Annotated in this window: 112 protein-coding genes and 2 tRNA genes (1 of these 114 running past the window's edge); 60 read left to right on the top strand and 54 right to left on the bottom strand. The window is 48.6% G+C overall.

Features of this window, described 5'->3' with window-relative positions; translation table 11 throughout:
• The first annotated feature begins 163 nt into the window (after positions 1-163).
• The 3 genes from msrB (at position 164) to ACO05Z_RS04330 (ending at position 3,050) form a co-directional block, all read left to right on the top strand.
• Entirely contained in the window at positions 164-1,174 is a 1,011-nt protein-coding gene (gene msrB / locus ACO05Z_RS04320; RefSeq protein WP_421900872.1) for a peptide-methionine (R)-S-oxide reductase MsrB, read from the top strand.
• Between the two features lie 97 nt (positions 1,175-1,271).
• Positions 1,272-2,096 carry a glycosyltransferase family 2 protein gene (locus ACO05Z_RS04325; protein ID WP_421900874.1) on the top strand — a complete coding sequence of 275 codons (825 nt, stop codon included), beginning with the start codon at positions 1,272-1,274 and terminating at the stop codon, positions 2,094-2,096.
• A 21-nt stretch (positions 2,097-2,117) separates the two neighbouring features.
• A complete protein-coding gene (locus ACO05Z_RS04330) occupies positions 2,118-3,050 on the top strand; it encodes a multidrug resistance efflux transporter family protein (RefSeq protein ID WP_421900876.1) in 933 nt (310 codons plus the stop codon).
• Here the strand turns inward: ACO05Z_RS04330 and ACO05Z_RS04335 are convergent.
• Complete coding sequence (locus ACO05Z_RS04335; RefSeq protein WP_421900878.1) at positions 3,047-3,592, bottom strand: cysteine hydrolase family protein; 546 nt, start codon at positions 3,590-3,592, stop codon at positions 3,047-3,049. The two genes, ACO05Z_RS04330 and ACO05Z_RS04335, sit on opposite strands and share 4 nt — an antisense overlap.
• A gap of 115 nt (positions 3,593-3,707) precedes the next feature.
• Here ACO05Z_RS04335 and ACO05Z_RS04340 point away from each other — a divergent pair, with 115 nt between their 5' ends.
• Both ACO05Z_RS04340 and ACO05Z_RS04345 read left to right on the top strand, forming a co-directional pair.
• Entirely contained in the window at positions 3,708-4,679 is a 972-nt protein-coding gene (locus ACO05Z_RS04340; protein WP_421900880.1) for a GlxA family transcriptional regulator, read from the top strand.
• Positions 4,680-4,791: 112 nt separating this feature from the next.
• Positions 4,792-5,628 carry a DUF4198 domain-containing protein gene (locus ACO05Z_RS04345; RefSeq protein WP_421900882.1) on the top strand — a complete coding sequence of 279 codons (837 nt, stop codon included), beginning with the start codon at positions 4,792-4,794 and terminating at the stop codon, positions 5,626-5,628.
• A 32-nt stretch (positions 5,629-5,660) separates the two neighbouring features.
• On the opposite strand, the gene ACO05Z_RS04350 is transcribed toward ACO05Z_RS04345, so the two are convergent.
• Both ACO05Z_RS04350 and ACO05Z_RS04355 read right to left on the bottom strand, forming a co-directional pair.
• Positions 5,661-6,545 carry an MlaA family lipoprotein gene (locus tag ACO05Z_RS04350; protein ID WP_421900884.1) on the bottom strand — a complete coding sequence of 295 codons (885 nt, stop codon included), beginning with the start codon at positions 6,543-6,545 and terminating at the stop codon, positions 5,661-5,663.
• On the bottom strand, positions 6,542-7,837 hold the full coding sequence (locus ACO05Z_RS04355) for an alpha/beta hydrolase (protein ID WP_421900886.1): 1,296 nt from the start codon (positions 7,835-7,837) through the stop codon (positions 6,542-6,544). The genes ACO05Z_RS04350 and ACO05Z_RS04355 overlap by 4 nt, the downstream gene beginning before the upstream one ends.
• 109 nt (positions 7,838-7,946) lie before the next feature.
• Between ACO05Z_RS04355 and ACO05Z_RS04360 the strand changes: the two genes are divergently transcribed.
• Positions 7,947-8,375, top strand: coding sequence for a MarR family winged helix-turn-helix transcriptional regulator (locus ACO05Z_RS04360; RefSeq protein ID WP_421900888.1), 429 nt, complete (start codon positions 7,947-7,949; stop codon positions 8,373-8,375).
• A 48-nt stretch (positions 8,376-8,423) separates the two neighbouring features.
• Positions 8,424-9,440: a methyltransferase gene (locus ACO05Z_RS04365; protein ID WP_421900890.1), complete on the top strand. Its 1,017-nt coding sequence runs from the start codon at positions 8,424-8,426 to the stop codon at positions 9,438-9,440.
• 41 nt (positions 9,441-9,481) lie between these two features.
• On the opposite strand, the gene ACO05Z_RS04370 is transcribed toward ACO05Z_RS04365, so the two are convergent.
• The 9 genes from ACO05Z_RS04370 to ACO05Z_RS04410 form a co-directional block, all read right to left on the bottom strand.
• Positions 9,482-9,913, bottom strand: a complete 432-nt coding sequence (locus ACO05Z_RS04370) for a hypothetical protein (RefSeq protein WP_421900892.1) — start codon at positions 9,911-9,913, stop codon at positions 9,482-9,484.
• Positions 9,906-10,445, bottom strand: coding sequence for a D-glycero-beta-D-manno-heptose 1,7-bisphosphate 7-phosphatase (gene gmhB, locus ACO05Z_RS04375; protein ID WP_421900894.1), 540 nt, complete (start codon positions 10,443-10,445; stop codon positions 9,906-9,908). The genes ACO05Z_RS04370 and gmhB overlap by 8 nt, the downstream gene beginning before the upstream one ends.
• Positions 10,446-10,607: 162 nt before the next feature.
• Positions 10,608-11,405, bottom strand: coding sequence for a tetratricopeptide repeat protein (locus ACO05Z_RS04380; RefSeq protein ID WP_421900896.1), 798 nt, complete (start codon positions 11,403-11,405; stop codon positions 10,608-10,610).
• A gap of 31 nt (positions 11,406-11,436) precedes the next feature.
• Positions 11,437-12,561, bottom strand: a complete 1,125-nt coding sequence (gene carA / locus ACO05Z_RS04385; RefSeq protein ID WP_421900898.1) for a glutamine-hydrolyzing carbamoyl-phosphate synthase small subunit — start codon at positions 12,559-12,561, stop codon at positions 11,437-11,439.
• Positions 12,558-13,301 carry a 3-deoxy-manno-octulosonate cytidylyltransferase gene (gene kdsB / locus ACO05Z_RS04390; RefSeq protein WP_421900900.1) on the bottom strand — a complete coding sequence of 248 codons (744 nt, stop codon included), beginning with the start codon at positions 13,299-13,301 and terminating at the stop codon, positions 12,558-12,560. The genes carA and kdsB overlap by 4 nt, the downstream gene beginning before the upstream one ends.
• Positions 13,302-13,305: 4 nt before the next feature.
• The gene (locus ACO05Z_RS04395; protein ID WP_421900902.1) at positions 13,306-14,580 is read right to left on the bottom strand and encodes a 3-deoxy-D-manno-octulosonic acid transferase; all 1,275 of its coding nucleotides are present in this window, start codon (positions 14,578-14,580) and stop codon (positions 13,306-13,308) included.
• Between the two features lie 60 nt (positions 14,581-14,640).
• Positions 14,641-15,549 (bottom strand): D-alanine--D-alanine ligase family protein, encoded by a 909-nt coding sequence (locus ACO05Z_RS04400; RefSeq protein WP_421900904.1) that lies wholly within the window; start codon positions 15,547-15,549, stop codon positions 14,641-14,643.
• The gene (locus tag ACO05Z_RS04405; RefSeq protein WP_421900906.1) at positions 15,515-16,117 is read right to left on the bottom strand and encodes a phosphohydrolase; all 603 of its coding nucleotides are present in this window, start codon (positions 16,115-16,117) and stop codon (positions 15,515-15,517) included. Before ACO05Z_RS04405 ends, ACO05Z_RS04400 begins: the two co-directional genes overlap by 35 nt.
• 339 nt (positions 16,118-16,456) lie before the next feature.
• Positions 16,457-16,741 (bottom strand): hypothetical protein, encoded by a 285-nt coding sequence (locus ACO05Z_RS04410; protein ID WP_421900908.1) that lies wholly within the window; start codon positions 16,739-16,741, stop codon positions 16,457-16,459.
• A gap of 404 nt (positions 16,742-17,145) precedes the next feature.
• On the opposite strand from ACO05Z_RS04410, the gene ACO05Z_RS04415 reads away from it, so the two are divergent.
• Entirely contained in the window at positions 17,146-17,463 is a 318-nt protein-coding gene (locus ACO05Z_RS04415; protein WP_015852480.1) for a TusE/DsrC/DsvC family sulfur relay protein, read from the top strand.
• Positions 17,464-17,650: 187 nt separating this feature from the next.
• Positions 17,651-20,017: a GAF domain-containing protein gene (locus ACO05Z_RS04420; RefSeq protein ID WP_421900911.1), complete on the top strand. Its 2,367-nt coding sequence runs from the start codon at positions 17,651-17,653 to the stop codon at positions 20,015-20,017.
• Between the two features lie 8 nt (positions 20,018-20,025).
• Here the strand turns inward: ACO05Z_RS04420 and ACO05Z_RS04425 are convergent, their stop codons facing one another.
• Together ACO05Z_RS04425 and lpxB are read right to left on the bottom strand one after the other, a co-directional pair.
• Positions 20,026-20,742, bottom strand: a complete 717-nt coding sequence (locus ACO05Z_RS04425; protein WP_421900913.1) for a hypothetical protein — start codon at positions 20,740-20,742, stop codon at positions 20,026-20,028.
• Positions 20,743-20,772: 30 nt separating this feature from the next.
• Positions 20,773-21,900 (bottom strand): lipid-A-disaccharide synthase, encoded by a 1,128-nt coding sequence (lpxB, locus tag ACO05Z_RS04430; protein ID WP_421900915.1) that lies wholly within the window; start codon positions 21,898-21,900, stop codon positions 20,773-20,775.
• A 213-nt stretch (positions 21,901-22,113) separates the two neighbouring features.
• On the opposite strand from lpxB, the gene ACO05Z_RS04435 reads away from it, so the two are divergent.
• Complete coding sequence (locus tag ACO05Z_RS04435; protein WP_421900917.1) at positions 22,114-22,374, top strand: hypothetical protein; 261 nt, start codon at positions 22,114-22,116, stop codon at positions 22,372-22,374.
• A 60-nt stretch (positions 22,375-22,434) separates the two neighbouring features.
• Here ACO05Z_RS04435 and ACO05Z_RS04440 read toward each other — a convergent pair whose 3' ends face one another.
• A complete protein-coding gene (locus ACO05Z_RS04440; RefSeq protein WP_421900919.1) occupies positions 22,435-23,217 on the bottom strand; it encodes a prepilin peptidase in 783 nt (260 codons plus the stop codon).
• 122 nt (positions 23,218-23,339) lie between these two features.
• On the opposite strand from ACO05Z_RS04440, the gene ACO05Z_RS04445 reads away from it, so the two are divergent.
• Positions 23,340-24,629 carry a phenylacetate--CoA ligase family protein gene (locus ACO05Z_RS04445; protein ID WP_421900921.1) on the top strand — a complete coding sequence of 430 codons (1,290 nt, stop codon included), beginning with the start codon at positions 23,340-23,342 and terminating at the stop codon, positions 24,627-24,629.
• 35 nt (positions 24,630-24,664) lie between these two features.
• On the opposite strand, the gene ACO05Z_RS04450 is transcribed toward ACO05Z_RS04445, so the two are convergent.
• The 16 genes from ACO05Z_RS04450 to rimP all read right to left on the bottom strand — a co-directional run bounded on the left by ACO05Z_RS04450 (position 24,665) and on the right by rimP (position 40,617).
• On the bottom strand, positions 24,665-25,585 hold the full coding sequence (locus ACO05Z_RS04450) for a metal ABC transporter solute-binding protein, Zn/Mn family (RefSeq protein WP_421900923.1): 921 nt from the start codon (positions 25,583-25,585) through the stop codon (positions 24,665-24,667).
• Positions 25,586-25,674: 89 nt separating this feature from the next.
• Positions 25,675-26,580, bottom strand: coding sequence for a metal ABC transporter permease (locus tag ACO05Z_RS04455; protein ID WP_421900925.1), 906 nt, complete (start codon positions 26,578-26,580; stop codon positions 25,675-25,677).
• Positions 26,580-27,308, bottom strand: coding sequence for a metal ABC transporter ATP-binding protein (locus ACO05Z_RS04460; protein WP_421900927.1), 729 nt, complete (start codon positions 27,306-27,308; stop codon positions 26,580-26,582). Before ACO05Z_RS04460 ends, ACO05Z_RS04455 begins: the two co-directional genes overlap by 1 nt.
• Positions 27,309-28,223, bottom strand: a complete 915-nt coding sequence (locus tag ACO05Z_RS04465) for a metal ABC transporter solute-binding protein, Zn/Mn family (RefSeq protein WP_421900929.1) — start codon at positions 28,221-28,223, stop codon at positions 27,309-27,311.
• Between the two features lie 3 nt (positions 28,224-28,226).
• Positions 28,227-28,859, bottom strand: a complete 633-nt coding sequence (locus ACO05Z_RS04470; protein ID WP_421900931.1) for a DUF6162 family protein — start codon at positions 28,857-28,859, stop codon at positions 28,227-28,229.
• Between the two features lie 160 nt (positions 28,860-29,019).
• A complete protein-coding gene (locus tag ACO05Z_RS04475; RefSeq protein WP_421900933.1) occupies positions 29,020-29,937 on the bottom strand; it encodes an alpha/beta fold hydrolase in 918 nt (305 codons plus the stop codon).
• Between the two features lie 163 nt (positions 29,938-30,100).
• Entirely contained in the window at positions 30,101-32,341 is a 2,241-nt protein-coding gene (pnp, locus tag ACO05Z_RS04480; RefSeq protein ID WP_421900935.1) for a polyribonucleotide nucleotidyltransferase, read from the bottom strand.
• A gap of 250 nt (positions 32,342-32,591) precedes the next feature.
• Positions 32,592-32,861, bottom strand: coding sequence for a 30S ribosomal protein S15 (gene rpsO / locus ACO05Z_RS04485; protein ID WP_163292042.1), 270 nt, complete (start codon positions 32,859-32,861; stop codon positions 32,592-32,594).
• 72 nt (positions 32,862-32,933) lie between these two features.
• Entirely contained in the window at positions 32,934-33,866 is a 933-nt protein-coding gene (truB, locus tag ACO05Z_RS04490; RefSeq protein ID WP_421900937.1) for a tRNA pseudouridine(55) synthase TruB, read from the bottom strand.
• Positions 33,867-33,879: 13 nt separating this feature from the next.
• Positions 33,880-34,845 (bottom strand): DHH family phosphoesterase, encoded by a 966-nt coding sequence (locus ACO05Z_RS04495; protein WP_421900939.1) that lies wholly within the window; start codon positions 34,843-34,845, stop codon positions 33,880-33,882.
• Complete coding sequence (gene rbfA / locus ACO05Z_RS04500; protein ID WP_421900941.1) at positions 34,808-35,161, bottom strand: 30S ribosome-binding factor RbfA; 354 nt, start codon at positions 35,159-35,161, stop codon at positions 34,808-34,810. The genes ACO05Z_RS04495 and rbfA overlap by 38 nt, the downstream gene beginning before the upstream one ends.
• Before the next feature lie 44 nt (positions 35,162-35,205).
• Positions 35,206-35,493: a DUF503 domain-containing protein gene (locus ACO05Z_RS04505; protein ID WP_421900943.1), complete on the bottom strand. Its 288-nt coding sequence runs from the start codon at positions 35,491-35,493 to the stop codon at positions 35,206-35,208.
• A gap of 49 nt (positions 35,494-35,542) precedes the next feature.
• Positions 35,543-38,413: a translation initiation factor IF-2 gene (gene infB, locus ACO05Z_RS04510; protein WP_421900945.1), complete on the bottom strand. Its 2,871-nt coding sequence runs from the start codon at positions 38,411-38,413 to the stop codon at positions 35,543-35,545.
• Positions 38,414-38,419: 6 nt separating this feature from the next.
• A complete protein-coding gene (locus tag ACO05Z_RS04515) occupies positions 38,420-38,665 on the bottom strand; it encodes a YlxR family protein (RefSeq protein ID WP_421900947.1) in 246 nt (81 codons plus the stop codon).
• Positions 38,666-38,704: 39 nt separating this feature from the next.
• Complete coding sequence (nusA, locus tag ACO05Z_RS04520; protein ID WP_421900949.1) at positions 38,705-40,075, bottom strand: transcription termination factor NusA; 1,371 nt, start codon at positions 40,073-40,075, stop codon at positions 38,705-38,707.
• Positions 40,076-40,149: 74 nt separating this feature from the next.
• Positions 40,150-40,617: a ribosome maturation factor RimP gene (gene rimP / locus ACO05Z_RS04525; protein ID WP_421900951.1), complete on the bottom strand. Its 468-nt coding sequence runs from the start codon at positions 40,615-40,617 to the stop codon at positions 40,150-40,152.
• A gap of 431 nt (positions 40,618-41,048) precedes the next feature.
• Between rimP and ACO05Z_RS04530 the strand changes: the two genes are divergently transcribed.
• From ACO05Z_RS04530 to fliW, 13 genes are all read left to right on the top strand, one after another.
• Positions 41,049-41,321, top strand: a complete 273-nt coding sequence (locus ACO05Z_RS04530; protein ID WP_421900953.1) for a hypothetical protein — start codon at positions 41,049-41,051, stop codon at positions 41,319-41,321.
• A 144-nt stretch (positions 41,322-41,465) separates the two neighbouring features.
• Positions 41,466-42,233: a flagellar basal-body rod protein FlgF gene (flgF, locus tag ACO05Z_RS04535; RefSeq protein ID WP_421900955.1), complete on the top strand. Its 768-nt coding sequence runs from the start codon at positions 41,466-41,468 to the stop codon at positions 42,231-42,233.
• A gap of 25 nt (positions 42,234-42,258) precedes the next feature.
• Positions 42,259-43,041: a flagellar basal-body rod protein FlgG gene (flgG, locus tag ACO05Z_RS04540; RefSeq protein WP_015850893.1), complete on the top strand. Its 783-nt coding sequence runs from the start codon at positions 42,259-42,261 to the stop codon at positions 43,039-43,041.
• A 27-nt stretch (positions 43,042-43,068) separates the two neighbouring features.
• A complete protein-coding gene (gene flgA, locus ACO05Z_RS04545) occupies positions 43,069-44,073 on the top strand; it encodes a flagellar basal body P-ring formation chaperone FlgA (protein WP_421900957.1) in 1,005 nt (334 codons plus the stop codon).
• A 21-nt stretch (positions 44,074-44,094) separates the two neighbouring features.
• Positions 44,095-44,793 (top strand): flagellar basal body L-ring protein FlgH, encoded by a 699-nt coding sequence (locus tag ACO05Z_RS04550; protein WP_421900959.1) that lies wholly within the window; start codon positions 44,095-44,097, stop codon positions 44,791-44,793.
• Between the two features lie 58 nt (positions 44,794-44,851).
• Positions 44,852-45,985: a flagellar basal body P-ring protein FlgI gene (locus ACO05Z_RS04555; RefSeq protein ID WP_421900961.1), complete on the top strand. Its 1,134-nt coding sequence runs from the start codon at positions 44,852-44,854 to the stop codon at positions 45,983-45,985.
• Positions 45,986-46,211: 226 nt separating this feature from the next.
• Positions 46,212-48,629 carry a methyl-accepting chemotaxis protein gene (locus tag ACO05Z_RS04560; protein WP_421900963.1) on the top strand — a complete coding sequence of 806 codons (2,418 nt, stop codon included), beginning with the start codon at positions 46,212-46,214 and terminating at the stop codon, positions 48,627-48,629.
• Between the two features lie 251 nt (positions 48,630-48,880).
• Positions 48,881-49,600, top strand: a complete 720-nt coding sequence (locus ACO05Z_RS04565) for a rod-binding protein (RefSeq protein ID WP_421900965.1) — start codon at positions 48,881-48,883, stop codon at positions 49,598-49,600.
• 77 nt (positions 49,601-49,677) lie between these two features.
• Complete coding sequence (flgN, locus tag ACO05Z_RS04570) at positions 49,678-50,157, top strand: flagellar export chaperone FlgN (RefSeq protein ID WP_421900967.1); 480 nt, start codon at positions 49,678-49,680, stop codon at positions 50,155-50,157.
• Complete coding sequence (gene flgK, locus ACO05Z_RS04575; RefSeq protein WP_421900969.1) at positions 50,157-52,271, top strand: flagellar hook-associated protein FlgK; 2,115 nt, start codon at positions 50,157-50,159, stop codon at positions 52,269-52,271. The genes flgN and flgK overlap by 1 nt, the downstream gene beginning before the upstream one ends.
• 27 nt (positions 52,272-52,298) lie before the next feature.
• Positions 52,299-53,873 (top strand): flagellar hook-associated protein FlgL, encoded by a 1,575-nt coding sequence (gene flgL / locus ACO05Z_RS04580; RefSeq protein WP_421900971.1) that lies wholly within the window; start codon positions 52,299-52,301, stop codon positions 53,871-53,873.
• 148 nt (positions 53,874-54,021) lie between these two features.
• Positions 54,022-54,261, top strand: a complete 240-nt coding sequence (gene csrA, locus ACO05Z_RS04585; RefSeq protein ID WP_015850902.1) for a carbon storage regulator CsrA — start codon at positions 54,022-54,024, stop codon at positions 54,259-54,261.
• A complete protein-coding gene (fliW, locus tag ACO05Z_RS04590; RefSeq protein ID WP_421900973.1) occupies positions 54,237-54,689 on the top strand; it encodes a flagellar assembly protein FliW in 453 nt (150 codons plus the stop codon). Before csrA ends, fliW begins: the two co-directional genes overlap by 25 nt.
• A gap of 134 nt (positions 54,690-54,823) precedes the next feature.
• Here fliW and flgM read toward each other — a convergent pair whose 3' ends face one another.
• Both flgM and ACO05Z_RS04600 read right to left on the bottom strand, forming a co-directional pair.
• On the bottom strand, positions 54,824-55,123 hold the full coding sequence (flgM, locus tag ACO05Z_RS04595; RefSeq protein WP_421900975.1) for a flagellar biosynthesis anti-sigma factor FlgM: 300 nt from the start codon (positions 55,121-55,123) through the stop codon (positions 54,824-54,826).
• A 58-nt stretch (positions 55,124-55,181) separates the two neighbouring features.
• Entirely contained in the window at positions 55,182-55,598 is a 417-nt protein-coding gene (locus tag ACO05Z_RS04600) for a DVU0524 family FlgM-associated protein (RefSeq protein ID WP_421900977.1), read from the bottom strand.
• 233 nt (positions 55,599-55,831) lie between these two features.
• Here ACO05Z_RS04600 and ACO05Z_RS04605 point away from each other — a divergent pair, with 233 nt between their 5' ends.
• The 5 genes from ACO05Z_RS04605 to mtnA all read left to right on the top strand — a co-directional run bounded on the left by ACO05Z_RS04605 (position 55,832) and on the right by mtnA (position 62,317).
• Positions 55,832-56,683: an NAD(+)/NADH kinase gene (locus ACO05Z_RS04605; protein WP_421900979.1), complete on the top strand. Its 852-nt coding sequence runs from the start codon at positions 55,832-55,834 to the stop codon at positions 56,681-56,683.
• A gap of 7 nt (positions 56,684-56,690) precedes the next feature.
• Positions 56,691-58,436: an ARMT1-like domain-containing protein gene (locus ACO05Z_RS04610; RefSeq protein ID WP_421900981.1), complete on the top strand. Its 1,746-nt coding sequence runs from the start codon at positions 56,691-56,693 to the stop codon at positions 58,434-58,436.
• A 6-nt stretch (positions 58,437-58,442) separates the two neighbouring features.
• A complete protein-coding gene (locus tag ACO05Z_RS04615) occupies positions 58,443-59,723 on the top strand; it encodes an MltA domain-containing protein (protein WP_421900983.1) in 1,281 nt (426 codons plus the stop codon).
• Positions 59,724-59,812: 89 nt separating this feature from the next.
• Complete coding sequence (gene gatB, locus ACO05Z_RS04620) at positions 59,813-61,258, top strand: Asp-tRNA(Asn)/Glu-tRNA(Gln) amidotransferase subunit GatB (RefSeq protein WP_421900985.1); 1,446 nt, start codon at positions 59,813-59,815, stop codon at positions 61,256-61,258.
• An 18-nt stretch (positions 61,259-61,276) separates the two neighbouring features.
• Positions 61,277-62,317 carry an S-methyl-5-thioribose-1-phosphate isomerase gene (gene mtnA / locus ACO05Z_RS04625; RefSeq protein WP_421900987.1) on the top strand — a complete coding sequence of 347 codons (1,041 nt, stop codon included), beginning with the start codon at positions 61,277-61,279 and terminating at the stop codon, positions 62,315-62,317.
• Between the two features lie 64 nt (positions 62,318-62,381).
• Here mtnA and ACO05Z_RS04630 read toward each other — a convergent pair whose 3' ends face one another.
• Positions 62,382-63,089 carry a hypothetical protein gene (locus ACO05Z_RS04630; RefSeq protein WP_421900989.1) on the bottom strand — a complete coding sequence of 236 codons (708 nt, stop codon included), beginning with the start codon at positions 63,087-63,089 and terminating at the stop codon, positions 62,382-62,384.
• A 358-nt stretch (positions 63,090-63,447) separates the two neighbouring features.
• Between ACO05Z_RS04630 and der the strand changes: the two genes are divergently transcribed.
• From der to ACO05Z_RS04655, 5 genes are all read left to right on the top strand, one after another.
• Positions 63,448-64,800 (top strand): ribosome biogenesis GTPase Der, encoded by a 1,353-nt coding sequence (gene der / locus ACO05Z_RS04635; protein ID WP_421900991.1) that lies wholly within the window; start codon positions 63,448-63,450, stop codon positions 64,798-64,800.
• A 101-nt stretch (positions 64,801-64,901) separates the two neighbouring features.
• Positions 64,902-64,996: transfer RNA gene (locus ACO05Z_RS04640), tRNA-Ser, on the top strand.
• A gap of 188 nt (positions 64,997-65,184) precedes the next feature.
• Positions 65,185-65,841 (top strand): response regulator, encoded by a 657-nt coding sequence (locus ACO05Z_RS04645; RefSeq protein ID WP_421900993.1) that lies wholly within the window; start codon positions 65,185-65,187, stop codon positions 65,839-65,841.
• Between the two features lie 141 nt (positions 65,842-65,982).
• Positions 65,983-66,074, top strand: a tRNA-Ser gene (locus ACO05Z_RS04650).
• Positions 66,075-66,228: 154 nt separating this feature from the next.
• Entirely contained in the window at positions 66,229-67,347 is a 1,119-nt protein-coding gene (locus tag ACO05Z_RS04655; RefSeq protein WP_421900995.1) for a carbon-nitrogen hydrolase family protein, read from the top strand.
• A gap of 89 nt (positions 67,348-67,436) precedes the next feature.
• Here ACO05Z_RS04655 and ACO05Z_RS04660 read toward each other — a convergent pair whose 3' ends face one another.
• The 3 genes from ACO05Z_RS04660 to ACO05Z_RS04670 are packed head-to-tail and all read right to left on the bottom strand — an operon-like array spanning position 67,437 to position 72,688.
• The gene (locus ACO05Z_RS04660) at positions 67,437-70,109 is read right to left on the bottom strand and encodes a sulfatase-like hydrolase/transferase (RefSeq protein ID WP_421900997.1); all 2,673 of its coding nucleotides are present in this window, start codon (positions 70,107-70,109) and stop codon (positions 67,437-67,439) included.
• 22 nt (positions 70,110-70,131) lie between these two features.
• Positions 70,132-70,845 (bottom strand): class I SAM-dependent methyltransferase, encoded by a 714-nt coding sequence (locus tag ACO05Z_RS04665; RefSeq protein WP_421900999.1) that lies wholly within the window; start codon positions 70,843-70,845, stop codon positions 70,132-70,134.
• Positions 70,846-70,858: 13 nt separating this feature from the next.
• The gene (locus tag ACO05Z_RS04670; protein WP_421901001.1) at positions 70,859-72,688 is read right to left on the bottom strand and encodes an aminotransferase class I/II-fold pyridoxal phosphate-dependent enzyme; all 1,830 of its coding nucleotides are present in this window, start codon (positions 72,686-72,688) and stop codon (positions 70,859-70,861) included.
• A 239-nt stretch (positions 72,689-72,927) separates the two neighbouring features.
• On the opposite strand from ACO05Z_RS04670, the gene ACO05Z_RS04675 reads away from it, so the two are divergent.
• Positions 72,928-73,386 carry an NfeD family protein gene (locus ACO05Z_RS04675; protein ID WP_421901003.1) on the top strand — a complete coding sequence of 153 codons (459 nt, stop codon included), beginning with the start codon at positions 72,928-72,930 and terminating at the stop codon, positions 73,384-73,386.
• A gap of 16 nt (positions 73,387-73,402) precedes the next feature.
• The gene (locus ACO05Z_RS04680) at positions 73,403-74,389 is read left to right on the top strand and encodes an SPFH domain-containing protein (protein ID WP_421901005.1); all 987 of its coding nucleotides are present in this window, start codon (positions 73,403-73,405) and stop codon (positions 74,387-74,389) included.
• A 91-nt stretch (positions 74,390-74,480) separates the two neighbouring features.
• Here ACO05Z_RS04680 and ACO05Z_RS04685 read toward each other — a convergent pair whose 3' ends face one another.
• The 3 genes from ACO05Z_RS04685 to ACO05Z_RS04695 form a co-directional block, all read right to left on the bottom strand.
• Positions 74,481-74,690, bottom strand: coding sequence for a hypothetical protein (locus ACO05Z_RS04685; RefSeq protein WP_319780608.1), 210 nt, complete (start codon positions 74,688-74,690; stop codon positions 74,481-74,483).
• Between the two features lie 191 nt (positions 74,691-74,881).
• Positions 74,882-75,649, bottom strand: a complete 768-nt coding sequence (gene mazG, locus ACO05Z_RS04690; RefSeq protein WP_421901008.1) for a nucleoside triphosphate pyrophosphohydrolase — start codon at positions 75,647-75,649, stop codon at positions 74,882-74,884.
• Between the two features lie 2 nt (positions 75,650-75,651).
• Positions 75,652-76,212 carry a CvpA family protein gene (locus ACO05Z_RS04695; RefSeq protein WP_421901010.1) on the bottom strand — a complete coding sequence of 187 codons (561 nt, stop codon included), beginning with the start codon at positions 76,210-76,212 and terminating at the stop codon, positions 75,652-75,654.
• Between the two features lie 259 nt (positions 76,213-76,471).
• On the opposite strand from ACO05Z_RS04695, the gene rfbC reads away from it, so the two are divergent.
• The 7 genes from rfbC (at position 76,472) to hepT (ending at position 82,856) form a co-directional block, all read left to right on the top strand.
• On the top strand, positions 76,472-77,023 hold the full coding sequence (rfbC, locus tag ACO05Z_RS04700; protein ID WP_421901012.1) for a dTDP-4-dehydrorhamnose 3,5-epimerase: 552 nt from the start codon (positions 76,472-76,474) through the stop codon (positions 77,021-77,023).
• Between the two features lie 192 nt (positions 77,024-77,215).
• Positions 77,216-77,767, top strand: a complete 552-nt coding sequence (qrcA, locus tag ACO05Z_RS04705; protein WP_015850926.1) for a menaquinone reductase multiheme cytochrome c subunit QrcA — start codon at positions 77,216-77,218, stop codon at positions 77,765-77,767.
• 13 nt (positions 77,768-77,780) lie between these two features.
• Positions 77,781-79,850 (top strand): menaquinone reductase molybdopterin-binding-like subunit QrcB, encoded by a 2,070-nt coding sequence (gene qrcB, locus ACO05Z_RS04710; protein WP_421901014.1) that lies wholly within the window; start codon positions 77,781-77,783, stop codon positions 79,848-79,850.
• 23 nt (positions 79,851-79,873) lie between these two features.
• Positions 79,874-80,659, top strand: a complete 786-nt coding sequence (qrcC, locus tag ACO05Z_RS04715; RefSeq protein WP_421901016.1) for a menaquinone reductase iron-sulfur cluster-binding subunit QrcC — start codon at positions 79,874-79,876, stop codon at positions 80,657-80,659.
• A 14-nt stretch (positions 80,660-80,673) separates the two neighbouring features.
• Positions 80,674-81,906 (top strand): menaquinone reductase integral membrane subunit QrcD, encoded by a 1,233-nt coding sequence (gene qrcD / locus ACO05Z_RS04720; protein ID WP_421901018.1) that lies wholly within the window; start codon positions 80,674-80,676, stop codon positions 81,904-81,906.
• A 128-nt stretch (positions 81,907-82,034) separates the two neighbouring features.
• Positions 82,035-82,457, top strand: a complete 423-nt coding sequence (gene mntA, locus ACO05Z_RS04725) for a type VII toxin-antitoxin system MntA family adenylyltransferase antitoxin (protein WP_421904163.1) — start codon at positions 82,035-82,037, stop codon at positions 82,455-82,457.
• A 186-nt stretch (positions 82,458-82,643) separates the two neighbouring features.
• Positions 82,644-82,856 (top strand): type VII toxin-antitoxin system HepT family RNase toxin, encoded by a 213-nt coding sequence (gene hepT, locus ACO05Z_RS04730; protein WP_421901020.1) that lies wholly within the window; start codon positions 82,644-82,646, stop codon positions 82,854-82,856.
• Between the two features lie 84 nt (positions 82,857-82,940).
• Here hepT and ACO05Z_RS04735 read toward each other — a convergent pair whose 3' ends face one another.
• The 3 genes from ACO05Z_RS04735 to ACO05Z_RS04745 are packed head-to-tail and all read right to left on the bottom strand — an operon-like array spanning position 82,941 to position 86,566.
• Positions 82,941-83,543: a hypothetical protein gene (locus tag ACO05Z_RS04735; protein WP_421901021.1), complete on the bottom strand. Its 603-nt coding sequence runs from the start codon at positions 83,541-83,543 to the stop codon at positions 82,941-82,943.
• A gap of 27 nt (positions 83,544-83,570) precedes the next feature.
• Positions 83,571-84,068: a Crp/Fnr family transcriptional regulator gene (locus tag ACO05Z_RS04740; RefSeq protein ID WP_421901022.1), complete on the bottom strand. Its 498-nt coding sequence runs from the start codon at positions 84,066-84,068 to the stop codon at positions 83,571-83,573.
• 2 nt (positions 84,069-84,070) lie between these two features.
• The gene (locus tag ACO05Z_RS04745) at positions 84,071-86,566 is read right to left on the bottom strand and encodes an ABC transporter ATP-binding protein/permease (RefSeq protein ID WP_421901023.1); all 2,496 of its coding nucleotides are present in this window, start codon (positions 86,564-86,566) and stop codon (positions 84,071-84,073) included.
• A 126-nt stretch (positions 86,567-86,692) separates the two neighbouring features.
• Between ACO05Z_RS04745 and ACO05Z_RS04750 the strand changes: the two genes are divergently transcribed.
• From ACO05Z_RS04750 to ACO05Z_RS04765, 4 genes are all read left to right on the top strand, one after another.
• A complete protein-coding gene (locus tag ACO05Z_RS04750; RefSeq protein WP_421901024.1) occupies positions 86,693-87,142 on the top strand; it encodes an ATP-binding protein in 450 nt (149 codons plus the stop codon).
• Between the two features lie 103 nt (positions 87,143-87,245).
• Positions 87,246-87,584, top strand: coding sequence for an STAS domain-containing protein (locus ACO05Z_RS04755; protein WP_421901025.1), 339 nt, complete (start codon positions 87,246-87,248; stop codon positions 87,582-87,584).
• Positions 87,585-87,742: 158 nt separating this feature from the next.
• Positions 87,743-89,080, top strand: a complete 1,338-nt coding sequence (locus ACO05Z_RS04760; protein WP_421901026.1) for an APC family permease — start codon at positions 87,743-87,745, stop codon at positions 89,078-89,080.
• Positions 89,081-89,186: 106 nt separating this feature from the next.
• Entirely contained in the window at positions 89,187-89,603 is a 417-nt protein-coding gene (locus ACO05Z_RS04765; protein WP_421901027.1) for a rhodanese-related (seleno)protein, read from the top strand.
• Positions 89,604-89,644: 41 nt separating this feature from the next.
• Here the strand turns inward: ACO05Z_RS04765 and ACO05Z_RS04770 are convergent, their stop codons facing one another.
• Positions 89,645-92,149, bottom strand: a complete 2,505-nt coding sequence (locus ACO05Z_RS04770) for a mechanosensitive ion channel family protein (RefSeq protein ID WP_421901028.1) — start codon at positions 92,147-92,149, stop codon at positions 89,645-89,647.
• A gap of 274 nt (positions 92,150-92,423) precedes the next feature.
• Between ACO05Z_RS04770 and aroL the strand changes: the two genes are divergently transcribed.
• Both aroL and aroC read left to right on the top strand, forming a co-directional pair.
• Positions 92,424-92,954, top strand: coding sequence for a shikimate kinase AroL (gene aroL / locus ACO05Z_RS04775; protein ID WP_421901029.1), 531 nt, complete (start codon positions 92,424-92,426; stop codon positions 92,952-92,954).
• A gap of 1 nt (position 92,955) precedes the next feature.
• The gene (aroC, locus tag ACO05Z_RS04780) at positions 92,956-94,008 is read left to right on the top strand and encodes a chorismate synthase (RefSeq protein WP_421901030.1); all 1,053 of its coding nucleotides are present in this window, start codon (positions 92,956-92,958) and stop codon (positions 94,006-94,008) included.
• A gap of 159 nt (positions 94,009-94,167) precedes the next feature.
• Here aroC and ACO05Z_RS04785 read toward each other — a convergent pair whose 3' ends face one another.
• Entirely contained in the window at positions 94,168-95,091 is a 924-nt protein-coding gene (locus ACO05Z_RS04785) for a radical SAM/SPASM domain-containing protein (RefSeq protein WP_421901031.1), read from the bottom strand.
• A 111-nt stretch (positions 95,092-95,202) separates the two neighbouring features.
• On the opposite strand from ACO05Z_RS04785, the gene ACO05Z_RS04790 reads away from it, so the two are divergent.
• Entirely contained in the window at positions 95,203-95,496 is a 294-nt protein-coding gene (locus tag ACO05Z_RS04790) for an MTH1187 family thiamine-binding protein (protein ID WP_421901032.1), read from the top strand.
• Between the two features lie 22 nt (positions 95,497-95,518).
• The gene (locus ACO05Z_RS04795) at positions 95,519-96,010 is read left to right on the top strand and encodes a hypothetical protein (RefSeq protein ID WP_421901034.1); all 492 of its coding nucleotides are present in this window, start codon (positions 95,519-95,521) and stop codon (positions 96,008-96,010) included.
• Between the two features lies 1 nt (position 96,011).
• Here ACO05Z_RS04795 and ACO05Z_RS04800 read toward each other — a convergent pair whose 3' ends face one another.
• The gene (locus ACO05Z_RS04800; protein ID WP_421901035.1) at positions 96,012-96,758 is read right to left on the bottom strand and encodes a UPF0280 family protein; all 747 of its coding nucleotides are present in this window, start codon (positions 96,756-96,758) and stop codon (positions 96,012-96,014) included.
• Between the two features lie 138 nt (positions 96,759-96,896).
• Positions 96,897-97,547, bottom strand: coding sequence for a lactate utilization protein (locus ACO05Z_RS04805; protein ID WP_421901037.1), 651 nt, complete (start codon positions 97,545-97,547; stop codon positions 96,897-96,899).
• 374 nt (positions 97,548-97,921) lie between these two features.
• Here ACO05Z_RS04805 and rpmH point away from each other — a divergent pair, with 374 nt between their 5' ends.
• The 7 genes from rpmH (at position 97,922) to ACO05Z_RS04840 (ending at position 103,566) form a co-directional block, all read left to right on the top strand.
• The gene (rpmH, locus tag ACO05Z_RS04810; RefSeq protein ID WP_015850946.1) at positions 97,922-98,056 is read left to right on the top strand and encodes a 50S ribosomal protein L34; all 135 of its coding nucleotides are present in this window, start codon (positions 97,922-97,924) and stop codon (positions 98,054-98,056) included.
• Positions 98,044-98,418: a ribonuclease P protein component gene (gene rnpA / locus ACO05Z_RS04815; RefSeq protein ID WP_421904164.1), complete on the top strand. Its 375-nt coding sequence runs from the start codon at positions 98,044-98,046 to the stop codon at positions 98,416-98,418. The genes rpmH and rnpA overlap by 13 nt, the downstream gene beginning before the upstream one ends.
• 14 nt (positions 98,419-98,432) lie before the next feature.
• A complete protein-coding gene (gene yidD / locus ACO05Z_RS04820; protein WP_421904165.1) occupies positions 98,433-98,681 on the top strand; it encodes a membrane protein insertion efficiency factor YidD in 249 nt (82 codons plus the stop codon).
• A 30-nt stretch (positions 98,682-98,711) separates the two neighbouring features.
• A complete protein-coding gene (gene yidC, locus ACO05Z_RS04825) occupies positions 98,712-100,331 on the top strand; it encodes a membrane protein insertase YidC (RefSeq protein WP_421901038.1) in 1,620 nt (539 codons plus the stop codon).
• Positions 100,332-100,383: 52 nt separating this feature from the next.
• Positions 100,384-101,835, top strand: a complete 1,452-nt coding sequence (gene jag, locus ACO05Z_RS04830) for an RNA-binding cell elongation regulator Jag/EloR (RefSeq protein WP_421901040.1) — start codon at positions 100,384-100,386, stop codon at positions 101,833-101,835.
• Positions 101,836-101,927: 92 nt separating this feature from the next.
• Positions 101,928-103,307 (top strand): tRNA uridine-5-carboxymethylaminomethyl(34) synthesis GTPase MnmE, encoded by a 1,380-nt coding sequence (mnmE, locus tag ACO05Z_RS04835; protein ID WP_421904166.1) that lies wholly within the window; start codon positions 101,928-101,930, stop codon positions 103,305-103,307.
• Position 103,308: 1 nt separating this feature from the next.
• Positions 103,309-103,566: a hypothetical protein gene (locus ACO05Z_RS04840; protein ID WP_421901041.1), complete on the top strand. Its 258-nt coding sequence runs from the start codon at positions 103,309-103,311 to the stop codon at positions 103,564-103,566.
• Positions 103,567-103,665: 99 nt separating this feature from the next.
• Here ACO05Z_RS04840 and ACO05Z_RS04845 read toward each other — a convergent pair whose 3' ends face one another.
• From ACO05Z_RS04845 to ACO05Z_RS04870, 6 genes are all read right to left on the bottom strand, one after another.
• Positions 103,666-104,325, bottom strand: coding sequence for a TIGR04282 family arsenosugar biosynthesis glycosyltransferase (locus ACO05Z_RS04845; protein ID WP_421901042.1), 660 nt, complete (start codon positions 104,323-104,325; stop codon positions 103,666-103,668).
• Positions 104,322-105,029: a TIGR04283 family arsenosugar biosynthesis glycosyltransferase gene (locus tag ACO05Z_RS04850; protein WP_421901043.1), complete on the bottom strand. Its 708-nt coding sequence runs from the start codon at positions 105,027-105,029 to the stop codon at positions 104,322-104,324. The genes ACO05Z_RS04845 and ACO05Z_RS04850 overlap by 4 nt, the downstream gene beginning before the upstream one ends.
• Positions 105,030-105,198: 169 nt before the next feature.
• Positions 105,199-105,549 carry a TraR/DksA family transcriptional regulator gene (locus tag ACO05Z_RS04855; RefSeq protein ID WP_421901044.1) on the bottom strand — a complete coding sequence of 117 codons (351 nt, stop codon included), beginning with the start codon at positions 105,547-105,549 and terminating at the stop codon, positions 105,199-105,201.
• Between the two features lie 189 nt (positions 105,550-105,738).
• Positions 105,739-106,437 carry a class I SAM-dependent methyltransferase gene (locus ACO05Z_RS04860; RefSeq protein WP_421901045.1) on the bottom strand — a complete coding sequence of 233 codons (699 nt, stop codon included), beginning with the start codon at positions 106,435-106,437 and terminating at the stop codon, positions 105,739-105,741.
• An 86-nt stretch (positions 106,438-106,523) separates the two neighbouring features.
• The gene (gene malQ / locus ACO05Z_RS04865; protein ID WP_421901046.1) at positions 106,524-108,035 is read right to left on the bottom strand and encodes a 4-alpha-glucanotransferase; all 1,512 of its coding nucleotides are present in this window, start codon (positions 108,033-108,035) and stop codon (positions 106,524-106,526) included.
• A 101-nt stretch (positions 108,036-108,136) separates the two neighbouring features.
• Positions 108,137-109,930, bottom strand: a complete 1,794-nt coding sequence (locus ACO05Z_RS04870) for an alpha-amylase family glycosyl hydrolase (RefSeq protein ID WP_421901047.1) — start codon at positions 109,928-109,930, stop codon at positions 108,137-108,139.
• 126 nt (positions 109,931-110,056) lie between these two features.
• Between ACO05Z_RS04870 and ACO05Z_RS04875 the strand changes: the two genes are divergently transcribed.
• Both ACO05Z_RS04875 and ACO05Z_RS04880 read left to right on the top strand, forming a co-directional pair.
• On the top strand, positions 110,057-110,410 hold the full coding sequence (locus ACO05Z_RS04875) for a hypothetical protein (RefSeq protein WP_421901048.1): 354 nt from the start codon (positions 110,057-110,059) through the stop codon (positions 110,408-110,410).
• Between the two features lie 203 nt (positions 110,411-110,613).
• Complete coding sequence (locus ACO05Z_RS04880; RefSeq protein ID WP_421901049.1) at positions 110,614-112,470, top strand: lysophospholipid acyltransferase family protein; 1,857 nt, start codon at positions 110,614-110,616, stop codon at positions 112,468-112,470.
• A 65-nt stretch (positions 112,471-112,535) separates the two neighbouring features.
• On the opposite strand, the gene ACO05Z_RS04885 is transcribed toward ACO05Z_RS04880, so the two are convergent.
• Positions 112,536-113,095 carry the 3' portion of a threonine aldolase family protein gene (locus ACO05Z_RS04885; protein WP_421901050.1) on the bottom strand. 457 nt of this gene lie beyond the right edge of the window, so 560 of the gene's 1,017 nt are visible here — the last part of the coding sequence; the start codon falls outside the window, past its right edge; the stop codon is at positions 112,536-112,538.

Consider the following 113,095-nt stretch of genomic DNA (forward strand, 5'->3'; position numbering starts at 1 on the left):
CTTTTTTTCTTGGATTGACTATGGACGATATGGATATAATTTATTAGTAATAATTATTAATAGCGAGGTCCAGCTTATGATAAAGCTCTTTCCATATATTTTGTCCATGGTCTTTTTGTTTACCAGCCACTCATTTGCTGCAGAGAACAAAGGGGAAAGCAAGATGCAAGAAACAACTAATAATTATGAGATAGCAACCTTGGCCGGAGGATGCTTCTGGTGTGTTGAATCTGACCTTGAGAAAGTGGAAGGAATTCTTGATGTGGTCTCCGGTTATTCCGGTGGTCACGTGGAAAATCCCACTTACGAGCAGGTCAGTTCCGGTAACTCAGGGCATCTTGAGGTTGTACAGGTTCGCTTCGATCCCACTAAGGTCAGCTACGAAGATGTACTGCGGGTTTTCATGAAGCATCATGATCCGACTGATCCGGGCGGTTCTTTTAATGACCGTGGAGAGCAATACACTTCTGCAATATTTTATCATGGCGAAGGACAGAAGAAGGTTGCAGTTGATGTTTTGCAGGAGATCGACGGTTCAGGTGTATTTGAGCAGCCTCTTGCAACCAAGCTGATTCCTTTTGAGAAGTTCTACCGGGCTGAGGAATACCATCAGGATTACTATAAGAAGAATCCGGTTAGGTATAACTGGTACAGGTTTTTATCCGGCCGGGATTCTTTTGTTGAAGAGCATTGGGGCAATAAGGAAGAGTTCAGGCAACCGGCACTGGAAGTGGATGGTTACAAGCGGCCCGAAGATGCCAAGCTGCGTGAAATACTCACTCCGCTGCAATTCAAGGTGGTCCGTGAGGATGGTACTGAGCCTGCTTTCAATAATGAGTTCTGGGATAATCACCGCGAGGGAATCTACGTGGACATTGTCTCCGGTGAACCTCTCTTTAGTTCCCGGGATAAGTTTGATTCCGGCACAGGTTGGCCCAGCTTTACCCAGCCTATTGAAGGGCAGGGTGTTGTAGAGAAGGAAGACCGTTCCTTTTTCATGACCCGCATTGAGGTCCGCTCGCGCAAGGCTGATTCGCATTTGGGGCATGTCTTTGATGACGGTCCCCAGCCCACAGGATTACGCTATTGCATCAATTCTGCGGCCCTACGTTTTATCCCTCTGGAAGAGCTGGAAAGCGAAGGGTACGCTGAGTACCGGAAGTTATTCAAGTAAGTAAGGGCAGCCCGGAAGATCCTTTTTCGGGCTGCTTGCATTATTAGAGCAGTGTAGTGTACTCGTTAAAAAAAACTTTTGTAATGGATACACACGCATGCCCCTGCTTTCCATCATCATTCCCAACTATAATTACGGACGTTTTGCCGACCGTTTTTTTGGTTCGTTGGCATCTCAGACCATGTCTCTTAGGGATGTGGAGGTAATTTTTGTCGATGATGGCAGCAGTGATGATTCCCTTGAGCAGGCTCGCAAATGGTCCGCAAAGCTTGATTGCCGGGAGTTCTCAATCCTGACTCCTCCGCGGTCCGGCAGGCCCGGTCCGGTTCGCAATCACGGTCTGGAACAGGCTATAGGAAAGTATCTACTCTGCTTTGACCCGGACGATGAATTGAAACCGGATTTTCTGGAAACAAGTGTCGGACTGCTGGAATCAAATTCCAAAATATCGCTGGCTTATTCAGATTACCTTGAGGTTGCTCCCGAGGAATCTCTTGTTCGTTTATTACCGAATTTCAATCCCTTACATTTGCGGACCCAGAATACGGTTGCAACTGCTGCGCTCTACCGTCGGGAACTATGGGATATTGGGGTGCGCTACCGGGAGAATACTACCTACGAAGATTGGGACTACTGGGTGCAATGTTTGATGGTTGGCGGCAAATTTCAACATATTGCGCAGCCCCTTTACATCCACCACGTCCACGAATCCAATTTTTCCTTTAAGGCGGAAAAAGAGGACGGGGCGGCCAAGGCCCATATTGTTTTGAATAATCCCGCATTTTTTCATAAATCCGTAGTTGGCTGGGCCAATGAACATTTACGCAGGCGGGCTCAGGCTCCCTCTTTTCAGCGCGGCTACATTCCCACTCCCGATGATCTGCAGAAAATTTTAGAGATGATCAGAGACGGCGAGATATAAAATTAGTACACGGAGATTCAGATGCAGATTATCCTGACCGGGATTTTGGCAGCATTGTTTTTCAGTTCCACCTTTGTGCTTAACAGAGCCATGAGCCTTGAAGGCGGGCATTGGGTCTGGTCGGCAAGTTTGCGCTATTTCTGGATGCTGTTATTACTATTTATCGGGCTTGGTATTTTTCGCCGTGAGTTGCTGGGCCGTTCATTCTGTCTCTTTCTGAAACATTGGAAATTCTGGACTATCGCGGGCGGAGTGGGCTTTGGGGTCTTCTACGCACTGATCACTTTCAGTGCCTCATACACTCCGGGCTGGGTGGTTGCTGCCACTTGGCAGACGACTATTCTTGCCACGCCGCTGGTTCTGCTGGGCTTCGGTAAGAAGGTCCCCCTGCGGGCCATGCTGTTGACTCTGATAATTTTCGCCGGAGTGTTGCTGGTCAATGTTGAAAGTGTGGAGGAAAGTTCTTGGAACGCTGTTCTGTTAGGGGCAATCCCGGTTTTTGTGGCCGCCTTTGCCTATCCTTTCGGCAATCAGCTGGTCTGGGAGGCGCGCAACGGCGGCAGCGGAAGAATTCCGGTTTTGGATGATCCGGCCATGGATGATCCTTTTTGCCGTGTGCTGTTGCTAACTCTTGGCTCCCTTCCATTGTGGGCCGTATTGATCCTGTTTACCCAGCCGCCTTTGCCGCAAACAGGACAGATCATAAATACCGCCCTTGTGGCGATTTTCTCCGGTATTGCCGCGACCAGTCTATTTCTCTACGCCCGGCACAAGGCCAGAAACGCAGCAGAGCTGGCCGCGGCAGATTGCACTCAATCCATGGAAGTGCTTTTCTCATTGGCCGGAGAGGTCGTGCTTCTGCACGGAACCCTGCCCGGAATATTGGGCTGGTCCGGCATCGGCCTGACCATGCTCGGGCTGATGTTATATCTCCGGGTTCAGAATGTACGCTAACCGATCAACTCTTTTGCGCTGACCATCTGCGCATAGAACATGCCCAGTGAGGCCATGAATCCGGCATGCACTTCCGTCGACCCAGCCTTTACACCGTCAAATTCAAGGCTGGCCCCGCAGCATGCGTCATGTACAACCGTGCATTTGTAACCCATGTCCGAAGCTGCCCGGGTGGTGGCGTCTACACACATGTTGCTCATCATTCCAGTTATGACCAGTTTATCGACACCTAACTTTTTTAGTTCCGCATCAAGGCTGGTTTTCCGGAAACTGTTGGGATAATTTTTAAGGATGACAGCTTCGTTTTCCTGCGGTTTGACACAGTTGTGAATTTCCGCTCCCTCAGTTTCCGGTAGAAAGAAAAAAGCTCCTTCCTGCACGGAAATGTGCTGGATATGGATTATCGGCTGTGCGATTTTCCTGAAGTGGTCGAGGACCTGCGCAGCCTTTGTGCCGGCCTGCTCACTGTTTTCAAGGGTGAACTTACCGCCGGGAAAGTAATCGTTCTGGATATCGATGATGATCAGTGCTTTTTTGCTCATTTAATTTCTCCTTGGTGAGATTTTGTGTTCAAGTTGAGTACATGCTGACAGATCCGTGCTAAAATTTAAGTGGCACTATTGACAATAAGCGTGCTGAAAACGACAATGAGTCATTATGAACGTAGCCGTCCTTGCTTATAAAGATTGTCTGGTCTGCGCGGTTTCCGGGGTGCTGGAAATTTTTAGCATCGCCAATAGCCTATCACAGGAGTCTAATGGAGATGAATTCAGCGGTTTATCAATCCTGAGTCCTGATGGCAAAAGCGTATCCGGATTTGTAGGAATAGCCTTGCAGGTCAGTGGGAGCATTCAAGATGTACAGCCGGATATTCTGGTCATCCCCCCGGTATTCGGGGATATTGAAGTGTTGTTGGAAGACGGGCCGCTTATCGCACGTATTGCCAAGCTGGGGGAGCAGGGTACCATTTTAGCCTCAGCTTGTGCCGGATCATTCCTCATGGCCAGAGCAGGGCTACTGGACGGCAAGCCAGCCACAACTCACTGGAAATTGGCACCGGATTTTTCATCCCGTTTTAGAAACGTGGACCTTCAGCCCCGGCGTATGCTCATTGACGGAGGCGGATATATCTGTGCCGGAGGGGCCATGGCTTGGCAGGATCTTGCCCTGCACATCGTGGCCCGGTTCATGGGCCGGGAGATTTCATCCGCTTGCGCCAAGATGCTGGTCATGGATTCCACCCGTGACGTGCAGACTCCATATTTCATGTTCGAGAGTAAGTCTGTGGACGAAGGGTTTGCGGACAGGGATATTCTGCGGGTGCAGGAGTGGATGCAGGAAAATTACAACATGCCGATAAATATAAAGTCTCTGGCCGAACAGTCCGGTCTTGGGGAGCGTACTTTCCTGCGTCGTTTCAAGCGGACTACGGGTATGACTCCCAATAATTACTTACAGCAAGTACGCATTGAGGCGGCACGGCACCTGCTGGAGGTCAGCGGGAAAGGTGTGGATGAGATTACCGTTTTGGTCGGTTATGATAACCCTTCATCATTCAGGCGCCTTTTCAAGCGGATGACCGGCTTGAGTCCCCGTGAATATCGTAGCCGTTTCAGCAGGGTGGGTTAGTTTAGATTATTATTCCAAATGATGAGTATGAGTATAATTTCTTGATAATGAAAACGGATTTCGTTATCTATCTTAGTCCATTCAAATTGTAACCAATAAAAAGGATCACCAGATGCTTAAGAAATTTCTCTCGCTCATCATGGTTTTAACCATACTTATTCCCGCGGCAGCTTCTGCCCATTCCTTGTATATTCAGGCTGGTCGTTACCATGTCTCGGAAGGGAAAAAGTCACCGTTATTCTTTTGTTATGGGCATCATATCCCGGTTGATGATGCTGTACGTATGAAAAAGCTTAATCACATTACAATACAGCAGCCTGATTCTAAAACTTACGGTATAAAGCTCCGCGATGAGAAGTCATTGCACTCTTACGTCATCAATTATGAAATGCCCGGAACATACGTGCTGACCGCAGCCACCAACCCCGGTCATTTTACCACATGGCTGGACAAGAAAGGACGTAAGCGTCATTCCATCAAGCCCATGAGCAGCGTGGCTGATCGTGCTTCTGAAATTGTTTCCTCCCTGCGCAGTAGCCAGTGGACCAAGACATACGTGGTCTGCGAGAATCCTTCTGCAGTATTCCCAGCCATAGTAGGCATGCCCATGGAGCTTGTTCCTGCAAAAGACGTATCTATGCTCAGGAAAGGCGATGTCTTGGAAATGCAGGTCTATATGGATGGCAAACCCTACCGCGGCGACGGCTATTGGGATGCCACATACAACGGCTTCTCCACTCAGGCCGAGGATATGTATATTCAGCGCCAGCAGGTTTTTGACGGTAAAATCAAGCTGCCCATCGATGTAACCGGAAGATGGTTTGTACGCTTCTTCACCAAGAAAGCACCTATGAAGGAAAGCCCTGATTTCATGCAGGAGAAAAAGACAGCCACCTTGGTTTTCGAAGTTCCCAATGAGCGCAAGAGACCCAAGCTGGACAGTCATTAAACAAATAAAAAAGGGACCATAACGGTCCCTTTTTATTTTTTAGCAGGTTCCCTGTTCCGGCGGGGAGTATCAAAATTCTTTTTCATGTATGGCTTCCCTGCGGTTGAAGCACCTAATTTTTCGCGTTCCATATCAAGCTCGCGTTTCTTGGTGTAGAGGAAGCGGACCAGATCGTACTCAAAGGGCGAACCGGTCTGGTAGTAACGGAAGGGGACATTGGCGCGCAGGTCCAGCCCGCGGATGGTGGATTCTCCTATACCGATAGCTGTACGTCCTTCTTCTACTCCGGCAAGGTCGTAGACAAAGTTCATTTCGTACCAGAGCAGGGCAAAGTCCCCCAGCGAACCACCTGAATCACGGACACTTGAGGGGCCTAGAATAGGCAGGACCACATACGGTCCCGGAGGTACTCCCCAGACGCCTAGGGTATCTGCAAACCCGGTTTCCTTTCTTTTCAAATCCCACATGGTGGCTACATCGAATATTCCAAGCAGGCCCACGGATGAATTGATTACAAAGCGGGAAAAGGCTCGCGCCGTTTTGCCGCCATTGAATTGCAGGATGCCGTTGGTAAAAGATTTTACTTCATTCAGGTTGTTGACCGCATTGGTTACCCCTTTGCGTACCGGTGAAGGAAGCACGGTGGTGTAGACATCTACCGCCGGAAGATAGATTGCCCTGTCAAAACGAGCATTGAAGGAATAGAAGTGGCGGTTCATGGAATCCCATGGATCGTATACTTCCAGAAAGTCGAGATCCGCATCCTTGCCCTGAGCCTGTCCTGCTCGCGGGGCATGGGAGACTGGAGCAATGAAGCCTTGCGGTTTGAGTGTCAGCGAAGGATCATTTTTGCTGATGGTAGCGCAGCCTTGCAGCAGCAGGCAGAGCAGGATGAAGCTGAATAATTTTCTTATCATTTGATCAGCTCCTGCGCTTTCAGGGCATAAGGCTTGAACATCATGTTGCCGCAATGTCCGCCGTGGGGGAAGAGGATTGCCCGGTCACCGAATGTTTTGCGTAGAAATTCCACATCCGCATCGTTCAGGATAATGTCGTCTTCATTGCCGAGTACGAATATTTTATCTGATTTGCCCAGGTAATCCTTGATACTGAAGAGGTCGCAGTTTCTAACCAGCTCTCCCTTGGTTGTGCCGGGGGTGAGAAATTGCAGGTAGGGCAGCAGATATTCATCCACATAGTCCTCGAAAGTTATTGCTGCTGAGACTCTTGTGTAAGGCATGAGATTGTCGCCTACACCGAGCTGTTTGTTAACCGGAACAATGTACCCGGCGTTAAGGCATACATCGGAACTGAAGATCATACTTGCCGAGGACATCCTGAAAGCTGCGGCAATGATGGCCCGCATATCCATATCAGAAAAATTGATGTGCTGTGAAAGGGCATAGAGGAAGTTGTCATCAAGGTCGACAATGTCGGACTGGACATAAATTTCTGAGAAAGCTTCGATAAGCTCGTCAATAACCTGTCGGGGTGTCTTGTTGCCGAGATTCTCCGGGCTGAGCCATGAGTCAAAGCGCAGTGCTGAACTGTACAGGCTCACAGGCGGGTTGAGCATGAGTACCCGCCGGAAAAGAAACTCCCTGCGTTCTTCGTCCAGCTTGGCAAGGAATGCTGAGTGCATGGCCCCGAGACTGTATCCGGTAATGCTGTAGCTTCTAATCTTGTAGACACCTTCCAGATCGGCTTTGATCCATTTCATGGCCCGGTAGAGGTCCTCCACATCATGGGGGACATAACCGGGTGCTCCGTATTTGGAAAAACTGACCACAAAGTTCATGTGGGTCGGAGATGAAAGGGCAACTACATGGAACCCGGCTTCGTAGAACAGTTGGGTCAGGAAACGCATTTTGGTGGAGTCATGCTCCGATCCGGTTCCTGCGATGATGAAAAGAAGTGGAGCTTCTTCATCCTGCATGGCTGTTGAGTAGTAGAATTTTTCATTATACCAGAAAATATCCGGAATCCTGCGGTTCTCAATGACTATTTCGCATTCGTCAGGCTTGATTGGTTTTTCTAATTTATACATCAAGTCCGGCGGGGTACCGAAGATGGTCGCCTTATAAGGATCGGCGATGGGGAATTGCAATGTCTCGGCGGCCACGGGCCGGATCATACACAGCAGCGGAAGCAGTAATGCAAAAAGTAAGAATACAATATGTTTTCCCGGACCCATAAATGCTTTTTTCATGTTTTATTTGTAGCAATAGTCAATGGTATTGTAAATTCACGGTTGACAAAAAACTGTTTAGTTACTAAACACTTTAATTGTGAGAGACATACAAGAAATAATACCGCATATGCGCGAGTTCGGAAGGGTGCTGGTTAAGTACAATATGGTCGAGCGTAGGGCGTTTGATTTTGGGGTCGGCATAAAGCTTTACCCATCTGAAGTTCATACTCTTTCTGCTGTGGATAAACTTGGCGACTGTGGGGTCACAGATCTGGCCCGTGAATCCGGAGTGACCAAGGGAGCTACTTCGCAATTAGTCAGCAAGCTGGTCAAAAAAGGGCTTATGTTTAAAGAGGCTGATCCTGAAAATGGTTCAAAGGTTATTTTGCGTCTGACCGAACTTGGGAAAACAGCCAGTGACAATCACTATAAATTCCACATGGATCATGACCGTGAATTTATCGATTATTTGCGGGCCATGTCAGAAGAGGAGCTAAAAGTGTTCGATGACATCTGTAGTAAAATGAATGATTGGATGGACAGCTATTTAAAATAAAATTTTTTAACCCAAGTGTTTAGTTGCTAAACACTCGTGGAGGACGGCATGAATTATCCTAAGCCCGAACAAGATTTCTCACCTGTGCATACCCTCATCATAAGAAGTGTGTCTTCGCAAGTTGTAATGGAGGCGGTCAATTTTAAGCTTTTTGACACACTTGAACTTAAACCTGCGAGTTTGAAAGAGCTGGCAGAGTTCTTTGAGTTTGATGAATTGAAGCTTGGTTCAATGTTAGATTTGCTTGAGTCATGGGATCTGGTCAAGAACAATGGTGGACAGTACTCCAATACCCATTTGGCAACAGAGTATTTGGTCAGCACTTCTCCGTTATATCAGGGCTTGGCCATGGGCTTGACCATGGACTTTTGCGCTGAAGTAATCCGGGATATGGGTGATTTGCTGAAAGGAAAGAAAAGCCAGAGGGATGACAGCGATATAAAATGGGCTGCCACGGATGCCATGGAAGGAACAGCCCAGGAATCACTTAGCGGCGGATTGCATACAACGGTTGATGCTATTAGCCAATTGCCCGGATTTGATGACTTCCGGCTCATGGGTGATCTTGGCGGGAACCACGGGAACTATACCATGTCTGTGCTTACCCGAAATCCTCAGCTGGACGGAGTCATCTTGGATCTTCCGCATGTTGCTCCTTTGGCGGAGCAGCGTTGCCGGGATTATGGGTTTGGCGAACGGGTGCGCGGTGTTCCCGTTGATATGCGTGACGAAGAACTTCCTTTGCTGGATTTTGATCTGATATTTGCATCCCACGTGCTCTATGCCTGCCGGGGAAATTTGAAACCTGTGCTGGAAAAGGTCGCCAAGTCCTTGCGGCCCGGAGGTTGGTTCTGCGCCAATCATTACGCCAAAACAGGCAGTCCCATGTCAACTCAAACCATTGCCTCTTTAGAGGTTATAACTACTTTTGCAGGCTATTTTTCGCATTTTATTGAACCGGATGTTCTGGAGAAGGATTTAAAAGAGTGCGGATTCGGAAATTTCCGCAGGACGTGGAGTGATTCGACGAAAGGTATATTGTTGTTTTCTGCTCAGAAGCTTTAAATTAAACAGGCCCGATCTTCCTTGGAAATCGGGCCTGTTCTTTAATCTTCCATATCTACAAGCATGCGTGGTTCGGGAAGGTATTCGACAATCCACTTGGTCCATTGTTCCGGCTTAAGCAGTTCCATAATCTTCTGGGCTACTTCATGGCCTTCAAACGGGTCTTTGTAATCATCGAGGACTACTGCGCCTTTGAAGGTCGGGCAGAAGTCGCCTTTATTGTATGTTTCAATGGTGAAATTAAACATATCAATGAGGAACCCATCCAAGTTTCCTTTGGCCACCCAGTCGAAAATGATTTCATACCCCGGTTTGGCATGGCGCGAAAATCCGTAGACTTCGGCAACCTTATCGATTCCCTTGTCCTCATCTCCCATGTGAAAATTCTCCGCAGTCACTTCTACATGCGGTTCAAGGACGACCATCTCCAGTGTGAGATCCTGAAATTGCTTTAAGGTTAGGACTTTATTCATTTGAGGACCTTTTTATAAATTTCGCTGCATCAAGCAGGTCGTCTGCAATATAATCTGCTTTGCCCACGCATTTGGGCTCTTCTTTCAAACCTTTTCCGGTGCGTACCAGAATTGATTTGGCCTTGCGGGCCATGCCCAGTTCCACATCGCAAAGCTTGTCGCCGATTACATAGCATTCTTCAGGATTCAGGCCGAACTCGTTAATAGCCTGATCAAACATACCGGGGAAAGGTTTACGGCAATCGCACTCCTGATCCGGGGCGTGAGGGCAAAAATATACAGCTTCGAATTCAATTCCGTGCTCAGCCAACAGGTCGGCCATGCGTTTATTAACCGCATGCATATCGTCTTCCGAATAGTAGCCGCGCCCGATACCTGACTGGTTGGTGGTAACGAGCAGTTTGTACCCGGCATCCTGCATGGCTTTTAAACCTTGTGCAGTGTTGGAGAATAGTTCAACCCCCTCAGGATCACTAAGATAGTGTTTGTCCACAATAATGGTCCCGTCACGGTCCAGCAAAATATATTTCATTTTAAGTTCTCATTCAAAAAGGAGGACTGAAAAGACAGTCCTCCTTTTTGAATTTATTCTATAAGACGCCCAGCCGCGCTGGTAGCGATAGCATATTAAAAGGTTTTGGGATTCTTAAACCCTTTTGCAAAAGGGTTTAAGCCGCCGGTGGCATTTCTTCTCTTACATCTTTTTCTGGGCAAATTTGAGCATCTTCTCTGCTTCGGCAAAGTTGGGATTGATGGCAAGTGCTTTTTGAGCAGCTTTGGCCATCCGGTCCCACTTCTTCCAGTCGTAATAGAGGCGACCGGTGTTGAAGTAGAGATACTCATCTTTGTTATTGATCTTGAGTGCTCTGAGGTAATATTTTTCAGCAGCTTCAAAATCCTTCATCTTGCGCAAAACGATTCCGATGCGGTTGTAAAGGAATATTGCATTAGGATCGTTTTTAAGTGCATCTTCCAGATATTCAAGAGCTTCGTTGTAAAGACCGGACTTGATGAACTTGTCAGCAATCTCTGCCCGGAGTTCGGTGTCATCCTTGAACTCCCTGATCAAAGCATTGAAAAGCTTTTGTGCTTCAGGAATGTTGTCTTCTTCAATGAGGGCCTGACCTTTATCCAGCTGCTCTCTTTTACGCTTTTCCATGGCAGCCAAGAGCTGTTGAGCTCCTGCACTTACATTCTTCTGCAGTTCCTGCAGAATTTCCCGCAGAGTTTCAAGCAGTGCTTTTTCCTCTCCGGGAGCGTAATTGATGATGAGCGGATAATCTTCCCTGAGTTTTTTGTCGCTGTTGAGGATGTGCACAGTGCTGTCGATCAGCTCCTGAAATTCCTCACGCTCAGCCTTCATCAAACCGCCTTTGAGCATGATCAGTACTGCATCGTATGAAGCCTGTACCGCTGCCATGGCTTTTTGTTGTTTAAGCAGGGAAGGTACGGTTGCCAGTTTTTTTCTGGCGGTGGTCAGTTCACCGGACATATTTGTCTCCGACGTATTTATTTAGCGCAGTTTATTTACCGGTGGCTTCTTTTACAAGATTACGGAATCTGGCGAAGAAGTAGCAGCTGTCACGCGGACCGGGAGCTGCTTCCGGGTGAAACTGGATGGCGATGATCGGTTTGGTTTTGTGAGCAAAGCCTTCCAGAGTTTCGTCGTTAAGGTTCTTGTGGGTAATTTTAAGATCGGAACAGTCGGAAATGTCAACGCAAAACCCGTGGTTTTGAGAAGAAATTTCAATTTTTTTGCTTTCCATGTCCATAACCGGATGGTTGCAACCATGGTGTCCGAACTTAAGCTTGAATGCCTTACCGCCGAGAGCCTGTCCCAGAATCTGGTGTCCGAGGCAGATTCCTGCCACAGGCAGGTCTTCACAATAGGATTTTGCATTCTTGACGGCCTGATCGAGAACTGCCGGGTCACCGGGGCCGTTGGAAAGGAAAATCGCATCAGGTTCGAGTGCCCTGACCTGCTCTTCACTGTAATGTGAAGGAACGGAGAGGACTTCAAATCCCTGCTCGTCCAGCAGACGCAGGATGTTCCATTTTACACCGTAGTCAATAAGCACAAGGCGGGGGCCTTTGTCGCTCCATTTGTAACCTGCGGAAACATCAACCGGAACGGGCTTGCCGTCCTGCCATACATAGCAGGTTTTGGAAGTTACGGTGTCAGCAAGGTTCTGGCCTTCCATGGTGGGCAGCTGCTTTGCTTTTGCAACCAGCTTTTCCGGATCAAGCTCTTCAGTAGAAATAATGCCGCGCATGGCGCCATTCAAGCGCAGGTGGCGGGTAAGGGCGCGGGTGTCAATGCCTTCAATGCCCATAACACCTGCTTCTTTCAGGTATTCGGGCAGGGACATAACAGAGCGCCAGTTGGAAGGATGCTTGCAGCATTCTTTGACGATAAAGGCGGCAACATGGACTTTTGCGGATTCGATGTCTTCTTTGGTGATGCCGTAGTTGCCGATAAGCGGATAGGTCATGCAGACCATCTGTCCGGTGTAGGAGGGGTCGGTGAGGACTTCCTGATATCCGGTCATGCCGGTATTGAAGATGGCTTCACCTCCGGACTCGCCGGGGCCGGTAAAGGAGGTTCCTTCGAAGTAGGTGCCGTCTTCAAGTGCCAGTATGGCTTTCATATTTTCTCCCTCTCAAGAATCTTAATGGCTGTATCCAAGTCTTCTGGACGGTCCACTCCGTGGCAGGAGTGTTCAGTAATGGTGACATGGATGGGTATTCCGTTTTCCAGCAGTCGGAGCTGTTCCAGTCGCTCTCTTATTTCAAGAGGCGAAACATCCGTGCTGGCAAAGGTTTCAAGGGCTTCCATGCGGAAACCGTAAAGGCCGATATGTAGAAGGTAATCCCCGTCACCCTGATGGGAAAATGGAATGGGTGAGCGGGAAAAGTATAACGCCCGGCCATCTTTTGCAAGTGCTACTTTTACCCGGTCCGGGCTTTGGGCTTCGTTCGCATTGATGGGTGAGGCAAGTGTGGTAACCCTGACTCCGTCCTTGGCAAACGGTGAAACCAGCTCCGAGATCATGTCCGGTTCAAGGCAGGGTTCGTCACCCTGAATGTTGACCACAACAGAGTCGGCAGGAAGCTCCAGCTTGCGGGCCGCTTCGAGAACGCGGTCAGTACCGCTGGTGTGGTCTGCTGCGGTCATCACTGCCGGAACCCCGTGTTTCTCCGCAGCTTCCATGATGATTTCACTGTCCGTGGCAAGGACGACTTTGTCCATCTCCGGGCATTTGGAAGCACGGTTCCAGACATGCCAGAACATGGGCTTGCCGCAGATGTCAGCCAAGGGCTTACCGGGAAATCGGCTCGAATCATAACGGGCCGGAATGATGCCGTAGCATCCGTAAACAATACTCATTTAATTAAATATTCCTTTTAATCGCCTCGCAAACTGCTTCGGTTCCACCGCGCATGTCTTCGAGGTATTTCTCAAAATCTTTTTTGACCTTTTCAGGTTTGAAAGCCCGCTTGCTGATGTCGAGAAGTCCTTGCAGTACTCCTTCCCAATCCTGCTCCTGACGGGCCAGTTTCTTTTCGAAAATTTCTTCACCAACCCATGTGAAATTGGACCAGTAAGGCCCGATCACCGGGGTGACGCCGTGGGTAAGCGGTTCAAGGAAGTTCTGACCGCCCACCGGAGCCAGAGAGCCGCCGATGAAAGCTGCTCGGGCAAGGGAGAATGCGGACTGCATCTCGCCGAAGACATCCCAGAGCACTACATGGCCGAAAGGTACGGTGTTTTCTATTTCAGAGCGCAATACCCAAGGCAGTCCCGCGTCTTCAAGCATCTTCTTCCATGCATCAATGCGATGCATATGGCGCGGGAAGAGGCCGATTACAGTCTTGGGCCGTTCCTTTTTTAAGCCTTCAGCAAGTTTGAGCACCTGAGATTCCTCTTCCTTGCGCACAGACCCGAGGATGATGAACGGGGTCTTGGGGCGGAAAATGGAGGAAAGCGGATTGGCGGTGTAAGGCACTGCCGCAGCTGTCCCGGTGCTGTCAAATTTGACATTGGGCATGGTTGAGACTTTTTCGATTTCAAAAAGGGTCTTGAAACGGGTAGCATCGTCCTCGGAAATGGCGAGGATTTCTTCCGGGGCCACAGACCTGAAAAATTCGGGCAGGGCCATGTATCCGGCAAGGCTTTTGGTGGTCATACGGCCGTTGATGATGATCACCTTCACGCCGAGTTCTTTGCAGGCGGAAAGAAAACCGGGCCAGATTTCAGTCTCAATGAGTACCACCAGTTTCGGGCAGACAGCTTCAAGGGCCTTGCGGGCAATTTCGGGGCTGTCAAAGGGGAAATAGGTAGCGGATGCGGAAACATTGCGCGGATTTGGGTTCAGTCTGTATGCGGTACGCTCAAGTTCGGACAGTCCCTGCGCAGTATTTGTGGTCAGCAGGAATTTTGTAGGGCTGCTCATGGAGATGTTTTCCATGATCCGGGAGGCTATTTTAGCTTCCCCGGCTGAAGCGGCCTGAATCCAGACATCCGCACGCGGGGGCAGGCTGTGCTTGAGGGTTCGGCGGTCGAAGCCCTCTTTCAGCCTGTCGTTCTTCTTGAGAAAAGGGATGGCGGCTTTCCAGCCGAGGCCGTAGAGAAAAGATGCAGCTTTGAGTTTGAGCGATACTGACATGTGTTGATCCTGACGTTTCCGTTCCTTGGCCCGTCGTAGGCGGCGAGCCGTTTGAAAAAGTTACTTACGCTTGTGCTGTCCCAGTTCAATGAGCTTTGCGATTAGTTCATTGAATGAATAGCCCGCTTCCTGTGCGGCTTGCGGGACAAGGCTTGTAGGAGTCATGCCGGGGAGTGTGTTCACTTCCAGCAGGTAGGGCACTCCTTCAGAAATTATAAAATCAGCCCTGCTGTAATCGGTCAGGCCCAGCAGTTTGTGGACCTTGGCCGTGATCTGCTGAATCTGTTCAGTCAGAGCCGGGTCGATAGGGGCGGGGCATATCTCTTCCGCCCCGTCAAGGGCGTATTTGCTGTGGTAATCGAAGAATTCAGCATTATCCGGGGGATTGATCAGAATCAGCGGCAGCGGTTCGCCGTCAAGGATTCCGCAGGTTACCTCGATCCCCTTGGTGTATTCTTCCACAAGGGCGCTGTCTCCCAGGCTGAAAACAGTCTCGATGCCTTTTTCCAGTTCATCAGCGGTACGGGCAAAGGTCATGCCGAGGCTGGAACCGCCGGAGTTCGGTTTGATGAAAACCGGAGGCTCGAGTTCCTGAAGACCTTTGCATCCGTCTGCGGCACAGACCAATTCCCATTTAGGGGTCAGGATGTCGTGATGGTCAAAGACTGTTTTGGTTGCAGCCTTGTTCAGGGTCAGGAAAGAGCTTTCAGGTTCAGCCCCCTGATAAGGGCAGTTAACCTGATTGAGCATGGCCTGAATCAGGCCGTCCTCTCCCGGAGAACCGTGGAGGTTGATGAATGCGAAATCAGCATGTTCAGCCAAAAGCAGGATGTTCTTGAAGTCTTTTGCCGGGTCAACGAATTCAACGTCGTGACCAAGTTCGAGAAGGGCCTGCTCAATGCCTTTTGCGCCGCTAAGGGATACTTCCCTTTCCTCAGACCAGCCGCCCGCAATCAAGAGAACATGCATTCAGATCAACTCCGATAAGTTTGCCGAGCCGCTCCTCAAGGACGAGGGCCTGCTCGTATGTTTTGTGAATTCTTTGTTTGATTTTTTCAGTCTTGCCGTAGCGGACTTTCAAATCGTTGAATCTTTTTTCAAGCGTAGTAAAAGTGTCATGCATTACGCGTTTGTCAGCGTAACTTATGACCAACGGAAGGAAATATTTTTCAGCATCAGGATCAAAAGGCCAGAAAACGTGGTGGAGCACACCCATGGAGAGTGCCGGGTTTCCGGTCAGCTGCATGGTCCATGCTGCGCCGAGCTGGCTGTGGTTGCCGCCGTGGTGGATGCAGTAACTTTTGGCAATGTCGTGTAAAAGTGCGGAAGCCTGAATCGTCGGGATGTCGACGTTTACACCGGATTCCTTAGCAAGGGTGGAGGCTTGAACAGCCACTTTGGCTACAAGCATGCTGTGGGCTTTGATGTTCTCCAGCATGGCATAATCATCCCACCATGCAATGCATTGCTCTGCGGAAGGAACGGTCAATAACGGGTTTATTTCTACCGGCGGTGGGGGAGTCAGAGAAGACTCCATTGGCGGGTATCCGGGGGTCGGTTTGTTAGGTGATTTTATCAAGGTGATTTTATTCATAGAAAATCGTCGTAACCATTTATGGGCTGAAACTTCCTTTCGTTACCATTTTGTGTACGAAAAGGCAAAGGCCCGGAAATGTTGTTTCCGGGCCTTTGCCTCAGACGGGTTATAAAGCACCATCTGCGTCGTCACCGCAAAAAAGGCTGAAACTCACGTGTGTAATTTACGCGTCGTTCCAGCCTTTTTCTTGCTCCTAGCGTCTGGTACTTTCTAAGCCGTCTGCCATAACAAAATATGAACTTTTATGTTCAATGAAAATCGTTTTGAAATTTCAGTTCTCTATTCCGGTACATCTTCCTGCAGCAGCGGGTCGGAAAGAAGTTCCATAATTCTTGCCATGTTGAAATCATGGGCACCGTCAATAGCGCCTTCCTGCGCGCTGGCTTCAACTGTCTGCTCCAACAGCTGTGCAGGGTCATCCTGAGCCGCATTCAGGCCGGATCTGATATTGCCGGAAACAGAGTCAAGTTTCTGCTCACGGGTAACTGTGGCAGGGGTTGCCTGACCGGAGTGTTCATTTCTGAGAGGTGTATTTGCTGATTTGTTAACAAAACTGATTTCCATTTTAGTTCCTCCTGATTTTATGCAAACAACAAAGCACGAAGTGTTCCGGTAATAAAAAAATGATTATTTTTAGGTGTTTGGTTGTTTTTAGAGGGATAAAAGTTCCGCATTTTAAAGTCGATGAAGGAAAAGAAATGTAAAGAATTTCCTGTTTTGGCTTAAGAAGGAATTAATTTTGAAATAGTAATTGTGCTGAATTACATATCGTTGGAGGAGGAATTTGGACATCTTTGTGTGAAATATGCAAACTCGCACAATATTTTTCTTGAATTTTTTTTGCCAAGGTTTTAATTGGCACTTTGGGTGAGTGAGAAATTTTCTCCGAAACTGGGTTTCGGGAAATTCACTATATCCTGTTGTTAAAGCGCAGGACGCTTTTACGATTAATTTTTAGGAGGTTTTACATGGCAATCGTTGAATTTCAGGGAAAAAGCTTTGACGTAGACGAAGATGGTTTCCTGCTCAAGTTCGAAGACTGGTGCCCCGAGTGGGTTGATTTCTGTAAAGAAAGCGAAGGCATCAAAGAACTGAACGAAGAGCACCAGAAAGTTATCGACTTCTTGCAGGACTACTACAAGAAGAACGGTATCGCACCCATGGTCCGCATCCTTTCCAAGGTTACCGGATTCAAACTCAAGCACATTTATGAGCTGTTCCCCTCCGGTCCCGGTAAGGGAGCTTGTAAAATGGCTGGTCTGCCCAAGCCTACCGGCTGCGTATAGTTTATAAGTTAATCAGTTTGTGAATTGTGAAGCAGTCGCGGTGATTGCTTCACAGCGAGTCCAAAGTCAGAAAAACCCCGGGGATCGGCTCCGGGGTTTTTTTTGTTTAAATTTTGACTGATTTTTTTAAAGTGTATTTGCTGTAGCCACAATAATTGCCTATGATGGCAATAAGGGAGATTTTTCAGTGGCTAATAAAGAGAACAGTGAAAAATATGAACTTTTCAAGGATGTGATGGAGCACCGGCTGCTACAGGCCGATATCCGTCGTGTTCTGAATCAGCTGTCCCTGGAAGATCGTGATTTTTTTGTAGATACGCTGACCGGCACCTTCGACAAGTTGAATGCTGTTCTGGAAGTCACACATCAGGTGTCGGATATTCTGACGCTTGATATTCTGTTCACCCGCCTAGTGGAACTGACCACCGAGGCGTTGCGTGCAGACAGGGGCACTATTTTTCTCAATGATCCCGAGACGGACGAATTGTTCTCGCGCGTGGCCATGGGTGAACTGACTCAGGAAATCCGGTTTCCCAACCACCTTGGTATAGCAGGTTCAGTTTTTACTTCCGGTGAGTCGATTATAATTGATGACGCCTACGCCGATCCCAGGTTCAATCCGGAAGTGGATAAAAAAACCGGCTATCGCACCCGCAATATTATCACCGCTCCCATACGGGGGAAGGACGGTATTGCCGTAGGTGTGGTCCAGTTGCTCAACAAGTATGAAAACAATTTTTCCGAACATGATCTTTCCCTGCTGGAAGCCATGGCTGCTCAGGCGGCTTCGGCTCTGATCAACGCCCAACTGTTCGAGCAGGTCACCCGTGCGCGTAAGGAAGAGACGCAACTTCTGGAGATCACTAAGGCCATTTCCAAGGAGATCCATCTCAAACCCCTCATTAATAGGATTATGTCCACCACGTCCATGCTGCTGGAGGCCGACCGCAGCACTTTGTTTTTGAACGATGAAAAAACAAAAGAGTTATGGTCCATGGTTGCTCAGGGAATGGAGACAAAGGAAATCCGTTTTCCCAACCATCTTGGTATAGCCGGATCGGTTTTTACATCCGGAAGCACGGTCAATATTCCGGACGCGTATGCAGATTCCCGTTTTAACCCCGAGGTGGACAAGAAGACCGGGTACAGGACCAATACCATTTTGTGCATGCCAGTGAAGAACAAGTCCGGAAAGATCATCGGTGTGATCCAGTCTTTGAACAAGAAGGGCGGTCCGTTCACCGGCGTCGATGAAAAAAGGCTTCATGCTTTTTCTGCTCAGGCTTCCATTGCAATCGAGAATGCGACGCTTTTTGAAGAAGTCCTGACCATGAAGAATTACAATGAGTCCATGCTTGAATCCATGGCCAACGGTGTGGTCACGTTCAATGAGGACGGAATTGCCCAGAAATGCAATTTGTCTGCGGAGCGTATTCTGGAAATTGGCGAAACGGAGATCCTTGCCAAAAAGGCGGACGCGCTCTTTGTGGATGATAATGAGTGGATTGCGGACGCTGTTTACAAAACAGTCACCGGAAATACGACCGAGCTGGTCATGGATGCTGAACTGTCCATCCTAGGCAAGGTCAAGTCCGTGAATCTCTCGACCAAGCCTCTTGTTAATTCCAAGGGTGTGAGTCTGGGCGTACTGCTCGTCATTGAGGATATTTCGAGCGAAAAACGGCTCAAAGGTACTCTGGCCCGGTATATGACCAAGGAAGTTGCCGACCAGCTCATGGACAATGAGGCCATACTCGGCGGTCAGCTTAAGGAGGCCACGGTCTTTTTTTCCGACATCCGTAGTTTTACCACACTGTCCGAATCCTTGGGGGCGCAGGAAACAGTCTCCATGCTCAATGATTATTTTACCGATATGGTGGAAATCCTTTTCGATCGGGGGGGGATACTGGACAAATACATCGGCGACGCAATTATGGCTGTATTCGGCACCCCCTTTGCGACGGACCGTGACGCTGATCAGGCTGTTTTGTCAGCCATTGAGATGATGCGTTCCCTGCGAGATTTCAACGAACGCCGCCTCAAGGAGGGGCACGACCCTATCGATATCGGAATAGGGTTGAATACCGCCCCGGTGGTCGTAGGCAATATCGGGTCCCTCAAGCGTATGGATTACACTGTGATCGGTGACGGAGTGAATCTGGCGGCCCGATTGGAGGGGGCTAACAAGATGTATGGTTCCCACATCCTTGTCAGTGAGTTCACAGTTGCAGCCCTCAAAGACGATTATCTACTGCGGGAAGCCGACCTGATTCAGGTTAAGGGCAAAACCGAGCCTGTAGCCATTTATGAGGTGCTTGACCATGCCAAAGAGGAAGAGCACCCGCTTCTTCGTGAGGTGGTCCGCACCTTTGCCCATGCTCTGGAAGTCTATCGCAACCGGGAATTCGAGTCCGCGCGGATGCTTTTTAAGGAGTGTTTAGCGCTTTTGCCCGGTGATAAGATGAGCACAATGTACATTGAGCGATGCGACCACTTCATCTCCAACCCGCCAGCAGACGATTGGGACGGCGTTTGGGTCATGCTGAGCAAGTAGACAGCAATTTACCGCGAAACCTTATCCATCATCTGTTTCACAGGCATGAAATCCGTAAATTTATACCACGGATTTGCAAGCATCTCAGCGTGTTCGATTTTTCCTTCGATATCACCCTTCTGGTACTTGTCCATGATTAGTGCGCTGTCGGCTTTATCGTCAAAGGCAGCAAAAAAATCTTTCTGTGCTTGGGATAAAGTCCCGTAATTATCAGAGCTGAACAGCTTCTCAGCCAGTTCGCCATTCACTTCTCCGGCATAGCCGATGGAAATCTTCTTGGTCTGGGAGATGAGCTTAGTGTAAATGCGTATTGCCGTATAAGACGGCATAGCGGCGAAACCTCGTTTGCCGGATTCAGGTCGGACAAGGAAGGTTCTGCAATAGTAACTTTCCCCAGCTATTTTTTTTGTATGAACCCCGGTATTGGGGAGCTCGGCTCCGGGCACTTTTTGGGGACGTAGATTCCAGCCCTGCTTCATGTTTATTGTTTCCACCCATGCCCCTTGTTTGCCGTTACGGTCCAGATAGTAATAATTATGCACACTGGCTCCGTTTTTTGTTTCCTTGTATTCACCCTGATACTCCAAGTCGTTGAATTTTATGGTCAGGGCCGGAGATTTTGTGGAATAAAAACCGTACTTGCCGGGAATTTTGCGGGCGCCCGTACATCCAGCAAGGATTAGCATTAACAGCATAAAAAGCAGTGCTAGGAGTATTTTTGACATTTTGGTCCGGCTCCGGTTTCAGGTTGTGTTCTAAATACTATTCAGATCATCCAAGATGGTTTCAGCTGTCCGCGAGGCTACGCCCGGTTCGCCAATCATTTCCCGCAGTTCTTTTAATTCCGCTCTTACCTTTTGCGCAGATTCAGGGAAACCTACCCACTGGCTAATCTGTTTGTAAAAATTATCTGCAGTTGCGTTTTCCAACAGATATTCCGGCAGGATGAGCTTGTCCGGGATGATGTTAGCGAGGCTGACATATTTAATATCCAGTATCTTTTTGGCTAAGAAACCGCTCAGTGGGGACATCTTATAGGCCACAAGCGTTGGGGTGCCGATTAATGCACATTCCAAAGTTGCGGTGCCGGAAGCAGCCATGATCGCATTGGCGTTGCGCATAAGGCGGTATCTGTTTTCCGGCTGGTTGATGGTTACCGGAATATGTTCCGGCCAGAAGTGACGCAGTTTTTCTTCTTTGACTCCCGGTGCACGGGCAATTGAAAATTTTAGTTCCGGGAAATCTTTGGAAAGCCGTTCAGCAGCTTGGGCGAATTCCGGGAGCAGGGATGAAATCTCCTTGCTGCGGCTGCCCGGAAGTATTCCGATCAGGTTCGGGTCCGGATCAATGGCATCCAGTTCATCAAGGGGCATGAGGTCCAGCAGGGGATGGCCCACATACTGGGCATCTACTCCGCGATCTTTAAAGAATTGCTGTTCAAAGGGTAGGATGCACAGAATTTTGCGCACGTGCTTCTGCAGGAATTTTGCCCGACCCTGCCGCCATGCCCAGATTTGCGGGGTGATGTAGTAGTATACGGGAATATCCAGCTTACGGGCGATTTTAACCAGCCTGAAGTTGAAGTCCGGACAGTCGATGAGGATGATTGCCTTGGGGCGTTCGGCTTTGAGGATATCGCCGATCTGGCCGAAAAGCCTGAGCAGCCGGGGCAGTTTAGGCAGGACTTCGGTAAGGCCAACCAGCGAAATCAATTGCATGGGATAGCGGATATCGCAGCCTGCTTTTTCCATGGCCGACCCGCCCATGCCCATAACCTTAAGGCCGGGGTCGCGCTCTATGAGTTCCTTGGCAAGTCTTGCCCCGTGCATATCACCGGAAGCTTCACCTGCGTTAATCCAGATACTATTATTTTTAATGGTCATTTTTTATTCTCATAAATGTGGTTTAAAGCCGGACAATACGTTTGCATTCTTGAAAAAGCAACGCTTGCAGATACTAAGAAAGTAAACTGAAATTTATATGCGAATTTAGCAGTTATAAGGGGAACTGCTTGCAATGATGGAGTAAATAGTGTTAAGTCCCACTATGGTTGTGAGGTAGTGTTTTAGAATTTCATTTTATTTAAGGAGTACTCAATGGCTCAAAAGAACGTAAAAAATATGATGGGCGTTCTGTCCGGGGTTTTTGCCCATACCGGTCACCTTTCCAAAGAAGAAGCCATGAAGATGGCTGGCATGGATGAGGCAGAATTCAAGACTGTTTACGAAAAAGCTGCAAACGTTGTTAAGAAGCTGGAAAGCTATGACAGCGCAGCTGAAAAATATGACAAATTTTCAGAGCACCTTTGGGAAGAGCTTCAGGAATATGTGAAGAAGTTTGGTCCCTTCGGCGTTTAATTAAATTTCCGTTTCTACGGAAAAGGGAGGATGCATTGCCCGCGTCCTCCCTTTTTTATTTTAAATCAAGTACCAATTCCAGAATGGGTCAGCGTATAGAATCGTCAGCATTGACCCCAGCGCCAGAAACGGCCCGAATGGAATCATTGACCCGTATTCCTGATCCTTATCCACGACCATCATTATCAGTCCGGCCACCAGTCCGGTGAAGGCAGAAACCGTGATCACCAGCGGCAGGTTCTGCGGCCCGGCCAAGGCCCCGATCATAAACATTATCTTCACATCTCCAAGTCCCAGACCTTCAGTCCCCTTCAACCCACGGTAGAGTAATCGCAGGGACCAGAATAATCCTCCGCCGATGCCCGCGCCGAGCAGTGCTCCTTCCCAGCCCACCGGGGTGAACATGGCCGCGCAGGGAATGGCCGCAACTGAACCGGGAATAGTGATGATGTCCGGGAGGATGAAAGTTTGCAGGTCAATGAACGATGCCACAATCATCAAGCCGCCGAAAAACATGTACACCAACCACTGGGCCGAAGGGCCGAAAGTGAGTATTAGCAGCACCGCCCATGCAACGGAAATGAGTTCGATTACAGCATACATGGGGCTGATTTTTTGTTTGCAGGATGAACACTTGCCACGCAGCAGCAGGTAGCTGATGAGTGGGATGTTTTCATACCAGCGGATCGTATGCCCGCAATCCGGGCAGGTGGAGCGGCGAGGGTTGGTCAGGGTCTGGTTGTTGATGTAGCGGGATACGGCACAGCCGTAAAAACTCCCCAGAACCGCCCCGATAAGCGCTGCTGCCGCGAGGGGAAAAATATTTATGGAAATTAGATGCATGTTGACCTTGGATAACTTGAAGTTTTAGGGTGTCCCTGCAAAACTGTTGCGTCTGACTTATTTAGTAAAAAAGTGGATACGACACTTAAGAAAATTGAACAAGCTTTCTACGGAGACATAAAATGGGCGGCAAATATAGATTCATACCGGAACTGAGTGCACAGGAACTGGCTGATAACCAGCTGGAAGGATTGAAATGGACCGTAGCGCATACAGCCGCCAACAGCCCTTTTTATCAGGCACAGTACAAAGAGCAGGGTGTTGAAGCGGGCGACATCAAATCACTTGATGACCTGCAAAAACTTCCCTTCACTACTGCCGATCACCTAAAGGAAGGTTATCCACTGCCGCTGCTCTCCGTCCCCGAAGAGGATGTAGTTCGAATCCATGGTTCCAGTGGAACCACCGGTAAACGCAAGATTCTCTCCTATACCCGTAAAGACATCGAAACATGGAAGAACATGTTTGCCCGCTGCTACGAACTTCCCGGACTGACCACTCTTGACCGTGTGCAGGTTTGCGTGGGCTACGGCCTTTGGACTGCCGGAGCAGGATTTCAATTAGGCTCGGAACATTTTGGAGCCATGACCCTGCCAGTAGGACCGGGGATGCTCGAAATTCAACTGCAGATCATGGAAGATCTCGGCGCAACTTGCCTTTGTTCTACAGCTTCCATGGCTCTGTTGCTGGGTGAAGAGGCTCGTAAAGCCGGTATTCTGGAGCGTTTGAAGCTTAAGCGTTGCATCTTTGGTGGTGAAGCCGCATCACCCAAAATGCGCAAGCAGTTCGAAGAAGCCCTCGGCCTTGAAGGCAGTTACGATATTACCGGTATGACCGAGCTTTACGGTCCCGGTGCCGGAATCGAGTGTAATGCCCACGAAGGTATTCATTACTGGGGCGACGAATACATAATCGAGATCATTGATCCGATAACCCTCAAGCCTGTGCCTGACGGAGAAGTGGGTGAACTGGTGGTGACCACCCTGAACAAGGAAGCTTCTCCGCTGGTCCGTTACCGCACCCGTGACCTGACCCGGATTATTCCCGGTGAATGTTCCTGCGGTTGCTCCATGCCCCGCCACGATACCATTTCCGGCAGAAGTGACGATATGTTCATTTTTCGCGGGGTCAATATTTATCCCGGTCAGATTGCTTCTGTGCTGGAATCTTTTCCCGAAGCAAGTTCCGAGTACCAGATTTATCTGGAACGGCGTGAAGGTCTGGATCACATGTCTGTTAAGGTTGAACGTAACGCCGGAGTCTCCGAGGCCAATGATGCAAACCTCGCCAAGGCTATCTGCGATGAGATCAGGAAATTCATCCTTGTGCGGGCGAATGTGGAAATCCTCAAGCCCGGTTTGCTGCCCAGAAGTTTCGCCAAGACCAAGCGCGTTTTTGACGAAAGAGGTTAAAAGAAAATGGGGATGTCACGCGACATCCCCATTTTTTATTTCAATCCATCATATATCCGGTCTAGATTTTTAGAATAAAATTCCAGCAATCTTTGCTTTGGCTTCAAGTGCGAGCCATTAGCGGTAACAAGTGTGGTCAGCACTACCGGATTGGCTCCATTGTTTACAATGGCTTCGAATATTTTTCCTTGTGGCATACGGTTGCAGAGTACCGCCTTAACCTCATTTCCCCGGATAGTCCTCTCAAGTGCAGCGACGTCTGATTCGTTCCAATCAATTTGCTGTTTTAGAAAGCGGTCCAGCACTTCAATCCCGAATTCAGATATCAGGTAATCAAAATCTTCGGTCAGGCTGATCATTTCTGTTGATTCAAGGTCGAGCAGTTTTGATTCGTAATTGGTGCGCAGTTTAAATAAATCCTGTTTGAGTAATTTGAGATTGCTGTCGATTTTTGCGGCTTGATCAGGATACAGGGCCATGAGGTCTTTGGCTATGAAGTCAGCCATTTTGGTCAGGTTGCCCGGTGAGCGCCAGGTGAAGGGTGAAACCTGTCCTCCTTCTTTTTCCTTGATCAGTTTGACCCCTGCCTGCGTTTTATCTACCGGAGCTGACCCGTCTATCTCCACAATGCGAACATTTGCCCGCCGGGCGTAAGGGTATAGATCATCATGGTTCCAGATGGAACGAATGGTCACGCAGGCAGCAGCGTCTTCGGCTTGCTCGTTGAAGATTTTGGCGTGTTTTTTAAAGTATCTGGCATGGGAATTCATGGAATAGGTCGAAGGCACCGTCAGGATAGTTTTGATTCCGGTTTCCTCGGTCAATGTCTGGGTAAGCAGGGTTGTGGCCTCAAGAGAGGTCAGTATCTGCATGCCTGATGTCCGGGGGAGAGTGGTGGACTGTTTAGCGCAACCTAGAAGGCTGAGTAATAATATTAAGGGAAGTATTTTTTTCATCTCTGAATCCTGTAAATTAAGCCTTTGCTCGAAGGGCAATAATGGGGAGTCCAAATCAGTTTGTAAAAGCGCGATAGCGCATCAATCTCCTAAATCGCAGCTTCTCTGAAAGAAGGCAGTGTTGCGCGCAGCAGGGAAGTCAGGGCGAAGAATACCGCTGCAACAATGATGATCGCCCCACCGGAGGGCACGGGTATTTCGTACTGCATGGGGATGACCACGCCCAGCAGGCAACTCAGGGTGGCAAAGAGCATGCTGTAAAAGAAAAATTCACGCATGGACTTGCTGATGTTACGCGCTGCGGCAGCCGGGATAATGAATAATGCCTCCACCAGAACTGCCCCGACGATTTTCAGTGCTGCAACGGTAATCACGGTGATTATGAGGATGAACATGTAATCCACCAGCTTAACGTTGATTCCGCGTACGTGGGCAAGGCTGGGGTTGAAGCTTGCCAGCAGGATTTTGTTGAACATGGGCAGGCAAACCGCTGCGCAAACTATGCAGATGACAGCCAGCACATTGATGTCAGTATTGTTCACCGTCAGGATAGAACCGAAAAGGATATTGTCCAGCACATGCATGTTGACCTTTCCGGTCACGTAGAGCAGCACACAGGCCCCAACTGCAAGGGAGATGGAAAGGAATACCCCTATGACCGTGTCTGAGGACATGCGCGTACGGTTGCGGGTGTAGTTCATGAGCAGTCCGAAGAGGATGCAGAAGCCGAATAGTGAGACATAAGGAGCGGTGTACGGTTCGCCGAGGACGATCCCGAGAGCAACCCCGGTGAGTGCTGCCTGTCCAACAGCTTGTGAGAAGAAGGCCAGCCGCTTTGCGACCACCATAGTCCCTATTCCGCCGAGGATCGGTCCTGCCAGCAGGGAGCAGATCAAGGCATTGATGACAAAGGCGTACTGGAAATAATCCGGCAGTACGCCGTTTTTGCCCATTTCCATGAGCGGGTTTCTGATCAGGTCGTAGATGAGTTCCATTATGCTGCCTTCCTTGCTGAGCTGAAGATATTCAGGATGCGCTCTGCGGAAAGTTCTTCTGTGGGGCAGCCGGAGAAAAGAACTTCGCGGTTGATGCAGGTCACGCAGTCACCGATTTCTTTCACTTCCATGAGGTCATGGTGGATGATCAGGATAGTCACTCCCCTGCCTTTTAGTTCCTGAAGCAATCCGCGCATGATGGCTGCCCCGGATTTGTCCAGCCCTGTGGTGGGTTCGTCAAGGATGAGCAGGGCAGGTTCAGGGAGCAGGGCCTGAGCCAGCAGCACACGCTGCCTTTCTCCGCCGGAAAGTTGTCCGAAAATGCGCTTGGATTTTCCTGCCATATTGACCCGTTCAAGGGCTGCTTCGATTGCTTCCCGGTCCTTGGCTGACGGATTCATGAAAGCCGGTCTGTTCTGGCAGGTCATGGACATGAAATTTTCCACAGTGACCGGGAGGGTCGTGTCGTAGTTCAAGGTCTGGGGTACGTAACCGATGGTCCGATTGTCCTGCCAGTGTATGTTGATGTTCCCGGAATGAGGCATTTGTCCCAGCAGAGAACGCAGCAGGGAAGTCTTGCCGCCACCGTTGGGACCGATAATGCAATGAAGTGCCCCGGAGTATATTTCAAAGCTGAGGTCTTTTAGAATACTGGTGCTGCCGAGGGTCAGACTGACATTTTCAAAGCTGATAGACGGGCCGTATTTTGTTTTGACCATGGTATTCATTTATTCTCCTTCCTTGATCTTGTGAGCCTCTATCAGGGCGTCGGTCAGGGCTTTCATGTTGGCTTCAATCCCTTGCTCAAAATCTTCCGGGGTGTAGGAGCCTCCGGTGAGGTGGGAGAGGTGGCGGATGCGAATTCCGGTTTCCTCGTGAATTGTATCCACATATTTGTCCGGGAAATGCATCTCAGTGAAGATAACGTCCACTTTAAGGGCTTTAATCTTCTTAATGGTCTTGGCGAGTTGGTTGGCGGTAGGTTTAAGGCCGTGGTTGGGTTCGATTACCGCAGTTACCTGAAGGCCGAAATCCTGCAGCAGGTAGTCGTAACCACCATGAATGGTGGCGCAGCGGAATTCTACGTCCGGCAGGTCGGCAATACGCTGCATGTACTTGGCTTTGAGCTTACGCAGCTTGCGCACGTATTTACGTCCGTTTTTCTTGTAGAATTTAGCATTATCAGGATCAATCTCAGCCAATGCAGAAGCTATAGTGTAAATTTGTTGAATGGAGGTCGTAACCGAGATGAATGTATGCGGGTTGACGATTCTCAGGTCGTCCATGTTTCCGGCAACCGGTATGAGTGAAACATCCTTGTTAGCGAAGATGACCGGGATTTTACCCTTCATCTGGGCTGCTTCAAGGATTTCCATGGCAAATTCATCATGACCGATACCGTTAACCACCAGCACGTCCAGATTCATGACCCGCTTGATGTCTTCTGGTTGGGGGCGGTAGTTGTGCGGGTTGAACCCTTCACCGATCAAGGGCTGTACAATAGCCCGGTCCTGTACAATGTTGGTTACAAAACTGTAGTAGGGGTGCAGAGTGGTGCCGATGATCAGTTTCTTGGCTTGTGCCTGCGCTGAAAAAGCAAGAAGCAGTAAGGTAGTCAGTATGAAAATTTTAATGTGTGTCATGTCCTATCCTTTTATCCTTTTGACTTCATCTTCCCCGCTATAAGCGATGACTTCTTTCCATCCGGCAGAAATGAAACCCTGATCAGTTGCGATTTGCGGGGCAGCTTTGTTTGCAGAGGAGTGAAACCATATTTCATACGGTGCATGGCTCGGTTCAGTGCGAGCGTTACCCTGCCTTTGTTTATGGTCGTGGAGAAAAAGTAGTATGAATGATCCAGTCTCTGCACCTTGGCTTGGATGACCAGTGTATAAAGCAATATCCATGGAACCGGCAGGACGCAGTGTCCGCTCCCAGTTGAAACGCCCGTTTTTCTTCCATGAAGCATCCTTGGTGAAGGGCGGCAATAGTTCTTCTTCAAGCTGGGCTACAGTCAGCCACTCTTCTTCCTCATTGTGGATCTCATTGATTTCAACCGCAGCGGTGTATAGGCCGTTAAAAATAGCCAGTTCCTTTTCGTTGAGATCAGAAAAAGCCCTGATCTGGAAATCAGCCAAATCAGCTACATGAGACTGTTTCTGATTGATAAAAATGAGCGTGGCGCAGGTTACGCTTACAAGCAGTGCCGTGAGCAGAACGTATATTGTTTCCTTGCCTTTGCCTGAAGGTGAAACCAGTTGTCGTGAGGGTTTATTCATATGGATTCCTACTAACTTGATATCGGGGATGAAAATCATTATCGCTAAGTTGAGAGCGCGTCAAGAGAAGGCAGGGGAAAAACATAGGAAGAATTAGGGTAAAAAATGGCACCGGGATATTTTCCCAGTGCCATTAAGATTTGTATATTGTGATGGAATTTTATTTATGATTATCTGTCTTGAGAATTGTTTTTATTGTTTTATCCAGAGCTTCGTTAAACTCATCCGGACGAGCGAGCATAAGGAAGTGTGCTGCGCCCTTCAGGGTTACAGCATCGAATGAACTCATATGTCTACGGTTTGCCTCGTAGTTGATGGGCCATAGTTCCCCGCTGACACAATAAACCGGCTGTCTAACCTCTTTAAATATGTCAGCGGCTTCTCCACTTATGAATTGATCGAAATACGCATGATTGGCACTCAGTGCGACTCTTGGAGGGGCGGAGGACATGTCGGCCAGAACCCAGTCTCTGATGTCATGTGCAGTGGAATTTGAGAACATAGTGTTCACAATCATTCTACTGCCTGAGGGAAAATCCTTTTCAAGCGGTGCGAGGAATTCGCGTTTTCCCTTCTCATCAAGCGGGTATTCAACGTTTTCAAAGGTATCAATCCCTACCAGTGCAATTACTTTATCCGGGATAATTCTTGCGGCTTCAGCAGCTACTGGCCCGCCCATGGAATGACCGATCAGAATAACTTTTTCACTGTCTATAGCGTTGACTACTGCCGCAACATCTTCACCAAATGATTTCATTGTGTAGTTTGAGCGTTCGGCAGATGAGTGTCCATGTCCGGCAAGGTCAACCAGAACAATTTTATATTTCTTGGAAAAGTACGGAATTTGCATCCGCCAATACCTGCTGTCACAACACCAGCCATGTACAAAAATAAGGGGGACGTCACCTTCACCGTATACCTCGTATGATATTGTTGATCCATCTTTGGAAGTGGTTGTGTGCGGTAAATTAATATCGGCCTGTACCCTTTCAGTGCTGATGTTCAAAAGAAACAGGCACATCAGGATTGCAGAAATCATGGTTATGCGTGAATAAGTATGCTGATTGCTGAATTTCATTACGGCATCCTCATTAGTAATGTGACAGAGTTATTTATAGAATATTTCTGTGTGTACCTGTGCTGCTTCCGGCGGTCAATGTGGGCATAAAGTGCTGCGTCCAAACAAAAAAGCCGCCGGGTAAATCACCCGGCGGCTTTTAATATTCTTTATGTAGCAGAGACTACCTGCGACGTCTGTCGTCACGGCGTCCGCCACCGCGTCTGTCGTCACGGCGACCGCCGTCACGTCCGCCACGGTTGCCACCGGGGCGACCTCCGCCCATCTTGAATTTCTCAAGATCGACTTCCTGTCCGGCCTGCTCCATGAGCCATGCCTTACGGGAAAGGCGGATACGGCCGTTAGGCTGTACTTCAACAACCTTGACGGTGATTTCCTGACCGAGCTGTACAACATCGGTAACTTCAGCGATGCGCTCAACGTCGATCTGGGAGATGTGCAGCAGGCCTTCGAGACCGGGCAGGATTTCAACAATCGCGCCGATTTCGAGGATCTTCTTAACGGTACCCACGTAGTTTTTACCAAGCTCAGCGGTCTGGTCGTAGTACTGAACCATCTCCACAGTCTTCTTGAGGGACTCAAGGGTGGGAGCGAAGATGGAAACCTTACCGGAATCTTCGATGTCGATGTCGGCTGCAGTTTCAGCAGTGATCGCCTTGATGTTTTTACCGCCGGGTCCGATAAGATCACGAATCTTCTCGGGGTTGATCTGCAGTACTTCCATCTGCGGAGCGTTAACGGAAAGTTCCGCTCTGGGCTCGGCAATAACTTCTTTCATATCATCGAGGATGATCTGGCGGGCTTCTTTAGCCTGACCGAGTGCGTTGCGCAGAACCTGAGCGGGGATACCGCTGATTTTGATGTCCATCTGAATGGCGGTGACGCCTTCTTCAGTACCGGCAACTTTGAAGTCCATATCACCGAGTGCATCTTCATCACCGAGGATGTCGGTGAGAACGTAGTACTCGTCTCCTTCCTGGCAGAGACCCATGGCGATACCTGCAACAGGTGCGCTGATGGGTACACCGGCGTCCATGAGGGACAGGGTGGTGCCGCATACGGAAGCCATGGAGGAAGAACCGTTGGAGTCCATTACCTCGGATACTACACGCATGGTGAAGGGGAATGCATCTGCTGCGGGCAGTACGGGGCGCAGTGCGCGTTCCGCCAGAGTTCCGTGACCGATTTCACGGCGGGAAGGTGCACGCAGGAATCTTGCTTCACCAACGCAGTACGGAGGGAAGTTGTAGTGCAGCATGAAACGCTTGGTGTCTTCACCGATCAGGGTTTCAAAACGCTGCTCGTCACGGGTGGAGCCCAGTGTGCAGACAGCAAGAGCAGAAGTCTCACCGCGGCGGAACAGGGCGGAACCGTGGGTCATGGGCAGGCTGCCCACTTCCATGGAAAGATTACGTACAGTGGTCAGGTCACGTCCGTCGATACGAACGCCTTTGTCCACAATGCGTTTACGGACGATTTTCTTTTCAAGGTCGCCCATAACATCGCCCACAGCCTTTACTCTTTCAGGCTCTTCGGGGAAAGTTTCTTCAACCAGAGCCTTGGCTTTGGCTTTTACTTCAGACTTGGCGTCCTTACGTTCCATCTTTGCGGGAATAGTCAGTGCCTTGTCGAGTTCATCGGAAAAGTTCTCGGTAACGAGAGTGATAACTTCTTCGTCTTTTATAGGCTCAGCCACTTCCATTTTGGGACGACCGACTTTTTCGCGCAGAGCGTCCTGCAGGTCGAACATGGGAGCCATCTGCTCGTGTCCCCATTCCAGTGCTTCTGCAATGGTATTCTCGGACAGGAACTGGGAGCTACCTTCAACCATGATCACAGCGTCGCGGGTTGCGGCGAAGACAAGGTTGAGGTCGGACTGCTCAGCAACACCTTTGTAGGTGGGGTAGAGTACGAAGTCGTTGTCTACGAGGCCGACACGGGCAGCAGCAACAGGACCGTTGAAAGGCAGGTCGGAGATATGCAGGGCTGCGGATGCACCGGTCATTGCCAGTACGTCGGGGTTGGTATCGGTATCAGCGGAAAGTACGGTTGCGATAACCTGAACTTCGTCGCGGTAGGCTTTGGGGAACATGGGGCGGATGGGGCGGTCCATAAGACGGGAAACGAGGGTTTCACGGTCAGAAGGACGGCCGACTTCGCGGCGGAAGTAGCCACCGGGGATGCGACCCGCAGCGTAGGTTCTTTCAAGGTAGTTACAGGTCAGCGGGAAAAAGTCGCGCGGACCGTCAGCAGGCATGCCGACAGCAGTAACGAGAACAACGGTGCCGCCGGACTTGATCAGCACGGTTCCGTTGGTCTGGTTAGCCATACGTCCGGTTTCCAGTGTAATGTCGAGATTACCGACCTGACCGGTTACGGAAGTGGGTTCAAAAGGTACTAACATTTAGATTCCTCTCTAAATAAGTTGTAATGACGGAACCCGGTGCTGTCCGAATTTTCCAGCCGGCTAAGGGAGGATTTCATAGCGGGGATGAACCCCTTCCTCAGCCAACTAAAAATCCATTGCAGGAGAGCACGGATTCCTCTGTTCAATCAAATCTAACTACCATCTATATGATGGCAAGCAAGATGAAAATACAAATGTGTGTCTATTTATAAAAAAAAGGGGAGGGTAAACCCTCCCCCGAAACTGCTTATTTGCGCAGACCAAGTCTTGCAATAAGATCGCGGTAACGCTGAATGTCTTTGGACTTCAGGTACTTCAGGATGTTTCTGCGCTGGCCGACCATTTTGAGCAGGCCGGTGCGGGAGTGGAAATCCTTTTTGTGGCTCTTGAAGTGGTCGGTCAGGTATTTGATTCTTGCAGTAAGAAGAGCAACCTGTACTTCAGGGGAACCGGTGTCACCAGGCTTGGTCTGGTATTCTTCAATAACTTTTGCCTTGTCTTCAGCAGTCATAACCATAGCGTTATCCTCCAATTCACGGTTTAGCGTGAATGTTTAGTTTGTGCCGGAAGTTGAATTTCCCGCGGGGAATCAGCCCCACAGGCCGCGAAGAATTACCCAGAGAAGCTTGCCGTCGATCTGCTTTGTCTCCATAAGAGCCAGAGCTGTACCGTCAGATTCAAGGAACATGGCCCTTTCTCCTTCGATAATTTCCTGATCAGCAGCAATATCCCCGACAGGTATTCTTGTTCCATTCTTGATGGATTTGGACATGTTTTCCGAAACGGTAAACTTGTGCCAATGAGGCAGGGCATCCGCAAGAGGGATAATCCGTGCCTCGAATCCTTCAGGATCGGCAAGAACCTCATCGAGGTTGTGCGCTTCACTCAGCCTGAAAGGCCGACTTTCTTCACGCCTAAGTGATTCCATTACCGCGCCGCATCCGAGCCGCGACCCCAAGCTATGGACCAGGGAGCGAATGTAGGTGCCGGCAGAGCACCCAACCCGGAAACGGGCCAGTGGCAGACTCACTTCCAGCGGTTCTGCATCAAATATTTCAATGCTCTTGATTTTGACCGGGGTTTCTTCCCCTTTTCTGGCCAGTTCATAGAGCGGTTTACCTTTATGCTTTGCAGCCGAATAGGCAGGAACTTCCTGACTAGTCAAGTCATTCCAGTGTAAAATTTCATTCTCCACCATTTTTTCCGTAATTTCGGAAATGTCCCCGGTGGAAGTTTCAGTGCCCTGAATGTCGTAAGTATCTGTAGTTCTACCGATACTTAAACTACCAGTGTACACTTTATCATGTCCCAGCAGATAAGGCCCGAGTTTTGTGGCCTGACCGAGCATAACCAGCAGTACGCCTTCTGCAAGAGGATCTAGGGTTCCGGCGTGGCCTATCTTGTATTGCTTCAGTTCACGTTTGATGGAATTGAGGCAATCAGTAGATGTCGGGCCGCTGGGTTTATTAAGGACCAGAACGCCATGTTTCTGGAACGGGCTTTTTTTAGGCTTTCTTCCCATATTCTAAAAACTTTTAACTCATTACTTTATCACCGATAGCAGCGATAAGTCTTTCGCGCACGGTGTCTGGGGTGTTTTCAATAAGTCCGCCGCTGGCGTTCTTGTGTCCTCCGCCTCCGAAGAGGGAAGCTACAACCTGTACGTTATCGCGGGACTGGGAGCGCAGGCTGAATTTGTAGCGCATGGGGCTGTCTTCACGGATTAGCACAGCTACGCGTACGCCCTGAATGCGCAGGATAAAGCTGACCAGTCCTTCGCAATCAGGACCGGAGGCTCCGGCTTCGTCAAGCATCTCCTGCGGAATAAAGAGCAGGGCAGTCTGTCCTTCATGGTGCATTTCAATTTTGCCCAGCGCAGTAGCCCAGAGGTTGATGCGCTTCATGGTCCAGCGGTTGCGAATTTTGGGTACAAATTCACCAAGATCAAGACCGTAGCGGATGATGTCCGCGATGATTTCAAGGGTCTCAGGCTTGGTGTTGTTGTAGGTAAAAAATCCGGTATCAGTGGCAATGGACAGGTAGATGGATTCTCCAAGTCTGCCGGAGAGGGAAATCTTAAGTTCCCGGGCAATAAGGGTGATCATCTCACCAACAGCCGGACGGTTGGTGTCCACCCAGTTTACGGCAGCGAATCCGGAATTACCCATGTGATGATCGATGTTGATGGACTTTTCCGGATCCATGGCGTTCATGAGTGTTTCACCCATACGCGGGGCATCGCCGCAATCGAGAATGATATACCAGCCGTCAAACCCTTTGGGGATTTCGGTTAGGATGGGGGAAGGTGTCTCGAACCAATCCATAGCCTCGGGCTTACCGCTCTGGTTGTAGAGGCGGTAACGTTTGCCGAGCTTTTCAAGGATATAGCCCATGGCGGCGGTGGAGCCTAAGGCGTCCCCGTCCGGATTGAAATGAGCTGCTACGAGAAAGTCGTCTTCTTCTTTAAGAATTCGACATATCTCTTTCAGTCGAGCTTCCATAAACCATCTCCTCAAGGAAGTTGTCGTGCACGAACCTGAGTTCGGGAATCTGGCGGACGCGGATACGTTTGCTCAGTTTGCTGCGCATATAACCCTTTGCTTTATTTAGAGCTTTGACTGCAGCTGCAATTTTTTCCTTGTCCCCAGCCATGGTGAACATCACCTCGGCTATTTGATTGTCTTTGTTCATACGCACTCCGCTGATGGAAACCATCTCAAGTCGCGGGTCGCCAATCTCATGAATGAGCATGGTGGCGATTTCGCGCATGATCTGGTCGCCCATTTTAACGGAACGGCGTGATGTAGAAGTCTTCATTTTGTATACCTGTCTTTCTAAAAAAATATTCCTGATCAAGTAGATCAGGAACTGAAAATTTCTGTTTCGCAGTGGACAAGCTCGGCCGGTGCCATTGCTTCGATCATTGCGAGTACTTTTGACAAGGTCGATTCTACCTTGCGAGTTTCATTGGCGACGGTCACTGCTGCGAGTACCAGCCTTTCGTGGGAGTCCATTGCATCAACTTCAGATACCGAGAGGTTGAATTTGTTTCGAAGCTTCTGCTTCAGGCTGAGGGAGACTTTGCGTTTTCCCTTGAGTGATCTGTTTCCGTGCAGTCTGAATTCCAGTGAGAGTACGCCGATGATCATAGTCTTAAGACAGGGACGGAAGCCGCGCTTCCGTCCCTGAGTATTTATCTTATTCGAGGGTTCTTGCTACTTCGACAACCTGGAAGGCTTCAATTACATCGCCTTCTTTAATGTCGTTGTATTTTTCAAGACCGACACCACACTCGTAGCCTTTGGCAACTTCCTTGGCGTCATCCTTGAAGCGTTTCAGGGAGGTCAGCGCACCAGTGTAGATAACTACGCCGTCACGCAGCAGACGAACCTGAGCATGTCTGGTCAGCTTGCCATCCACCACGTAACAACCGGCGATAACACCGACTTTGGGTACGGAGAAGGTCTGCTTGACTTCTGCCTGGCCGAGGTACTCTTCCTTGATATCCGGAGAGAGCATACCGCCCATAGCATCTTTGATTTCACCGACCAGCTTGTAGATGATGTCGTAGAAGCGGATTTCAACTTCTTCGCGCTCTGCGATTTCCTTGATCTTCACAGTCGGCCTTACGTTGAAGCCGATGATAATTGCCTGTGAAGCGGAAGCCAGCAGGATGTCGGATTCAGTAATCGCACCGGCACCGCCGTGGATAACGTCAACCTTGATCTCATCGGTAGCCAGTTTGGCAAGAGCTTCGTTAATCGCTTCAAGTGAACCCTGTACGTCAGCCTTGAGGACAACGTTGAGGGTCTGTGCATCCTGATCCGGCTTGGAGGCGAGGAAGGATTCAAGGGTAACCTTGGATTTACCTGCCAGTTCGCGTTCACGGTGCTTGAGTTTACGTTCCTGAGCAATGCGGCGGGCGACTTTGTCGTCAGCTACGCAGATAAACTCGTCACCGGCTTCGGGGATGCCGTCAAAACCCTGAATCTCAACCGGGAAGGCCGGACCAGCGGATTTGATCTTGCGACCACGGTCATCGAACATCGCACGGACACGACCGTGGTAGAGACCGCAGACAAAGGGATCGCCCTGATTGATGGTACCTTCCTGAATGAGGACAGTACCGACGGGACCACGGCCCTTGTCGAGTTTCGCTTCAACAATGTTACCGCGAGCACCCTTGTCAGGGTTGGCTTTGAGTTCGAGAACTTCAGCCTGCAGCTGGACCATTTCGAGCAGATCGTCGAGACCGGTACGCTGCTTGGCGGAAACCGGAACGAACATGGTGTCGCCGCCCCAGTCTTCGGGTACGAGGTCGAATTCAGCCAGTTCGCGCTGAACACGCTCGGGGTTCGCACCTTCTTTATCCATCTTGTTGACCGCAACAACGATGGGTACGCCGGCTGCTTTGGAGTGAGAGATAGCTTCACGGGTCTGATCCATGACGCCGTCATCAGCAGCAACAACGAGGATAACAATATCAGTTACCTGAGCTCCGCGCATACGCATGGTGGTAAACGCTTCGTGACCGGGAGTATCGAGGAATACGATCTCACCGCGATCAGTGGAAACGTGGTACGCACCGATGTGCTGGGTGATACCGCCTGCTTCGCCATCGGTAACCGCACTGTGGCGGATGGCATCCAGCAGGGATGTTTTACCGTGGTCAACGTGACCCATGATGGTAACAATGGGCGGACGGGGCTTGAGGTTTTCCTCTTTATCCGCTTCGCTCTTAGGCAGAAGCAGCTCTTCTTCAGAGTAGGATACGTTTTCAATTTCGTATTCGAACTCGGATGCAAGCAGAGTTGCGGTATCAAGGTCGAGGGACTGGTTGATGGTTGCCATCACACCGAGACCGAACAGCGCTTTGATGAGTTCCTGAGCTTTTAGCCCCATCTGGTGGGCCATGTCGGAAAGGCGGATAGCCTCGTTGAACTTGATTTTACGTTTTGCAGCCTTAAGAGGTTTCTGAACAACAGGAGCCTGTTCTACACGGTTCTTGCCTTTCTTGCCTCTTTTCTTGCCGCGAAACTTGCTTTCAAGTTCTCTTTCCTGATCATTCTTGCGGTGATCCTTGCCGAACTCGACTACACGTCTATCCTTCTTGAATTTCTTCTTCTTGCTCTGATCATTGCCGGGAGCCGGAGCGCCGGGAACGGGTCTTCCGCCACCGCCACCGGGACGAGGACCACCTGGTCTTCCGCCGCCGGGACCGCCGGGACGTCCACCACCGGGCCTTCCGCCGCCGGGTCTTCCGCCGCCGGGTCTTCCGCCACCGGGACGACCGCCGGGTCTGTCTCCGTCAGAAGGACGACGTCTTGCTCCGCCCGGACCTTCTGCTGCACGCTGTGCTGCCTGAAGGTTGGGATCAGGTCTGGAAATGATTTTTACTTTGGGCGCTTCAACTTCTTTTTTCTTTTTGCGCTTTTTCTTCTTAGGCTCGGCTTCTTTCGCTTTTTCGCTTTTATCTTCTACTTTCGCAGCAGTTTTTTCTTTCGCTTCAGCAGCAGGTTTTTCTTCAACCTTGTTTTCTTCAGCCGGAGCTTCTTTCACGGGTTCTTTTTCTTCAACAACCTTGGCGGCGGGGGGAGTTTCCACTTCGGGTGTTTTAGGTTCTTCTACTGCGGGGGCTTCTTCTTTTTTCTCAATATCTTCAGGCTTAATTACTTTTACCATGGGCTTCTCGCTTTTAGCGGGAGCCTTTTTGGCAGGCTTTTTCTTTTCAGGAGCCTTTTCTTTTGCAGCTTCCTGTTTTTTTTCAGCAGGAGCTTCTTTCTTTTTTTCTTTTGCAGGAGTCTCTTTTTTAGTCTCCGCTTCTTCGGCTTTTGCCTTGCCTCGTCCGCCTTTACGACGGCGTACGATTACACCGGGCTGTACCTCGCGCTGTTCAACCTTGCCGGACTTGCCGGAAAGCTCTTTGCGGATGGTGTCAGCCTGTTCCGCATCAATGGTGGCTACAGTGCTTTTAGCCTGTACACCGATTTCGCGGAGTTTTTGAAGGATGTCTTTGGTATTGACCCCGAGTTCGGTGGCCAATTCCTTTACTTTGATTTTTGAAGCCATATGGTTCTACCCCCTGAAGTTCTTCTTCCGTGGCCGAAAAAATTTAAATCTTTCAAGGCATTTTTCATTGCCGCAGACGTAATAGCCTCGGCCCTGCATTACCTTTTTCTCATCCGGAATAAGCCCGCTGTCGGAAGCCCCCTTGCCCACAACGAACCTGAACAGTTCTTCTTTGGCAAAACGCTGCCTGCAAATGACACATGATCTCGTGGGTTCATGTTTTTCTGTGCTGTCCTTTCCGGTCAAATACAACTGCCTTTATTGAATCTCCGGGGTTGCCCCCGGAGTTTATTAATCTTCTTTAGGTTCCTGTTCTTCGGATTCTTCGCCTGCGGTTTCTTCTACCGCTTCTTCTGTCTGTGCAGATTCTTCAACCTGAGCTTCTTCTACAGGAGCTTCGGTTTCGGTCTCTTCAACAGTTTCTTCAGCGTCACCGATGCCCAGCAACATGATTGCGGACTTCATGTCCGAGACCTTGGAAGAAGTCATGCCGGAAATGGACATGAGGATTTCTTCGGAAGCATTGGCAACCTGGCTGACGGTTTCAAATCCTGCGGAGAGGAAGTTGTCAACCGGGATTTCAGCAACGCTTGCCAGCTGGTCAAGGCCTTTGCTTGCGGCGTTCATTTCGCCGTAGCGGCTTTCTGTGAAAACATCGATCTTCCAGCCCAGCAGTCTTGAAGCGAGTTTTACGTTCTGACCCTTGCGGCCGATGGCAACGGTGAGCTGATCATCGGGAACAACAACTTCAAGAGTTTTCTCTTCTTCATCTACTGCGATTCTGGTGATGACTGCAGGAGAGAGGGCGTTCTGGGCGTACATGGCGATGTCCTGACTCCAGACGACGATATCAATGCGTTCACCGCGCAGTTCCTGAACAATGTTCTGGATACGGGAGCCGCGGATACCAACGCATGCGCCTACAGGATCAACATCGCGGTCAAGGGAGTTAACTGCCACTTTGGCGCGCAGTCCCGGATCACGTGCAACACCCATGATTTTGACGGTTGCGTCGTCAACTTCGGGAACTTCCCTTTTGAAAAGTGCGCTCATGTAGTCGGGATGGGAGCGGGAAACAGTGATCTGGGGACCACGGGATTCTTTCTGTACATCAATGATGAAAGCCTGAACCCGGTCGCCGCGTTTGTATCTTTCGCGGGGAATCTGTTCTCCCTTGGGCAGAACTGCTTCGGTGCGTCCGAGGTTGATGATCCAACCGGTACGGTCGCGGCGCTGAATGATACCGCTGACGATTTCATGCATGCGGTTTTTGAACTCATCGTAGATGATTTCCTGTTCCGCATCACGCATACGCTGGATAATAACCTGCTTGGCGGATTGGGCGGCGATCCTGCCCAGATCTTCGACTTTGAGTTTGAAACCCATTTCGTCATCAATCTGTACGTTGGGATCGTGTTCTTTTGCTTCTTCGAGTGTGATCTCGCTGATTTCGTCTTCAACTTCTTCAGCAACTACCTTGAACTGGTAGACTTCGATTTCGCCGGCATCTTCATTGAAGTTGACTTCGATATCCATGGCGTCGCCATATTTGCGGGCCACTGAAGAACGTACCGCTTCTTCAAGGGTATCGATGAGCAGGTCTCTGTCGATCCCACGGTCCTTGCTGATCTGGTCAATCGCTTTTTTGAGTTCAGAACCCATGTCGCTCCTCCGCTTCGGCACAATTACCACGACACATAAATTGTGCCGGCCAGCCGAATGACTGCCTTATTAATTTATTTAAACTCGTGGATGAGTTTTGCTTTCTTAATTCTGTCCCATTCGATTTTGATGGGATCTTCCTGATCTTCTAGCTTGAGCAGGAGCCCTTCCTCATCTGTTTCCTGAAGAAGACCTTTGAATTTTTTACGGCCTTCAATGGAGAATACGAGGGCGATGTCCATCTTTTTGCCTACGTAGGCGGACATCTGCTCCGGTTTGAAAAATTTTCTTTCCAGTCCGGGGGAGGAGACTTCAAGTACGTATGCGCTGTCGATTACTTCTTCGACTTCAAGCATGAGACCTACATCCCTGCTTACTTCTGCGCACTGGTCAATGCTAACACCGTTTTCGCTATCAATATAAATAATGACAGCAGGACGGTTGGCGGAAGTTACTTCCACGCCCCAGAGGGTCAGCCCCATTGATTCAATGGTCGGCTCCACGAACTGGCTTACTTTTTTGGCTAATGAGCCCTGTTCCACGACTTACCCCGTGTTTCTGGTTTTCAGGCGGACAAAATAAAAAAAGTGGACCTGAAAAAGGCCCACCTCAGCATCTTAACCCAACGAAAGGTTGAAAAAATTGAGGCCGATGCGAACGTAAGAGGCTTGCCTGAAACTTCAAAGTCAAGAAGTATATCCGTTGGGAACACTGAGATACACCCGCACCGAGTTCAGCAACTTAGGCATAACCCGAATCAATGTCAAGTCCTGAATGTGTGTTTGAGGCGAGTAATAGGGAAGTCGTAATGGGGATTATCCCGGTTACAGGTCTGTTGATGAGTATCATTATATTATAATAGCTGCAACCATGCATGCTTTGACTTTGTCTTCTCATGCAGGTAGATTTGACTTATCCCATTCTGGATTTATCATTAACTTATAAGGAACAAAAACAAACAGGATTAAAAAAAATGCCGGTACTTACTGATAATATAGTTGCAGGGCCCGCAGGGCATGTGCAGGCAGCCCCGGCGGCGACCTTCAGTGCCGGTCCGGCAGGTTCCACTGTTCCCGGTCCGGCAGGGCATGTGGTCATCACCCCGGCCACCCAGGGAGTGCGCAGTCTTGATGCTACTATTGCTTTTGAGGCTGAAGACGCAACCATTGGCTACCAAAGTCCTGAAGTAACCCAAGGTATAGTTCCCGAAGTAAGGGTCGGGGTAGTGGTTCACTGTTCCGCCTGATAATTAACCCGTCTGATTGAATCTGTCCCGGTCAAGCATTTGTTTGGCCGGGATTTTTTTTGTTTCCATATCTTTTGGCCTGCACTTTGCAATAACTGCTGCAGCAACTAATGCGGAGTAAATCCTCTTTCAGGAGAAAAAGACATGCGATCCAGTATTTTCAGTGCCCTATTCGGGGCCATGTCCAACGAACACAGGATTGATATCAGCGCCAATAATTTGGCGAACGTCAATACTACCGGCTTTAAACGTGACAATTGCGCTTTTCAGGACACGTTTATCAGGTTCGCCCATGACTATGTGGCTGACGCCAAACCATATCTCAGGGACAAAGACCAGCTGCCGGAAGCAAAAATCATGGCCCGCCCAAGACTTTCTGAAGAAGTGATCGACATGTCGCAGGGATCTTTCCAGAAAACCGGCAACCCACTCGATCTTGCAATCCGCGGTGACGGTTTTTTCAAGGTTCAGAAAAATGGCGAAACCCTCCTCACCAGAAACGGTGTTTTTACCCTTTCATCCGAAGGAACCCTTGTTACTGAGCAGGGCTATCCGGTCATGGCTAATGGCGGGGAGGTCAATCTTCCGCCACGTTCCAGAGTCGCTGTTGACGGCGAAGGTGTGATCTTCGCGGACGGTCAGGAAGTGGGCAGGCTCGATTTTGTCCAGCCCGCAGACTACCGCGCCCTTAAAAAACAGGGTGAGAACCTGTTTATTAATGAAGGTGGCGAAATACCCGCAGAAGGTGAAGTTGCTCAGGGCTACATTGAAAAATCAAATGTAGAAGTCGTTAATGAAATGGTTGCGATGATTGAATGTCAGCGCAGCTTCGAAATGTATCAAAAAATGATTACCACCACCGACCAGCTTGACCAGAAAGTCATTCAGCAGGTTGGCCGGGCAATGATGTAATAAATTAAAACAGGGGGATAAAATTATGATGCGTTCACTCTGGACAGCGGCCACAGGTATGGTTGCCCAGCAGACTCACATCGACGTTCTTTCCAACAACCTTGCCAACGTGAACACTCAGGGGTTCAAGAAAAGCAGGGTGGAATTCGAAGACCTCATGTACCAGACCATGCGAATTGCGGGTTCTGAAACCGAAGGCGGAAACAGACTTCCCACAGGTATGCAGATCGGTATGGGAGTAAAAGAGGTCAGCATTCACAAATTCTTCAGTCAGGGGTCTTTTGAAAGTACCGGTAACCCGCTCGATATCGCTATTGAAGGTAACGGATTCTTTCTCGTGGACCGCAATGGTGAGGACGCCTACACCCGCTCCGGAGCTTTTAAACTCGACAGTGACGGGCGTCTGGTAACCTCTAACGGTTATCCGCTCCAGCCTGAATTTACTGTTCCCGCCGAGGCTGTGAACGTGGTTGTTTCCGAAGACGGCCATATTGCCGCACTTGATAAGAACGGTACCGAGCTTTCCAGTGCAGACATCACAATTTACGACTTCATCAACGAAGCCGGTCTGAATGCTGTAGGTAAAAACCTTTACGTGGAAACTGAAGCTTCCGGTGCAGCTATTCAGGGAACTCCGGGCGAAGATAACTTCGGTACTCTTGCTCAGGGGTATCTTGAAGGTTCCAACGTGGAACTGGTTGATGAAATGGTCGGACTTATTGTCGGACAGAGGGCTTATGAGACCAATTCCAAAGCCATCACCACTTCCGACTCCATGCTCCAGACCGCAATTAACGTTAAGCGATAGTAATTAACTGACAGGACGGGTTTTATTATGACTAAGGCAGATTTTATCAAAACGTTTCGCAATGGTGCAATGATGCTTCTGATTGCTGCGCTGGTGGTCTCTTTTGCCGCCGCCAGGGCATCGGCTTCAAAGGAAAACACCGACTGGCGGATCAAGATCAAATCTGCCGCTGTAGTCAATGGTCCAAGGGTAACTCTTGGTGATATTGCCGATTTTTACGGTGATCTTCCAGCGCAGACCAAAGCAGATCTTTCTGCGGTGGAACTTTGGAATGCTCCGGCCCGCAGCCGTAAGCCAGTTCGTGTGAACCGTAGTAAGTTGCGGGTCATTTTGCAGCACTACCTTGGTGAATTGGTACGTAATTGCATTATCCCGTCTACTTTGACCATGCAGTCCGGCGGAAAGGTTATGTCGCAGGAAGAGCTGCAAAGAGCTGTTGTCAAAGTCTTGACCCCGCAGGCAGAAGCCATGGACGGAGATTACAAATTCAGGGAATTCAAGTTGCCTCCCTATCTGTTCTTTAAAGATTCAATGGATAGTTTGAGGGTTCATATCCCCCGGGCCCTCAAGCCGGGAAGCAATAGTTTCAGGATGGAAGTAGTCAGCGTGGACGGACAGGTTTTGCGTCGATTAGCAGGATCATTATTTGTTGATCTTTGGAAACCTGTTCCCTGTCCTGTTCGGCCTATTAACCGTAAGGAATTGGTCACCCCCGATCTGATCACCTGGAAAAGTAAGAACATGGCTCATCTTGGCGACCGGGTCTGGGATGGTAAAGGTGGTCCTTGGCGGATTAAGGTTCCCGTAGGAACCGGGCAACCCATCATGCGTTCATCTATTGAGCCGGCTCCGGTCATCGCCAGAGGTGACAAAGTCACTCTGATGTTTAGAGGTAAGCATCTGAAGCTTACTGTCCCGGTGGAAGCCCTTGAGGATGCAGGGGTTGGTCAGAATATCACGGTACGCAATTTGCAAAGTAAACGTAAGGTTGTTGCAACAGTCGTCAACGCCCAGATTGTTCAGGTTAAGTAATTAAGCGGAGGAATAAATAAAATGAAAAAAATAACACTGGCAATGATGCTTCTTGCGGCCATTTGCGCCGGGTGCTCACCTGCCAAGCAGGCTCCGACTCCCATGCCGGTCATGACTCCGCCCGCTCAATACGAACCTGAACCTATGAATAATCCCGGTTCGCTTTTCGCGGCCAGTGATTCCGAATATCTCTTTGATGATAACAGGGCCAGACGAATCGGCGATATTGTGGTGGTAACTGTTTCCGAAACAAGCAAGGGTAAACATACTTCAGATTCTAAGGCAGAGAAAACAAACGATACCAGCCTTGCTGTTACAGGTTTTGATGCAGGGATTGCCACTGCAATCGATCCTTTCAATATGAAAGGTGGTGCCGGAACCAATCCGATGATCGGTTCTGCTACTTCAAACAAATTTTCAAGCACTGGTGAGACCAAGAATGAGTCAACTCTCACCGCATCGGTTGCCTGTAGGGTCGTCCGTATTCTTCCGGGCAATGTCATGCAGGTGGAGGGTGCGCGTCAGGTGCGTATCAATGATGAAACTCAGGTGTTGGTCGTACGCGGACTGCTTCGCCATCGCGATATAGGCCCCAGCAATACCGTGGCATCCAATTATCTGGCTGATGCCCATATCGAAGTCTACGGTCGCGGTATCCTTGCTGACAAGCAGAGACCCGGCTGGCTTTCCAGAATTCTTGATAATGTATGGCCCTTCTAATTTTGGGCAGAGTATCTGTAAGGTTATATAAGAGTCACAGTGATCAATGGAGGAAAGGATGAAATTCGCTAAGAGGATGAACAGAATGACAGCAGGGCTTGCGGCGGCCGTATTGCTCCTGTTCATCGTACTCATGAACGCTCAGTCCGCGGAAGCGGTCAGGCTGAAGGATATTTCATCCTTTAGTGGCGTGCGTGACAACGATCTGGTCGGTTACGGTCTGGTTGTCGGTCTCTCGGGAACGGGTGACGGAACCAACTCCGCATTTACCATCACCTCTATGATCAATATGCTGGAAAAAATGGGTGTTCAGGTTGACCGTTCTTCCATCAAGCCCAAAAACGTTGCCGCAGTTATGGTCACCGCCAAGATGCCAGTTTCCGCTAAACCCGGTGCACCGCTTGACGTAACTGTTTCATCAATCGGTGATAGTAAGTCTCTGTTCGGCGGCGTGCTTTTGATGACTCCCCTTAAAGGTATTGACGGCAAGGTTTATGCCCTTGCTCAGGGCGCGTTAACCGTAGGTGGTTTTTCCGCAAGCGGCGAAGCTGCTACTGCATCCAAGAACGTGGTTACCGTGGCCCGCATTCCTTCCGGGGCGACCATTGAACGTTCCGTTCCTTTTGATTTCAACCGTCAGCAGAAGATTACCATCAACCTTGGTGTTTCTGATTTCGGTACCACCATGCAGGTTGTGAAGAGGATTAACGGCGTGGTCGGCGGGTCATATGCCAATGCAGTCGATGCCTCCACAGTTGATCTTGCCATTCCTGAACATTTCCGGGGCAACATGGTTCCGCTCATGGCTGCTCTTGAGAATCTTGAAATTGCACCTGACACCAAGGCCAAGGTCGTGGTCGATGAAAAGACCGGAACAGTTGTTCTGGGACGTAATGTTCGCCTGACCAAGGTCGCCATTGCTCACGGTAACCTGCAGGTTGTTATTGCAGAGGGTGCAGACGTAAGCCAGCCCGGTCCTTTTGCACCTGAAGGCGCGGAGACTGTGACAACTCCTGAGACAGATCTTCAGGTTGAAGAAGATAACAACAGGCTGATGCTTGTTGAGGGTGCAACCTTGCAGGAACTGGTTGACGGACTGAATGCCATCGGTGCAACCCCGCGTGACCTCATTTCAATCCTGAGAACAATGAAGGTTGCCGGAGCATTGCATGCAGAGCTTGAGGTGATCTAAATAGTAAAAACTGTTGATAGAAATAAATTCAGGAAAAGCCCGGCAGGTTACTGTCGGGCTTTTTTTTGTAAAAAATATAGAGGAATATTATGCTGTTAATGTGTGTTGTGGGTACAAGAGTATTTATTCCCGCTGGTTGGACCAGAGCGCGTATATCTTAGCTATAATTTAAAATGTGCTATGAGAACTCATTTTTTACAACACGTTTGTTCGGAGTATAGCACATATGAAAAAGAAGAATTTTTTATCCAGATACTTAGCAGTAAGATATATAGGATGCGTACTGCTGGTCCTTACTCTTTTTTCTTCAGGATTCGGCTTCTACCTGCACCGCAGTCTGGTTCAAGAGGAGTTGGAAACAGATAAGGCTGAAAGTACAGCAACATTGCAGACTCTTTCCATGGCTCTCACTGATTGGATTCAAAGTCAGGTTAGCCTTGCCAAACTGATAGCCAATTCTCAATCGGTTATACAAGCCTGTTCCCATCCTGAAAATGAAGAGATTGTGTCTAAAGCGCAAAGTTATTTGCAAAGCATCCATGACCGTTATGGATTCTATGAAAATATACCTCTGGCCCTGCACAAGGTCGATGATTCTACGTTGAGCGTAACTGTCAACGGGCAGTCGCGCAGGATTTCAGACGGTCAATTCTTTGTTGATACAGTAAATGGAAAAACTGTCGGTAAATGTAATCCGCAGATGAGTTTCATCAAGGCTTCCCGTGGCGGTAAGGATTACTTCATCAGTCAGGTCTACCCCAGTCTGCTACGGGGTAATCCTATTTTTGTTATCGCAGTTCCCGTTTACGACAGTGGACGACATGTGGGGACGGTTGTCCTTGCTCCCCAGATGGACTATTTCACTGATATGTTTATTAAGAAAATTCGCATGGGAGAGCGAGGGAGTGTCTTTTTCAGCGATGACCGCAATATGTTTATTGCCCACCATAATTCAAAACTGATCCTGAAAAAGGAATTAGGGGATCACACAGAATATCTTCAGGAAATTTCTGACGGAAAAGACGACTTTTTTTCTATTGCAGGAACTGGCGAAGATTTCCGTTATCTTTCCATGCATGTTGATATCCCTTCGCAAAATATATTGCATGAATGGTTCTTAACTGTTGTAAAACCAAAGGCTGAAATCGAAGCCGGAGCTGACGAAATAATCTATAAGCTGTATTGGTCCGGCACTTTGCTTATTGTTATGGTCGGATTGGTCTTACTGGGACTGACCCGCTGGCTGGTCACCCGTCCGTTGAGCAAAGTTGTGTCCTACGCAAAAAGTATTGAGCAGGGGGATTTTAATGCCAGTCTTGCCCTAGAGCGTTCTGATGAAATCGGAGTGCTTGCCGATAGTCTTAGAAATATGACAGTCACCATTCTCGGGCAATTGCAGACGGAGATGGACCTGTTCAAAGGTATCCTCGCAGGCATACAAAATCCGTTTGCCGTTGTTGATACTGAGATGCGTTTGATCAACTGCAGCGACAGCATGATCAATACTACCGGGAGGACAGGCAAATCTGATGATTTCCAAGGCTGGAACATTGCAAAGTTCTTTTTTGATGATGCCAATCGTCCTGTGATCTTGAGTGAAGTGTTCAAGGATGGAAGGGCCAGACATAAAGTGCCTTTTGCCTACACCAACCCCAAGGGTAAGGCTTTCGAGATGCTAATTGATGTCGTGCTTGTCCGAAGTGATAAGGGCGAAGTCTTGGGAGGTATCACTTTCTGGAATGACATCACTGAGCTCAAAGCCCAGCAGCGGGCCATTGAAGAACAAAAGGACCGCATTGAACACGCTGCTGTGGAGGCGGAGCAGTTGTCAGGAATAACTTCCGAGTCCCTGCATTCACTGATGGAAGATGTTGCCAGCTCCAGCCAAATGACCTCCGAGCAGGAAGCTTGTCTGCTGGAAACCGTGACAGCCATTGATGAACTGAGCTCGACTATTCAGGAAGTCGCCCAGAATGCTTCGCTGACTGCTGCAAATGCCGAGGGAACAAAGGAGCAGGCAGCCAACGGAGTGCTAGTTGCCGGAGAGACAATTTCTTCTATTCATTCTGTAAGGGAGCTTGTTTCTTCAACGCAGGAGGACTTGAAAACTTTGGGCCATCAGGCGGATGCGATCGGTGATGTAATGAAGATTATTAATGACATTGCGGACCAGACCAACCTGCTGGCTTTGAATGCTGCTATTGAGGCCGCCCGTGCGGGCGAGGCTGGACGCGGATTTTCAGTTGTGGCGGATGAAGTGCGCAAGTTGGCTGAAAAAACCATTGATGCTACCGGGGAGGTTGAAGGTGCCATCGGCGCTATCCAGAGCAACTCACGGCAATGTTTCCGGTCGATTACCCACGTGGAGGCTGAAGTGACCACAAGCGTGGAAAACGTTCAGAAGACAGATGTTGCCTTCAAGAAGATTGCCGAGTTTGCTGAGGTTACCAGTGATATGATCACCGGCATAGCCACAGCCACGGATCAACAGTCGGCGGCCACCGAACAGATTGCTAAAACGGCGGGAGAAGTAAGGGGGATGGCCGAAGAAACCAATGAGGTCATGACGCGATCAGATGACAGCGTAAGGCAATTACAAAAAGCCTTTAAGCAACTAAACGACATAATTATTTCAATGCATTAATCCAAGGGCCGCTTTCTTAAAGAGAGCGGCCCTTTTTATATGGTGAAGTTTAAATCAAAGACAGGTTAGTCAAAGTACTGACTTTGCAGGTGATAAGTTGGGTTTTATACGTTTTTGCGATCTTGGATTAGCTTTTAAGTTAATGATCATAGGTGGTTGTGAGTGGCGGTATGTAATTTGCTTTGATAGGGATGAAAGTGGTCTCTGGCGAGTTTTGTCCGGGGCCGTGCATGAACTGGAGGAAGTAAAATATGATCGATAACGCAATGAACACAGCTACCGCGCAGGCTAATGCGGAAAGCAAAGAGTTGCAGGGGTTTAAGCGTAAGCTTACCAGCCTGAATGACCGCCTTTCCGGTGGGAAGGATCAGGAGGCGGCTTTACGCGACGCCTGTAAGAAGTTTGAAGCGGTTTTCATGGGCAAGATCTGGCAGCAGATGCGCAAGAACGTGCCTAAGGGCGGTTACCTGAGTAACAGATATGAGCAGCAATACACTGCCATGTTTGATAAGGATTTTTCCGAAAAACTGGCTGAAGGCGGCGGTATCGGGCTTGGTGACATGCTTTACGACCAGTTGCGCGCCAAGCTGGAAAACGCCAGCAAATCAACCCTTCCGGGTACTGGCAATTCCACTGCCTTGAAAACTCTTGATGAAGTAGGGCGTCAGGGTTCAGTTCATGGGACCCGTCTGGCCTCAATCAATAAAGGTGAAGACGGAATCCCCGGAATTCCTCTGCCTAAGCCCGGAATTTCTCTTGAAGATGAAGACTTTAGTTTTGGGCAACGCGTTGAGCGCCAGGTTGCCCGTGAGAATTCCGCAAATTCAGCCGCTTCAAATCCCATGAGCAGAACTGAGGCTATGGCTAAGATTGAGGAGTTGGCCCGAAAGATTGAGCAGGAGCATGATACAAAAGTTTATGTGCAGGGTGTAACTGCTGAAGAAATTGGCAAGAAACTTGCTGGTATATAGGCAAGGTTTTGTTAAGAAATCTTAGAAAAATATAAAATTTAATAAATATCAGTATATTAAGTAGGGAGGAGAGGGAAATGATCAAACTTATACAGGCAAATCTTGACAGACAGTCAAAGGCAGTCTTGTTGCTCTCCATGCTTCTTCAGGAAGAATTTTCCCTGCTTATGAACAAAGACCCGCAAGGTGTTACCGGGGTTGAACTGGTAATTCAGGAGCTTATGAGACAAATATCAGCAGAGCGTATGTCCATGAGGTCCTTTGTTCAAAAATTTGACCCATCTGCACAGCGGCTCGGACAGATCCTTCCTGCCATTGAAGATGGTCAGCGCAAGGATATCGAAAGGCTCCTCTCTAAGATTGATGAGCTTGAACAGAAGTGCGGTATTCAGGCTACTAAGAATCATCAGTTGGCCCAGGCCCTGCTTGAACAGTCTTCTTCCATGCTGGATTTCCTGCATAAGGAAATTACTCCCAAGGAAAGGAATGTTTACTCTGCACGCGGGCGTTATTCAAATCCCAAGCCTCAGGCTTCATTAATTAACGGGAGGCTCTAATGCCCGGTGTTAATTCTCTTCTGAATCTGGGCACAGGGGCCCTTTTTGCCTCCCAGTCGGCGATATCTGTAACCGGTGATAACATTTCCAATGTTAACACTGAAGGATACTCCCGCCGTAAGGTCCGTCTCGAAGAACGGGTCAGCATTAACTACAGCCCGGGCCAGCTTGGTACCGGTGTACGTGCTGCTGAAGTTTACCGTAACTTCGACCAGTTCGTAGAGAACAGTTATAATGATAAGGCCACAATGCGCGAGCGCTGGGACACCCTTTACAATACCTTGAGCAGTGTTGAATCCCTTTTCAACGAATCAAAGGGATACGGTCTTAACTCAAGCCTGACAAAATTTTTCAATGACTGGCAGGAACTCAGCCAGCGTCCCAACGATGCAGCTTCCCGTCAGCAGTTACTCAGTGATACCACCAACCTTGTCAATTCCCTGCACAGCATGCAGAACGACATGACCCGCTACCAGCAGCAGGTTGAAGATTACATCAAGCAGGATGTGACCAAGGCTAACGATATCATGGAGCGTATCGCCGAGATCAACCAGCGTATCAACGTGGATCAGGTTGACGGTCAGAACAATCCCAATGCCCTTTATGATGAAAGAGCCACTTTGATCCGTGAACTTTCCGAGATCATGGATACAAAGATGATCGATAATGGAAAGGGCAGCATCACCATTACCACCGGAGCCGGACAGACCTTGGTGGACGGTGATAAGCATTTTAGTATTTCTTACGATGGCCCGCAGAGTCAGAACAACCTGACTCCGGCATCAAATTTTGATGGCAAGGCCTACTTTGCCGGTTCCAGTGAGTTCGAATACACTCTGGAGTGCGTAACCGCAGGCGGCATGGGAACAGCTGAATACCGTGTTTCCCTCGATGGCGGAACCACTTGGCTCAAGAATGATGACGGTACCGTAAAGACTTTTACTGCCAACACTGAATCCGGAGCCATTCAGGTCGATGACCTGCAAATCTGGTTCGGAACAGGTTCTGATCCTTCCACAGCCCCCACCACCAATATGTCGGTGGGCGATAAGTTTAACATCGTGCCCAAGAGTGCCTTGTACTGGGTAGAGAATACCTCCACCAGGGAAAACATCACTCCGCAGATCAACTTCGCAGGACAGGATAATACCAGAAGGGTTACCGGTGGTTCTCTGGCTGGTCTTTTTAACTTCCGCGATAATGCAGTGGGCAGATACAAAGAGCGCATGGACGCCCTGACCAAGGAACTCGTCTGGCAGACCAACCGTATCCACTCACAGGGAGCGGGACTCAAGGCTCACACCTCACTGGAAGGAACTTACGGAGTTAACACTGATACAGCAGCTCTGGGTAGCGGATCTTCCGGTCTGCCTTTCGCAGACAGGTTGCAATCCGGTAACTCCCTGATGTATTTCTATAACTCTTCCACCGGTGCGATGGAAGCTTCCGGACAGATTGATTTCAGTTCCATTGCTCCTCCGGGTGTCCAGAATTTTGATCCTTCTGTGCATAGTCTTGAGGATGTGGAAACTGCTATCAATGCCTCCTTCGGAACATATGTTGATGCTTCCATTGTGAACCACAAGCTGCATATCACCGCCAAGGATGGATACAACTTCCAGATGGGGACCGATACCTCCGGTCTTTATGCGGCCCTTGGATTGAATACCTATTTCAGCGGTTCGCAGGCCTTGGACATCGCAGTTAACGGCGGAGTCAACGGGGATATTGATTTTATTAATGCCGGGCATGTGAACGGTGCCGGTGAGGCCAACGAAGGTGACAACACCAATGCTCTCAAAATGAAGCAGATGGGTATGACCGATCTGGACATTACCACCGCTTTTGACGGCACCACTAAGCAGACCCTGATTGAATATTACGACGGTACTGTTGCAGTGGTTGGTGCTGATACCGGAACCGCCAAGTTCAATAAGAATTTTCAGGAAACACTTGCATCCGATCTTAACGAGAAGCAGCAGGCCGTGTCGGGTGTGAATATTGATGAAGAAATGAGTAACCTGATCAAATTCCAGCATTCATACACTGCTGCTGCAAAGCTGATCACAACCGCTGACCAGATGCTTCAGACCCTTCTGGGAATGAAGAATTAAGGTTTCAAAGGCTGAGGGAGAAAGGCTATGAGAGTATCACAGCAAATGCTTTTCAACACTTATGTGTCAAACATGAATAGATCTCTGACCGATCTGGTGGAGACTAACATTCAGGCACAGACCCAGAAGAAGGTTAATAAGCCTTCTGATGATCCTGTGGGCATGGCTCGTATTCTCGACCATCGTGAAACCCTTGCCACAGTCAAGCAGTACCGGGATAACATCGATACCGCCAAGGGTTGGCTTTCCCTTTCAGATGCCACCCTTACTCAGGTTTCAACTATCCTGACCCGTGCTAAGGGACTGGCCGAGCAGGGAGCTACCGGTACTATTACAGCCGATAACAGAGAGCAGATCAGTTATGAAGCCCGTCAGCTTTTCCAGCAGTTGGTGTCTCTTGCCAATACCGAATATGAAGGCAAGAGTATCTATGCCGGTCATAAGGTTGAGCAAAACGCCTTTGCTGAAACTCTTTGGATGACGACCAATGATGCCAATGTTTCTTCACGAAATTTTACTATCAACGGCAGTGCCGATAAAACCATAGTTGTTCAATTTCTCGATTCCGGTGATATCGGCGGCGGTGCTGATCTTGACTACCGCTACTCCAAGGATGGCGGAAAGACTTTTATCACCAAGACTCTAGCTGCCGGTAATACCCAGCTGGATTTCGACGGCGTAACCATGGATTTCGATCTTGGTGCACCTCCCGTCAATATTCCGGTCACTGCCAATTCGGCGACAGATACTAACGACTCTTCCGGTACTTGGATGTGGGTCAGGCCTACAGCACAGTACATGGGTGACGACGCTGATGCTATCGACGTTGTCGGCATGAACACCACCCTGAATGGTCCTTTGAATCAGGCTGAAGGTAATTTTACCAAAGATGTAGTTGTACGCATTGACAATACTACCGATCTGGCGAGTCAGATAGAATATTCCTACAGTCTTGATGGCGGGGTCAGCTGGGTTGATGGTAACATCAAGCCTGCTGACGGCGTTGCTTCCAACGTAGTACTGACCATTCCCGGCGGAACTTTGACCATCCATTCAAATGGTGGCTCAAATGCCTTGTCATCCGGAGCACAGTTCCTTGTCCATCCTGATACTGCTGCCATGGATGTCCAGATTCAGGAAAATGAATTTGTGCGCATCAACGATGTGGGTAAGGATATTTTCGGCGGTGTTTATCAGCAGCCCGGAGCGACCGGAGCCAGCGTTGTTTTTAATAACAATAGTATGCTCACGGCCAGTAACAGTTCGCCCACGCAAAACCTGCTCGAAACCATGGGTAACCTTGTGGCCTTTCTGGAAACCAACAACCAGAGCGGTGTGCAGGAGTGCCTCGAAAGCTTAAAGTTATCCCATAAGCATGTGCTGACCAAGGCTGCCGATGTCGGTGGCAGGGAAAACAGGCTTGCGGTTGCGGACCAGGTTCTCTCCAGTCTTGAGCTTAACGAGAAGGATCGTATCTCGCATATTGAGGATGTTGATGTCGGGGAACTTATGACCAAGCTTTCCCAGCAACAGATCGTTTACGAGGCCGTGCTTAAGAGTTCATCCATGATCATGAAGATGAACCTGCTCAATTATGTTTAGAAATTTATTTAAATGTAGATAGTTGTGCTTGCCCGCAGGGCCTTTCTTGCGCTACTACTTACCCAGTGCTGAAAATATTTTCCATGGTGGCGGATGTTTTCGATCAAAGCAGAAACAATCCAAAAGGATTATTTACACACATATTGATATGCTTATTCTGACCCGGAGACCGGGGGAAGCCCTTTACCTGGATGACAATATTAAGATCACGGTATTAAGCGTGCAAGGCCGACAGGTTAAGCTGGGTCTTGAGATACCGGCTGAAACAACTGTCTATAGGGAAGAGGTTTACCTCAAGATTAAAGAACAGAACCGTTTGGCGCTTGAAAACACAGAGCAGGATCTTCTTGCTGCGACCGAGTTATGGCAAAAGAAAGAAAAAAAATAATCAGGACCCGTATCGGGGAAAGAGAAATTACCGAAGAAGGTATTATTTATTTTTCCCGTGGATTGATCGGCTTTGACGATAAGAGGGATTTCGCTTTAATTCAGCTTAGCGAGAATTCCCCGTTTCTCCTGCTGCAGAGTCTCGAAGATCCGGGCCTTGGTCTGCTGGTGGCTGATCCTTACAGTTTCATGGACGACTATGAAGTTCGTTTGAGTGAAGCGGAGAAAAGAATTTTAAGAGTGGAGAATGTCCGTCAGCTTGCAGTGCTGGTAACGGTTACCATTCCTCCTGGAAGACCTAACGAAACTACTCTTAACCTCGGCGGACCCATTGTGATCAATTCCGAGGCTAAACGCGGTATGCAGGTCCCGCAGGTGGACTCCAAGTATCCAACACACTTCCGCCCGGCGAACGATGATCCCTCCTAGTTTCGGTGCATGATCAAATTAAAAAAATAATTTGATGTGCTTGTAACCGGAAGCGTTGCCGGGGCAGCTGTGCGGGAAAGCTCCCATATATTTAGTCATCAAAGCGGTGAAATCCTTGATCGGGTTTCACCGTTTTACTTTAAGAAATCCACTTCATCGCGCACGAGGTTCATAGCCGTCTTGCGAATATCCGGCTTGTATGTACCTGAGCGTACCTGTTCCCTGAGTTCTCTTACCTTTTGTTCTCTGGTGTCCGGGCTGTCGGTGGCTGCCTGTCGAGCAGTACCAAGCAGTCTTGCCTGAGACGAGACATTTACAACGTCACGGCTGGGCGCGGAACTCTGCTGCTGGGCCTGAGTCTTATCCGCAGCGTTGTTCACCCGGTTGTCAGAGTAGGCCTTGAGAGGGGTCTGGCTATACTGGTTAATCTTCATAATCCCCCCTGGGGTTACCAAATTTACAATAGTATGAGTTTATGTGGAGCGGCCAGCATCAGAGCATGGTCCGGTCAACCTTGTCCAGTGTGATCTCCCAGAGTCGGTTCATGACCTGTGCTTTTTCTTCACGCGGCAGATCAAAAACACCTTCCGGGGTTTCCTTTAGAACTTGTACATCGCTGCCGTCGAGAGGGTACTCGAAAACATAGCGATCACCGAAATCAAGTTCCAGCTGTTCTAATATATCGGACACTACCGGATTTTCATTACCCGAGACGATGAGATTTTCGATAATTTCCCGGGAAACTTTTTCTACCAGCTCGCGACGCCTTGCCTGCCGTGAAATAGTAACCGTGTCAGGAGACTCGGACCTCTTCAGGGCACGCCTGAATCGAGCCAGTCGCTTGGCACTGGTCAGCTGCTTTCCATAGGTGCGCAGCATGTTACGTATTTCTGCAGGGTTGTTAGCCACGGTGCATAATCCTCCTCATACCCTGTATCGGCAGGTTTCAATATATTCTTTAGGGTAATTTAAGAAAAAAAATGAAAAATATTTTTTATCTTTTACAGCCTGTTACAGGTTGGTGTAAAAATAAGCTTAAAATCTGTCCCAAAAAAAGTATAGTGACAGCAAATTATAATCTTTGTTTTTTTAAAGCAGCAAATAGTTGAATCTTGGGCTTCTTTCTAATAGGAGAGTTATCTATGTCAGATAGTCAAGGTTCTGTTTTAATTGTCACCAAGTCCGGCGGAGGAGATTCTGCTGCATTGGGTGGGGAAATTGCCCGCTGGCTCAGCCTGCGCGGTGTTGATTGCGATATTGTGGAACATCCTTATCCTCCGGCAAGGATAAACGTTTCCATTTACCGGGAAAATACCATGCTGGTATTGGTTCTGGGCGGGGACGGTACTTTTATCAGTGTTGCCGGAAATGTCATTGATTGGGAAGTTCCAGTGCTGGGTATCAACCATGGCCGGGTAGGATTTTTGGCTGAGGTCCTTCCTGAAGATTGGGAAATTGCATTGGAAAGGTTCTTCAGTAACGAACTGGATCTTTCTCCGCGAACCGCTTTTGATTACGAAGTCCAGCGCGGAAACGGCATTGTTGCCCGCGGTGTTGCCATTAACGATCTTGTTATTTCCCGTGGTGCAGTGGCCAGAATTATTTCCCTTGATATCGGCCAGAAGGGGCAGTGGATCAAGAATCTGCGTGCTGACGGACTTATCGTTTCCACTCCCACCGGATCAACTGCTTACAATGTTTCCGCCGGAGGACCGTTGGTCCATCCGGAGCTTGCAGCCATGTGCGTGACCCCGGTCTGTCCCTTTTTAAATGGTATTCGCCCCATGGTTTTGCCTGTTGATACCCCGTTGACCATCGATATCGGGGAAACTTCAGGTGATGTCTACCTTACCGAAGACGGGCGTGTGCCATATCCTCTAAGTGTGGGATACCGGGTGATCATTTCCAAACATAAGAAAGACCTCATGCTGGCCCGCATCCGCAGCAATACTTTTTTTGAAAAATTGAGAAGCAAAGGCTTCCTCACGGAGTAACCCAGCAGTGAGCATTCTGCCTGATTTTACATCCATTAAAGATCTTAAGTACGGTGAAGACCCGGTTTTTGATGCCTGGCTTCTCCATTTTATGACCGCCAACCATTTGGAAAGTATTATCGATCCGGTTAAGAATGCATCTCCGGAACAATTGCGGTTCATGGTTGCCCTTGATGATAATCAGGTCTTTGCTCCCTGTTCGGACTGGCAGTTCAACAGGCTGGTCACTCCGGGACTGGAGCAGGATCTGCTGGATGTTTATGCCTATGTCTGGCGGGCTTTGGTCAAGCTGGTCAAGAATCATGTTTCCGACCGTTACCAGCGTAAGCTTATCCTCAATCTCTGCCGCCACAAATTCAAGCAGGCCCTTGATTCTTCCATCATGATTCCCTTGCGTCTGCTCAAGAACATGATCACCATTTTCCTTTCACGCAGTGGGCTGGATGATCCTTACCGTAACCGCAAGGAGCTGTTGTTCAGCCGGGGCAAGGCTTTTGTTGAAAGTGATTTCTTTAAGCAGTCCATGGAATCCTGCCCTTATCCTGTTCCGGATTGCGAGAATCTTGCGGACATGCGCTTTGAACTGGATATGATTGAGCTGGAACGTGTGTTCCGCCTTTCCAGTTTGCCGGATCAGTGGAGTCAGGCTTTGTTCGGTGAAGATTATAAGATTTTTTCCAAGATGTATTCCCGGGACAAGGTTGATTTTACGCCTGTTCGTGATGTCTTCCATGGGAATGAAGGCGCGCTGAAGATTTTGTTTATACCGGATGAAACCGGTGGACTGATGGCTGACCTGCTGATGATCAAATCTTTGCTGCGTCAGGGACATAGCGTCATCCTCGCCCTGAAGGAAGGTTTCTGGTTTGATTCACCAACCTTCTGGGACCGCGAAAGCAACCCCCTGTTGGCGGATGCACTCAAGGACGCCTTGTTTGTTTCAGAGGAAAGGATTTCCAAGAACGATCTTCTTTCAAGTCTACGGGAGAATCCGTTTGTGGTTATTTCCGACGGTACAAGGGAACGGCTGAACCTGATCCGTTGCAGTGTCACCTTTGCCAGAGCATGGAAGGAATCCGATCTGATTATTGCCAAGGGCTGGGGGAACAGGCGCAGGCTTATTGGCAACAGCAACCTTTTTACCCGAGATATCATTTGCTTTTACCGTAACCTCGAAGGTGATTTTAAACTTGATTTTAAAGCCAAGTCGCCGAAGGTTAATAAATTTACCGAAGCAGGTATTTCCGCCAAGGCTAACGAAATTATTGCCGAGATGCAGCAGGCCCGCAGTGAACGCAAGGCTGTTATGTTTTACAGCGCCATCGTAGGCAGTATTCCCGGACAGGTTGATACGGCCATCAAAGTGCTGAATACTTTTGTCGGACATCTACGCGATAGGCTTGCCGATACCTATATTATAAACCCGGCAGAGCATTTTGAAGAAGGCATGGACGCTGATGACCTTATGTTCATGTGGGAGAAGGTTCAGCGTAGCGGGTTTATTACCATCTGGCGTTTCCAGACTTATGCTGATATCGAGAAGAGCTTTGAATTAATGGGTGAAAGAGTACCCCCGGTCTGGGCGGGCAAAGACGCCACTTATTCCACCGGCTGTACCAAGGAAATGCACATTGCGCAGGACGTGCAGAAACGTCATCGCGAATTGCAGATTATCGGCCCCGGGCCAGATAAATTCCTTAGACGGCGCGAATATGGAGTCGGTCGATTCAGTGACGTGGTTATCGAGTCTTAAATCAAAATGAAAAAAAATATTTCCATCATCAGATTACTGGCGGTTTTTTGCCTGTTTTCAGTCCTTCTTTGCGGCTGTGCGACCAAGGTCAGCACTCTGCCCAAAAAAAGGGTTGTTTCGCAGCGTACTAAAACCAAGGTCTGGAAAAGCAAAAAAGCAAGCGGGAAGTTTATTTCCGGTCCTGTGCGCTATTCCAAATTGCCGCAGCAGTCGTCAACCGTTGCCGCGCGTAAGCTTTCTGCGCAGAGCCAAAGCCTGCGCTCTTGGCGTGATCTTGGTCCGCAGATTCGAAAATCCATTGAATATGTTCAGCGCAATCCCTCCGGTGGGCTGGCTCTCAGACGCAAAGAGCTTCGTCTCACTTGGGGACAGCTGCGTAAGTCACTGGAAGACCTTGAAAGATTGCTGCCTAGATTGGACCGGAATCCGGAGTTGCTTGGCAAGTATTTTGTCTGGTATGAACTCCAGTCCGGCGCGGAGATGACCGGCTATTACACCCCGGTTATCGCGGCCAGCCTGACCAAAAAGGGGCCGTACAAATATCCGGTCTACAGGCTTCCTCCCGATCTGCGTAAAGCCCGTCCGGGACAGACCCATCCGTGGTCTGAGCAGTTGCGTAAGGCTTATCGGGTTGAAAATGGCAAAATACTCCCGTATCATTCCCGCCGTGCTATCGACATCGACAAGGTTCTCGCTGGTCGGGGGCTGGAAGTTGCTTGGCTTAAGGACCCCGTAGACTTGTTTTATATGCATGTGCAGGGAGGTGGTGTTTTGCGTCTTCCCGATGGAAGGTTGCGGACCGCAGTTTTCAGCGGTAGTAACGGCAGGTCTTTTAAGGGGCTGGGCAGTATCATGCTTCACAGCGGGGTGCTCAAAAAAAGCCAGTTGTCCCGCGAGAAGATCAAGTCCTGGCTGCTTAATCATCCCCAGCAGATGTGGGAGCTGATGGCCAAGAATGAAAGCTATATCTTTTTCAAGGTTACCCGTGGACAGCCTCAGGCGGCTATTGGCAAGCCCTTGAAATCAATGGTCAGCCTTGCCACGGATCCGCAACTCATTCCGCTCGGTTCCATTGTCGGTTTTCGCACGGACATTTATCCCAAAAAAGGCCGTCCTTCCCGCCGGGTTAACGGCATTGGACTGGCACAGGATACCGGGAAGGCAATTAAAGGCACGCGACTCGATTATTACATCGGGACCGGAAACCAATTCAAATATCCGGCGCATCACCTCAAAACGCACGTGCCCGTATATTTATTGATAAGTAAATCTGCCCTGCGTAGATAATTATCTTTAAAAGAAAAATCTAATGTTACCTGCGGCGAAGCCAGAGTAAAAGGGGTTAAGCCGCCGGAGGCAAAAGGAGCTTATATATAATGACTCAGTTTGAAACTGTTATCGGGCTTGAAGTTCACGCCCAGCTTAAGACCAAGACCAAGATTTTCTGCGGTTGTTCCACTGAATTCGGTAAGGCCCCCAACGAGAACGTTTGTGAAGTCTGCTCCGGTATGCCCGGTGTACTTCCGGTCCTGAACGAAAAAGTAATGGAATACGCTGCCAAGATGGGGCTGGCTACCAATTGTACCGTGAACCAGAAATCCATTTTCGCCCGTAAGAACTACTTTTACCCCGACCTGCCTAAGGGCTACCAGATCTCCCAGTTTGACCTGCCTATCTGCGAGCACGGTCACCTTGATATTTCATGGGAAGATGCGGACGGCGAAAAACAGTCCAAGCGTATCGGTATCACCCGTATACATATGGAAGAAGATGCCGGTAAAAACATCCACTCCGCTGCTGAAAATGCCAGCTTCGTGGACCTGAACCGTACCGGTGTGCCGCTTATCGAGATCGTAAGTGAGCCGGACATGCGCAGCGCTGATGAAGCTGTTGCGTACCTTAAGGCCCTGCGTTCCATCCTGCTTTACCTTGGCATCTGTGACGGTAACCTTGAAGAAGGTTCTTTCCGTTGTGACGCTAACATTTCCGTGCGTCCTGTGGGGCAGAAGGAATTCGGTACCCGTGCAGAGCTGAAAAATATCAACTCCTTCCGCAACATCCATAAGGCTATCCGCTACGAAGTTGCCCGTCAGATTGACCTCATTGAAGACGGCGAGAAAGTAGTACAGGAAACCCGTCTCTATGATGCGGACAAGGGTACTACTCATTCCATGCGTGGTAAGGAAGAAGCTCACGACTACCGTTACTTCCCGGATCCGGACCTCGTTCCGCTGGTTATTGCTGACGAATGGATGGGCGAATGGCAGGCATCCCTGCCCGAACTGCCCGCTGAGCGTAAAGCCCGCTTCATCGACGACATGGAACTCAGCGAAGATGATGCTGAGCTGATCAGCTCTGAAAAAGACATTGCCGATTACTTTGAGGAAGTGCTTGATACCCATAACGATCCCAAGAAGGTCGTTAACTGGATCAAAGGCGACTTTTTACGTGAACTTCACCAGTCTGAAATGACTGTGGCTGAGTGTAAGTTTAAAGCGGAGATGATGGCAAAGCTGATTCAGCTTGTTGATAAAGATACCATCAGCATCAAGATCGGTAAGGATATTTTTAACGATGTCTTCACCAACGGCCTTGATCCTGAAAAGTACGTCAAAGATAAAGGACTGGTTCAGATTTCCGACAGCTCCTCCCTCGAAGCCGTGGTAGACAAAGTTCTGGCTGACAACCCTGACGAGGTTGAAGCTTTCAAGGGTGGTAAGAAAAAGCTGATGAGTTTCTTCATGGGACAGATCATGCGCGAGACCAAGGGTAAAGCGAACCCCGGTATGGTCAGCAAGATGATTTCCGAAAAACTTTCATAACCAAAGCGAGATTTAAAAATGACCGAACATATTCAGTTCTCTGCTGAGAAAGATGCCCTCGTTCTGTTGGACCAGCGTTACCTGCCTACCCGTGAGGACTGGTTCGACTGCAAGACCACTGACGATATCGTTGAGGCTCTCGTGGTCATGGTTGTGCGTGGTGCTCCGGCTATCGGCGTGACCGCTGCTTACGGCTGCTACCTTGCAGGTCGTGAAGTTGCAGGCAGTGCCGACTGGAAAGCCGAGCTGGAAAAGAATCTCGATAAGATCGAAAACGCCCGTCCTACCGCAGTTAACCTGCGCTGGGCTGTGCGTGAAATGAGACGTATCTGGGCTGAAGCAGGGGATGTATCTCTCGACGAACTCTGCGACATCTGGCTCAAGCGTGCAAAAGAAATCCATGTGGACGACATCCGCATGTGCGAAGATATCGGTAAGTTCGGTGGCGAGCTCATGGATGACGGCGACACCATCATGACCCATTGCAATGCAGGAGCTCTGGCTACCGCAGGTTACGGTACCGCTCTTGGGGTTGTTCGCGGAGCTGTTGATCAGGGCAAGAAGGTTTCCGTTATCGCTAACGAAACTCGTCCTTTCCTTCAGGGAGCTCGCCTGACAGCATACGAGCTGCATCGTGACGGTATCCCGGTAAAGGTTGCCTGCGACAATGCCTGCGCATTGCTGATGAAGAAAGGTTTGGTTCAGAAAGTCGTTGTAGGCGCGGACCGTGTTACCGCCAATGGTGATGCTGTAAACAAGATCGGAACCTACGGCGTGGCCCTGCTGGCCCGTGAATTCGGTATTCCGTTTTACGTTGCCGCTCCGGTCTATACCATTGACCCCGAAACTCCCACCGGTGACGATGTGCCCATCGAAGACCGCACCCCCACCGAAGTAACCCACGTGGGCGATCACCGCATCACTCCCGAGGGCGTGGAAGTTTTCAACTTTGCCTTCGACCCGACTCCCAACGAACTCATCGCCGGGATCATCACCGAAAAGGGTGTGCTCAGACCTCCTTACACTGAGGCTATCAAGAAGCTTTTCGAGGAAGAGTAATCCGTCGATAGTACGGTAAAAATATTCGATAAAAAACTCCTGAGTTTGACGGCTCAGGAGTTTTTTATTTTCCCTTCGCAGAAGCAAAATACTGCTTAAGCAATTTTTCAAACAAAACCATGCGCGCTTGGTTGTCAGGCTCATCACGGAAGGCGAGGACCATTTCTTTAGGTGGGAATGAGTGCAGGGTTACTATGTTTGTGATTCCGTGTTTGTTTGCAATGTAGCGCATGACTTCAGGGCCAGATATGGCTGCCTTGAAGCGCTTTTTAGATAGTTTTTTTACCAGTGAAAGTTCGTTGGGGGTTGAGTCTACTTTGTCCGGATATCGTTTTGCCATTTTACTGACATCACCGGGGTAAATGTAGGAGGGGACCAAGCCGATCCGATGTTTGAAAAGTTCTTCCAGTCCCTTCCACTCCAATCCAGAATCTTTGTAGGTCATAACCCCGTATCCTGACCATGCTACAGCGGAGGACGGAACAAATCCATCGATTACTGCTTCATGCCATGATGGGAAATAGCCTACAAAGTCTTTTCTCCGGGCCATTCCTTTGGCTCTGGTCCATGGATAAAATTCGACAACCAGCTCTATGTCAGCCTGTTTAAGTATTTCTCGCAAGGTGGTAATGGCAGTTCCTTGTGACGAAATTTTGCTGTCGGCATAAGGTTCCCAATTAAGCGTAGCAACTTTCCATATTTCAGCAGCAAAGACCGGGCTGCAGTGGTAAATATAAAATGTGCAAGCTATTAAGATTATGCGGGAAAGCATGTGTTTAGAACTCCGAAAGTAAGATGCTGGATTCATAGCTTTGATTGTATATTGTTTTACTCTTAAAATCGATTTTAAGTTTTTATTTCAGTTTTGGCACTACGCTTCAAGTCTTGCGCCTGTGCTCTGGCAGTAGTCAGGTTCTTTCTCATTCCATTGGTCCGGGGTCTGTCCTATATTCCAAATTCAAAATCCTCAATAAATTCTTTACAGCCCCATACTCATTGTGCAATAGGACTCCTTTAAGGAGATTTTAATAGCGGGAAGCGGATGTCTTCCCGCTTTTTTTGATATATACTGCTACTCACGGAAACAGAGCTTTCCGTGGATTGCATTCATTCTTTTTCGGAGGCCAGCCATGCTGCCAACCATCGCACTTATCGGACGCCCTAACGTTGGGAAGTCCACTTTATTCAACAGGTTGTTGAGGAAAAAAAGGGCAATCACCCATGATATGCCCGGCATTACCCGTGACCGCATTTACGCCGAAGGTAATTACAACGGCGTCCACTATGCCCTGATCGACACAGGCGGTCTGGTCATGGAAAGTGATAATGATTCAGAAGAATTTCAGGGCGACATCTTTGAACAGGCTCGCGAAGCCATCGAAGAGTCTCAGGCCCTTATCCTTGTTGTTGACGGGCGCACCGGTATTACCCAGCTCGATGAGCAGGTTGCCGCTTACATCCGCCAGAGCAACAAGCCTATCCTGCTGCTGGTCAACAAGGTTGACGGATCGGAACTGGAAGCAACTGCCACCGCTGATTTTCATGCTCTTGGCTTTGAAATGATGGCAGTTTCCGCCGAGCACGGCTTTAATCTGCTTGAATTGCGTGAAAAGGTAGCCGACATGGCCCTTGCCTCCGGAATTGAGTATGAGGAAGAGGATGAAGAGGCTAAAGGTCTCAAAATCGCCATGCTCGGCCGTCCCAATGCGGGTAAGTCCTCCATGGTCAATGCCCTGACCGGGGAAGAGCGGGTTATCGTCAGTGATGTTGCCGGAACAACCCGTGACAGCGTTGACGTTACTTTCGAGAGTGGCGGAAAAATTTATACCTTTGTGGACACTGCCGGGGTTCGCCGCCGGACCAACATTACCGATACCATTGAGCGGTTCAGTGTTGTACGTGCCCTGAAGAGCAGCACCAAGGCCGATGTTACCATCATGGTGGTGGATGCCATTGCCGGGATTACCAAGCAGGACAAGCGCCTCTTGGAATACCTGCTGCGTGAGGCAGTTCCCTTCATCATTGCAGTGAACAAGGTTGACCTTGTTTCCAAACAAGAGCGGACCGCTCTGCGTGAAGGTTTTGAAAGAGCCTTGCGTATCGCTCATCACGTGCCTGTTGTTTATACTTCCTGTATATCCAAATCCGGTCTGGGCGGTATTCTTGCTCTTGCCAGCAAGTTGAAGAAAGAGTGTTCGATCCGTATTTCTACCGGACAGTTGAACCGTATAATGAAAGAAGTTATCGAGAAACATCAGCCTCCTGTGGTTAAACGCAGAAGGGCTAAATTTAAGTATGTTACTCAAGCTGATGATGAGCCGCCAACCTTTATTTTCTTCATCAATGATGAAAAATTGATTAAGCCTACTTATCATCGTTTTCTGGAAAACAGGCTTCGTAAGATCCTGAATGTGAAGATTGCACCCCTGAATATTGTCTTCCGCTCAACTTTCAGGGCAAAAGAAGATATAGTTCATAAATAATTCAAAAAAATTTAAAAATGTTGTTGACAGTCAGGGGGCGCGGATGTATTACAACGCTTCCTGAGTGAGTGAAGCGGATCACGCTTCTTCACCACATATACGGAGAGGTGGCCGAGCACGGCTGAAGGCGCTCGCCTGCTAAGCGAGTATAGGGCTTAAAACTCTATCGAGGGTTCAAATCCCTCCCTCTCCGCCACATGAAAGTCGAAAGGCAGCTGGAGTAATCCAGCTGCCTTTTTGCTTTATAGGGGCTTTGTAATTGGTTGAAATAATGTAACTAATAAGCCTCACGAGTCGGTTGCTATTTGACTCGTTTTCCTGCTAATAATTAGTTCTCGGTGCTGTAGGGGCTATTCCTCATTATTTGCTATATTTGGGTGCTCAATGTTAAATTTGGTTAATGTCGTTATTGCTGATGATCATGCGTTGGTGCGGGAAGGGCTTAAGACTATTCTTAAGGCCCAGCCGGGAATCAGTGTGCTCGGTATGGCTGAGAACGGTGAGGAGGCGGTACGCCTTTGCAGGCGTTTGAATCCGGATGTTGTGCTAATGGATCTTTCCATGCCCGTTAAGAGTGGCGTACAGGCCATTCAGGAGCTTGCCGGGGAAGGTAAGACGAAGTTTTTGGCTCTGACTGCCCACGTAGAGCCTGACCATATTTTTTCCGCCCTTGATGCCGGCGCCAGCGGATACGTGCTCAAGACCTCATCCAGTAAAGAACTGGTCATGGCTATTGAAACAGTCATGGAAGGCAAGGTTTATCTTGCCCCGGATATTTCAGCGGAAGTGGCCAAAGGATTTCTGCAAAGGGAACGCAGCAACAGTTGCGACAGCCTTGACTCTCTTACCGAACGCGAGCGTGAGGTCCTGAAGCAGGTCATTGCCGGGTATAAAAATCGCGAAATAGCTGATTTGCTGGTCATCAGCATCAAGACCGTTGAAAAGCACCGTTCCAATTTCATGAAGAAGCTTGGTTTGCGTTCTAAAGCGGAACTGAAGGCTTATGGCGAAGAGCTTAAAGAAAAGGGTATCTACCTATAAAGAAGGCAGTAGGACGGGTAGTTTGAGTCCTGCTGGATCATTGAGAATTCTCGCTGCATTTACAAACATATTTCTTTGAATTATATTTAAAAAAAGGTTGACATCTGAGACAAGTTCGGCAAAGTTCTTTTCTCACGTTTTGGAGAGGTGGCAGAGTCCGGTTGAACGCGGTAGTCTTGAAAACTATTGAGGGTGCAAGCCCTCCGGGGGTTCGAATCCCTCCCTCTCCGCCAGAATATAAGTAAGGCCCTGACTGAAAAGTCAGGGCCTTTTTTGTTCTCCTCCCCCACTCACCTTTCCCCGTGCTTCAACCCATCATATCTGCTATCATTCCCTAAAATCTGCCCTGAATCCTTGCGGCAGCAAATCTACTCATAGGGGGATATGATGAGGAAAATATTTAGTTTCAGTCTGGTGATCCTGTTTGCGCTGAATGTATTTGCTTGGGCAGGGCCGCCATGCCCGGACTGCTGTACCCCGGAGTATGGTGATACGGTCATGGATAGTTACCGCAAGCTGATGTTTAAGGATTCGGTTTACGGTGAATTGCCGGAGGCAGGGAAGGGTATCAGGCTGGGTGTATATCAGGCGCAGGCTGATTGCGGTCCCGGTGCTTCTGTCAAGAATATGGACCGCTTGGAAAAGGTCGCAGAATTAGCCAAACAACGTGGTGTGCAGCTGCTTTCCTTTCCTGAACTTTACGTTACCGGGTACACATTAAGTCCTGAGCAGGCTAGGAAGGTTGCTGAGTTTAAAGACGGCCCCAGTATCAGTCGTGCCCGGACAATTGCCAAGAAACTGAATATGGCCCTGATTGTGCCTTATGCTGAGAAGGCTAAGACCAAGGCGGGAATGCAGTTTTTTGACTCCATTGCCATCATCAACGAGCGCGGCGAGCTTTTGGACAGCTACCGTAAAGTCCAGCTCTATGCCGGGCAGGAGCGCGCTAACTGGTCGTTTGGTGATACACCGCCCAAGATGTTTAAAGTCTTTGGTTTTCCAGTAGGCGTGCTGAACTGCTATGAAAATGAATTCCCGGAACTGGTCAGGTCACTTGCCCTTCAGGGCGCTAAGTTAATTGTGGGGCCGACGGCTGCGGACTGCTATTACACCATGCCTAACGGCAAACGCAGTGCGGTTCCCTATCCTGATGTTTCAACCTTGCTTCTGCCTGCCTTTGCCTACGCTAATAATGTGTTTTACGCCTACAGCAACCGTGCCGGATACGAGAAGCGAGAGACAGGAGAATGGCATTATCGCGGCAACAGCATAATTATCGGACCTCACGGGGATATTCTCGTCAAGGCTGGGCATCAGCAGGATACCATGCTCATCGCTGATATTATCCCTGAGTACTATGGGCCGACCCATCCTGAGCAGGATTATTACTACTTAAAAGACCGCAGGCCTGATCTCTATAAAGAACTACTGAAGACCAAGGTTGATTTTTTAGAGAGCGGATTTGAATATCCGATCCATAAAAACGGGAAAGAGATTCTGCGATAATTTCGGCTGCTTATGAAAATCCCGGATCAGCTTTAGTGCCGATCCGGGATCATTGATAGCCTGCTTTTGGGGCAGTTCTATTCGATATTTTACTTGGTTACATGGGCTTTGGGGACCCGGAGCAGTGCCCCGGAGCTGATGCCGCTTTGGTTGATTAATTTCAGGGTCAGCATCATTTCATCTTCAAGAATATAGCGGGCTTCATCTGCCCGATGACGGCGGAAGTCGTCTTCGTAAAGTCTGACCAAATCAACTGCATTGCCCATGGAGTTGATGGAACTGCGAAGTATCCGGTGATATGACTCAAGAGATGGCTGCATGTTGAACTGGAAGGTCCTGCTTGCAATGATCAGCGGTTCTTCGATGGTAACAATCGGCTCAACAAGAGCCAGCCGGACGCACATGTCCCACCCCTGTTCCTGTTCATTGGGTGCCCTGAAAATACCGACATCGTTGTGCAGCCTGCGCTTATAGAGCAGGCCTCTAAGGTCGCATATTTCGCAGAGCATTTCCCGGACCTGTCCCATGGGTTGTACCTCTTTGGCACTATTGCTTGTCCCATGCAGGGAGTGTCCGCATTTTACTGCCGTTACATCGCTTTTGCCTTCTATCTGTTCCAGCAAGGCGGCCAGGCAGTGAGGAAGGAGTTTGTCGGAAATATCCGCCCAGAAAATGTATTCGCCACGGGCTGCGTAGAGTCCGCTGTTGAGCAGGTCATGAAATTCACCTGAACGGGTTACGGTTCTGATCCTTAGTTCTGGTAGATTTTTTGCCAGAGTGGACATTAAGCCAGTTTCGGCAGACTGGCTGAGCAGAAGCACTTCAACAGTCTTTTCCGTTTGATGGGATAATGTGGTCAGAAACATGGGCAGTAGTTTCTGCTCAGTTTCATCCTTAATCGGAACTATGATGCTGACTTTGAAATCATATTCATTTTTAGTGAGCGGCATGACCGGTCTGAGGATGGTTTTATCTTTTGAAATTACCAGTCCTTTGTTTACATGCCTGATTCTGCCGATTCTGTTCAGTTTGTACCATGTCTTGCCTAGCACATCTGTTGCGCTGGGAGAAAAACCACCGGCATTGCGTATGGTTTCAGTTTCAAACATCGCGCAGGCACCGATTTCATTGAAATGGGGAAGAGAGTACGCTGCTGTGGAAGTCTTGTGTTCAAAACCTGAACCGAGTCGGGAAAAGATAAGTTCATCAAAGCAGTCGTCATTGCCGATATACTCCATCTCCCGATTATCATCGATGAGCCTTTTCAGGTTCGAGTAGCTGAGTACTGTGTCGGTTTTTGACAGGAACATTTCACGCAGACTGTAGCAGAAATTTTCCGTGTATTGACAATTCGGCGTGGCGGTAACCGTAAATGGTGCTTTGGCCAGCTCCAGTCCTCTATTGAGCATCTTGTGCAGGGAGAGTCCTTTTACATCCACATAGCGCAAGTAATGGCAGTTATTATATCTTGCTTTTATTTTTTTCTCCACTGCTCCGCTGTTATCTGCGTCCAGCAGGATCAATTCAGTGTTAAGAATCTGGTCGAGCAGAGCGTTAATGCACAATCTAGTTTCTTCATTCCAGGCGTAAACCGGGAGTAAAATGCTGGCTTCCATTTCACTTCTGATTTTTGCAATGGAAATACCTGTTTGCGCATAAAGCTCAGACGCAGTCTGGGGACCTTCAAGAACCAGTTCCCGATAGAAGCTCAGCAGCTCCTCTTCAATGGGTAATCCCGTGCCGAGAAGGTCGGTTACATACATTCCCTCTGAATTATCATAAAGGGCCATCGGCTTGCCTTTACGAAAGTATAAAGCCCAGTTCTGCTTCCGCACACAGGCATAGTCAGTGACACTCGTTACTTCAAGGCTCACGTTTCGTTCGGCTATTCCGATCAATTCCGGAACTGGATCACCTTCGAGCACGGATTTCAGGCTGATTCCCTGCGCTTTCATCTCCTTCCCGAGTGCAAGATCGAGCAGGGTCGGTGCGATGTCTATTGACCGAATGAGTTCATGCTTTTTAGTTGGGGTAAGGCCTTCGGCAATAAAGGATGCAAAAACGCGGGTTTTGTTATTGGCAAAACCCCACGGCATGGTCTTGTCATATTCAATGTAGTTTTCGTCCAGAATGCAGCCATGGTCCGAAGTTACAACAACGATATCTTCCGGGCCGGGGTTGATTTTATCCCATAGAGCCTTGAAGTCTCTAGACTGCCGGGAAACAACCTTGAGATATTCATCTGTGGTCCAGCTTGTTTTCTGGTTGCCGCCGAAATCGTGAATATAATCAAGGTGAAAGTTTACGAAGAATGGTTTCTTGCTTTGGCGGACTCTGGCAATGAACGCATCGCGCCGGTCATTGTCGTAATCCCGGTGAGGGGTGTGTTCAAGGGTGGGATAGCCGGATTCAAATACATCAAATCCCCGTTTGGGCTGGCAGGAGTCTAGACTGCTGTCATCCCAGCGGAAGGTCTGGTAACCGTAGTGCTTGAAGTGCTCGGTTACGGTCAGGACGTCGTCTTTGAAATTGCGGATAGTCTGCACTCCGTGATGAATCATCCCTGTCAGCCCGGGGCGCAGGGATGAGAAATACGAAGGGGCTGATATTCTGGTTGAGCCGCCGCTGGTCATGACATCAGTAAACAGGACTCCCTGTTCAATTACTTCATCAATTTCATTGTAGACAGCTGTCTCAGAAAGACATGATGCCAGCATGTCCGACCTTAAGGTATCGATTACGATCCAGATGATGTTTTTCATTTGAAGTGGCCTCGTTTAAAAACTAGAAAGTCAGCAAAGCATTAAAACGGTATGGAGACATTGGGTAGCTTTCGAGATCCTGATCAAATGTCTGAACTTTCATGCCGTGTTTTTCTCCATACTCATGGAACCATGATTTAGGATAGTAAAGATGGCGGTAAGGGCTGTCTTCTGCTGTCGGGTATTCTTCCCCGGCATAGACTACATTGCGTCTGTAGTCTTCGCAGAGGGCCCGTTTTTCAAGGTCGGGAACGTCGAGGATGAATATTTTCCCGTTATCAGTGAGAACGCGCATGATTTCATTCATGGCATTTTCTGCATAGTCAAGATCACGGAAGTAAAAGAAAACACCGTGGGAAAAAACAGCTTCAAACATGTTGTCCGCAAAGCCTAGGTCTGAAGCTTCACAAGCTTTACCTTTCAACTCAGGGATTGCAGACATGGCTTTCCGGATCAGGGTTTCAGAATAATCAGCTCCGTAAAGTTCCGGCCCGGAATCGCGGAAGGTATAAAGCATTGCTCCGGCTCCGCAGCCCACTTCCAGAATTCTGGAAGCCTTATCGGTTACCAGTTTGGTCCTGATGTCCGCTGAAGTCTTCATCCAGTCTTCCACGGAGATTGCCCCGGTTCCAGTATCGAAACCGTCTGCCTTCATCAGGTCTTCAAGGGATTCACCACCTTCCGTTCCCTTGCGGGTCCAGACCTCGTGCCATTTATTTTCAGTAGATTTATTCATGTTAATCTCGTCCTTATGCTGTCCGGGATGAGAGCATATTCTCATTAAGGGTTGTGGTCAGTGCGTCAGCCAGCATGCGATTTTCTTCAGGAGTTTTTACTGCAAGCCGCAGGTAGCGGCCTTCTGGTAGTCCCTGTTTTTTGCCGAGGTCTTTGACCAGCATTTTGTAATTCATAAACAATTGTTCCTGAATGTAGTCGGATGAAACTCCTTCGGGAAGTTCACAGCAGAAATAGTTTGCGAATGAAGGGATAACCTTCAGGCCCGGAATTTCATTCAGCATTTCACCCATCTCATCACGTGCTTCAATCACCCTCGCGCGGGCAACTGCGTAGTCGCTGCGATATTTGGGCAGAATATCCAGAAAGTACTGGGCAACGGAGTTTATATGCCAGATTGGCAGTGCCGTGCGTACTTCGCTGATAAGTTTGCGGTCTGAACTTGCAATGTAGCCGAGCCTGATTCCCGGAACACCGAGGTCTTTGCTTAAGCTACGCAGGATGATCACATTGGGATACTTATCAAGCTCATCAAGGAGGGTTGTGTCACGTCCGGTGCCGATGAAATCGGCAAATGATTCGTCAAGGATGATCATGTCCAGCTGACGCAGTTCTTCGAACATATAACGAAGTTCTGCTGGCTTGAATCTTGTTCCGGTAGGGTTGCCGGGGTTGACGATAACCAGTGCGTTTGATCCGCTTGATTTTACTTCTTTGACAATTGTTGCCGGTGTCTGGGTAAGGCTTTGCGGGCAGGGTGGAATAGCGTGAATCTGTTCCGGCTCGAGATTGCGGCCATATTCATCAAATGAAGGTTGGAGCAGGGTGACCTTGTTAATTTTTTGACGCAGGAGCTCAATCAGTTCTGAACCGCCGTTTGCAATAGCCAGCATGGACTCATCAATTTTAGCCCAGTTTGCAAGACTGAGGTTGATTTCCTGCTGGCCTGAAGGATAGTTGCCAAGCAGGTCGGTCAGGTTCAGACGCAGTTCATTGTACAGGTTCTGGTTGGGGAAGTATGGGTTGTACAGATATTCGAAATCAGTAAAATCGTAGCGCCAGTATCCGCCATATTTTTTACGCACTTTTTCCAGAAGGGAGCGGTCATCGGTTACGTATGCTTCGGCCCGCTGCAGATCTGTGAAATCATCAATTTCAAACCAGCGGTGTGAGGCGCAGATCTTGGCTTTAAGTTCTTTGCTGCCCATAAAAATAATAACACCCAGAACAAGTTCATAGTACTCATTCTGGCCGTTCATCTTCACATAGAGATCAATTGTAGGGCGGAAAATATTTTGCAGGAAATCTTCAGTAAAGGTGTATATGTTTACCGTCTTGTATTTGTCGGTAAAATTGAAATTTTTATCCTGATCTTTGCCGGGGATCAGCCGGGTAATACTTTTGCGATCTGGAGAAAGCTCGACAACTGTCCCGTCCATATAAGGCTGGAAATGATCAACCATTACAGCATTGGCAAAAGGCTCTTCCAGCAGTTCTTCAATTAAGCCCGGTTCAAAGAAAATATCACATTCCAGAAGAACTGTATTCCTGTCCCACAGTTCACGGGTCAGCCATAGGGAGTGGATATTGTTGGTCTTATCCCAGTCAGGATTGCGTACATAGACAATTTCAATGCCGTTGTAGCTATCGCCCAGCTTCTCATGCAGTTGCTCGGACTTGTATCCTTCGACAATGATAAACCGCTCAACCGGATACTTTGAGAGGATATCCAAAGCATTCACTATAAGCGGGCATCCATTGACTTCGACCAGTGGTTTAGGGACATCATCCGTAATGGGACTTAGTCTTTGCCCTCTTCCTGCTGCCAGAATGATAACCTGCATAGCTGTCTCCATGTCAAATTAGTGATTTCGATGGACAGTGTTAAGCAATGTTTGTTCCAAAATAAAGCTCTATTAATTTTTATTAAAAAATATATCTGTCTGCGAGAAGTCTGGTGCCGTATTGCGAATGAGATGAATTATGAATTCATATTGAATGATCTTATCCGGTTGTGATAATGAGTTTATAAGATTGTCGTGGTTGTTCATTTTTAAGAATGTTTGAATCCAAGGAGTTGCATGTGGACGGGCTTCCACTCTGGTTGATCTGGTTGGGTGCCGGGCTTGTTTTGGCTTTGCTGGAACTTGCTGTCCCGGGGATGGTTTTGATTTTTTTTAGCCTTGGCTGCCTGCTTTCCGCTTTGGCTGCATTTATTTTTAGTGATGCTCTGGTTTTGCAGGTTGCAGTATTCTGTATTTCTTCAGCTGGTTCGCTGCTGATCCTGCGCAGAGCATTTATGGCTTGGTTTCAGGGACAGGTGTCAGATGTTGTTGATGACGGATATGAGAATTCACCTGAAGGTGCACTGGCTGAGGTGAGCAAGGATTTCAGTAACGATGGTTACGGTCAGATCAAATACCGGGGATCGTTCTGGAAGGCTGTTTCCCAGTCGGATCATAATTTTGTTGTCGGCGATAAAGTTCGAATTGTTTCATGGACAGACAAGAGTAAGACTTCATTTTTTGTGAAAAAACTTTGACAGGTAAGGTGATGATATGACTCCTGCATTGATTGCAGTCATTTTTGTTGCGCTGGTACTGGTAGTAATAATCATAAAATCTATACGGATTGTTCCTCAGAAAACCGAAGCAATTGTTGAAAGACTCGGTAAATATCGGGTGACTCTCGGAGCAGGTTTTCATTTTCTTTTCCCATTTATAGATCGTGTGGCATATGAATTTTCACTCAAGGAAGAAGCCCTTGATACCCTGCCTCAGACCTGTATTACCAGTGACAATGTCAGCGTGGTCGTAGATGGCCTCATCTTTATAGAGGTGCAGGATTCAAAAGCTGCGGCTTACGGCATCGACAATTATCGATATGCGGCATCGCAATTGGCCCAGACAGCACTGCGTTCCTGCGTCGGTAAGCTTGCTCTGGATAAGACTTTCGAGGAGCGTGATTCCATTAACGCACAGGTAGTAGAAGCAATTGACGCGGCTGCTGCATCTTGGGGTATCAAAGTTTTACGTTATGAAATTAAGGATATCACTCCGCCGGATAGTGTTAAAGCGGCTATGGAGACTCAGATGATTGCCGAACGCCAGAAGCGTGCGGACATTGCCCGCAGTGAAGGTGAAAAACAGGCCACCATCAATAAGGCAGAAGCTGCCAAGCTCGATGAAGTCCTCAAGAGTGAAGGTGAACGTGAACGGCTCATGAACGAAGCCCGGGGTAAGGCTGAAGCGATCACCACTGTGGCAGACGCCACAGCCAAGGCGTTGCAGACTGTGGGGGAAACTCTGAATACCTCAGGCGGTGCGGATGCTGCCTCTTTACGTATTGCTGAACGCTACGTGGAGGCCTTTGAAGGTCTGGCCCGTGAATCCACAACTTTGATTCTTCCTGCCGAAGCCGGGGATGTGGCTTCCATGGTCGGTACGGCCATGAGTGTTTTCGGTAAGGTGAAAGGTAAGGACAATAGTGGAAAGTCTGCACAGAAACCTGAAGGGCAGGGCGAGTTTGGTTTTACTTTGGAGTAGATAATTCCGCCGTATGGCGGATTGCTGATAGAGACATGATAAAACCCGGCTGTAATGGCCGGGTTTTACGTTTCAGGCGCACGGACTGCCCTTAGGCTATAGTGTTAGCTATTGTCCCAACGCCGGAATACGCGGCACTGAGAACGCTTTTTTGGAAATCATAATCGCTACTGGTTGAAGAACTGAACTGGTCGGAGTTCATGTAATCAAGGGTCTTGGTTACAACCTGAGCCCCGAAAAGTTGCTTGTCACTTACCGCAGGTGCGGTATCCATGGTTGAGCTGATTCCTGTTACGTCCATAAAACCCCTCCCGAAAAAGGGCAATATACGCGCCTATCAGGTAAATCGGCAGATCACTGAATTTCTTTAGGGTAAAAACAAGAAAAATTTAGAATGATGAATCAAGAGCCTACAATACTTAATGAAATAAAATAAAAAATCCCCGCCTTCACAGATGAAGGCGGGGGTTTTGACGGTCTTTTACGGCAGGTTTATTTTTTGACCTGTTCCCAAAGCTCGTTTTGTTCAATGAGGCTCATTTCTGAGATGTCCTTGCCCTGTTCTTTGGCCAGGTCTTCCATTTTGGCGAAGCGCTCAAGGAATTTGTTGTTGGTGATGTCCAGAGCGGTGTTGGCTTTGATGCCTTTGCGGCGTCCGAGTTCAATCAGAGTAAATAGGTAGTCGCCGAATTCTTCGGCAATAGCTTCCTGATCTCCAGATTCAAGAGCGTTGTTCCACTCTTTCCATTCATTATCAAGCTGGCCGAGGCACTGTTCGTCAGATTCATAAGTGAAGCCGCTGCGGGCAGCCTTTGAATTGATGCGATAAGCCTTGAGCATGGGCGGCAGTCCCTTGGGCAGGGAATCGAAAATCTTTTTATCGCCCTTTTTCTCACTTCTTTTAATTTTTTCCCAGTTCTTGAGCAGTTCTTCCTGATCTTCGACTTTGCAATCCGCAAATACGTGCGGGTGGCGGCGGATCATTTTTGCGGCACCGGAATCAACGGCATCAGCAAAGTTGAAAGAGCCTTCCTCTTCATAACGATGGGCAATGAAGAGAAGCAGGAACATTACGTCACCTAGTTCTTCCATGGCTTCCTGTTTATCATCCGCGCGTATCGCTTCAACAAGTTCGAAAGCCTCTTCAATAAGATAGTCGCACATTGAAAGCGGGGTTTGTTCCTGATCCCACGGGCAGCCACCGGGGCCTACCAGAGTGGAAACTACATCTCTAAGTTTTTCAATTGATTTTGCGCTCATTTTTAAATTGTGTCGCTTATAGGGTTAGTGAGTTCTGAGTGGTCGGGAAACATTGATTTGATATCCAATGAATCAAGCACGTTGTCCGGAGCAAAGCTGATAAAGAAGCTCGCAGTGGACATGACTTTAGGAGCCAGTTTGGATTTAGTCAGAAATTCTGAGTTGGGAGTAAAGCTGTTCAGCACCACAATAATTATGCCGCCGACAATGATTGCTTCGACGAATCCCAAAATTCCACCAAGGACCTGATCTGCCCAGCTGAGCATAGACACAGTCAGTATCTTTTTAATGGCAACCCCGATTAGAAAAGCTACAAATAGAGTAGCCACGATGATCGAAAGGTAGCTGAAAGCTTTGACTGTTCCGGGTCCGTCAAAAAAAGTCTGAAAATACGGGGCGAGCTCGTGATGGTATTTAGCGGCCAGATAAAAGCCGAAAATTAAGGAAAAAACAGAAATCGCTTCTCTGACTATTCCGCGTAACAAGCCCCTGAAAATCAGGGCCCCGGCAATGACAATTAAAATGATATCCAGCGCATTAAGTGCTAAGCCTGCTGTTTGCATACTGAAATCCGTTAATAATTATGTTTGTGAAAAAATGCGCGAACTCCGCATGAAACCTTATCAATGAAAGATATAAAAGGAACCTAGCAGACCGCAGAGGAAAAGTGAATATCATGAACGTCCTTGAAAATAATAAAAAATATGGCAATCAAGTGAAAAATGAGGTTGTGTCATTTCGTGATCTCAGGTAATTCTCGATTAATTTTGAGGGAATGGTTTTTAGTGTCAGAATCTTGTAATTCATGCTTGGAGGATGTGCGTGAAGTTGATTGAAACGGAATTTCCCGGACTTGTGGTTATCGAACCTAAGGTTTTCAGGGATAGGCGGGGCTTTTTTCTGGAAAGTTTCAATAAAAATGTCTTTACGGAAAATGGGTTGCCCACTGATTTTGTTCAAGACAACCACGCATATTCATCTGGTCTCGGCGTCATTCGCGGTCTGCACCTGCAGATGCCTCCATATGCTCAGGCTAAGCTTGTCTGGGTTACCCGGGGAGCAGTTAATGATGTTGTTGTAGACTTGCGTAAGGGATCACCAACCTACCGGAGATCGTTCAAAATTGAACTATCTGCGGAGAACTTTCTGAGGTTGTTTATCCCCAAGGGATTTGCGCATGGATATGAGACCCTGACCGAGGAAAACGAGTTCATGTATAAGGTCGATTCCGGATACGCCCCCGGCAGCGAGGCCGGGATCAGGTGGGATGATCCGGAGCTTGATATCGACTGGAAGACAACGAATCCGGTACTTTCCGACAAAGACCTGAAGCTTCCTCTTCTGGCACAGTTTGACTCCCCGTTTGAGTTTTAAGCTGTGCTGCGGGAAGTGTTTTTGAAACGCTTTTCCGATCTTCTTTGTTAGAAAATAGTGATCTTTCTTCCTTTGGGGAGTTTGTGAAAAGTTTCATATTCTCTTGACATAGAAAGATTCTCTATTTTAGAAGAAATGGCGTTAATTGGTTGTTTATGTTTCACAAAACTTAAGGAGTAGTGGGGCGAGGTTATGGAGGAAAAAAGAACATCGAAGCAGTGTGGAGGAGTTCTTCCTTTCTTCATCGGTGTCCTTGCGAGCCTGATCGTCGGTTGGTGGGTTTTCCCGCAGGTTATTTATAGCCAGAAGACTCAGCCTATCGATTTCAGCCACAAGGTTCATGTTGAAGGTGAAGGTATGGACTGTGAGTCATGTCACATGTTTTTGGAAGATGGTTCCTTTGCAGGTCTGCCTTCCAACGAGCAGTGTGCTGAGTGTCACGAAGATGTCCTCGGTGAAACCGAAGCAGAGGAAATTTACGTGACCGAGTATCTGCAGAAGGGTGTGGAAGTACCCTGGCTGGTTTATCAGTATCAGCCCGATAACGTTTACTTTTCGCACATGGCACACCAAGGCTTCGAGTGTACGGATTGCCATCCCGACGTAGGCAACAGCGACACGCTGCCGACGTATTACGAAAACAGAATCAGCGGTTACAGCAAGCAGACCATGAAGATGTGGCAGTGTGAACGCTGTCATGCGGAAGTTGGTACCAGCAACGCATGTTACGTCTGCCATAAGTAAGTGAGGGACTGCAATGGGTATTGATCGCAGAACTTTTATTCAATTGGTAACAGGTGGTGTAGTTGGTTCACTCTTCACCCCTGTAATTTGGAAAACTCTGGATGACGCTTCTATCTGGTCCCAGAACTGGCCCTGGATTCCCAGACTGAAATACGGAACAATCACCGAGCAGGCTTCTGTTGCCAAATTCGGTGCCAGCCCCTGTGCTGAGATTGTTAAATCCGTGGGCGGAAGCCCTTACCTCACCAGAGGAAACACTGAAAACGCCATGAGCAAAGGCGGTGTTGACTCAGTCAGCGCCAGCGGCCCGCAGCTCATGTACAGCCCTTCCCGCATTAATGGTCCCATGAAGAAGACCGCGGAAGGTAAATACGAGTCCATCTCCTGGGAAGATGCTGAAAAGATTCTCACTGAGAAACTCGCAGCAGTTAAAGGACAGAAAGGCAAACTCGCTGTTGTTTCCGGTGATGCTACCGGTACCGCAACTGAGGTTCTGTCCGGTTTCGCCGCAGAAATGGGCGCAGACTGCTACCTGATGCCCTCTGAAGAGCAGGGCGCAGCTGTGGCCCTCGCCAGCATGGGCGGAAAAGGCCAGATCGGTTATGATCTGGACAATTCCGATTTCGTGCTTTTCGTAGGTGCGGATGCCATGGATTCATGGGGTGCGGTTGTGAGAAACCAGTGTGTTTACTCCGAAAGCCGTCCCACCGGTGAAGAAATCAAGACTACTTATGTCTACGCCGGTCCTTTCCAGAACAACACAGCAGCCGCTGCAGATAAGTGGGTTCCGGTAGCTCCGGGCACCGGTGCTATCTTCTGCCTCGGTCTTGCTTACCATATGCTTAAGGCCGGAGCTTCCGCTTCTGCTTCCGACTTCGCCGACTTCAAGACTCTGGTAATGTCCAGATTCTCTCCCGATAAAGTGGAGAAAGCCACCGGCGTATCCGGAGTGGAAATGGCAGCAATTGCCAAACGCATCATGAAATCTTCCGCTCCCGTTGTTGTTGCCGGCTCCGAGTTTGCTCAGGGTGCCGGTGCTGCTGACGTGATCGCCGCTGCCGCAGTTAACATGCTGCTTGGCCGCGTCAACAAAGACGGCGGAATGAAGATTCTCCCCGAACTGCCCACAGCTGTTGAAGCTGCTGCAGGCCGTTCCGAACTGGCTGCCAAAGACTTTATCGGCTACCTCGCAGGTATCGCCGCAGGCAAAGTTGCAGCCCCTGAAGTAATGATGGCTTACGAAGCCAACCCTGTCTACGCTCTGCCCCAGAACACAGCTCTGGCACCGGCGTTTGAAAAAGCAGGTTTCCTCGTAAGTTTCAGCACTTATATGGATGAAACAGCTTCCAAAGCTGACCTGATTATGCCCAACCCCACCAGCTATGAGCGTTTTGAAGATGCCCAGACTCCTTACGGTGTCGGTGCAGCAATGCTCGCAGCCAGTGCTCCTGTTGCAGAGCCTCTCTACAACAGCAAGCCCACTGTGGACGTAGTTCTCGGCGTGGCTTCCGGTCTGGGTATCGACCTTGGTTACGAATCCTCAGAAGCCGTTTATCAGGCTAAAGCCGAAAAAGCAGGCGCTGACTGGGATTCCCTTGTAGAAGGAGCTGCTTATGTTTCCGATTCCACTGAATCCGGTTCCATCAAGTTTGCAGCATCTGTTCTTTCCAAGGCTGTGACCATGCCCAAGGGGGGCGAAATCGCTCTTGCTCCTTACTCCAAGCTCATCTTCGGTACCCCCACAGTGGCTATCCCGCCGCTGAACGTGGTTGCTATCAGCAAGTTCGAGCTGCAGGGTAAAGACCTCATGGTTCAGGTCAACTCTAAGACTGCCAAGAAAATCGGCGTGTCTGAAGGTTCCAAGGTCAAGTTTGCCGGAGCAGGCGGAGAGTGCGCTGTAAGAATCCACATTAATGAAGGCGTAATGAACGATGTTATCGCCGCACCTCTTGGATTCGGTCACACCGCATGGGATGCTTACTCCAGCGGTAAGGGCGAAAACATCTCCAAACTTCTCACCGTTGGTACTGAGTCCGGCACCGGTTTGTCCGTGTGGACCAGTTCTTTCGTGAGCATCGCCTAAATTAAAGTCAGGGGATTCACGTTATGCAACAAATGGAATTTGATACTAAATGGACCATGGTAGTGGATGTCGACAAGTGTACCGGTTGCGGTGCTTGTATGGTGTCCTGCCAGGCTGAAAATAACATAGCTCCCATGGAAGAAGGGTCCAACAAGCTTAAGACCCTCACCTGGATGCTTGTGTACGAACTCAACAACGGTAAGGAATTCCCCAACAGGGAAGTTGCTTACCTGCCCAGACCCTGCATGCAGTGCGGACACCCTGCCTGCGTTCCCGTCTGTCCCGTAGTAGCTACTACCAAGGACGAAGAAGGCGGAATCGTCAGCCAGATTTACCCCCGTTGCATCGGTTGCAGGTACTGCATGGCAGCTTGTCCTTACCACGCTCGCTACTTCGGTTGGCTTGATCCGGTATGGCCCGGCGGTATGGATAAGGCTCTGTCTCCCTCAACTTCCACCCGTCCTCGTGGTGTTGTTGAGAAATGTAACTTCTGCCACTCCAGACTGCTGGACGCACGTCAGCGTGCACGCGCAGAAGGTATGGACCCCAATAAGCTTCCTGACGGCTGGTACCAGCCTGCATGTCTGGAATCTTGTCCCACAGGGGCAATTTCCTTCGGTGATGCAAAGAACCCTGAGCACAAAGTTCATGAACTGATCAAGAACCCCAATGCTTTCCGCATTCTGGAGTCAATCGGCATGGATCCTCAGGTTTACTACATCAGCCGTCGTGACTGGGTCCGTGAGCAGAGTGATAACGTAGCTCAAGGCAGCCATGCTGAGAATCATGCTGCTGAAGGCAAGCACTAGGAGGGAGGTTTACCATGGATAGCAATCTCTTCCCCGAAGGCACAAAACGCTGTGGACTCGCCAAGTTTATGCTGTGGATGGCATTTCCTGCCGCCATACTGCTCTGGGGTGTCTATGCTGCCGGTCAGATTTTCTACCACGGCATCGGCGTTACCGGCCTTGATAACTACTTCGGGTTCGGCCTCTGGATTACTTTCGACCTTGCGGTTATCGCACTTGGTGCCGGTGCATTCTTTACCGGTTTCCTCAAGTACATCCTCAAGATCGATCAACTTAAAAATATCATCAACCTTGCAGTAGTCTTAGGATTCCTGTGCTACTCCGGCGCCATGCTCATTCTGACCATGGATATCGGTCAGCCCATCCGCGCATGGTTCGGTTACTGGCACCCCAACGTGCACTCCATGCTCACAGAAGTTATCTTCTGTATTACCTGTTACTGCACCGTTTTGATCATTGAATTCATTCCGCTGATTCTCGAGCAGAAGCAGCTGAACAAGATTCCTTTCCTGCACCACTTTGCCCATCACCTGCACGTGAATATGGCATTGTTCGCAGGTATCGGAACATTTCTGTCCACCTTTCACCAGGGTTCTCTTGGCGGTATGTACGGCGTTATGTTCGGCCGTCCTTACGCCTTCCGTGAAGGTTTCTTCATCTGGCCCTGGACTTTCTTCCTCTTCGTTCTCTCCGCTGTAGGTTCCGGTCCTGTTTTCACAGTTCTGGTTTGTACCCTTATCGAGAAAATGACTGGTAAGAAACTGGTGGAATACAAAGTAAAAGCCCTGATGGGTAAAATCGCCGGTACCATGCTCTGCGTGTACATGTTCTTCAAGATCATTGACACTTGGGCTTGGGCTGTGGGTTACCTGCCTTCCGTTGGCCTGACCTTCGAACAGATGTTTTACGGTAATGTTTACGGCCAGTGGCTGCTCTGGACTGAGCTCGTGCTTTGCGGCATCGTTCCCGCAATCATGCTGATCACTCCTTCCATCAGAAACAATCCCACACTGCTGTACTCTGCAGCAATTCTGGACTGCATCGGCGTAACCATCAACCGTTACGTATTCACCGTCCAGACCATCGCTATGCCGGTTATGCCTTTCGATAACTGGGAAATCTATGTACCCAACTGGGCAGAATGGGCCACCACTCTGATGATCTGCGCATACGGTGCTCTGGTACTCAGCCTCTGCTACCGCTACCTGCCTATGTTCCCTCAGGAACTTAAGCTGAACAAGAAGTAGTCTTCGGCTGATTACATAAGTAAAGTCAAAAGGCCCCGCTCGTTAGAGTGGGGCCTTTTCTTGTGAGCAACGGGTTATACTGTCTTGGATTTTACGCTGGAAAATCATAATGCTGGCTGGTATGTTGAATTTATGATGGGCATGATTACAAAAATACTTCAAAGGTTGCCGCTTTACTGGAGCAGCAAGATGATCTCGAAGTTGGGATTGTTTTTGGCTCAACCGTGGCTGGTAAAAATAGGCCTGACAGTGATATTGATGTTGCTGTTTTAGGCTCTGTCCCCCTTTCTTTCGAGAGAAGAATGGAACTTCGTGCACTTATCAGCATTGAATTGGAGCGTGGGGTAGATCTTATTGATCTTATGACATGTCACGGATTACTTCTTCAGCAAATTTTAACTACAGGTAAACCTCTGTTTGGACAAGATTCCATCATTCTCGCTCAAACCGCTAATCGTATGCTTGTTGAGCAGGCTGATTATGAACCTTTACGAAATCGTTTGGTACTTTCTAACCTGAAGAGAGGATTCGGTGGATCGAAAAGTTATTGAAACCAAGCTAGTTCCTTACAACGTTGTCTGGAAATGATTAGGCTGAAGACTCCAGATAAAGTGGAAGTACTTGCTTCAGATTATGACTTACAGGATATTGTTATCCTTAACTTACAGCGTGCAGTCTAGATAAGTGTAGATATTGCGACCCATATTTTAAGTGCAAAATTTAAAATTCCTTCATCAATGGCCGAAAGTTTTCTTTATCTTGGACAGGAAGGGATACTGGATAAAATTCTGGCTGAACAGTTAGCTAGAAGCGTCGGTCTGCGTAATGTTGCGGTGCATGACTATATGAACTTGGACTGGGAAATCGTCCATGCAGTGAGCGTAAAGCATTTGGATGACTTTGCTCGTTTTGGCGATGCTGTATTAAAATGCCTGGATTCGAATCAATAGCGACTTTTTAATATTGATCCATATTTAAAAAGCCTCCCCGCTAATGCAGGGAGGCTTTCTTTCGTTCTTCAGTCAGGCTTGAGCCTAGTAAGGCAGAAACCATTTCATTCCTTTCATTTTGGCCGGGATGGGCTTCTCATCTACAGGAGGATGATTAACGTCCCAGCATTCCATTTCCTGTTCAATCCAAGAAGGCCGGGAAAGCCTTATGGAGTTCCCTTTGGTTATGGAGTCATCATCGCCGCTGAAATGCTGTAGAATGAGGCTAACATTGCCATCAGCATCGCCCAAGGACCATTTCCAGACCTTAAGTGTGCCGAAAGGGTTGCCTCGCCAGTCATTGGGCTTGCCGAAACGTTTTTCAATTTTGCCGTAAAGCTTATTGAAAAAGTCCATGCTGCCGTCCTGGTATTTAAGCTTCATGCGCAGGATAATGTCCTTGCGTTTGCAGTTACCGACAACAACATAACCTCCCTTGTAACCTTCCATATCTTTCAAGCCGATGCGTTTGATGTATTCTTCCTGCCAAGGCGAGGTCGCTGAGTTAATCTCTAAGAGAGAGCGGATTGTTGATACATTGTTGCCAATGGTTATTCCCGCAACGGATTCAGGTGCGTTCTGAGCAGCCAGAGCACCGGAGACTCCAAATAATGTAATTAATAAGGTCAATAAGATAACTTTCTTCATTTGATAATTCCTGTCAGCCCGTAGGCACTAAATGAGAGTCAATCCTATCCCGGTAGTGCAACCGGAACATCCTGTGTTGTAGTTTGCTATAAATCTTTCTTCCCAGTTACTTATCATGTCAACAGTGGCTTTCAAGAATTTACTGTTGATCACAGGGTATTGTTCCTGGGCTTTTTTGAATTTTTCACTGGTCAGGCGAATGCATACGCAGTCAGAAGTAGCCTTAAGGGTGAACAACCTCTTGGAATCGCCAATAAGAGACAGTGCCCCTACAAAATCACCTTCTTTAAAAGACTGGATTTTGGTAGGCCCTGCATCGAGAAAAGCTTCCATGGAGCCACTGATCAGGTAATAGGCTGACTGGTCAAGGTCTCCGCTGGCAAAAACTTCGTCTCCTGCTGAGAATTTTTCGCGTACGCAAAGGTAAGCGATCAGTTTCTGCGCTTCAAGATCAAGACCGGAGAAGTAAGTAATTTCCCTCATTATTTCCAAATGTTCTTGGTATTCACTTGTTTCTGCTGCCATGACTAATGTGCTCCATGTACGAGTTCATAAAGAAGTCCCTTTTTGGCCATGAGTTCATCATAGGGACCGACTTCCATTAATTTACCAGCCTTCATGACTGCTACTTTATCGTAATTCTTAATGGTATCCAGTCTGTGGATTACCGAGATAAGTGTTGCTTTTCCTTTCCACTTGGTTTCCAGCAGGCCCTGAATTCGGTTCTGGGACCTGTTGTCCAAGGCGGAGGTTGCCTCATCCATAATCATGATAGGCGGATTCTTGAGGAAGGTTCTGGCAATCGCAAGTTTTTGACGCTGCCCGCCGGAAAGCTTGTCACCCTTAGTGCCAACCTGAAATTCCATTCCCAGCTCAACAACAGTCTCAAGGAGATCTTCCTCAATAAGCAGCTGTATCATGGACTGGTTGATGGCATCCTGAACCTTGGGATGATCAGTCTTGGGCTTACCGAAAAGGATGTTATCCAGAATTGTCTGCGAAGGAATGAATTCAGTCATCTGGTAGAAGCTGAATGCTTCGGGCATATCTTCAGAAATTCTGGAGTTGAATATTTTTCGGCCGTCAAGGATTAATCCTTTCAGTACGGCAGGAAGGGCTACAATCTTATGCACTCCGGGAATAAATCCCAGTGCAAGACGTAACAGCATCTCACGGTCCTTGCTTTCAAGTTCCAGCAGGGGAGTATCGTCAATACGTGAAGTTAGCTGCTTGTAGTCCTCAAACTCATCGGAAGGAATAGGGCTTTGTTCAAAGAACACTTCGTCAGGCGGGAGGTTCCCCAGAATATCAACTGTCTGTTTAGCTAGTTCGCGTCCAAGGCTCAGTAACGGTGTTTCCAATTGCGCTTCCATAAGGAAGTTCTGGAAATAATCGTTGCTGACCAGCTCACGACCTGAGAAGTTGTTGTCATTTGCATGGCCGAAAGTAATGTTTCCGGCTACCGAGCTGAAGTCCAGATATTTGCCGTCCTGATAGAATTCCACATGTTCGGCAAGCCTGTCGCCAAAGTCGGAGTGGAAGTTCTCGCGCACCCGGACCAATCGTTCTGAAAGCTCGGTTTCTTTATCGGGATCAAGCAGGGTGTTCAGGCCAAAGCGGAGAACATCAACAAATATACCTGCCTGCTGAACAGCCTCAATCATGCTGTCACGAGTGGGCATTTTTTCTTCAGCATCAGGATCGCCTTCAAGGACAGCAGCACAGGAGTAAAGCAGGTTGTCCTTGATTGTTCCGGAGAAAATGAACGGCGACTGGGCCACGATACCCATGTTGTGGACCATGTCGGCCTTGGTCAGATCGTCGACCTCGTAGCCGTCGATTTTTACCGACCCTCCCGTGTATTTATATAGCTGGGAAACACATTGGGCCAACGTACTTTTACCGCTGCCCGAGAAGCCCACAAGGGCCATTTGTTCTCCGGGCTTGAGCTGCATATTGATCTGTTTAAGCAGCCGTATATTGCCGGAAACAGTGAAGCCGAGGTTCTGAACTTCGATATTCCCCTTGAGTTCAACCGGAGCGCGTCCTTCAGGCTCAAGTTCGAATTCAGGTTTGGTATCAAAGTATTCCATGACCCGGTTGTAGCGGACTCCGGCATCGTTATGGACCTGATAGAAGTCCATGAGTTCTTTCCACGGATCATAAATTTTTTCGTAAGCGGAAAGGAATGCCACCAGAGCACCAAGGTCGAAACGGCCCTGAATTGCAAGGTAACCACCAACGATGAAGAGCAGGAAAGGACCAAGATTCTGGAAAAAGTTGTTCAGGACCTTAATGCCCTGTTTGTAAAGAATCCAAGTGATCCTGATTTTGAAGAGACGGTCGACAAAGGCACCGTATTTACGGTTTTCAATGCGGTAGGATCCGTTTCCGTGGATTTCATGGATACCTGATATGGTTTCATTGATATGGCTGGAGAGGTATCTTGTAGTATCAACCCTTTTTTTGTTTGCCTTGTTTGATTTTTTTTGGAGCTTTGGAACCAGATAAATAACAAAGGGATAAAGGGCGATGGATATAGCTGCCATGATCGGGTTCAGGTAGAACATATACCCGGCAAAGGCGATAAGCGTGAGCAGGTTAGTAACCGGAACAGCCACGGACTGGCCTACATATTCACCGGCCGGTGCAAGCTCGGTCACAAGCGAAGATACTACCATGCCCGGGTTGGCCTTTCTGAAGTAGCCGAGTGGCAGGGTTAGAATATGCGCATATAATTCCTTACGCATTTTTGCCAGAGCTTCCTGACCGATGTACGTTTGTAGAACAGTGATCAGGTATTTAAGCAGGCTGGCTGATACAACAGAGGCGATGTAGAAGCCACAGTACATGAAGAGTAGATCAACCTTGCGCATACTAATGGCTTGGTTGATGATTTTCTTCTGCATTTCCAGAGGAACAAGTCTGACTGCTACTGTGAAGAAGATAACAACCAGCAATATGAGCTGCAATTTCATATTGCTGTTCTTCACCCAGTAGGTTAGCGGACGCTTGGTGATCATTAATAACTCCTGTTTAGGCTATATATCTAACAAAAATTTATTACCTTTTTGTTGACGCAGCGACAAGGGTTTTCTAACTTATGAGCGGTAATCGTACTATCTGTCCCACATGAGAAAATTGAGGATATGGTTTTGGTAAATAATCCTGAGGCGCAGGTTGACGGCGGCGTCACTTCTTCTTTTTCACTGAAATCAGATATTTCTGAGCTCAGGTCTCTTGCTGAAAAAATTGAAAATTTCGGCAGTGAACACGGTATTTCTGATAAGACTGTGTTTGAACTTAATCTCGTGCTTGATGAGCTTTTTACTAATCTTGTCAGCTACGGCTGTCAGTCGGACAGGCATAAGTTCGACATTGTCATGCAGCTCAAAGATGGAGTCCTCACTATCTGGATTGAGGATGATGGTAAGGAATTTAATCCTCTTGATGCTCCTGAACCGGATGTGGGCTGCAATTGCGAGGAACGCAAGGTCGGTGGATTGGGAATCCACTTTATGCGCAAGATGATGGACAGTATTGAATACGCATGGAAGGACGGCAGGAATAAATTGACGTTGACCAAAAATATTCAATAGCTTTATATATCTATTAGAAAAGTAGTCCGCCGGGCGGATTTTTATATTTAACAGATCGGCAATGCCGCTTACCAGTTGGTAAATTTGGAAAACGGAGGAAAAGATGGGGCTTGAAGTTGGTGAAATTAAAAATGACGGTATTATTACCTTTAAGCTTAAAGGTCGTCTTGATTCGAATACATCCAATGATTTTGAAGAAAGGCTGCTGAGTCTGATTCAGGATGGCGAAAGCAAGATCATTCTGGATTTTGAAAATCTTGAGTATATTTCCAGCGCCGGTTTGCGGGTTTTGCTCAAAGCGGCCAGAGAGCTCAAAGGCGGAGACGGCAAGCTTATGCTGTGCTCCCTTAAGGATTACATCAGGGAAGTTTTTGACCTTTCCGGCTTTGTTTCCTTCCTGCCCATCTATGATACCATGGATGAATGTCTGGGCGCTTTCTAGACATTTTTAAATAATCAGGCCATATTCAGGCCTTCTTTTATGTTTTTACTGCTTCCTGTCTGCCTTTTTCGGCGGACAGGAAGTTTGTTTTTTGAAACTGCGATTATTTATTGCTATAATAGCCAGCGCGCTTTCATACATACACTGGAGGGTATAAAATGAGCGGTATATTCACATCTCTTGCAGTAATGATGTCCCCACGGGGACTTGAGGCCGCAGGGCACGGCGCCGGATTGGGCGGAGCTGCTTTTCTGGGAGTCCTTGTTCTGGCCGCGCTTTCAGCCATCTGCACCGCACGCAGCATGGATAAACTTTCGTCCGGGGAATTGCGGGCCACCCCTGTTGACCGCGTCGCCTTCGGTTTTCTTGATGCTGCCCGTTTTTTTACCCTGACTGTCTTGGCTGTTTCTTGGCTGGGCCTTGCCGGGTACGCAGTGAATGAAATTTTCATCACATCTTTCCCTAATCTGGGCGCATCGTTCACTCTACTCGCTTTTGCCGTCTGGTCTTGCTTTCTTTCTAAAAAATATGCCGGGGATCTTTTCGGCGGCACACTGACTGTGGCGTTTCTGTCTTTTGTTTATGTGGCTGTGATGGTTAATCAGCCGGTAACCGGAGGACTGGGATATCCCACAGAGCTGCCGGGAATGTTTTCCCCGTTGCTGCCGGCAGGATTTGCCGCAGCAGGACCTATGGGCTGGATGCAACTTGTTTTTCTGGGTGTACTTGCCTTTGTCGGTTTTGATCTGCCACTGGTTTTCGAGAATAAAGGTTCACGCGCTGTTCCGGCGATTCTCCTGACTCTCGCTGCTTTTGGGCTTTTTGTCTGGGCTGCCTTGCTGATTAAAACTCCGGAGGAATTGCTCAATTCAACTGTTCCCCATCTTGCTGTTGCATCGCAGATTCTTGAAGGTAAAGGGCGTCTGCTTATGGGCGGCACAATTGTATTCGCAACCTTTGCCGGTATCTGTGCTCTATTCCGTCTTTTCGGGCATAAGGTGCGCGGGGTTCTTGCCGAAGATTACTCCAATTATGCTGTCGGTGGTGCCGCTGTTTTTCTGGGTGCAATCATCGCCATTATGCTGGCCAAAGGCTGGGCCGGGAAGGATGAGCTGGAATCACTCATTTCTGCAGGCCTGTGTTTCTGGTTCGGTTCGTATGCTCTGATTGACCTGCTTGGTATCATTGCTATGCGCCGTGCAAAAAGATTTTATCTGCCCCGTTTTTTGACTTTGGGATTGCATGTTGTTGCCGCTGCAGTATGTTGTCTTCATATCGAATTCCTCAACTATTTCCTTTACACAATTGGCTGCCTTGCTGTTGCGGGTATTGCTCTCGGTTTTACCATGAAGGAATATTGCGACTATCCCCCGCTGGAGGAAGTTGAACCTGAAGATGATAGCGAAGCTGAATTTGAAGAAGGTGATGAAGTTCAGAGTGATCCGGTTGAGGATGATCCTGAAGACGGCGAGCTTAATATAGTCAGTTATAAATAGTGTTGTTTTTGCCCGTTTTTTCTTGTCCTGCGATTTTGATTTGGTATTATTAAAATGAACCCAAAGTTTGTTCATTTATTAATATACAAAATACGTGGAGGTAATGATGGGCAACCGTTTAATATTGCTTCTCTTTGCTTCAGTGCTTGCTGTTTTGGCGAGCTTTGTGGTTTTTCCACTTGCTGCAGATGCTGAGGATATACCCCGTGTTTCCGGAGAGTATCTGGAGCGAAAGCTCGGCTCGGAAGGGCTGGTTATAGTTGACGCTCGCAGCGGTTCGGACTGGCGGGGCAGTTCGTCCAAGATCAAGGGAGCAATCCGCGGCAAGGCCGGGAAGGAAAAGACTTGGGCCGCAGACCTGCCCAAGGATGCCGAGATCGTCATTTACTGTGCTTGACCCAACGAATACACAAGCTCCCGTGTGGGGCGGAAGTTGAGGAAGATGGGTTTTACTAATGTGAACTCGCTTCTTGGTGGTTGGCATCAATGGCATCGATCCGGTTATCCGGTAGAATCAAAGTAAGAAAAAAAGAGGGGGATTGCCAAGGCAATCCCCCTCTTTTTTTATTCCGGTCTATCCATCTCAATTTTATTTAGAAAGCGGTGTTTACGCAGAGCCGCTGACCTGAAGCACTTGCTGATAAGTTTGCGTTTCTCCTTGAGTGCTTCGCGCTGGGCTGCAATCTGGGCCGCTTCATCTCCTTTAGGCTTGTACTTGGTTTTGATTCCACGGAAGGCAACCTTGATCTTTTTGCTTTGGAATTTTTGATCCAGTTCATCCACAATATCCGATTCGGTGGGATATTTATCCTCAAAATGGCTGACCCAGAAAAGTACCTCAAAGTCTAGGCCGAAGGTTCCGAAACGTTTGAAGAGGATCGTTGGTGCAGGGTCTTTGAGAACATTGGGATGCTTCTTAACTACCTTGAGCATTATTTTTTTGGCTTTCTTGACCTTTGAGCCGGGAACAAGGCTGATCGGAATTGTTACCCTGATGCGGGTGTCCTGATAGTTGAGGTTAACGATTTCACCTTTAAGGAAGCTGGAGTTGGGGATGATGACCATGCTGTTGTCCAGCGCCTTGAGGGTGGTGTTACGGATGGATACATCAATAACCGTTCCGATGATCTTTTTGTGCTGCAGGGTGTCGCCCTTTTTAATGGAGCCGCCGAAGAGGATGATCAAGCCGCTGACAAAGTTGCTGACAATGTCCTTCATACCGAAACCAATACCGATAGAAAGGCCGCTGGCAATCCAAGTTAGTGCGGACATAGGAATGCCCAGCAGGAAGAATGAGGCCAGTAGGAAGACCACCCATACAATATAAGAACCGATGGTGGATAAGGTGTGGGCCAGAGCGGACTCAATGAGGCGCCCGTTGATTGAAGTATTGCTGACGAATGATTTAAGCCAGAAAAGTGCCAGTCGGGCAGCAAAGAAAAGGATCAGAATGTAGAATATGTTCTTTACCGAGATATCCGCTCCGGCAATGTTCATGTCCATATGTCGGAACACAAAGCGGGCAAAAGGAATACCGCCCATATAGGCTGTGGCCCAGCCGATGAACATAAAGATGATTACCGAGACGGATAGCGGGTAAAAAAGCTGGACCATCTGGTTATGGTGTTGCGCCTCACGCAATCCCTGCTCAAACTTCTTTTGTTCGTCCGCGTCAAGTTCCTGATCCTCTGGAAGGTGGTACTCCGGTTGGGGCAGATCGGTGATCAGGATAGTTTTCAGGGCGGTGCAGATTTTCATGGTCACCAGGAAGAGAAACCAGATCTGGGTAAGCATCATAGCCTGTGTACCGAAGCCCAGCAGGGTAAAGATAGCTGATCCGGAAAGGACAACTTTGTTAGCCTTTGATGTGGAACGAGTAATCTGAAGGGTGTACCTGTTGCGGTTGAAGTGCAGGGCAGCCAGACCTGCGACACTGAGTACGAACCAGATAATGGATAAGCATTCAGCGGGCAAAGTCAGCATATGCATGACATCCCCGGCAGTCATCAAGCTCCAGAGGATAAACATGGGGGTGTAGATCAGCGGTGCTGGCTGAACTTTCTCCCGGGCCCAGAGAAAATTGCGGGTGCAGATGATGGCTCCTAAGGTAATAGCCTCAGTCCAGACCAGCCCGGTTATCTGGTTGGCAGTGAAAAGAGTGAAAACACGGGCAACCAGAATTGCCGCACCTAATGAGATGAGAAACAGCCCGGTGTTGTAAAATGAAAGTTGATGGTTGCTGAACATGGGGCGGCGGAGCATTTTTTTGACCATTGTGCGCAGGATAAGCCACAGCACAACGGTTATCCCGCTCATAATCATCAGGAAATTGCCCCATTCAACCCAGACTATGAGCGGATGGTAAAATTTTGTGTAGCTTTCCCGCCATTCTTCGAAGGCATAGCCTATATCATTCCATGCCTGAGGGAAGAATAGAATCAGGCTGGGTTCAAAATAGAAACTTTTTAAAGTCTGGGCATAAAATTTACGAGTGACCTCTAGGTCTTCACCCATGGATTCCATCAGTTTGTCTGATTTGAGAAGGGCTGCATCGATGGATTTTTTTAAGGTTGCGGCTTCATCCCGGACTCGGAGATATTTTTTTCTTGTAGAGTTGAGTTTTTGTTTCAGCTCAGGATCGGTAATTTTAGTTTTAAAATGAATTTCATTTATGACGTCAAAGCCTTGCTTGATCTTTTTGAGCCTGTTCTTTTCAATGAGCAGGTCCGATTTTGCCAGATGGACGTAACCCCTGACATCGTCAAGCTGCATGATTACCGTGCGGTAGGACCAAGGAGTCTGCTTGGCCATCCCGCGCAGCATTTTTAACTGGTCCAGTCGGACCTGCGCTGTGTGCAGCCTTGTGTCGTACTTTTTAATCATAGCCGGAATATGCTGGTTTAGATTCATTACGGCCTGATCCTGCCGGTTAATATCTGCATCAAGTGTGTCGACCATATTGAGCAAAGTCTGAGTGGCTGTTTCGGCCTGAGATTTAATGGCAGTGGAGAAAGTAAGGAGTATAAATGAAAGAATCAGAATCAATCCTTTTCGTGTCTTTGCGGTCATGGTCTTCTCCAAGGCTTGACAAGCCTGCTATTTTTCCGGTTAATTATCTGTATCCGCTGACTGCTTTTCAGTTCGTTTCCTCACAGTCCTGCCTGTGATCATCTTTTCTAGTAAATTTTCCGGTATAGACCGGATCGTGTCCGGTAGAAAATTCTATCCACAAACGTGTATTCTGCAGTCGGCAATTCTTATTCTTCAATGTACACTGCTGGTTGTACTAAATGTATCTGACAAATAAAACATTTTTTACAGCACATCATCAACCGGGAGAATTATGGTATCCAATATTTATCTGATCGGTCCCCGTGCCTGTGGTAAAACCACCGTAGGCAAGCAACTTGCCGATAAGCTCCGTCTTGAATTTTATGACAGCGACGAAGTTCTCGTACAAAAGGCGGGCTGTGAAATTGCTCAGTACGTCAAACAGTATGGCTGGGACGGCTTCCGTGATCTGGAAGCGGAAGTGCTCCGCGAACTTTCGCAAAAGCAGAATGCGGTTATTTCCTGCGGTGGCGGAATTGTGGTTCGCGAGGAAAACAGAGCCTTGCTCAGTGAAAAATTTACCGTGTATATCAAGGCGGATGTTCAGACTCTCGCTAACCGTCTGCAGGCTGATCCAAATCATGATCAGCGTCCGTCGCTTACCGGAAAGTCTATTGTTGATGAAATACGGGAAGTGCTGGAAGCGAGGGAAGAACTTTATTCCGGTTGCGCTGGTCTTGTAGCGGACGGTGCAGGTTCCATTGATGATGTTTGCGTCCAGATTTTAGAAAGCTACCAATCCTTCAGTAAGGGAGATAAATAATATGAGCGGCAATACATTCGGCCAGATTTTCAAGGTAACCACTTACGGGGAATCCCACGGTCCCGGACTGGGCGGAGTTATCGACGGCTGTCCAGCGGGCATTGAACTCAGTGAGGAAATCATTCAGCTGGAGCTGGATCGTCGCAAACCCGGACAGGGCATTGCTTCTACAGCCCGCAAGGAAGCGGACCGGATCAAGATTCTTTCCGGGGTATTTGAAGGGCGTACCACCGGGACCTCCATTGGTTTTCATATCGAGAACACAGACCAGCGGTCCCGTGACTACTCCAAGATCATGAATGTATACAGGCCCGGACATGCCGATCGGACCTTTGATGCCAAGTATGGTTTTCGCGATTATCGCGGAGGCGGCCGTTCTTCCGGGCGTGAGACGGTGTCCCGTGTAGCGGGCGGAGCAGTGGCGCAGGAATTTTTACGCCAGCAGGGTGTGACTTGTCAGGCTTATACTGTGCGCATCGGTGGAATTGACGGAGAAGTGAAAGCCCCGGAAACAGCTTATGAAATGCCTTTTTTCTCTGCTGATCCGGATGTCATTTCCAGCTGGGAAGAACGGGTCAAGGACGTTCGTTCACAGGGCGACACTCTTGGCGGAGTGGTTGAAGTCTGCATAAAGGGAGTGCCTGCCGGACTGGGCGAGCCTGTTTTTGACAAGATCGATGCCCGACTTGCTTATGCGCTCATGTCTGTCGGTGCGGTGAAAGGCGTGGAGATCGGATCCGGTTGCAAGGCTGCCGATGCCCTTGGCAGCGAGAACAATGATTTCATGGACGAGGATGGTTTTCGCAGCAACAATGCCGGCGGGATTCTCGGCGGTATTTCCAGCGGGCAGGATATCGTTGTCCGCGCTTATGTGAAGCCGATTCCGTCCATCAGCAAGCCGCAGCAGACTGTTGATCGTGACGGCAAAGTCACTGAAATTCAGATCGGTGGCAGGCATGATATCTGCGCTATCCCTCGCATTGTGCCGGTACTTAAATCTATGGCTATGCTCACTGTGGCGGATTTTATTTTATTGCAAAGGCGTATGGAGTAGGAATGCCTCCGGCGGCTTAAACCCTTTTGCAAAAGGGTTTAAGAATCCCAAAACCTTTTATTAAGGCTTCGCCGAGTAGCTCTTTACATTTTTAAATAACAAACCCCGCAATATCATTTAGATATTGCGGGGTTTGGCTTGTTTAGGTCTGATGATTTATTAGCCAGTGCAGGTCTTACAGATTTTAAGATTACTGAAATCTCCGGCCTGATACTGACGGATCAGGGAAATGAAGTGATCAGAGTTCCAGATTTCTTCAAGGGTGTTCTTGTATAGGTTACCGAGAACCACTGTCCTGCGCCAGTCGTGGCAGCAGATGATCACATCCCCGTTGTAAAGCACGTAGGCCTGCTTGAGGAAGAGGTCACAGTCACGCTTAAGCTGGGGCTTACGGGCACTCAATTCACTGATATCGTCACCTGCACGGTTATCCAGCTGGTGGATCTTGAAGGTTACATCACGTTTGGCCCAATGTTTTTTAGCATATTCCAATTCGTCGTGAACGATGGTGGTGTCGAGGGTAGTGATGGAAACCTTGGGACGCTTGGCACCTTTCTTTTCCTTGATGTCGAGGAATTTGTCGATGTTATCAAGAATGTTGAATCTCTTAATGCCCATGGATTCGGTGTAGGTTTCGGCGGAGTAACCCTGAACGGAAACCCAGAGATGGCGCAGACCGGATTCAATAAGTCTTTCACTCATGTCTTCGGTAAGCAGGGCACCGTTGGTGTTGATCTTGGTGCGGGTGAAAGGCTTCTTGTTTTTTTCAATGTAGGCGATACGCTCCGGCATTTTCTTATCCATGAGCGGCTCATTCATCAAATAGGGGCTGACTCGGCCGATAAAATGTTTGCTGGTCTCATCGATGATTTTTTTGAAAAGATCATCTTCCATATGACCCTGAGGCTGTGTATTATGAGTGTGTTTCCAGCCGCAGAACAAACACATGGCATTACAATAGCTTGTGGTTTGAATCTGAATGGCGCGCGGAAAAGAGGGACGGGGACGTTTTTTGTCCTTGATCCAGGTCATCAACTGTTGAAATTTGCCTTCGTTTTCCGCAGGCATATAATATTCACCCATGTGAGTTTACTCCTTGTAAAACTTATAGCGGGTAATTTAAGTGTCGGTATTCGGGAGGCCGAACTTATAATGAGTTGACAACCAGTGTCAACGTGTATGGAGAATCTGAAAATGAGTGTTCTTGTTGAATTAACAATTTTTCCCACAGACAAAGGTGAAAGCGTCAGCCCTTATGTGGCGCGGGTTGTAAAAATTATCCGTGAATGCGGCCTGTCCTGCCAGCTTGGCCCCATGGGAACCTGTATTGAAGGTGAATGGGAAGAGGTTATGGCTGTGGTTACAAAATGTTATCAGGCTCTTGAGATAGATTGTGATCGCATCTATATGTTAATGAAAGCCGATTGCCGCAAAGGTGCTGTGGACAGGCTGCACGGTAAAGTGAAATCTGTAGAATTGAAACTTTAATGTGATCGGTTGGGAGAGATCAATGAAATTATTGAAGCTTGCCAATTGCGCTGCTCTACTCATCTTGCTGTTTGCCATATCAGGTTGTGCTCATCTTGGTGTCTCGCATCTGAAACGGCAGTCATGGAAGCTGGAAACCCCGCGCACCATGCAGATGGAGTTCATGATTTTTGATTATGAGATTGTGCCTCGTAAGGATAGTTTCGGCCTCCGGGGAAAGGCTTACGTTAAAAAGAACAGCGTGCCCATGTGGGCCGGGTGGATCGGTGAACTCTGGATTCAGGGTTATCTGTCGGATATGGACGGCGAGGTCTTAGCCCAAGGATTGCAGGTTTTTTCTCCGGAAAAGCTGGAAGAATCAAAGGGTATTCCCTTTGATTTTGAACTGAAACCTGATCAGCTTGATTCAGGGCCGTTGTATATTTCTTTTGGATACCGCATGGCCCTTTACAAAAGCCGTGAAGACAATAACGGCCCGCCATTCATGGCTATTGAAAGAGCTGTAAGTCAGTAAGCTAAAGCGCGATCAATTCCAGATCGCCCCAGGCGCCTATTTTTGAATCGTATTGTACGAAAACTCCATCAAGCCCGTGTTCTGACAGAGCGCGGGCTTTATCTATGACTAAAGGAACATCGGCTGGGGATTTAAGCAGGTTGGCGAGGGACGTTGCGGCGGCATCAGCAAAGCGTCCGTCCTTGGCGCGAACAGTAACTAGATCGCCGCTGCCGAGACTAAGAGAATGACCGATCGTTCCGGAAGATGAGCAGATAGAAAGGGGAAAGGCTTCAGCTTCAATGGAAAGACCTATTTTTGCGCTGGAACCAGGCTCTGACAGTAGGGCCACTTTACGCGTTGAAGTTGAGTGCATGTAAATATCGCCACCATTCTCCACAATGACATTGGAGGAAAATGGCAGTAATTTACCCGCAACATACTGGGCTACAGCCCCGGCTACAGCCGCCATAGGACCGACTCCGCAGGCAAAAGCTCCGGCAGCCATGGCTTTGATCACTGGATGGACATCGTCTGGTACCGGGACAGGAATAAGGCTGGTTGCGAAATCAGGATTGAGCACGAAATGGGCCTGCAGAATGCCACGAATTTCATGGACAGCATCGAGTGCTTCTTCTTTTAAGGCCTTCTCAGCAACAATAAATAAATCAGTATGCTCAACAACGACCTGAAATGAAGTCTCTTTGTTGGACAGGGAAATGTTGTCCCGATATCCACGGGTGTGATCAGTATGAATTTTTTTACTCAAAATATGAACCCAATATCTGGCAGGACGGTTAAGAGCGCTAGAGGCGAAGCCTTATTAAAAGGTTTTGAGAAGGATGGGGGCTGGGGAAGGGAAAACTTTTGCAAAAGTTTTCCCTTCCCCAGCCGCCGGAGGCTCCTCTTAGAAGCCTAAATCTTCGTTGATGAATACTACGTGGATGCGCCCTTTGGGTGAGGACTTCTCGGTGATTCCCCAGACATTACAGATGCGGTCCTTGGAATTACAGTCCTGACACTTACCGGTAACTGCACAGGGAGTCTTGCGCTTGAGGCGCATGGCATTGACCGGGGCAGCGTATTCTTTGATGCGGCTGACAGCAGCATCAAGGTCGGGGCAAAGCTTGTTGCGACCTACGAGAACTACGACATTGCGGGGACCGAAAGCCATGGCAGCAACGCGGTTGCCGGTTCCGTCGAGGTTGACCAGCTCTCCTTCTTCGGTGAAGGCGTTGGCGCTGGTGATGAACAGGTCGGTCAAAAGAGCCTGACGACGGCGTTCGATTTTTTCAGCCATGGGCGGGTTGACGTCGTAGGTGTCGATTACTTTAACTTTCTGAAGTTTTTTGATCTTGTCGTAAAGACCGGATTCGACAACTGTCATGGAGCCGCCGAAGCTGATGGACTTGGGTTTCATCTTGGGGATGATCTTGTCCAGTACCAGAGAAGCTGCTGCCTTCTGGCTTTTTACAACGTATGTTTCATAGCCGTTATCTTCGAATACTTCCTTTATCTCACCGAGCTTGATGTCCCAGAAGGTTTGAACAGGTTTCATTTATATCTCCTTGAAATTATTTCCGCCGCACAGGAGTGGGGCCGTTAAAAAGTTGCCGCTTGAAAAATATATGAAAAAAGCGGTGAAAAAAAAAAGCGCACGTGATAAAAGTTTTTAACAAGTTAAGAGAATTCCACGTCAGCATTATGTATGAATTCACTTTGACAGTATGGCCGCATCGGGTTATGCGGACTTGTTTTCGTTTTGCAGCAGCATAGATTATTCAGAGTGAGATTAAAAGCACTTAGCTGCACGGTTACATTGAAAACATTTCTTGACGATATCTGAAGTAGGGGATATATGTTCCCGTTCCTCGTAGCCGGAATTTGTTCTCCGGCTCTACTAACGTTATTAATTTTTGGAGAAATAGAACAATGAAAAGAACTTACCAGCCTAGCAAATGTAGAAGAAAAAGAACCCACGGTTTTCTCGTTCGTTCCCGCACCAAAAACGGTCGTGCTGTTATCGCAAGACGTCGTGCAAAGGGTCGTAAAAGATTAGCCGTTTAAGTTGGAAAAAGGAGCATAAGCTCCTTAGGAAGCCTGAATTTGATCTCTGCTATGAGCAGGGAAAAAAGCTCTACACAAAGAGTTTTATCCTCTTTGTGCTGTGTCATGGTAGCGGCCCCAGCGGGGTCCGTTTGGGCCTTACCGTGAGCAGAAAGAAGGGACCTGCTGTTGTCAGGAACCGGATTAAAAGGGTTTTACGAAGTTTCTTCAGGCTCAATCAGGAAAATTTTCAGGTGCGTGCGGACATAATTATTGTGCCCAAGCGTGTACTGAACGGCAAAACCATAACCTATGCTCTTGCCGAAAAAGAACTACTCCCCATGATCGGAAAGATTAACAAGCTTTCCACTGGCGGAGAGTAATGAGAAATCAGGGAATGCGGACTCTGTTTCTTTACCCGATACGCTTTTATCAGAAGTTTATATCCCCGTTATTTCCGGGGTGTTGCCGCTTTCATCCAACCTGCTCGCAATACGCCATAGAGGCTATATCCCTTCATGGAGTGATCAGAGGGGGGATGTATGCTTTGTGGCGTCTGTTGCGTTGTAATCCGCTATGCAAGGGCGGATACGATCCCGTTCCCGCCCATAAAAAAGTTCCACCGCGCAGTCCCGGTTTGATTTGAGGGACAAATTTTTAGTGAGAAAAAAAAGACATGGATAATAAACGCGTTATTTTGGCTGTAGCCCTTTCGTTTGCAGTTCTCCTCGGCTGGCAGTTCCTTTTCCCTCCCCAGCCGCAGCAGCCCGCGCCTGCCCAGCAGGAGCAAACCGCTCAACCAAATCAGGCCGTTGATTCCAATGTCGCCGGCCCTGTATCAAACCAACTGCCCGATCCCGCTTCCACAAGCGCTATTGTTTCCGCAAAGGGAACAAAACTCACCGTTGAAACTCCCCTCTATTCCGCAGTGATCAATTCACAGGGCGGCCTTCTTGAAAGTTTCAAGCTTAAAAAATTCAAGGCAACCATCGATGCTGACTCTCCCTATGTGGACATGGTCGGCACCAATGCTCTGAATAAAGCACCTATGGGCCTGATCCTCAACGGTATCGCTACCTGGGCCAACGGTGTCTGGGGTTATGAAGGTGCAAATCTCAACCTTGACGGCGACAAGCTCGGCACACTTATTTTTCGCGGCGATGTGGAAGGTTTCAGAATTGAGCGTAGACTCACTTTTCACGCAGACAACTACCTCATCGACGAAGACGTAAGGGTTATCAACAAATCCAATCCCAGCGGCATGGGACGCATTGCGTTCACCACCGCTACCAAGAGCCTGACCGCTGCGGATGACCGTTACAACCCCACCAGAATTTCATGGTACAATGCTGAAGGTCTGGTCGAAGAGAATGACCGTGATACTCTCAGCGAAACCGGCGTAACCGAAACCGGTAAAGTTGAATGGGCAGCCATCGACTCCAACTACTTCATCCTCGCCCTTGTTCCCGGTGCAGATTCCGTGACCATGAAGGGTAAGTTGCAGGATGATATTTTCCGTGTAGCCGCAGAGCAGAACGTTTCTTTTGATAAGGACATTGAGCGCAAACTGGCCTGTTCCTACTACTTTGGCCCTATGGATGCCAAGCTGATGGCCAAGGTTCCCGGTAACCTCGATAAGGCCATTGACTTCGGTTGGTTTGATATCATCGCTAAACCCCTTGTTGTGGCCCTTGAGTGGTTCCACCAGTATACCCACAACTACGGTATCGCGATCATCCTGCTGACCATCGTTATCAAGATTCTTTTCTGGCCCCTGTCCCACAAGAGCTACAAATCCATGGAACAGATGAAACGTCTGCAGCCCATGATGGCCAAGCTTCGTGAAAAGCATGGCGACGACAGGGAAGCCCTTAACAAAGAGATGATGCAGCTTTACAAGACATACAATGTCAACCCCGCAGGTGGTTGCCTGCCCATGCTGCTGCAGATTCCGGTTTTCTTTGGACTGTATAAGGCGTTGATGGGAACAGTTGCCCTCAGGCATGCTGATTTCATCCATTTCCTGCCTTTTACTGATATTGTCTGGCTGGCCGACCTTTCGGCAAAAGACCCGCTTTACATCACTCCTATCGTGATGGGTGCTACCATGTTCCTGCAGCAGAAAATGACGCCTTCAGCGGGCGACCCGACCCAGCAGAAAATCATGATGTTTCTGCCTCTCGTATTCACATTCATGTTCCTCAACTTCCCCTCCGGGCTGGTTGTATACTGGATGGTGAACAACGTACTTTCAATTGCACAGCAGTGGATGATGATGCGCAACGTAAAGAATTAGCGCGTAACAAGCTGATCGGATTTAATGGAGTGAAGAACAATCAGGAGATAGAATGAGCGAATTCATGGAATTCCAGGGGAAGAATTTGGACGAGGCTATTAATAATGCCTGTGATCATTTTAGTCTGAATCGCGATAAACTTGAGATTGAGATCATCAGTGGAGGTTCCACCGGGGTTTTCGGCCTGGTTGGAAAGAAAAACGCAAAGGTAAAAGCTCGTCCCAGAGGTGGAGATAACCGCTCTGTGCTGAACGAAGATTCCAGAAGAGGAAGAGGCCGTCAGCAGAGAAGAGAACAGCCTGAAAAGAGACAGTCCAGACCCAAGTCTGACCGTCCCAGAGAAGAACAGGCTCCGGTTGCCAAAGAAGAAAACGCTCCTGCTCCGCGCACTGAGCCTGAAGTTCCCGCAGTCAAGCCTGACGCAGACGTGGCTGTGAAGGAAGAAGGTGAAGTTGCAGTTAAGCCTGAAAGCGAAGTAGCTGTCAGAGATGAAGCTCCTGCACCCGCAGTTGCCGAAACCCCTGAAGAAGGTCGCGAAGAACAGCGTGAAGAACGCCGCGAACCGCGCAGCATTATGGAAGGTGATCCTGAAGAGATCGCTGCCGCTGTGCGTGAAGCTCTTGAAATGATGATCGAACCCATCATTCAGGATAAGCCCAAACTCGAAATCGAAGTGGGTGAAGACCGCGTTAACGTTCTGGTTGACGATGAAGAAAATTCCGGCCTGATCATCGGCCGTGAGGGACAGACCCTGTCTTCCCTGCAATATCTCTGCAACCGCATGGTCTCCAAGAAGCTGCAGACCTCCGTACGTGTGCAGATTGATACCGGTGATTACCGTGAGCGTCAGGATGAAAAACTCCGTCAGCTGGCCTGGCATCTTGCCGACAAGGCCATGCACACCGGACGTGTTCAGTCCACCAAACCGCTGAGTTCTTACCACCGCAGAGTCGTGCACATGGCTTTGCAGGAAGACAAGCACGTCAACACCCGCAGCAAGGGTGAAGGACCCATGAAGCGGGTCCTGATCCTGCCCCGTCGCAGCCGTGGCGGTGGAGGCGGTAGACGCAACGATAATTACAATCGTGGCAATGACCGTTACGATTCCCGCAGCAATGATCGCAGCAGGGGACGTCGTGATCGCAACGACCGCAATGATAATTACCGCGGTCGTCGCAATGAGCGCAATGAACGTAATGATCGTAACGAGCGTAGTGATAATTATCGTGGTCGTAATGACCGCAACGATAATTACCGTGGTCGCCGCAACGATCGTAATGATAATTACAACAAGCGTGACAACTATAAAAAGGAACGCGATGAGAACTTCGGCAATCGCGAAGAATTCAACCGTCCTGCTCCTTTTGATGACAGTTACGGCAATCGTTACCAGGATGATAACTTTGGTAACCGCCAGTCCCGCTACAATAACAATCGCCGTAATGACCGCAATAAAGACGGTAACAGCACTAACTACAACAGTGAGCGCTACAACCGTTACTAATTGTTCACGAGCGGTGAATAATGACTTTGAAAACCCCGTGGACTTAAGTCTGCGGGGTTTATCCTTTCTTTCAGGGAGATATTGATATGTCCATCACTTCCACCGGAACCATTGCCGCAATTGCCACACCTCCCGGTGACGGCGGGGTCGGAATCATTCGCATAAGCGGTGAACAGGCATTATCTATTGCCAAAGATATTTTTCGTCCGGCCAAGGAGTCTTTTTCCGGGTTTAAACCTTACACCATGCATTACGGCACTGTTGTTGACGCAGAGTCTGTAGAGATTGATGATGTGCTGGCTGTTTTCATGCCCGGACCGAATTCCTATACAGGTGAAGACACCGTTGAGATTAACTGTCATGGAGGTAGGGCCATTCTCAGCGCGGTTCTCGGTGAAGTGCTAGCCAAGGGAGCGCGGTTGGCTAACGCTGGTGAATTCACCCTGCGTGCCTTCCTAAATGGGCGTATGGATTTGACTCAGGCGGAAGCTGTCGCGGAGATGATTCATGCACCTTCACGCGGTGCAGCACAGCTTGCCAAGGTTAAACTTTCCGGAGTGCTTGGCGAGCGTATCAGCGGTTTGCGTTTGCGTCTGGAAGAGCTTCGGGCTCAGCTTTGTGTGGCCGTGGATTTTCCTGAAGATGAGCTTGAGTGTCTGCCCTTGGAGCAGATGCAGTCCGAAGTCGGTGATGCGGCAAAGAAAATTTCTGAAATCCTTTCCGGTGTAGAGCGGACCAAGGCTTGGCGTGAAGGCGGTCTGGCTGTTCTTTCGGGCAAGGTCAATGCCGGTAAGTCCAGCCTTCTTAATGCGCTTCTGGGGCGCAACAGGGCCATTGTTACCGATATCCCGGGTACTACCCGCGACTTCATTGAGGAAACCCTGAATCTCGATGGGTTGCAGGTCCGGGTTGTTGATACTGCCGGGTTGCGTGAAACCAGCGATGCCGTAGAGCTTGCCGGGGTGGATATGGGGCGGGATCTAGCTTCTCAGGCTGATCTGGTTCTTTTGATTATTGACGGCTCTAAGCCTTTTGCTCTTGTTGATCTTGATCCGCAGTTTGCTGACATGTCAGACAAGTGTCTTGCTGTAATCAACAAGTCTGACCTTGAACAGGCTGATCCTTCTCCAGCTGCAATTATGCGCAAAGCAGGGTATGAGGTTGTTGAAATTTCGGCTAAAAAGGGCCAAGGTATTGAGCGGCTGGCAGCGATGATTCGCGAGAATATATTGAAAGGAGCGGGTGAGCCTGATCCTGATGAGCTGGTACCTAACTCGCGTCAGGCAGCAACACTCAAGAAAGCCCATGCTGAGCTCGAAGAGCTTATGGGCGATATTGAAATGCAGGTTCCGTACGATCTGCTCGGTGTGCGTCTTGAGTCGGCCTGCAGTGCTCTTTCCGAGATTACCGGGGAGATTACTCCGCAGGAAGTGTTGAATTCAATTTTTGAAAATTTTTGCGTTGGAAAATAAAATGGAAGACAGTAAATTTGTAGATCTGAAAGGCGTAACCTGTGGGCTTGTGCCCATTATCGTTAACCATCTTGATACCACTTCCAATCCGGTAGTGGAGTTTCAGGTCCGTCTTGGTATCCGTGAAGAACTTATGAGTGGATTCGGAACCGGCGGTAACTGGGATATCGACGTGATTGATGATCTCGGATGCGACCGTCTGCGCTTCACCCGTCGCAAAGAGAGTAACGAAGATAGATTGAATATTGTTGAGTATTAAGATGCCTCCGGCGGCGCTACCGCGGGTCCCTCCGGGGGCTTAAACCCTTTTGCAAAAGGGTTTAAGAATCCCAAAACCTTTTATTAGTTTTTATTCGATCTAGCACGGAAAGACTGTTTCCAATACGGCTAGGCTCTTAAAGCATAGCTTTTGCGCTTTGCGATTATTGAGAAGTCGTTTCAGGTCTTCCATCGTATCCATGTCTTGATGTTCTTGAAGAGTTGAAGGATTTATATCCATTTTTTCAAGTCGGAGAAGTGTCTCGCTAAAGACTCTATCCGTGCTCCATTCCATATTTTTGAAGATGGAATCGGTCAAAAAATCTTTCTGAAATCCTATCAGGTAATAGCCCCCGTCATTTGCAGGTCCAATGCAGGCGGGGGCTTTTTGTAATGTTTGTCTGGCTTTTAGGATTCTTTCAGGATCAAGGTCTGGCAGATCGCTTCCGGTCAGTATGGAAGTATCAAAATTAAGATCAAATGCGGTTTGTAGAGCATTGTACATGCGCTGTCCGAGGTCCTCACCTTGCTGTGGAATATAGGTTCTCTCGCCTAGCCACTCTTTATATTTTTCTACAGGCTGGAAAGGATCGAAAGCTATGATCGGGGTGAGTCCAGATTCGTCAAGATTAGACAACATGTCTTCAACAAATGCAGTATAAAGCTTGGCAGCAATTTCGTAGCCGATGTCTTTGCCAAGTCTGGTTTTGACCTTGCCTGTTTCAGGATATTTCACAAAAACTATGATCGCACATTTCATGATTGAACTTTCCTTCTGCGGTACAAGGCTACCAGAGTTTCAGCACGGACACCGAAACGGTGCAGCAGGCGTAAGCATGTATTGCGGAAAGCGCAGCGTAATGGTCCGGTGGCAAGATAGCGGCGGGCAGAAGTTGTAATAGATTCTTTTAGAATGACGATTTCGAGCCGTCTTTTTTTGATACTCTGAAAAAGTTCCACATCTTCCATGAGTGGTATTTCCGGGAATCCACCAAGTTCCATGAAAGTGGATTTGGGAATGAAAATGGCCTGATCCCCGTAGGGAACACGCTCCATCCTGCAACGTAGGTCGGCTATGAAAGCAATAAATTTCATGGTGCGCGAAGGAGTGTCAAAACCAAGCTTAAAGGCTCCGGCAGTGGCGCAAGGGGCGCAAAGAGCATTGCGGACAAGTGCGTCCGCTTTGGGCGGCAGCGTAGTATCGGCATGCAGAAAGAGCAGGATATCTCCCGCGGTCTTTCCCGCACCGATATTCATCTGGACCGCACGTCCGGGAGGTGATGAAAGACACATCACCCCTTCATCGTCAACAGCGGACAGGGTGGACCCGTCAGCGGAACCGTCAACGATTATGATCTCGGAATTTTCCCCGCAACATTCCTTCACATTCGCGATGCAGGAGCGAATAGTCTTCGCTTCATCATACACCGGAATGATGACAGATATTTTCAAGCTTGATGGCATGGATAGATAAATATCCTTTTCGCCAAGCCCGATAAAGGGAAAATTTAATTAAGCTCCGCAAAATTGTTGAATAGCGTCCAGCCTAAACTAATAGGGATTCCAAAGGGGCTTAGCTCCTTTGGCCGCCGGAGGCGAAATCAAATTATCAAAAGCGCGAAGCGCCTCAATACTATCCTACGCGGCCGAGCTGGTCTTCTTCCATTCGGGACTGGCAGGACACGCAGAAGCGGGTGGTCGGGTTCGCTTTGATTCGTGCGATAGCGATCTCTTCGCCGCAGTCTTCGCAGATGCCGAAATCCCAATTGTTTACGCGACTCAGGGTCTCTTCCATGTCACTGATCAGCTGGTTTTCGCGCACATGCAGAGCAAGGTTGATTTTTTGTTCGCTGATACGGGAAGCGTATTCATTGTCATCAGCACAGCTTTCAACAGCGGTGTCGCGGGTCTGACAGCGGTTGATGAGTTCAGCAAGTTTCTCTTCAAGGTGTTTCTTGATGTTAGCTCTCTGAGAAGAATTCATAATAAACCTCCGACTTCAGTTGTGGAATTGATTATTAATCCTTTGACTATGGGGCTTATACGTCTGCCCGTCAGGGAAATAATCGCAGTCCGGTTACGGAAGTGAAACGTTATTATGGATTCAGCTTGGTAATTTAAAAGGCGACCTTACGGGATTCATAAAGTCGCTTGAAATGTGAGGGCGCCAGTATTAGATTTTGCTGCATTCAATAAACAGAAAGTTTGGTTTTGTTGAAAGTCTTTTGTAAGCCGCTGGATTGAACTCTTGAATTTCTTTCTGCGGCTTTCCTTCGTTTAATCCGGTGATGCAAAGCCCTGCTTGGGTGATCGCGGCAAAGAGTTCGGTAAGTGGCCTGCGGTAAAACGAGACTTCAACCGGATCACCGATTACGTCCCATTTCTCAGTGATCAGTTCACATTTAAAGTAGTTTCCGGAAGCAGAGGCTTCAAAGTCGAGTACCGGATGGTGGGTAGAGAAAATAAAAAGTCCATTCGGTTTTAAAACCCGGCTGATATCAGTGAAGAGCAAGTCTAAGTCTTTTAGGTAATGAATAGTCAGTGCACTGATTACAATGTCGAAGCTGGTATCCTGTTCCGCAGGCAAACCATTGGAAATATCCTGTACATAGCAGCTAAGATTTTCAATGGATTGCTGTTGCAGGATTTCGATCATTGTTTGTGAAACGTCAATTGCTGTAACGTGTGCACCTTGCTTTGCTAAATGCCGGGAATGCTCGCCTGAAGCACAACCCAAGTCCAGCACAGCTTTACCTTCTAGGTTCGGCAGCATAGCTTGCAATGAAGGGCGTTCAAAAAGGGCGTTGTAAACATTGTTTTTGATTGCCTCGCCGTACTCGTAGGCGTGCGTGGTATAAAGTTTGTTCTTCATTTTTTGAAATGGTGTGTTGAATTAAAAGGGAACTTGAATCCCATGAACTTAGAATCAATGTCGACAGTGACCACAAAACATATGAATCAATCGATTTTACTGGTGCGCCCGAAAAGTTCGGTCATTTCGCCGAGTCGTTCACGAATCAGCGGGGTCAGCTGTCCGGGAGTGAGCTTCCAGCCCCAGTTACCGTCTGCCTTGCCGGGGACGTTCATGCGTGCCTTTCCGTCAAGACTGAGCAGGTCCTGCGCCTGAATGATGCATAAGCAGCCTACGCTGGACATGAGCAGTCTGATCAGTTCCCATGAAATCTTGGCGTCATCTATCCAATTGTAGCCGAGATAGGAAAGCAGGTGTTTGCGGCTTGTATCATCGGCATCTTCAAGGAACCAGCCCCGGTTGGTGTTGTTGTCATGTGTTCCGGTGTAGACCACTGAGTTGCGTTTGTGATTATGCAGGGCATCGCCGCAATAGCCGATGTCATCACCAAAGGAGAATTGCAGGATATTCATGCCCGGAAGGTGAAAGCGGTCCTTGAGCCAGATTACATCCGGGGTGATATGCCCGAGGTCCTCGGCAATAATGCGCAGGCAGCCCATTTCCTCGGTAAGCTTTTCAAAAAGATGATGCCCGGGCGCAGCGACCCAGTAACCTTCCATGGCGGTCTCGGCCTCGGCTGGTACTTCCCAATAGGCTGAGAAGCCGCGGAAATGGTCAAGGCGCACCCAGTGGTAAAGGCCGAGGTTGTGCTTCATGCGGCTGATCCACCAGCCGAATCCTTCATTCTGGAGCACTTCCCAATTGTAGACCGGGTTACCCCAAAGCTGGCCTTCTTTACTGAAATAATCCGGCGGAACACCGGCTACACAATGCGCTTGGCCTTGATCGTCAAGCTTGAAAATATTGCGGTTGGCCCAGACATCGGAACTGTCGTGAGTTACGTAAATAGGTACATCACCGATAAGCTCCACCCCGAGTTCATCAAGATGGTCTTTTAGCTGTCCCCATTGACGGAAGAAAATCCATTGGCAGAATTTTACATAGAGGATTTCGCGGTAAAGCTTCTCGCCCCAATGGCGTAAGCCGTCCTCTGTACGGTTACGGATATCTTCCGGCCATGTAACCCAGCTTTCGCCTTTGAAATGTTTTTTCAGGGCCGTAAAAAGGGCAAAATCATTAACCCAGTGCATATTGTCCCAGATAAACTGGTTAAATACTACGTCATCAAGAAGGTTGTTGGCTACTCTGGCAAAGGCTTTGCGCAATAGCTCTTCCTTAACCTGACCGGCTGTTTCAAAATCAGCATGGTCGGAATCAGGCAGGGTATGTTGGAGAATATCTTCATATTCCAGCAGACCGTATTCAACCATCAGTTCCGGGCTGATCAGCAGCGGGTTGGCCGCAAATGCAGAAAATCCTGAATAAGGTGAGTTGCAGAGGTCTGGAGCAGTCGGGGTGATAGGCAGCACCTGCCAGAACCGTTGTCCGGCTTCAGCCAGAAAGTCTGCGAAATTATATGCTGCCGGTCCCAGATCGCCGACACCAAACCGGGAAGGCAGGGATGTGAAGTGTAAAAGAATGCCGCTAGAACGTTTCATTATATGTCTCCTTCTTGCTCTGCGAAGTCTGCTGCAGCCATGCTGACTTTAACAGTATCATATTGCAGGGCAAGGGGGGAGATGTCCAGACGATATCTTTTTTACCTGATTGAAATATCCTCGGACCTGACCATCAGCTCAGAATAAAGGAATAGTGCGAAAGATTGCCCAGCTATCTTCACCTTTCCATCTTTGGGCAGAATTCCTGAGAGGGCTGCCGCGCTTCCACCATAAGATCTTGATGCGCTGTAAAGTTCTGTGGTCCAGATTCCTTCCGGCAGGTATTCGGCAATACAATTCTCAGTCTCGTCTTTAGTGAAGTTGAAAATTGTGGCAGCGTATTTCTTGTCTCCGGATGTCGGGTTGCGGAAAATCAGGATTACGCCGGGTGCGATTTCCTGCACTTGGCATCGACTGCGGCAGGGTTCGTGGATGGTAGGGTGTTCTTGCCTGATTTTAAGCAGTTTGCGGTAAAGGGCAAGCATTGCAATACCTTGATCTTTCTTAATGTCCGTCCAGTTTAAACAGCACTCGTCAGGGCAATGTCCCTCTTGCGAGTTATTGAAATATTTGAAAGGAGCACTTTCACCATATTCTTCGCCCATGAAGATCATCGGCACATAGGGGGAAAGCAAGGTTGCACCTGCGCTGAGTTTTGCTGCTTCAAATCCTGCTTTTTCAATAATTCGGCATTTGGATTCGTATCCGTCATTTTCATCGTGCCCTTGAGAATAGACAACGAATTTGCAGCCGCGCAGCTCTGATTTGCTGCGTCCCTGAAGTCGCAGGTAATGATTGGAAATTTCGCCCCGGTAAGCAAATCCGAATTGCATTGCGGAAACCATGCGTTCCGGGTCAGAATAATCTTTGAAATGACCTTCCTTGTTTCCGGTCACCTGACTATGTAGTGCGCAGTAAAAGTCTTCGCTATACAGTGCGTCCAGTCCATACCCCCCTTGCTCCGGTGGCAAAACCGGGCGCAGGGCATTACGTTTATCTCCATTGATCAGTACGCAGGTTCTGTTCTTCCGGCTGGCAAATTCTTTGATACGGGTGGCCAGTTCCTCGAGGAAATGGATAGGAGTCTGGTCGAAAATTTGATCAGCATCTTTGATGCGTAATCCGTCAACACGGTAGTCGCGCAGCCATGAAAGAGCGCACTGAATGTAGAAATCACGGACACCATAGCTGTATTTTTCATCAAAATTTAAAGCTCGCCCATTAGCAGCGTTGTATTTTTTGCTGAAAAAAGGGGCATAGGCGGGTTCAAGGTTTGCCACCGGAATCAGGCTGCCGAAAGATACATCCAGTATGACTGCTATGCCATTTAAATGGCATTGCTTAACCAGTTCTTTTAAATCATCAGGTTTACCGTATAGCTGATGTACTGCATATGGATATGTGGTTTCATAGCCCCAGCCCTGGGTTCCGGCAAAGCTGGCTACAGGCATCAGTTGCAGGGTGTTGATCCCGAGTTTCTTAAGGTGGTCAAGCTTTGATATGAGTCCCAGAAAGTTCTTTTGCGGACTGAACGTTCCTACATGGGCCTCATAAATAATCATTTCATTCATTGGCAGGCCGGAAAATATGTCCCCGTCCCAGTCAAAAAAATGGTGGTCTACTACGGCTGATACGTCTTTTAGCTCGGCAGGCTGCCATAGAGAGGCTGGGTCAGGGATGGTAGGACCGTCATCTAATATATAGGAATAGAGATCACCGGGCTTGATTTTTTCAAGGGTGGTTTCATGGAATCCATACTGGGATGGGGTCAGGTTCTGGATACTGTTATGTCTATTTTGTGTTTTTATTCTAACTTGTTGGGCATGGGGAGCGAAAATTCTAAAAGAACATTTACCATCTTCCTGAAGTCGTGCTCCGAAATGTTTTTCATTCATAAATATGCCCGTGATAAAAATATTTTGTTTTTGCAAAAATAATAATGTATACTGATAGCAACAGTCGGCTCGTCTTTTGCATGTGATTGAGTACTTGCATCTCGTAACAGCATTAGGAGGCAGACCATGAATAATCATCAACACCGCGAAGCGTCTGAGGAGCGGGTCAAGATCGCTGAAGTCATGGCCGGGGAAAGCGCAATACTCCATGAACTGGATTTTCAGGATGTAGCAATTTCCACGCACGCAGTTCGCACCCTGAGGAAAGCTGCCGTTGCAGTGATGCAAAGATTCATGCCCGGTAGTCGTCCCGAGACACTGACCAATTCACAAGCGATAGCCTTTTTCATAGATCGAGTGTTTTGGGATCAGGATACAAAGGGGTTGATACTGTGCGCCGACGTGGCGAAACGCAGTTTCTGTATCCCAATCCCAAGGGATCATTGGCATATGAAAGCCGATCTTGGAACTATTCAGTAGTCAATTTTCAAACGACTGACAAGTAAAAAAAAGAGCAGGTAGGGTTCTATCTGCTCTTTTTATTTTTTTATAAGTATAGATTATTCTATTTAGGCAGTGGGCAGAAATATTAAAATGTAAGGCACATGTCACTGCAGAGTAACACATGCGAGAGTTTACCCAGCTATTGTAAATGAACAAAATTTAATAGCAGGGAGCTGCCGATGGTTCACGAAACATGTTCTGATCTGTTCAGTTTAAAATCACCTTTTGAGGATCCTTTCAGGGGAGCTTTGTTTTCCATTGTGGAGAAACCTTTATCCCATCTTTTGTGTCTGCCCAGATTGAATTCGTTATACAGCCAGGTACACGATGAAGAACATTGGGTGGAAAAGGATCATGAGGATTTTGTCAGCAAGGCCCTTAACCTGCTGGGAGTTAATGTAGAACTGGATAGTCAGGAATTAAAACGTATCCCCAAAAGCGGACCTTCGGTGGTGGTTGCCAATCATCCTTTCGGAGTAGTTGAAGGGTTGATCCTTATGCAGATGTTGAAAGCTGTTCGTCCGGACGTCAAAATTATGGCTAACTTCATGCTCGGTCTTATTCCGGAAATGAAGGAGCATTTGATTTCAGTGGACCCCTTCGGACGCAAAGATTCACATCTGGGAAATATTTCCGGACTCAAGGAAGCTGTGAAATGGGTTAAATCCGGCGGTATGCTGGCTGTATTTCCGGCTGGAGAGGTTGCCAGCCTGAATATTAAAGGTGCCAAGGTTGAAGATCCGGTCTGGAGTCCCACTGTGGGTGGAATTATTAAGCGTACCGGAGCGAGTGCTACCCCTGTCTTTTTTAACGGCAGGAACAGCTTCCTTTTTCAGGCTGCGGGCATGGTTCATCCTGCTTTGCGTACCGTATTGCTTCCTCGCGAAAACCTGAAGAAAAAAGCAGGTCCGGTTGAGTTTGCAGTGGGTAACACTGTCAGCGGAGAAAGGCTGGTCTCTTTTGAGAGCAAACAGGAACTTATGGAATATCTAAGGTTCCGCACTTATAGCTTGCGTTCCCGTTTTAAGAAGAAAAAGATGGCATTGCCTGCCTTTAAGAAAAAAGAAAAACCCATCAGCGACCAGACAGCGCAGCGCAGGATTATCACTGAGTTAACCATGATCGGCCCGGAATCAATTTTAGTTGAGAACAATGAGTTTGCAGTACATGAGGTTCATGCAGCCAACTGTCCTTTTGTGTTGCATGAAATCGGGCGTCTGCGTGAAAAGACTTTCCGTCAAGTCGGCGAGGGAACCGGGCAGGCTGTGGATGTTGACCGGTTCGACAATACCTTTATCCATCTGGTGCTCTGGCATAAGGAAAGTAAAGAAATTGCCGGAGCATACCGCATTGCCCGTGCAGATGAGCAGATCGAGCGATTCGGACTGAATGGAGTATACAGCCATTCTTTTTTTCGCTTTGATCCCAAGTTTTTCGATAAAGTGAGTCCGGCTCTTGAGCTGGGCAGGTCTTTTATCCGCCCCAGTTTCCAGAAGAATTTTTATTCGCTGATGATGCTCTGGAAGGGGATTGCCGCATACCTCGCACGTAATCAGCAATACCGCTACCTGTTCGGATGTGTAAGCATATCTAATGATTACAAGAAAATATCCCGTGAGCTGATTGCTGATTCGCTGATGAGATATAATGGCCGTTCCGATTTGGCGGAGCTGATTTCTCCAGCACGGCCATTAAAATTTAAAAAACTTAAGGCATGGCAGAAAGCATTGCCCGGTGTCTCCTTCACAGATGATTCTGATCTGGAAAAGGTTGTTCAGGACATTGAAGGTGGTGCCGGAATCCCGGTCCTGCTGCGCCATTACTTAAAAATAGGTGGCAGACTTGCGGGATTCAACGTTGATCCAGATTTCGGTAATGCCCTTGATGGGCTGATCGTGGTAGATTTGTTTGAAACTTCCGAGCGTAGCCTGTTCAAATTTATGGGCAAGGATCAGGGCAGGGAGTATTTGGATTACCACCGCAGTCGCGTTGAAGCTGAGAGCGATTGCATCACAGATGATGAAAAAGTGGCCTAAGGCCAAGTTCAAGATTTATATAGAGGAGCCCCTCTTTTCCGGCATGGAAAGAGGGGCTCCATATTTTAAATCAATTCTTTAAGCGCGCTACAGAAATTATCAATATCTTTTTCTGTTGTAGACCATGAGGTCATCCAGCGTACTTCTCCGGTCAGTTCATCCCAAACGTAGAAAGGGAATTTTTCCTGCAATGGTTCTATTGCATGCTCGGGAATGATGGCGAACACACCGTTGGCTTCTACTGGACGGGTTATTCCCACTCCGTTGATGGCTCCGGCTTTCTCCGCCAGCTTGCGGGCCAGTCCGTTGGAATGTTCAGCGTTCCTTTTCCAGAGATCGTCAGTAAGCAGGGCTTTGAACTGTGCACCCACGTAACGCATCTTGGAGATCAGCTGCATGTTTTGTTTGCGCAGGTATTCAAAGTCCTGCCCCAATTCCGGGTTGATGAAAACTGCAGCTTCAGCACACATGCATCCATTCTTGCTTCCGCCGAAGGATAGTACGTCCACTCCGCAGTCAACGGTCATTTCTTTGAAAGTCACTCCCAGAGCTGCCGCAGCGTTGGCTATTCTGGCCCCGTCCATGTGAACGTAAAGGCCTTTGCTGTGAGCATAGTCGCAGATGG

The organism is Maridesulfovibrio sp. (genome assembly GCF_965230075.1).
Lineage (GTDB): Bacteria > Desulfobacterota > Desulfovibrionia > Desulfovibrionales > Desulfovibrionaceae > Maridesulfovibrio.

What these genes read in the sequence shown, in the direction of transcription:
- msrB (WP_421900872.1), top strand. Translation starts at nt 164, where the DNA reads ATGCAAGAAACAACTAATAATTATGAGATAGCAACCTTGGCCGGAGGA.
- ACO05Z_RS04325 (WP_421900874.1), top strand. Translation starts at nt 1,272, where the DNA reads ATGCCCCTGCTTTCCATCATCATTCCCAACTATAATTACGGACGTTTT.
- ACO05Z_RS04330 (WP_421900876.1), top strand. Translation starts at nt 2,118, where the DNA reads ATGCAGATTATCCTGACCGGGATTTTGGCAGCATTGTTTTTCAGTTCC.
- ACO05Z_RS04335 (WP_421900878.1), bottom strand. Translation starts at nt 3,592, where the DNA reads ATGAGCAAAAAAGCACTGATCATCATCGATATCCAGAACGATTACTTT.
- ACO05Z_RS04340 (WP_421900880.1), top strand. Translation starts at nt 3,708, where the DNA reads ATGAACGTAGCCGTCCTTGCTTATAAAGATTGTCTGGTCTGCGCGGTT.
- ACO05Z_RS04345 (WP_421900882.1), top strand. Translation starts at nt 4,792, where the DNA reads ATGCTTAAGAAATTTCTCTCGCTCATCATGGTTTTAACCATACTTATT.
- ACO05Z_RS04350 (WP_421900884.1), bottom strand. Translation starts at nt 6,545, where the DNA reads ATGATAAGAAAATTATTCAGCTTCATCCTGCTCTGCCTGCTGCTGCAA.
- ACO05Z_RS04355 (WP_421900886.1), bottom strand. Translation starts at nt 7,837, where the DNA reads ATGAAAAAAGCATTTATGGGTCCGGGAAAACATATTGTATTCTTACTT.
- ACO05Z_RS04360 (WP_421900888.1), top strand. Translation starts at nt 7,947, where the DNA reads ATGCGCGAGTTCGGAAGGGTGCTGGTTAAGTACAATATGGTCGAGCGT.
- ACO05Z_RS04365 (WP_421900890.1), top strand. Translation starts at nt 8,424, where the DNA reads ATGAATTATCCTAAGCCCGAACAAGATTTCTCACCTGTGCATACCCTC.
- ACO05Z_RS04370 (WP_421900892.1), bottom strand. Translation starts at nt 9,913, where the DNA reads ATGAATAAAGTCCTAACCTTAAAGCAATTTCAGGATCTCACACTGGAG.
- gmhB (WP_421900894.1), bottom strand. Translation starts at nt 10,445, where the DNA reads ATGAAATATATTTTGCTGGACCGTGACGGGACCATTATTGTGGACAAA.
- ACO05Z_RS04380 (WP_421900896.1), bottom strand. Translation starts at nt 11,405, where the DNA reads ATGTCCGGTGAACTGACCACCGCCAGAAAAAAACTGGCAACCGTACCT.
- carA (WP_421900898.1), bottom strand. Translation starts at nt 12,561, where the DNA reads ATGAAAGCCATACTGGCACTTGAAGACGGCACCTACTTCGAAGGAACC.
- kdsB (WP_421900900.1), bottom strand. Translation starts at nt 13,301, where the DNA reads ATGAGTATTGTTTACGGATGCTACGGCATCATTCCGGCCCGTTATGAT.
- ACO05Z_RS04395 (WP_421900902.1), bottom strand. Translation starts at nt 14,580, where the DNA reads ATGTCAGTATCGCTCAAACTCAAAGCTGCATCTTTTCTCTACGGCCTC.
- ACO05Z_RS04400 (WP_421900904.1), bottom strand. Translation starts at nt 15,549, where the DNA reads ATGCATGTTCTCTTGATTGCGGGCGGCTGGTCTGAGGAAAGGGAAGTA.
- ACO05Z_RS04405 (WP_421900906.1), bottom strand. Translation starts at nt 16,117, where the DNA reads ATGGAGTCTTCTCTGACTCCCCCACCGCCGGTAGAAATAAACCCGTTA.
- ACO05Z_RS04410 (WP_421900908.1), bottom strand. Translation starts at nt 16,741, where the DNA reads ATGGAAATCAGTTTTGTTAACAAATCAGCAAATACACCTCTCAGAAAT.
- ACO05Z_RS04415 (WP_015852480.1), top strand. Translation starts at nt 17,146, where the DNA reads ATGGCAATCGTTGAATTTCAGGGAAAAAGCTTTGACGTAGACGAAGAT.
- ACO05Z_RS04425 (WP_421900913.1), bottom strand. Translation starts at nt 20,742, where the DNA reads ATGTCAAAAATACTCCTAGCACTGCTTTTTATGCTGTTAATGCTAATC.
- lpxB (WP_421900915.1), bottom strand. Translation starts at nt 21,900, where the DNA reads ATGACCATTAAAAATAATAGTATCTGGATTAACGCAGGTGAAGCTTCC.
- ACO05Z_RS04435 (WP_421900917.1), top strand. Translation starts at nt 22,114, where the DNA reads ATGGCTCAAAAGAACGTAAAAAATATGATGGGCGTTCTGTCCGGGGTT.
- ACO05Z_RS04440 (WP_421900919.1), bottom strand. Translation starts at nt 23,217, where the DNA reads ATGCATCTAATTTCCATAAATATTTTTCCCCTCGCGGCAGCAGCGCTT.
- ACO05Z_RS04445 (WP_421900921.1), top strand. Translation starts at nt 23,340, where the DNA reads ATGGGCGGCAAATATAGATTCATACCGGAACTGAGTGCACAGGAACTG.
- ACO05Z_RS04450 (WP_421900923.1), bottom strand. Translation starts at nt 25,585, where the DNA reads ATGAAAAAAATACTTCCCTTAATATTATTACTCAGCCTTCTAGGTTGC.
- ACO05Z_RS04455 (WP_421900925.1), bottom strand. Translation starts at nt 26,580, where the DNA reads ATGGAACTCATCTACGACCTGATCAGAAACCCGCTCATGGAAATGGGC.
- ACO05Z_RS04460 (WP_421900927.1), bottom strand. Translation starts at nt 27,308, where the DNA reads ATGAATACCATGGTCAAAACAAAATACGGCCCGTCTATCAGCTTTGAA.
- ACO05Z_RS04465 (WP_421900929.1), bottom strand. Translation starts at nt 28,223, where the DNA reads ATGACACACATTAAAATTTTCATACTGACTACCTTACTGCTTCTTGCT.
- ACO05Z_RS04470 (WP_421900931.1), bottom strand. Translation starts at nt 28,859, where the DNA reads ATGAATAAACCCTCACGACAACTGGTTTCACCTTCAGGCAAAGGCAAG.
- ACO05Z_RS04475 (WP_421900933.1), bottom strand. Translation starts at nt 29,937, where the DNA reads ATGAAATTCAGCAATCAGCATACTTATTCACGCATAACCATGATTTCT.
- pnp (WP_421900935.1), bottom strand. Translation starts at nt 32,341, where the DNA reads ATGTTAGTACCTTTTGAACCCACTTCCGTAACCGGTCAGGTCGGTAAT.
- rpsO (WP_163292042.1), bottom strand. Translation starts at nt 32,861, where the DNA reads ATGGTTATGACTGCTGAAGACAAGGCAAAAGTTATTGAAGAATACCAG.
- truB (WP_421900937.1), bottom strand. Translation starts at nt 33,866, where the DNA reads ATGGGAAGAAAGCCTAAAAAAAGCCCGTTCCAGAAACATGGCGTTCTG.
- ACO05Z_RS04495 (WP_421900939.1), bottom strand. Translation starts at nt 34,845, where the DNA reads ATGGAAGCTCGACTGAAAGAGATATGTCGAATTCTTAAAGAAGAAGAC.
- rbfA (WP_421900941.1), bottom strand. Translation starts at nt 35,161, where the DNA reads ATGAAGACTTCTACATCACGCCGTTCCGTTAAAATGGGCGACCAGATC.
- ACO05Z_RS04505 (WP_421900943.1), bottom strand. Translation starts at nt 35,493, where the DNA reads ATGATCATCGGCGTACTCTCACTGGAATTCAGACTGCACGGAAACAGA.
- infB (WP_421900945.1), bottom strand. Translation starts at nt 38,413, where the DNA reads ATGGCTTCAAAAATCAAAGTAAAGGAATTGGCCACCGAACTCGGGGTC.
- nusA (WP_421900949.1), bottom strand. Translation starts at nt 40,075, where the DNA reads ATGGGTTCTGAACTCAAAAAAGCGATTGACCAGATCAGCAAGGACCGT.
- ACO05Z_RS04530 (WP_421900953.1), top strand. Translation starts at nt 41,049, where the DNA reads ATGCCGGTACTTACTGATAATATAGTTGCAGGGCCCGCAGGGCATGTG.
- flgF (WP_421900955.1), top strand. Translation starts at nt 41,466, where the DNA reads ATGCGATCCAGTATTTTCAGTGCCCTATTCGGGGCCATGTCCAACGAA.
- flgG (WP_015850893.1), top strand. Translation starts at nt 42,259, where the DNA reads ATGATGCGTTCACTCTGGACAGCGGCCACAGGTATGGTTGCCCAGCAG.
- flgA (WP_421900957.1), top strand. Translation starts at nt 43,069, where the DNA reads ATGACTAAGGCAGATTTTATCAAAACGTTTCGCAATGGTGCAATGATG.
- ACO05Z_RS04550 (WP_421900959.1), top strand. Translation starts at nt 44,095, where the DNA reads ATGAAAAAAATAACACTGGCAATGATGCTTCTTGCGGCCATTTGCGCC.
- ACO05Z_RS04555 (WP_421900961.1), top strand. Translation starts at nt 44,852, where the DNA reads ATGAAATTCGCTAAGAGGATGAACAGAATGACAGCAGGGCTTGCGGCG.
- ACO05Z_RS04560 (WP_421900963.1), top strand. Translation starts at nt 46,212, where the DNA reads ATGAAAAAGAAGAATTTTTTATCCAGATACTTAGCAGTAAGATATATA.
- ACO05Z_RS04565 (WP_421900965.1), top strand. Translation starts at nt 48,881, where the DNA reads ATGATCGATAACGCAATGAACACAGCTACCGCGCAGGCTAATGCGGAA.
- flgN (WP_421900967.1), top strand. Translation starts at nt 49,678, where the DNA reads ATGATCAAACTTATACAGGCAAATCTTGACAGACAGTCAAAGGCAGTC.
- flgK (WP_421900969.1), top strand. Translation starts at nt 50,157, where the DNA reads ATGCCCGGTGTTAATTCTCTTCTGAATCTGGGCACAGGGGCCCTTTTT.
- flgL (WP_421900971.1), top strand. Translation starts at nt 52,299, where the DNA reads ATGAGAGTATCACAGCAAATGCTTTTCAACACTTATGTGTCAAACATG.
- csrA (WP_015850902.1), top strand. Translation starts at nt 54,022, where the DNA reads ATGCTTATTCTGACCCGGAGACCGGGGGAAGCCCTTTACCTGGATGAC.
- fliW (WP_421900973.1), top strand. Translation starts at nt 54,237, where the DNA reads ATGGCAAAAGAAAGAAAAAAAATAATCAGGACCCGTATCGGGGAAAGA.
- flgM (WP_421900975.1), bottom strand. Translation starts at nt 55,123, where the DNA reads ATGAAGATTAACCAGTATAGCCAGACCCCTCTCAAGGCCTACTCTGAC.
- ACO05Z_RS04605 (WP_421900979.1), top strand. Translation starts at nt 55,832, where the DNA reads ATGTCAGATAGTCAAGGTTCTGTTTTAATTGTCACCAAGTCCGGCGGA.
- ACO05Z_RS04615 (WP_421900983.1), top strand. Translation starts at nt 58,443, where the DNA reads ATGAAAAAAAATATTTCCATCATCAGATTACTGGCGGTTTTTTGCCTG.
- gatB (WP_421900985.1), top strand. Translation starts at nt 59,813, where the DNA reads ATGACTCAGTTTGAAACTGTTATCGGGCTTGAAGTTCACGCCCAGCTT.
- mtnA (WP_421900987.1), top strand. Translation starts at nt 61,277, where the DNA reads ATGACCGAACATATTCAGTTCTCTGCTGAGAAAGATGCCCTCGTTCTG.
- ACO05Z_RS04630 (WP_421900989.1), bottom strand. Translation starts at nt 63,089, where the DNA reads ATGCTTTCCCGCATAATCTTAATAGCTTGCACATTTTATATTTACCAC.
- der (WP_421900991.1), top strand. Translation starts at nt 63,448, where the DNA reads ATGCTGCCAACCATCGCACTTATCGGACGCCCTAACGTTGGGAAGTCC.
- ACO05Z_RS04645 (WP_421900993.1), top strand. Translation starts at nt 65,185, where the DNA reads ATGTTAAATTTGGTTAATGTCGTTATTGCTGATGATCATGCGTTGGTG.
- ACO05Z_RS04655 (WP_421900995.1), top strand. Translation starts at nt 66,229, where the DNA reads ATGAGGAAAATATTTAGTTTCAGTCTGGTGATCCTGTTTGCGCTGAAT.
- ACO05Z_RS04660 (WP_421900997.1), bottom strand. Translation starts at nt 70,109, where the DNA reads ATGAAAAACATCATCTGGATCGTAATCGATACCTTAAGGTCGGACATG.
- ACO05Z_RS04665 (WP_421900999.1), bottom strand. Translation starts at nt 70,845, where the DNA reads ATGAATAAATCTACTGAAAATAAATGGCACGAGGTCTGGACCCGCAAG.
- ACO05Z_RS04670 (WP_421901001.1), bottom strand. Translation starts at nt 72,688, where the DNA reads ATGCAGGTTATCATTCTGGCAGCAGGAAGAGGGCAAAGACTAAGTCCC.
- ACO05Z_RS04680 (WP_421901005.1), top strand. Translation starts at nt 73,403, where the DNA reads ATGACTCCTGCATTGATTGCAGTCATTTTTGTTGCGCTGGTACTGGTA.
- ACO05Z_RS04685 (WP_319780608.1), bottom strand. Translation starts at nt 74,690, where the DNA reads ATGGACGTAACAGGAATCAGCTCAACCATGGATACCGCACCTGCGGTA.
- mazG (WP_421901008.1), bottom strand. Translation starts at nt 75,649, where the DNA reads ATGAGCGCAAAATCAATTGAAAAACTTAGAGATGTAGTTTCCACTCTG.
- ACO05Z_RS04695 (WP_421901010.1), bottom strand. Translation starts at nt 76,212, where the DNA reads ATGCAAACAGCAGGCTTAGCACTTAATGCGCTGGATATCATTTTAATT.
- qrcA (WP_015850926.1), top strand. Translation starts at nt 77,216, where the DNA reads ATGGAGGAAAAAAGAACATCGAAGCAGTGTGGAGGAGTTCTTCCTTTC.
- qrcB (WP_421901014.1), top strand. Translation starts at nt 77,781, where the DNA reads ATGGGTATTGATCGCAGAACTTTTATTCAATTGGTAACAGGTGGTGTA.
- qrcC (WP_421901016.1), top strand. Translation starts at nt 79,874, where the DNA reads ATGCAACAAATGGAATTTGATACTAAATGGACCATGGTAGTGGATGTC.
- qrcD (WP_421901018.1), top strand. Translation starts at nt 80,674, where the DNA reads ATGGATAGCAATCTCTTCCCCGAAGGCACAAAACGCTGTGGACTCGCC.
- hepT (WP_421901020.1), top strand. Translation starts at nt 82,644, where the DNA reads ATGGCCGAAAGTTTTCTTTATCTTGGACAGGAAGGGATACTGGATAAA.
- ACO05Z_RS04735 (WP_421901021.1), bottom strand. Translation starts at nt 83,543, where the DNA reads ATGAAGAAAGTTATCTTATTGACCTTATTAATTACATTATTTGGAGTC.
- ACO05Z_RS04740 (WP_421901022.1), bottom strand. Translation starts at nt 84,068, where the DNA reads ATGGCAGCAGAAACAAGTGAATACCAAGAACATTTGGAAATAATGAGG.
- ACO05Z_RS04745 (WP_421901023.1), bottom strand. Translation starts at nt 86,566, where the DNA reads ATGATCACCAAGCGTCCGCTAACCTACTGGGTGAAGAACAGCAATATG.
- ACO05Z_RS04750 (WP_421901024.1), top strand. Translation starts at nt 86,693, where the DNA reads ATGGTTTTGGTAAATAATCCTGAGGCGCAGGTTGACGGCGGCGTCACT.
- ACO05Z_RS04755 (WP_421901025.1), top strand. Translation starts at nt 87,246, where the DNA reads ATGGGGCTTGAAGTTGGTGAAATTAAAAATGACGGTATTATTACCTTT.
- ACO05Z_RS04760 (WP_421901026.1), top strand. Translation starts at nt 87,743, where the DNA reads ATGAGCGGTATATTCACATCTCTTGCAGTAATGATGTCCCCACGGGGA.
- ACO05Z_RS04770 (WP_421901028.1), bottom strand. Translation starts at nt 92,149, where the DNA reads ATGACCGCAAAGACACGAAAAGGATTGATTCTGATTCTTTCATTTATA.
- aroL (WP_421901029.1), top strand. Translation starts at nt 92,424, where the DNA reads ATGGTATCCAATATTTATCTGATCGGTCCCCGTGCCTGTGGTAAAACC.
- aroC (WP_421901030.1), top strand. Translation starts at nt 92,956, where the DNA reads ATGAGCGGCAATACATTCGGCCAGATTTTCAAGGTAACCACTTACGGG.
- ACO05Z_RS04785 (WP_421901031.1), bottom strand. Translation starts at nt 95,091, where the DNA reads ATGGGTGAATATTATATGCCTGCGGAAAACGAAGGCAAATTTCAACAG.
- ACO05Z_RS04790 (WP_421901032.1), top strand. Translation starts at nt 95,203, where the DNA reads ATGAGTGTTCTTGTTGAATTAACAATTTTTCCCACAGACAAAGGTGAA.
- ACO05Z_RS04795 (WP_421901034.1), top strand. Translation starts at nt 95,519, where the DNA reads ATGAAATTATTGAAGCTTGCCAATTGCGCTGCTCTACTCATCTTGCTG.
- ACO05Z_RS04805 (WP_421901037.1), bottom strand. Translation starts at nt 97,547, where the DNA reads ATGAAACCTGTTCAAACCTTCTGGGACATCAAGCTCGGTGAGATAAAG.
- rpmH (WP_015850946.1), top strand. Translation starts at nt 97,922, where the DNA reads ATGAAAAGAACTTACCAGCCTAGCAAATGTAGAAGAAAAAGAACCCAC.
- yidD (WP_421904165.1), top strand. Translation starts at nt 98,433, where the DNA reads ATGCGGACTCTGTTTCTTTACCCGATACGCTTTTATCAGAAGTTTATA.
- yidC (WP_421901038.1), top strand. Translation starts at nt 98,712, where the DNA reads ATGGATAATAAACGCGTTATTTTGGCTGTAGCCCTTTCGTTTGCAGTT.
- jag (WP_421901040.1), top strand. Translation starts at nt 100,384, where the DNA reads ATGAGCGAATTCATGGAATTCCAGGGGAAGAATTTGGACGAGGCTATT.
- ACO05Z_RS04840 (WP_421901041.1), top strand. Translation starts at nt 103,309, where the DNA reads ATGGAAGACAGTAAATTTGTAGATCTGAAAGGCGTAACCTGTGGGCTT.
- ACO05Z_RS04845 (WP_421901042.1), bottom strand. Translation starts at nt 104,325, where the DNA reads ATGAAATGTGCGATCATAGTTTTTGTGAAATATCCTGAAACAGGCAAG.
- ACO05Z_RS04850 (WP_421901043.1), bottom strand. Translation starts at nt 105,029, where the DNA reads ATGCCATCAAGCTTGAAAATATCTGTCATCATTCCGGTGTATGATGAA.
- ACO05Z_RS04855 (WP_421901044.1), bottom strand. Translation starts at nt 105,549, where the DNA reads ATGAATTCTTCTCAGAGAGCTAACATCAAGAAACACCTTGAAGAGAAA.
- ACO05Z_RS04860 (WP_421901045.1), bottom strand. Translation starts at nt 106,437, where the DNA reads ATGAAGAACAAACTTTATACCACGCACGCCTACGAGTACGGCGAGGCA.
- malQ (WP_421901046.1), bottom strand. Translation starts at nt 108,035, where the DNA reads ATGAAACGTTCTAGCGGCATTCTTTTACACTTCACATCCCTGCCTTCC.
- ACO05Z_RS04870 (WP_421901047.1), bottom strand. Translation starts at nt 109,930, where the DNA reads ATGAATGAAAAACATTTCGGAGCACGACTTCAGGAAGATGGTAAATGT.
- ACO05Z_RS04875 (WP_421901048.1), top strand. Translation starts at nt 110,057, where the DNA reads ATGAATAATCATCAACACCGCGAAGCGTCTGAGGAGCGGGTCAAGATC.
- ACO05Z_RS04880 (WP_421901049.1), top strand. Translation starts at nt 110,614, where the DNA reads ATGGTTCACGAAACATGTTCTGATCTGTTCAGTTTAAAATCACCTTTT.